General features: G+C 60.9%; 116 protein-coding genes and 2 tRNA genes (2 of these 118 running past the window's edge). 63 read left to right on the top strand and 55 right to left on the bottom strand.

The window, feature by feature from the left end:
* Window positions 1-414, bottom strand: partial view of a tRNA (guanosine(37)-N1)-methyltransferase TrmD gene (gene trmD / locus DevBK_RS13550; protein WP_317186114.1) — the 5' portion only. Its footprint begins 273 nt before the window's first position; only the first 414 of its 687 coding nucleotides appear in the window; the start codon lies at window positions 412-414; the stop codon falls past the left edge of the window.
* The gene (rimM, locus tag DevBK_RS13545; RefSeq protein WP_317185838.1) at window positions 411-947 is read right to left on the bottom strand and encodes a ribosome maturation factor RimM; all 537 of its coding nucleotides are present in this window, start codon (window positions 945-947) and stop codon (window positions 411-413) included. The genes trmD and rimM overlap by 4 nt, the downstream gene beginning before the upstream one ends.
* Window positions 948-1,076: 129 nt before the next feature.
* Here rimM and DevBK_RS13540 point away from each other — a divergent pair, with 129 nt between their 5' ends.
* Window positions 1,077-1,376, top strand: a complete 300-nt coding sequence (locus tag DevBK_RS13540) for a hypothetical protein (protein WP_317185837.1) — start codon at window positions 1,077-1,079, stop codon at window positions 1,374-1,376.
* 47 nt (window positions 1,377-1,423) lie between these two features.
* Here the strand turns inward: DevBK_RS13540 and DevBK_RS13535 are convergent, their stop codons facing one another.
* Genes DevBK_RS13535 through tsaD form a run of 4 tightly spaced genes read right to left on the bottom strand, consistent with a single transcriptional unit; the run spans window position 1,424 to window position 4,214 of the window.
* On the bottom strand, window positions 1,424-1,858 hold the full coding sequence (locus DevBK_RS13535; protein WP_317185836.1) for an EVE domain-containing protein: 435 nt from the start codon (window positions 1,856-1,858) through the stop codon (window positions 1,424-1,426).
* Window positions 1,859-1,863: 5 nt separating this feature from the next.
* On the bottom strand, window positions 1,864-2,157 hold the full coding sequence (locus DevBK_RS13530) for a YciI family protein (protein ID WP_062630573.1): 294 nt from the start codon (window positions 2,155-2,157) through the stop codon (window positions 1,864-1,866).
* Between the two features lies 1 nt (window position 2,158).
* On the bottom strand, window positions 2,159-3,145 hold the full coding sequence (locus tag DevBK_RS13525; RefSeq protein ID WP_317185835.1) for an NAD(P)H-dependent glycerol-3-phosphate dehydrogenase: 987 nt from the start codon (window positions 3,143-3,145) through the stop codon (window positions 2,159-2,161).
* Complete coding sequence (gene tsaD / locus DevBK_RS13520) at window positions 3,135-4,214, bottom strand: tRNA (adenosine(37)-N6)-threonylcarbamoyltransferase complex transferase subunit TsaD (RefSeq protein WP_317185834.1); 1,080 nt, start codon at window positions 4,212-4,214, stop codon at window positions 3,135-3,137. The genes DevBK_RS13525 and tsaD overlap by 11 nt, the downstream gene beginning before the upstream one ends.
* Before the next feature lie 93 nt (window positions 4,215-4,307).
* Between tsaD and hemC the strand changes: the two genes are divergently transcribed.
* The 5 genes from hemC to DevBK_RS13495 all read left to right on the top strand — a co-directional run bounded on the left by hemC (window position 4,308) and on the right by DevBK_RS13495 (window position 8,872).
* Window positions 4,308-5,246, top strand: a complete 939-nt coding sequence (hemC, locus tag DevBK_RS13515) for a hydroxymethylbilane synthase (RefSeq protein ID WP_317185833.1) — start codon at window positions 4,308-4,310, stop codon at window positions 5,244-5,246.
* The gene (locus tag DevBK_RS13510) at window positions 5,247-5,978 is read left to right on the top strand and encodes a uroporphyrinogen-III synthase (protein WP_317185832.1); all 732 of its coding nucleotides are present in this window, start codon (window positions 5,247-5,249) and stop codon (window positions 5,976-5,978) included. It abuts the gene before it with no gap.
* Window positions 5,979-6,002: 24 nt separating this feature from the next.
* On the top strand, window positions 6,003-7,376 hold the full coding sequence (locus tag DevBK_RS13505; protein ID WP_317185831.1) for a hypothetical protein: 1,374 nt from the start codon (window positions 6,003-6,005) through the stop codon (window positions 7,374-7,376).
* Entirely contained in the window at window positions 7,373-8,758 is a 1,386-nt protein-coding gene (locus DevBK_RS13500; protein WP_317185830.1) for a heme biosynthesis protein HemY, read from the top strand. The genes DevBK_RS13505 and DevBK_RS13500 overlap by 4 nt, the downstream gene beginning before the upstream one ends.
* 38 nt (window positions 8,759-8,796) lie before the next feature.
* A tRNA-Thr gene (locus tag DevBK_RS13495) sits at window positions 8,797-8,872 on the top strand.
* A gap of 14 nt (window positions 8,873-8,886) precedes the next feature.
* Here the strand turns inward: DevBK_RS13495 and DevBK_RS13490 are convergent.
* Together DevBK_RS13490 and DevBK_RS13485 are read right to left on the bottom strand one after the other, a co-directional pair.
* On the bottom strand, window positions 8,887-9,663 hold the full coding sequence (locus tag DevBK_RS13490) for an N-acyl amino acid synthase FeeM domain-containing protein (protein ID WP_317185829.1): 777 nt from the start codon (window positions 9,661-9,663) through the stop codon (window positions 8,887-8,889).
* A gap of 98 nt (window positions 9,664-9,761) precedes the next feature.
* Window positions 9,762-12,071, bottom strand: a complete 2,310-nt coding sequence (locus tag DevBK_RS13485) for a putative bifunctional diguanylate cyclase/phosphodiesterase (RefSeq protein WP_317185828.1) — start codon at window positions 12,069-12,071, stop codon at window positions 9,762-9,764.
* Window positions 12,072-12,320: 249 nt separating this feature from the next.
* Between DevBK_RS13485 and DevBK_RS13480 the strand changes: the two genes are divergently transcribed.
* A complete protein-coding gene (locus DevBK_RS13480) occupies window positions 12,321-12,608 on the top strand; it encodes a 4a-hydroxytetrahydrobiopterin dehydratase (protein ID WP_317185827.1) in 288 nt (95 codons plus the stop codon).
* A gap of 10 nt (window positions 12,609-12,618) precedes the next feature.
* Here the strand turns inward: DevBK_RS13480 and DevBK_RS13475 are convergent, their stop codons facing one another.
* Genes DevBK_RS13475 through DevBK_RS13465 form a run of 3 tightly spaced genes read right to left on the bottom strand, consistent with a single transcriptional unit; the run spans window position 12,619 to window position 18,498 of the window.
* Window positions 12,619-16,083: an error-prone DNA polymerase gene (locus DevBK_RS13475; RefSeq protein ID WP_410494075.1), complete on the bottom strand. Its 3,465-nt coding sequence runs from the start codon at window positions 16,081-16,083 to the stop codon at window positions 12,619-12,621.
* Window positions 16,080-17,705, bottom strand: a complete 1,626-nt coding sequence (locus DevBK_RS13470; protein WP_317185826.1) for a DNA polymerase Y family protein — start codon at window positions 17,703-17,705, stop codon at window positions 16,080-16,082. Before DevBK_RS13470 ends, DevBK_RS13475 begins: the two co-directional genes overlap by 4 nt.
* Entirely contained in the window at window positions 17,641-18,498 is an 858-nt protein-coding gene (locus DevBK_RS13465; protein ID WP_317185825.1) for a hypothetical protein, read from the bottom strand. The genes DevBK_RS13470 and DevBK_RS13465 overlap by 65 nt, the downstream gene beginning before the upstream one ends.
* 183 nt (window positions 18,499-18,681) lie before the next feature.
* Here DevBK_RS13465 and DevBK_RS13460 point away from each other — a divergent pair, with 183 nt between their 5' ends.
* Entirely contained in the window at window positions 18,682-19,146 is a 465-nt protein-coding gene (locus tag DevBK_RS13460; protein ID WP_062630584.1) for a TerB family tellurite resistance protein, read from the top strand.
* On the opposite strand, the gene DevBK_RS13455 is transcribed toward DevBK_RS13460, so the two are convergent.
* The gene (locus tag DevBK_RS13455) at window positions 19,140-19,688 is read right to left on the bottom strand and encodes a hypothetical protein (RefSeq protein WP_061908445.1); all 549 of its coding nucleotides are present in this window, start codon (window positions 19,686-19,688) and stop codon (window positions 19,140-19,142) included. The two genes, DevBK_RS13460 and DevBK_RS13455, sit on opposite strands and share 7 nt — an antisense overlap.
* Window positions 19,689-19,896: 208 nt before the next feature.
* On the opposite strand from DevBK_RS13455, the gene ppa reads away from it, so the two are divergent.
* The 3 genes from ppa (at window position 19,897) to DevBK_RS13440 (ending at window position 21,819) form a co-directional block, all read left to right on the top strand.
* Window positions 19,897-20,430 (top strand): inorganic diphosphatase, encoded by a 534-nt coding sequence (gene ppa, locus DevBK_RS13450; RefSeq protein ID WP_317185824.1) that lies wholly within the window; start codon window positions 19,897-19,899, stop codon window positions 20,428-20,430.
* Window positions 20,431-20,659: 229 nt separating this feature from the next.
* Complete coding sequence (locus tag DevBK_RS13445; RefSeq protein WP_317185823.1) at window positions 20,660-21,097, top strand: MarR family winged helix-turn-helix transcriptional regulator; 438 nt, start codon at window positions 20,660-20,662, stop codon at window positions 21,095-21,097.
* A gap of 95 nt (window positions 21,098-21,192) precedes the next feature.
* The gene (locus DevBK_RS13440) at window positions 21,193-21,819 is read left to right on the top strand and encodes a GDSL-type esterase/lipase family protein (RefSeq protein WP_317185822.1); all 627 of its coding nucleotides are present in this window, start codon (window positions 21,193-21,195) and stop codon (window positions 21,817-21,819) included.
* Window positions 21,820-21,892: 73 nt separating this feature from the next.
* Here the strand turns inward: DevBK_RS13440 and DevBK_RS13435 are convergent, their stop codons facing one another.
* On the bottom strand, window positions 21,893-22,525 hold the full coding sequence (locus DevBK_RS13435) for an NAD(P)H-dependent oxidoreductase (protein WP_317185821.1): 633 nt from the start codon (window positions 22,523-22,525) through the stop codon (window positions 21,893-21,895).
* 486 nt (window positions 22,526-23,011) lie between these two features.
* Between DevBK_RS13435 and typA the strand changes: the two genes are divergently transcribed.
* The 5 genes from typA (at window position 23,012) to DevBK_RS13410 (ending at window position 28,743) form a co-directional block, all read left to right on the top strand.
* Window positions 23,012-24,826, top strand: a complete 1,815-nt coding sequence (typA, locus tag DevBK_RS13430; RefSeq protein ID WP_062630700.1) for a translational GTPase TypA — start codon at window positions 23,012-23,014, stop codon at window positions 24,824-24,826.
* Window positions 24,827-24,912: 86 nt separating this feature from the next.
* Window positions 24,913-25,521 (top strand): DedA family protein, encoded by a 609-nt coding sequence (locus tag DevBK_RS13425; protein ID WP_061908440.1) that lies wholly within the window; start codon window positions 24,913-24,915, stop codon window positions 25,519-25,521.
* A 285-nt stretch (window positions 25,522-25,806) separates the two neighbouring features.
* Entirely contained in the window at window positions 25,807-26,109 is a 303-nt protein-coding gene (locus tag DevBK_RS13420; protein ID WP_061908439.1) for a YggT family protein, read from the top strand.
* Between the two features lie 28 nt (window positions 26,110-26,137).
* Window positions 26,138-26,410: a DUF167 family protein gene (locus DevBK_RS13415; protein ID WP_317185820.1), complete on the top strand. Its 273-nt coding sequence runs from the start codon at window positions 26,138-26,140 to the stop codon at window positions 26,408-26,410.
* A gap of 191 nt (window positions 26,411-26,601) precedes the next feature.
* Complete coding sequence (locus DevBK_RS13410; RefSeq protein ID WP_317185819.1) at window positions 26,602-28,743, top strand: sodium-translocating pyrophosphatase; 2,142 nt, start codon at window positions 26,602-26,604, stop codon at window positions 28,741-28,743.
* A gap of 239 nt (window positions 28,744-28,982) precedes the next feature.
* Here the strand turns inward: DevBK_RS13410 and DevBK_RS13405 are convergent, their stop codons facing one another.
* The 3 genes from DevBK_RS13405 to DevBK_RS13395 form a co-directional block, all read right to left on the bottom strand.
* On the bottom strand, window positions 28,983-29,894 hold the full coding sequence (locus DevBK_RS13405) for a DUF3800 domain-containing protein (protein WP_317185818.1): 912 nt from the start codon (window positions 29,892-29,894) through the stop codon (window positions 28,983-28,985).
* Between the two features lie 502 nt (window positions 29,895-30,396).
* Window positions 30,397-32,514 (bottom strand): EAL domain-containing protein, encoded by a 2,118-nt coding sequence (locus DevBK_RS13400; protein ID WP_062630589.1) that lies wholly within the window; start codon window positions 32,512-32,514, stop codon window positions 30,397-30,399.
* Between the two features lie 106 nt (window positions 32,515-32,620).
* Window positions 32,621-33,241, bottom strand: coding sequence for a phosphotransferase-like protein (locus DevBK_RS13395; protein ID WP_317185817.1), 621 nt, complete (start codon window positions 33,239-33,241; stop codon window positions 32,621-32,623).
* A gap of 117 nt (window positions 33,242-33,358) precedes the next feature.
* Between DevBK_RS13395 and DevBK_RS13390 the strand changes: the two genes are divergently transcribed.
* Both DevBK_RS13390 and DevBK_RS13385 read left to right on the top strand, forming a co-directional pair.
* Window positions 33,359-34,006: a LysE family translocator gene (locus tag DevBK_RS13390; protein ID WP_061908433.1), complete on the top strand. Its 648-nt coding sequence runs from the start codon at window positions 33,359-33,361 to the stop codon at window positions 34,004-34,006.
* Window positions 34,003-34,866 carry a 23S rRNA (adenine(2030)-N(6))-methyltransferase RlmJ gene (locus DevBK_RS13385; protein ID WP_317185816.1) on the top strand — a complete coding sequence of 288 codons (864 nt, stop codon included), beginning with the start codon at window positions 34,003-34,005 and terminating at the stop codon, window positions 34,864-34,866. The genes DevBK_RS13390 and DevBK_RS13385 overlap by 4 nt, the downstream gene beginning before the upstream one ends.
* A 6-nt stretch (window positions 34,867-34,872) precedes the next feature.
* Here the strand turns inward: DevBK_RS13385 and DevBK_RS13380 are convergent, their stop codons facing one another.
* The 5 genes from DevBK_RS13380 to ccmA are packed head-to-tail and all read right to left on the bottom strand — an operon-like array spanning window position 34,873 to window position 37,652.
* Window positions 34,873-35,406 (bottom strand): DsbE family thiol:disulfide interchange protein, encoded by a 534-nt coding sequence (locus DevBK_RS13380; protein ID WP_317185815.1) that lies wholly within the window; start codon window positions 35,404-35,406, stop codon window positions 34,873-34,875.
* A 3-nt stretch (window positions 35,407-35,409) separates the two neighbouring features.
* Window positions 35,410-35,562, bottom strand: a complete 153-nt coding sequence (gene ccmD, locus DevBK_RS13375) for a heme exporter protein CcmD (RefSeq protein WP_317185814.1) — start codon at window positions 35,560-35,562, stop codon at window positions 35,410-35,412.
* Window positions 35,559-36,320, bottom strand: coding sequence for a heme ABC transporter permease (locus tag DevBK_RS13370; RefSeq protein WP_317185813.1), 762 nt, complete (start codon window positions 36,318-36,320; stop codon window positions 35,559-35,561). The genes ccmD and DevBK_RS13370 overlap by 4 nt, the downstream gene beginning before the upstream one ends.
* A 43-nt stretch (window positions 36,321-36,363) precedes the next feature.
* Window positions 36,364-37,029, bottom strand: a complete 666-nt coding sequence (ccmB, locus tag DevBK_RS13365) for a heme exporter protein CcmB (RefSeq protein WP_317185812.1) — start codon at window positions 37,027-37,029, stop codon at window positions 36,364-36,366.
* On the bottom strand, window positions 37,026-37,652 hold the full coding sequence (ccmA, locus tag DevBK_RS13360; RefSeq protein WP_317185811.1) for a heme ABC exporter ATP-binding protein CcmA: 627 nt from the start codon (window positions 37,650-37,652) through the stop codon (window positions 37,026-37,028). The genes ccmB and ccmA overlap by 4 nt, the downstream gene beginning before the upstream one ends.
* A 156-nt stretch (window positions 37,653-37,808) precedes the next feature.
* Between ccmA and acnA the strand changes: the two genes are divergently transcribed.
* The 4 genes from acnA to DevBK_RS13340 all read left to right on the top strand — a co-directional run bounded on the left by acnA (window position 37,809) and on the right by DevBK_RS13340 (window position 42,593).
* On the top strand, window positions 37,809-40,493 hold the full coding sequence (acnA, locus tag DevBK_RS13355) for an aconitate hydratase AcnA (RefSeq protein WP_317185810.1): 2,685 nt from the start codon (window positions 37,809-37,811) through the stop codon (window positions 40,491-40,493).
* Between the two features lie 128 nt (window positions 40,494-40,621).
* The gene (locus DevBK_RS13350) at window positions 40,622-41,359 is read left to right on the top strand and encodes a DUF1223 domain-containing protein (protein WP_317185809.1); all 738 of its coding nucleotides are present in this window, start codon (window positions 40,622-40,624) and stop codon (window positions 41,357-41,359) included.
* Between the two features lie 347 nt (window positions 41,360-41,706).
* A complete protein-coding gene (locus DevBK_RS13345; protein WP_082461193.1) occupies window positions 41,707-42,117 on the top strand; it encodes a DUF2794 domain-containing protein in 411 nt (136 codons plus the stop codon).
* Window positions 42,114-42,593, top strand: coding sequence for a GNAT family N-acetyltransferase (locus DevBK_RS13340; protein WP_317185808.1), 480 nt, complete (start codon window positions 42,114-42,116; stop codon window positions 42,591-42,593). Before DevBK_RS13345 ends, DevBK_RS13340 begins: the two co-directional genes overlap by 4 nt.
* Before the next feature lie 212 nt (window positions 42,594-42,805).
* Here the strand turns inward: DevBK_RS13340 and DevBK_RS13335 are convergent, their stop codons facing one another.
* Together DevBK_RS13335 and DevBK_RS13330 are read right to left on the bottom strand one after the other, a co-directional pair.
* Window positions 42,806-43,303: an N-acetyltransferase family protein gene (locus DevBK_RS13335; protein WP_317185807.1), complete on the bottom strand. Its 498-nt coding sequence runs from the start codon at window positions 43,301-43,303 to the stop codon at window positions 42,806-42,808.
* A 97-nt stretch (window positions 43,304-43,400) separates the two neighbouring features.
* Window positions 43,401-44,171: a Bax inhibitor-1/YccA family protein gene (locus tag DevBK_RS13330; protein WP_062630598.1), complete on the bottom strand. Its 771-nt coding sequence runs from the start codon at window positions 44,169-44,171 to the stop codon at window positions 43,401-43,403.
* A gap of 238 nt (window positions 44,172-44,409) precedes the next feature.
* Between DevBK_RS13330 and thpR the strand changes: the two genes are divergently transcribed.
* The 5 genes from thpR (at window position 44,410) to DevBK_RS13305 (ending at window position 47,999) form a co-directional block, all read left to right on the top strand.
* The gene (gene thpR / locus DevBK_RS13325; RefSeq protein ID WP_317185806.1) at window positions 44,410-44,949 is read left to right on the top strand and encodes an RNA 2',3'-cyclic phosphodiesterase; all 540 of its coding nucleotides are present in this window, start codon (window positions 44,410-44,412) and stop codon (window positions 44,947-44,949) included.
* 218 nt (window positions 44,950-45,167) lie between these two features.
* Window positions 45,168-45,689 (top strand): invasion associated locus B family protein, encoded by a 522-nt coding sequence (locus tag DevBK_RS13320; protein WP_062630599.1) that lies wholly within the window; start codon window positions 45,168-45,170, stop codon window positions 45,687-45,689.
* An 89-nt stretch (window positions 45,690-45,778) separates the two neighbouring features.
* On the top strand, window positions 45,779-46,279 hold the full coding sequence (locus DevBK_RS13315) for an invasion associated locus B family protein (RefSeq protein WP_317185805.1): 501 nt from the start codon (window positions 45,779-45,781) through the stop codon (window positions 46,277-46,279).
* A 125-nt stretch (window positions 46,280-46,404) separates the two neighbouring features.
* Complete coding sequence (rlmN, locus tag DevBK_RS13310; protein WP_317185804.1) at window positions 46,405-47,613, top strand: 23S rRNA (adenine(2503)-C(2))-methyltransferase RlmN; 1,209 nt, start codon at window positions 46,405-46,407, stop codon at window positions 47,611-47,613.
* Window positions 47,613-47,999, top strand: a complete 387-nt coding sequence (locus DevBK_RS13305; RefSeq protein ID WP_244484031.1) for an HNH endonuclease — start codon at window positions 47,613-47,615, stop codon at window positions 47,997-47,999. Before rlmN ends, DevBK_RS13305 begins: the two co-directional genes overlap by 1 nt.
* Here DevBK_RS13305 and DevBK_RS13300 read toward each other — a convergent pair.
* Window positions 47,974-48,186: a DUF1674 domain-containing protein gene (locus tag DevBK_RS13300; protein ID WP_317185803.1), complete on the bottom strand. Its 213-nt coding sequence runs from the start codon at window positions 48,184-48,186 to the stop codon at window positions 47,974-47,976. The genes DevBK_RS13305 and DevBK_RS13300 overlap by 26 nt on opposite strands.
* Before the next feature lie 93 nt (window positions 48,187-48,279).
* Between DevBK_RS13300 and htpX the strand changes: the two genes are divergently transcribed.
* From htpX to DevBK_RS13265, 7 genes are all read left to right on the top strand, one after another.
* Complete coding sequence (gene htpX / locus DevBK_RS13295; RefSeq protein WP_317185802.1) at window positions 48,280-49,263, top strand: zinc metalloprotease HtpX; 984 nt, start codon at window positions 48,280-48,282, stop codon at window positions 49,261-49,263.
* A gap of 20 nt (window positions 49,264-49,283) precedes the next feature.
* Window positions 49,284-50,585 (top strand): RsmB/NOP family class I SAM-dependent RNA methyltransferase, encoded by a 1,302-nt coding sequence (locus DevBK_RS13290; RefSeq protein ID WP_317185801.1) that lies wholly within the window; start codon window positions 49,284-49,286, stop codon window positions 50,583-50,585.
* A 172-nt stretch (window positions 50,586-50,757) separates the two neighbouring features.
* On the top strand, window positions 50,758-52,380 hold the full coding sequence (locus DevBK_RS13285; protein WP_317185800.1) for a heparinase II/III family protein: 1,623 nt from the start codon (window positions 50,758-50,760) through the stop codon (window positions 52,378-52,380).
* A gap of 67 nt (window positions 52,381-52,447) precedes the next feature.
* Window positions 52,448-54,031, top strand: coding sequence for a bifunctional phosphoribosylaminoimidazolecarboxamide formyltransferase/IMP cyclohydrolase (gene purH, locus DevBK_RS13280; RefSeq protein WP_317185799.1), 1,584 nt, complete (start codon window positions 52,448-52,450; stop codon window positions 54,029-54,031).
* A gap of 248 nt (window positions 54,032-54,279) precedes the next feature.
* On the top strand, window positions 54,280-55,635 hold the full coding sequence (locus DevBK_RS13275; protein ID WP_317185798.1) for a lipopolysaccharide biosynthesis protein: 1,356 nt from the start codon (window positions 54,280-54,282) through the stop codon (window positions 55,633-55,635).
* A 102-nt stretch (window positions 55,636-55,737) separates the two neighbouring features.
* Window positions 55,738-57,144 carry a 3-isopropylmalate dehydratase large subunit gene (gene leuC, locus DevBK_RS13270; RefSeq protein ID WP_317185797.1) on the top strand — a complete coding sequence of 469 codons (1,407 nt, stop codon included), beginning with the start codon at window positions 55,738-55,740 and terminating at the stop codon, window positions 57,142-57,144.
* On the top strand, window positions 57,135-57,566 hold the full coding sequence (locus DevBK_RS13265) for a metallopeptidase family protein (RefSeq protein ID WP_317185796.1): 432 nt from the start codon (window positions 57,135-57,137) through the stop codon (window positions 57,564-57,566). The genes leuC and DevBK_RS13265 overlap by 10 nt, the downstream gene beginning before the upstream one ends.
* A 40-nt stretch (window positions 57,567-57,606) precedes the next feature.
* Here DevBK_RS13265 and DevBK_RS13260 read toward each other — a convergent pair whose 3' ends face one another.
* From DevBK_RS13260 to dapF, 4 genes are all read right to left on the bottom strand, one after another.
* Window positions 57,607-58,275 (bottom strand): septation protein A, encoded by a 669-nt coding sequence (locus DevBK_RS13260; protein WP_317185795.1) that lies wholly within the window; start codon window positions 58,273-58,275, stop codon window positions 57,607-57,609.
* 97 nt (window positions 58,276-58,372) lie between these two features.
* Entirely contained in the window at window positions 58,373-59,587 is a 1,215-nt protein-coding gene (ftsY, locus tag DevBK_RS13255) for a signal recognition particle-docking protein FtsY (RefSeq protein ID WP_317185794.1), read from the bottom strand.
* 20 nt (window positions 59,588-59,607) lie between these two features.
* Window positions 59,608-60,870 (bottom strand): tRNA (N(6)-L-threonylcarbamoyladenosine(37)-C(2))-methylthiotransferase MtaB, encoded by a 1,263-nt coding sequence (mtaB, locus tag DevBK_RS13250; RefSeq protein WP_317185793.1) that lies wholly within the window; start codon window positions 60,868-60,870, stop codon window positions 59,608-59,610.
* The gene (gene dapF / locus DevBK_RS13245; protein WP_317186112.1) at window positions 60,870-61,718 is read right to left on the bottom strand and encodes a diaminopimelate epimerase; all 849 of its coding nucleotides are present in this window, start codon (window positions 61,716-61,718) and stop codon (window positions 60,870-60,872) included. The genes mtaB and dapF overlap by 1 nt, the downstream gene beginning before the upstream one ends.
* Window positions 61,719-62,018: 300 nt before the next feature.
* On the opposite strand from dapF, the gene ffh reads away from it, so the two are divergent.
* From ffh to DevBK_RS13230, 3 genes are all read left to right on the top strand, one after another.
* Window positions 62,019-63,602, top strand: coding sequence for a signal recognition particle protein (ffh, locus tag DevBK_RS13240; RefSeq protein ID WP_317185792.1), 1,584 nt, complete (start codon window positions 62,019-62,021; stop codon window positions 63,600-63,602).
* A 36-nt stretch (window positions 63,603-63,638) separates the two neighbouring features.
* Window positions 63,639-64,001 carry a 30S ribosomal protein S16 gene (gene rpsP / locus DevBK_RS13235; protein ID WP_317185791.1) on the top strand — a complete coding sequence of 121 codons (363 nt, stop codon included), beginning with the start codon at window positions 63,639-63,641 and terminating at the stop codon, window positions 63,999-64,001.
* Between the two features lie 126 nt (window positions 64,002-64,127).
* On the top strand, window positions 64,128-64,505 hold the full coding sequence (locus DevBK_RS13230; protein ID WP_317185790.1) for a VOC family protein: 378 nt from the start codon (window positions 64,128-64,130) through the stop codon (window positions 64,503-64,505).
* Between the two features lie 85 nt (window positions 64,506-64,590).
* Here DevBK_RS13230 and leuB read toward each other — a convergent pair whose 3' ends face one another.
* From leuB to leuD, 3 genes are all read right to left on the bottom strand, one after another.
* Window positions 64,591-65,691 (bottom strand): 3-isopropylmalate dehydrogenase, encoded by a 1,101-nt coding sequence (leuB, locus tag DevBK_RS13225; RefSeq protein WP_317185789.1) that lies wholly within the window; start codon window positions 65,689-65,691, stop codon window positions 64,591-64,593.
* A gap of 146 nt (window positions 65,692-65,837) precedes the next feature.
* Window positions 65,838-66,233 (bottom strand): RidA family protein, encoded by a 396-nt coding sequence (locus DevBK_RS13220; RefSeq protein WP_317185788.1) that lies wholly within the window; start codon window positions 66,231-66,233, stop codon window positions 65,838-65,840.
* An 11-nt stretch (window positions 66,234-66,244) separates the two neighbouring features.
* The gene (gene leuD / locus DevBK_RS13215) at window positions 66,245-66,850 is read right to left on the bottom strand and encodes a 3-isopropylmalate dehydratase small subunit (protein ID WP_317185787.1); all 606 of its coding nucleotides are present in this window, start codon (window positions 66,848-66,850) and stop codon (window positions 66,245-66,247) included.
* Between the two features lie 183 nt (window positions 66,851-67,033).
* Here leuD and DevBK_RS13210 point away from each other — a divergent pair, with 183 nt between their 5' ends.
* A complete protein-coding gene (locus DevBK_RS13210) occupies window positions 67,034-68,074 on the top strand; it encodes a PAS domain-containing protein (RefSeq protein WP_317186111.1) in 1,041 nt (346 codons plus the stop codon).
* Here DevBK_RS13210 and DevBK_RS13205 read toward each other — a convergent pair.
* Window positions 68,071-68,841, bottom strand: coding sequence for a FadR/GntR family transcriptional regulator (locus DevBK_RS13205; protein WP_317185786.1), 771 nt, complete (start codon window positions 68,839-68,841; stop codon window positions 68,071-68,073). The genes DevBK_RS13210 and DevBK_RS13205 overlap by 4 nt on opposite strands.
* Window positions 68,842-68,988: 147 nt before the next feature.
* On the opposite strand from DevBK_RS13205, the gene DevBK_RS13200 reads away from it, so the two are divergent.
* Complete coding sequence (locus DevBK_RS13200; RefSeq protein WP_317185785.1) at window positions 68,989-70,380, top strand: M20/M25/M40 family metallo-hydrolase; 1,392 nt, start codon at window positions 68,989-68,991, stop codon at window positions 70,378-70,380.
* Window positions 70,381-70,427: 47 nt separating this feature from the next.
* Here the strand turns inward: DevBK_RS13200 and DevBK_RS13195 are convergent, their stop codons facing one another.
* Window positions 70,428-70,790 carry a DUF1304 domain-containing protein gene (locus tag DevBK_RS13195; RefSeq protein WP_317185784.1) on the bottom strand — a complete coding sequence of 121 codons (363 nt, stop codon included), beginning with the start codon at window positions 70,788-70,790 and terminating at the stop codon, window positions 70,428-70,430.
* A 3-nt stretch (window positions 70,791-70,793) separates the two neighbouring features.
* The gene (gene deoD / locus DevBK_RS13190) at window positions 70,794-71,504 is read right to left on the bottom strand and encodes a purine-nucleoside phosphorylase (RefSeq protein WP_062630622.1); all 711 of its coding nucleotides are present in this window, start codon (window positions 71,502-71,504) and stop codon (window positions 70,794-70,796) included.
* A 125-nt stretch (window positions 71,505-71,629) separates the two neighbouring features.
* On the opposite strand from deoD, the gene DevBK_RS13185 reads away from it, so the two are divergent.
* From DevBK_RS13185 to DevBK_RS13175, 3 genes are read left to right on the top strand one after another with little or no spacing between them, the layout of a single operon-like run.
* Window positions 71,630-72,109: an SRPBCC domain-containing protein gene (locus DevBK_RS13185; protein WP_061908396.1), complete on the top strand. Its 480-nt coding sequence runs from the start codon at window positions 71,630-71,632 to the stop codon at window positions 72,107-72,109.
* A gap of 59 nt (window positions 72,110-72,168) precedes the next feature.
* A complete protein-coding gene (argC, locus tag DevBK_RS13180; protein ID WP_062630706.1) occupies window positions 72,169-73,122 on the top strand; it encodes an N-acetyl-gamma-glutamyl-phosphate reductase in 954 nt (317 codons plus the stop codon).
* A 17-nt stretch (window positions 73,123-73,139) separates the two neighbouring features.
* Window positions 73,140-73,427: a GNAT family N-acetyltransferase gene (locus DevBK_RS13175; protein WP_062630623.1), complete on the top strand. Its 288-nt coding sequence runs from the start codon at window positions 73,140-73,142 to the stop codon at window positions 73,425-73,427.
* Here the strand turns inward: DevBK_RS13175 and DevBK_RS13170 are convergent.
* The 4 genes from DevBK_RS13170 to DevBK_RS13155 form a co-directional block, all read right to left on the bottom strand.
* A complete protein-coding gene (locus tag DevBK_RS13170) occupies window positions 73,424-73,672 on the bottom strand; it encodes a hypothetical protein (RefSeq protein WP_062630624.1) in 249 nt (82 codons plus the stop codon). The genes DevBK_RS13175 and DevBK_RS13170 overlap by 4 nt on opposite strands.
* 79 nt (window positions 73,673-73,751) lie before the next feature.
* A tRNA-Ala gene (locus DevBK_RS13165) sits at window positions 73,752-73,827 on the bottom strand.
* Window positions 73,828-73,879: 52 nt separating this feature from the next.
* Window positions 73,880-74,893 carry an aldehyde reductase gene (locus DevBK_RS13160; RefSeq protein WP_317185783.1) on the bottom strand — a complete coding sequence of 338 codons (1,014 nt, stop codon included), beginning with the start codon at window positions 74,891-74,893 and terminating at the stop codon, window positions 73,880-73,882.
* Window positions 74,894-74,936: 43 nt separating this feature from the next.
* Complete coding sequence (locus DevBK_RS13155; RefSeq protein WP_317185782.1) at window positions 74,937-75,938, bottom strand: Gfo/Idh/MocA family oxidoreductase; 1,002 nt, start codon at window positions 75,936-75,938, stop codon at window positions 74,937-74,939.
* Between the two features lie 172 nt (window positions 75,939-76,110).
* Between DevBK_RS13155 and DevBK_RS13150 the strand changes: the two genes are divergently transcribed.
* The 3 genes from DevBK_RS13150 (at window position 76,111) to DevBK_RS13140 (ending at window position 78,630) form a co-directional block, all read left to right on the top strand.
* Window positions 76,111-77,460, top strand: coding sequence for a hypothetical protein (locus tag DevBK_RS13150; RefSeq protein ID WP_317185781.1), 1,350 nt, complete (start codon window positions 76,111-76,113; stop codon window positions 77,458-77,460).
* Window positions 77,457-78,269, top strand: coding sequence for an ATP-dependent Clp protease proteolytic subunit (locus tag DevBK_RS13145; RefSeq protein WP_317185780.1), 813 nt, complete (start codon window positions 77,457-77,459; stop codon window positions 78,267-78,269). Before DevBK_RS13150 ends, DevBK_RS13145 begins: the two co-directional genes overlap by 4 nt.
* An 82-nt stretch (window positions 78,270-78,351) precedes the next feature.
* Window positions 78,352-78,630 carry a hypothetical protein gene (locus tag DevBK_RS13140; RefSeq protein ID WP_082461189.1) on the top strand — a complete coding sequence of 93 codons (279 nt, stop codon included), beginning with the start codon at window positions 78,352-78,354 and terminating at the stop codon, window positions 78,628-78,630.
* Here DevBK_RS13140 and DevBK_RS13135 read toward each other — a convergent pair.
* Both DevBK_RS13135 and DevBK_RS13130 read right to left on the bottom strand, forming a co-directional pair.
* Window positions 78,581-79,831, bottom strand: coding sequence for a GGDEF domain-containing protein (locus DevBK_RS13135; protein ID WP_317185779.1), 1,251 nt, complete (start codon window positions 79,829-79,831; stop codon window positions 78,581-78,583). The genes DevBK_RS13140 and DevBK_RS13135 overlap by 50 nt on opposite strands.
* 86 nt (window positions 79,832-79,917) lie before the next feature.
* Window positions 79,918-80,934, bottom strand: coding sequence for an LLM class flavin-dependent oxidoreductase (locus DevBK_RS13130; protein ID WP_317185778.1), 1,017 nt, complete (start codon window positions 80,932-80,934; stop codon window positions 79,918-79,920).
* Window positions 80,935-81,117: 183 nt separating this feature from the next.
* On the opposite strand from DevBK_RS13130, the gene DevBK_RS13125 reads away from it, so the two are divergent.
* Window positions 81,118-81,708 (top strand): acyloxyacyl hydrolase, encoded by a 591-nt coding sequence (locus DevBK_RS13125; RefSeq protein ID WP_317185777.1) that lies wholly within the window; start codon window positions 81,118-81,120, stop codon window positions 81,706-81,708.
* A 100-nt stretch (window positions 81,709-81,808) separates the two neighbouring features.
* Here the strand turns inward: DevBK_RS13125 and DevBK_RS13120 are convergent, their stop codons facing one another.
* A complete protein-coding gene (locus tag DevBK_RS13120) occupies window positions 81,809-82,999 on the bottom strand; it encodes an NAD(P)/FAD-dependent oxidoreductase (RefSeq protein ID WP_317185776.1) in 1,191 nt (396 codons plus the stop codon).
* Window positions 83,000-83,498: 499 nt separating this feature from the next.
* Between DevBK_RS13120 and DevBK_RS13115 the strand changes: the two genes are divergently transcribed.
* From DevBK_RS13115 to DevBK_RS13105, 3 genes are all read left to right on the top strand, one after another.
* Entirely contained in the window at window positions 83,499-84,542 is a 1,044-nt protein-coding gene (locus tag DevBK_RS13115) for an aspartate-semialdehyde dehydrogenase (RefSeq protein ID WP_061908387.1), read from the top strand.
* A gap of 157 nt (window positions 84,543-84,699) precedes the next feature.
* Complete coding sequence (locus tag DevBK_RS13110; RefSeq protein ID WP_317185775.1) at window positions 84,700-85,581, top strand: EamA family transporter; 882 nt, start codon at window positions 84,700-84,702, stop codon at window positions 85,579-85,581.
* Window positions 85,581-86,462 (top strand): EamA family transporter, encoded by an 882-nt coding sequence (locus DevBK_RS13105; protein ID WP_317185774.1) that lies wholly within the window; start codon window positions 85,581-85,583, stop codon window positions 86,460-86,462. The genes DevBK_RS13110 and DevBK_RS13105 overlap by 1 nt, the downstream gene beginning before the upstream one ends.
* 58 nt (window positions 86,463-86,520) lie before the next feature.
* On the opposite strand, the gene DevBK_RS13100 is transcribed toward DevBK_RS13105, so the two are convergent.
* The 3 genes from DevBK_RS13100 to DevBK_RS13090 form a co-directional block, all read right to left on the bottom strand.
* Entirely contained in the window at window positions 86,521-86,895 is a 375-nt protein-coding gene (locus DevBK_RS13100) for a hypothetical protein (RefSeq protein ID WP_317185773.1), read from the bottom strand.
* Between the two features lie 148 nt (window positions 86,896-87,043).
* On the bottom strand, window positions 87,044-87,289 hold the full coding sequence (locus DevBK_RS13095; protein ID WP_061908383.1) for a hypothetical protein: 246 nt from the start codon (window positions 87,287-87,289) through the stop codon (window positions 87,044-87,046).
* A 363-nt stretch (window positions 87,290-87,652) separates the two neighbouring features.
* Window positions 87,653-88,297 carry a carbonic anhydrase gene (locus DevBK_RS13090; protein WP_200940891.1) on the bottom strand — a complete coding sequence of 215 codons (645 nt, stop codon included), beginning with the start codon at window positions 88,295-88,297 and terminating at the stop codon, window positions 87,653-87,655.
* Between the two features lie 66 nt (window positions 88,298-88,363).
* On the opposite strand from DevBK_RS13090, the gene DevBK_RS13085 reads away from it, so the two are divergent.
* Window positions 88,364-88,570 carry a DUF1737 domain-containing protein gene (locus tag DevBK_RS13085; RefSeq protein WP_061908382.1) on the top strand — a complete coding sequence of 69 codons (207 nt, stop codon included), beginning with the start codon at window positions 88,364-88,366 and terminating at the stop codon, window positions 88,568-88,570.
* Here DevBK_RS13085 and DevBK_RS13080 read toward each other — a convergent pair.
* Entirely contained in the window at window positions 88,564-89,142 is a 579-nt protein-coding gene (locus DevBK_RS13080) for an NUDIX domain-containing protein (protein ID WP_317185772.1), read from the bottom strand. The genes DevBK_RS13085 and DevBK_RS13080 overlap by 7 nt on opposite strands.
* A 321-nt stretch (window positions 89,143-89,463) precedes the next feature.
* Window positions 89,464-89,589, bottom strand: a complete 126-nt coding sequence (locus tag DevBK_RS13075) for a hypothetical protein (protein ID WP_274532523.1) — start codon at window positions 89,587-89,589, stop codon at window positions 89,464-89,466.
* 136 nt (window positions 89,590-89,725) lie between these two features.
* Between DevBK_RS13075 and DevBK_RS13070 the strand changes: the two genes are divergently transcribed.
* Complete coding sequence (locus tag DevBK_RS13070; RefSeq protein WP_156464040.1) at window positions 89,726-89,872, top strand: hypothetical protein; 147 nt, start codon at window positions 89,726-89,728, stop codon at window positions 89,870-89,872.
* A gap of 7 nt (window positions 89,873-89,879) precedes the next feature.
* Here DevBK_RS13070 and DevBK_RS13065 read toward each other — a convergent pair whose 3' ends face one another.
* Both DevBK_RS13065 and DevBK_RS13060 read right to left on the bottom strand, forming a co-directional pair.
* The gene (locus tag DevBK_RS13065) at window positions 89,880-90,797 is read right to left on the bottom strand and encodes an iron-siderophore ABC transporter substrate-binding protein (protein WP_317185771.1); all 918 of its coding nucleotides are present in this window, start codon (window positions 90,795-90,797) and stop codon (window positions 89,880-89,882) included.
* A 58-nt stretch (window positions 90,798-90,855) separates the two neighbouring features.
* On the bottom strand, window positions 90,856-92,046 hold the full coding sequence (locus DevBK_RS13060; RefSeq protein WP_317185770.1) for an MFS transporter: 1,191 nt from the start codon (window positions 92,044-92,046) through the stop codon (window positions 90,856-90,858).
* A gap of 264 nt (window positions 92,047-92,310) precedes the next feature.
* On the opposite strand from DevBK_RS13060, the gene sdhC reads away from it, so the two are divergent.
* The 6 genes from sdhC to DevBK_RS13030 all read left to right on the top strand — a co-directional run bounded on the left by sdhC (window position 92,311) and on the right by DevBK_RS13030 (window position 96,234).
* Entirely contained in the window at window positions 92,311-92,697 is a 387-nt protein-coding gene (sdhC, locus tag DevBK_RS13055) for a succinate dehydrogenase, cytochrome b556 subunit (RefSeq protein WP_317185769.1), read from the top strand.
* A 3-nt stretch (window positions 92,698-92,700) separates the two neighbouring features.
* Window positions 92,701-93,090: a succinate dehydrogenase, hydrophobic membrane anchor protein gene (gene sdhD, locus DevBK_RS13050; protein ID WP_317185768.1), complete on the top strand. Its 390-nt coding sequence runs from the start codon at window positions 92,701-92,703 to the stop codon at window positions 93,088-93,090.
* A 5-nt stretch (window positions 93,091-93,095) separates the two neighbouring features.
* Complete coding sequence (gene sdhA, locus DevBK_RS13045; protein ID WP_317185767.1) at window positions 93,096-94,907, top strand: succinate dehydrogenase flavoprotein subunit; 1,812 nt, start codon at window positions 93,096-93,098, stop codon at window positions 94,905-94,907.
* Between the two features lie 11 nt (window positions 94,908-94,918).
* Window positions 94,919-95,080, top strand: a complete 162-nt coding sequence (locus DevBK_RS13040) for a hypothetical protein (RefSeq protein WP_156352128.1) — start codon at window positions 94,919-94,921, stop codon at window positions 95,078-95,080.
* Window positions 95,073-95,363 carry a hypothetical protein gene (locus tag DevBK_RS13035; protein WP_062630636.1) on the top strand — a complete coding sequence of 97 codons (291 nt, stop codon included), beginning with the start codon at window positions 95,073-95,075 and terminating at the stop codon, window positions 95,361-95,363. The genes DevBK_RS13040 and DevBK_RS13035 overlap by 8 nt, the downstream gene beginning before the upstream one ends.
* Window positions 95,364-95,451: 88 nt before the next feature.
* On the top strand, window positions 95,452-96,234 hold the full coding sequence (locus DevBK_RS13030) for a succinate dehydrogenase iron-sulfur subunit (protein ID WP_061908374.1): 783 nt from the start codon (window positions 95,452-95,454) through the stop codon (window positions 96,232-96,234).
* Window positions 96,235-96,381: 147 nt separating this feature from the next.
* Here DevBK_RS13030 and DevBK_RS13025 read toward each other — a convergent pair whose 3' ends face one another.
* The 4 genes from DevBK_RS13025 to DevBK_RS13010 form a co-directional block, all read right to left on the bottom strand.
* A complete protein-coding gene (locus tag DevBK_RS13025; RefSeq protein ID WP_162243237.1) occupies window positions 96,382-96,774 on the bottom strand; it encodes an endonuclease domain-containing protein in 393 nt (130 codons plus the stop codon).
* Between the two features lie 206 nt (window positions 96,775-96,980).
* Entirely contained in the window at window positions 96,981-98,510 is a 1,530-nt protein-coding gene (locus tag DevBK_RS13020) for a hypothetical protein (RefSeq protein WP_317185766.1), read from the bottom strand.
* Between the two features lie 79 nt (window positions 98,511-98,589).
* Window positions 98,590-99,543: a DMT family transporter gene (locus DevBK_RS13015; protein WP_317185765.1), complete on the bottom strand. Its 954-nt coding sequence runs from the start codon at window positions 99,541-99,543 to the stop codon at window positions 98,590-98,592.
* A 240-nt stretch (window positions 99,544-99,783) separates the two neighbouring features.
* Window positions 99,784-100,713 (bottom strand): tyrosine recombinase XerC, encoded by a 930-nt coding sequence (locus tag DevBK_RS13010; protein WP_317185764.1) that lies wholly within the window; start codon window positions 100,711-100,713, stop codon window positions 99,784-99,786.
* 129 nt (window positions 100,714-100,842) lie between these two features.
* Here DevBK_RS13010 and DevBK_RS13005 point away from each other — a divergent pair, with 129 nt between their 5' ends.
* The 6 genes from DevBK_RS13005 (at window position 100,843) to DevBK_RS12980 (ending at window position 108,224) form a co-directional block, all read left to right on the top strand.
* Entirely contained in the window at window positions 100,843-103,011 is a 2,169-nt protein-coding gene (locus DevBK_RS13005; protein WP_317185763.1) for a primosomal protein N', read from the top strand.
* A 209-nt stretch (window positions 103,012-103,220) separates the two neighbouring features.
* Window positions 103,221-103,808 carry a F0F1 ATP synthase subunit delta gene (locus DevBK_RS13000; RefSeq protein ID WP_061908369.1) on the top strand — a complete coding sequence of 196 codons (588 nt, stop codon included), beginning with the start codon at window positions 103,221-103,223 and terminating at the stop codon, window positions 103,806-103,808.
* Entirely contained in the window at window positions 103,808-105,343 is a 1,536-nt protein-coding gene (gene atpA, locus DevBK_RS12995) for a F0F1 ATP synthase subunit alpha (RefSeq protein WP_317185762.1), read from the top strand. The genes DevBK_RS13000 and atpA overlap by 1 nt, the downstream gene beginning before the upstream one ends.
* A gap of 22 nt (window positions 105,344-105,365) precedes the next feature.
* On the top strand, window positions 105,366-106,256 hold the full coding sequence (locus tag DevBK_RS12990) for a F0F1 ATP synthase subunit gamma (RefSeq protein ID WP_317185761.1): 891 nt from the start codon (window positions 105,366-105,368) through the stop codon (window positions 106,254-106,256).
* Window positions 106,257-106,277: 21 nt separating this feature from the next.
* A complete protein-coding gene (gene atpD, locus DevBK_RS12985) occupies window positions 106,278-107,717 on the top strand; it encodes a F0F1 ATP synthase subunit beta (RefSeq protein WP_061908366.1) in 1,440 nt (479 codons plus the stop codon).
* Between the two features lie 84 nt (window positions 107,718-107,801).
* Window positions 107,802-108,224 (top strand): F0F1 ATP synthase subunit epsilon, encoded by a 423-nt coding sequence (locus DevBK_RS12980; protein WP_317185760.1) that lies wholly within the window; start codon window positions 107,802-107,804, stop codon window positions 108,222-108,224.
* A 50-nt stretch (window positions 108,225-108,274) separates the two neighbouring features.
* Here DevBK_RS12980 and DevBK_RS12975 read toward each other — a convergent pair whose 3' ends face one another.
* The 3 genes in view from DevBK_RS12975 to DevBK_RS12965 are tightly spaced (at most 48 nt apart) and all read right to left on the bottom strand, a layout consistent with a single transcriptional unit that may run on beyond the window.
* Complete coding sequence (locus tag DevBK_RS12975) at window positions 108,275-108,961, bottom strand: aspartate/glutamate racemase family protein (RefSeq protein ID WP_317185759.1); 687 nt, start codon at window positions 108,959-108,961, stop codon at window positions 108,275-108,277.
* Between the two features lie 3 nt (window positions 108,962-108,964).
* On the bottom strand, window positions 108,965-109,501 hold the full coding sequence (locus tag DevBK_RS12970) for an RNA pyrophosphohydrolase (RefSeq protein ID WP_317185758.1): 537 nt from the start codon (window positions 109,499-109,501) through the stop codon (window positions 108,965-108,967).
* 48 nt (window positions 109,502-109,549) lie between these two features.
* A protein-coding gene (locus DevBK_RS12965) for a divergent polysaccharide deacetylase family protein (protein WP_317185757.1) crosses the window boundary here: on the bottom strand, window positions 109,550-109,709 show its end. It continues 950 nt past the right edge of the window; only the last 160 of its 1,110 coding nucleotides appear in the window; its start codon lies off the right edge, out of view; its stop codon occupies window positions 109,550-109,552.

The raw sequence follows: 109,709 nt of genomic DNA, 5'->3' as shown, positions 1-109,709 counted from the left end.
AACATAGTCGCCTATGGAAATTTCCTGCAGATTTCGCGAGTCGATTACGCGCTGGTCGACCCCTTCGAAACGGCCGCAAACGATGACGGCGCCGGGGCCGGTGGCCAATTCATGCGCGATCGCCTGGGTCAGTGGCTTGCCGCGCGGCGACATGAGGATGCGTGGCCGCAGGTCGTCTTCCGGGGCAATCGTATCGATCGCCTTGGCCAAAATATCAGGCTTGAGCACCATGCCGGCGCCGCCGCCCGATGGCGTGTCATCGACAGTGCGATGCCGGTCGGTCGCAAAGTCGCGGAGATTGGTCGCGCGCAGCGTCCAGAGCCCGTCACCCATGCCACGGCCTAGCACCGAGGCGCCGAGCGGGCCCGGGAAGAGATCGGGAAAGAGCGTAATGATATCTGCTGAAAACATCAGTCCGGTTGTTCCTCGCCCGGCTCGGCATCGAGCGGTGGCGAAATGATGAGAAAGCCGGCTGCAATATTAATCGTGGGTACGACCGCCTTCGTGAAGGGATAAAGAAAAGTGTCGCCGGATCGAGGATCGGTCACTTCGATCAGGTCGCCCGCACCATAATTGAGGAGTGCCGAGACCGCGCCGATGCTAACGCCACTTTCGAGACGCGCATCGAGATCGATCAGGTCGGCGTGATAGAAATCATCTTCGTCGTCCGGCTCGGGCAGGCGATCGCGGTCGATGAAGAGCGAAACGCCATTGAGCTTTTCGGCCTCAGTGCGATCGCGCACGCCTTTCAGCCGGGCGATCAGCACGGTCTTGCTGAGACGCGCTGTTTCGATGGTGACCGTAAGGCCGGGCCGGTCGGTATCGAGGGGCCCATAGCTCGCAATGGCTTCGGGATCGCCCGTGAATGTCGCGATGCGCACCTCGCCCTTGATACCGTGGGCCGCGCCGATCTTGCCCATCAGAATGGTTTTGTCGCTGCCGGCCATGGGCCCTTCTCCACCTGTCTTTGCTGCTCCTTAGCAGGCTTGTTGTGCCGCGCAAGCTGTGGCGTGCATTCTGCGGAACCTTGCTCGCGATAACGGCTTTTTCCAGCAACGCACCGCTAGGAGAAGACAATGTCGCAAAAACTGACCGATCGCCAAGCCATTCGCGAATGGGCCGAAGCGCGTGGCGGCAATCCCGTCCTGATGGAAACGCCCGATGGGACCAGCAGCCGGACCATCCTGCAGCTCACCTTTGGTCAAGATGCGCTCAATGCCGAGGGCAATGAAGGTCCAGATCGCGTGGACGGCTTTGAGCTTGTGAGCTGGGATGACTGGTTTGCAGCCCTTGAAGACAACAAGTTGGCCATCGAAGTTTCTGATGACCCCGCCGGCGGCAACGAAGCCGAATTCACTTTTGTGCCGCGCGACTGACGCTACGTTTTGGCCAACGTTTCACGTGAATCGTTGGCCAAAATTTTTCACAAGCCACCCATGTTACACAGCAGCTTCCACTCCTTGGCGCTAACCTTGGAGACGGACAGCCGCGACAGCTTTACCAGCTCCAGTTCCGACAGCGCTTCCGTCGCCTTGATCTCGGCGAGGGTCACCGGCTTCGGAAAGGGTCTGACCGACTGAACATCGACGCATTCCCAGACGACTTCGCCCTTGGCGTTGAGCTCACCGGTCGAATCAGGATGGGCCGGCGCCACGATCGTCATGATGCCGACGATCTCCTTGCCGATATTGGAATGGTAGAAAAAGGCCTCGTCGCCGACAGCCATGGCCTTCATATTGTTGCGCGCCGCATAATTGCGCACGCCATGCCATTCTTCGACTTCCCCCTTCGCCGTCTTGGCGACGAGATCATCGAAGGAAAAGACATCCGGCTCGGACTTCATCAGCCAATAGGCCATGAGGTTTAGAACTCCACGCCGGTGGTGTTGATGGCAATGCGCCAGCGCTTGACTTCGTAGCTCTCGAAAACGCCGGCGGGCACAAAGGGATCTGCCGCAGCCAGCGCCTCGGCTTCGGCAAGCGTTTCGGCTTCAAAGACGACGATCGAGCCTTCCGGCTGCTCTTCAGCGTTGAGCAACGCGCCCGCAAAAACCAACTTCTTGCCCAACGAGTTGAGGTGTTCGAGGTGAACCGGACGAGTATCGAGGCGCTTCTGCAGCGCGCCGGGCGCGTCCTTGGCGATCATGGCGTAGAGCATTTCAGTGTTCCCTCTTGAGCGGGCGGGACATCAGGCCCGCAACGATAGTGGCAATGTCGGCGCGGCCGGCAACAAAGGCGTCGACGGCATCGATCAGTGGCGCATCGACATCGAGGCTTTTGGCAAGCGCTGCTGCAACCGGCGCGGTGGCGACGCCCTCGGCGAGCTTGGCGCCGCTTGCAAGAATTTCGCCCGTCAGCCGCCCAGCGCCGAGCGCCATGCCGAATTGATAGTTTCGCGACTGAACCGAGGTGCAGGTAAGCGTGAGATCGCCTAGTCCAGCAAGACCGGTCAACGTATGTGCTGAGCCGCCCAGGGCATGGACCATGCGGGCCAGTTCAGCGTAGGCACGGGCGATCAGCGCCGAGCGGGCCGAAGCGCCAAGATGTGCGCCTTCGACGGCGCCACAGGCCAGGGCGTAGACGTTTTTAAGGGCCCCAGCGATTTCGACCCCGATACGATCATCGGCGGCATAGGGACGAAACGTCGGGCCGGCGAGCGCGGCAGCAAGATCTGAGGTGAGGTTAGCGTCGTCGCCCGCGAGGGTGACCGCGGTAGGCCGTCCGGCCGCGACATCGCCGGCAAAGCTTGGGCCGGAGAGCACGAAGCCAATCGCCTCAGGCGCCATATCGGCGAGAATCTCGCTCTGCCGCGCGAGGGTGCCAGTCTCAAGGCCCTTCGCCGAGAGAATGACCGGCTTACCAGCCAGCAAATCTGCATTCAGCGATGTAAGCAGTGTTCGCGTCGCTTGTGCGGGCACGGCAAGAATAAAGATGTCGGCCTCGACCGGCGTAGTACTAGCGGTGACCGTGTCGAGCAGCTCCTGGCCGGGCAGGGCGGCTTCATTGCGATGTAAGCGATTGATCGCCTCGACCTGTTCGGCGCTGCGCAGAACAAGTGTCACCGGTCGTCCGGCCATGGCCGCGGCCTGCGCCAACGCGGTGCCCCATGCGCCACCACCGATGACTGCGACGCTTTCAAGCCGCATCGGACTTCACCCGCATATCATCGTCCTGCAGCGGCCAACGCGGCCGCGCAGCAATGGTCAGCTTGTCGGTGTCGCCCAGCGCAAACCGTTCGGCGCCGGCCCAGGCGATCATCGCGCCATTATCGGTGCAAAGCGCGATCGGTGGCACGATGAGTTCCGCGCCGACGCGGTTGCAGAGTAAGTCCAGCACCGAGGCGATTTCGCGGTTAGCCGCGACACCACCGGCTACGACGAGGCGCATAGGTTGACCCGGAAAGAGGCTGGAAAACTTTTCAAGCGCCTGGCGGGATCGGGTCTCGATGATGAACGCCACCGTGCTTTGAAAACTTGCCGCGATGTCAGCGACGTCAACATCGCTGAGCGGCGCCAAGGCTTCGGCCTGCAGGCGTACGGCGGTCTTTAGGCCGGAGAATGAAAAATCGAGCCGTTCTTCGCGCAACAGCGGTTTTGGGAACTTGAACCTGTGGCGATCGCCAGTTTTGGCGGTCCGCTCGACCGCGGGGCCGCCAGGATGGCCGAGCGACAAAAGCTTAGCTACCTTATCAAACGCTTCCCCTAGCGCATCGTCGATCGTGCCGCCCCAGCGCTGGTAGTCGCCCACGCCGCGCACCAGCACGAACTGGCTATGTCCGCCCGAAACCAGCAGCATCAGATAGGGAAATTCGACGCCATTGGTTAGCCGCGCCGTCAGCGCATGGCCTTCGAGGTGGTTTACGCCGATCAGCGGTTTGCCGAGCGACGCCGCCAGTGCCTTGGCCGTCGTCAGCCCCACAAGCACGCCGCCTATCAGGCCCGGGCCAGCGGTGGCCGCAACAGCATCAACATCCGCGAGGTTGATCTCCGCCTCGTCGGCAGCCTGGGCAATAATGTGGTCGAGCCATTCGACATGGGCCCGCGCGGCAAGCTCGGGCACGACGCCGCCGAAGGCGGCATGCTCGTCGAGCTGGCTGCGGACGACGTTGGAACGAATGGTGCCGTGACCGGATTGATCCCGCACGACGATGGCAGCCGCGGTTTCATCGCAGCTTGTCTCAATTCCAAGAATTATGGCTTGCGCTTGCCCGGTCACGACGAACTGGTCTACTCCGAAGAAAGAAGCGGCGCGACGCCTTCGCGGTCCGCGCACCAACTGTCCATTGGCCTATACTAGGACGGAGCCAGAATGCAATCGCCAGCCCCCTTCGCCCGGATCGGAACACGCGGCAGTCCATTGGCTCTGGCCCAAGCGAAACTCGTGCGCCGCCTGTTGTGCGAGGCCCATGGCGTCGGCGAAGATGAGATTGCAATAGAAGTCTTTTCGACCGGCGGTGACCGTAGCCAGGCGGCCAATGTCGAGCTCGCAACCATTGGCGGCAAGGGCGTCTTCACCAAGGAAATCGACGACGCGCTGCTCGCTGGCCGCATCGATATCGGCGTTCATTCGAGCAAGGATGTTGCGACGGGCATGCCAGAGGGCATGGCTTTAGCCGCTTTTCTCGAGCGCGAAGACGTGCGCGACGCTTTTCTATCGGTCAAAGTGCAGTCGATCGACCATCTGCCCGAGCGGGCCCGCTTCGGCACATCCTCCATTCGCCGCGCCGCGCAGGCGCTGCGTCTGCGGCCCGACCTCGAAATCGTGCCGTTCCGCGGCAATGTGCATACGCGGCTCAACAAACTGCTTGAGGGCGTCGCCGACGCGACCCTCTTGGCCATGGCCGGCCTCAATCGGCTCGAAGAGGCCCATCGGGCGACGGCCATTCTCGATACCCAAAATTTCATGCCTGCCCCGGCGCAGGGCGCAATCGGGCTCGCCGTGAGAAGCGATGATGACCGGTTCCGCTCGGTCGTCACGGCGCTCGATCACGCGCCTACGCACGCCGCTATTCTGGCCGAGCGCACTATGCTCGCGGTTCTCGACGGCTCCTGCCGCACGCCTGTCGGCGCGTTTACGTCCGGCTCTGGCGCCGGGTTAACGCTCAAGGGCGAAATTCTGAGCCTCGATGGCCAGACGAGTTTTCAGGCCGAAGCCAGCGGCGCGACGCCAGAGGCGCTGGGCCAAAAGGTCGGCAAATTCCTCCTCGAACAGGCCGGTCCCGATTGGGTCCGCCAGTGGATGGCATAGATGAAAATGCTCGTCACCCGTCCTGAGCCCGATGCCCAGGCCACGCAGGATCGTCTCGCGGCTCTCGGCATTACGTCGGAAGTGGCGCCGCTTCTGACCCGGCACGTGCTCGACTTTAATCTGCCGGCGCTCTCCGGCTTTGCCGCGCTCGCCATAACCAGCACAAATGCCCTCCGGGCCCTTGAAGAAAAGGGATTGCTGGAAGCCCTCAACCATCTGCCGGTCTATGCCGTGGGCGATCGGACTGCCCACGAAGCGCGCAGCCTTGGATTTACGGATGTCGTCAGCGCCGGCGGCACCTTTGAGCGTCTTTCGACCATGCTGGCGCTGGCCCGGCTCGACGGCCCGGTGCTGTATCCGGCCGGCAAGCATCTGAGCGGCGACCTCGCACACGCCCTCGCGCCCCATGGCATCATGGTCGTCACCGCAACAGTCTATGACATGGTCGCTGAGGCAGATTTTCCTGAGGACGTGCTGGCGCGAATCAAAGCCGGAGAATTTGCCGCCGCACTCATCTATTCGCGGCGCACGGCGGAGATTTTCGCGTCGGTTCTCAACGAGCGGCTTGATGCGGCACATAAGCGCGACCTTGCGCTGTTTTGTCTCTCAGAAAATGTCGCTCAGCCATTGATCGAAAGCCATTTCACTCGCGTTCATCTGGCGGATAGGCCCGACGAAGAAGCAATGATGTCGCTGGCATTGGCTTTTGCCCGCGAGCAAACTGGGTCATGATCGGGAAAGGCAAAAGGAAAGCACATGGCTGATCCCAAGGACAAGGCAAGCGCTCCCCCCGAAACCAAGCCCGCCGGCAACAAGTCGGCTGCGGTGAAGCCGCCGGTGCTTGAAGGCAAGGCGCGCCCGGCTGGCGCGACGCCTGCGACCCCCGAGGTGAAGCCTGGGCCGGAGAAGGTCGATGCGGCAAAGCCCGAAGCCTTGAAGCCAGAACCTGCCACGGTCGAGCCGGGCAAGCCCGAATCAGCCAAGCCGTTTGGCCCGGAAAAAAAGCCCGATCCGCTCACCTCTGGAGCAGCAACAGGCGCAGCCAAATCCGACCTGCCGAAGTCCGATGCAAAGCACACCCCGCCGCCAGTCGCGCCTAAGCCGCAAAACACCAGCAGCGGTGGTTCTGTATGGCTCGCCGGCCTCGTCGGTGGCGTGATCGGTCTTGGCGCCGCCTATGGTCTCGCGGTTGCTGGCTATTGGCCGGCGCCCGCTACGCCGCAGCCCGAGCAAGATCCGCGGATCGCCCAGGTGTCGTCGGCCCTGCCTGAATTGCAGACCGTTACGTCCACTCTTCAGGACGAACTGGCCCGGCTCAATGAGCGTGTGTCGAGTGTCGAATCAGGCGCTGGCACTCAAGCGGCCGAATCAACGGGACCGGGAACGGACCAGTTGGCAACCGACCTCGCCGCGCTGACCGCGCGGGTCGAAAGTCTGTCCTCTACGCCGCAGGCTCAACCGCAGGAAGCGGCTGAAAATGCCGCTGCCATCGCCAGCCTCCAAGTCGATCTTGCGACCCTTCGCCAAAATGCCGCGCAGACGCGCAGTGAGCTCGATACGGTGTCGGGAAAAATCGGCACTCTTGAAAGCGATGTCAGCGCCGGCACCGCCGCCGAAGCGGGACAGGCCCGCCTGCCGCTAATCGTCTCGGGCTTTGATTCGGCCTTTGCGACCGGCAGCGCCTTTGATGCCGAAGTTGCGGCGCTCCGTCAGGCATTGCCCAATTTCGATGTACCGCAGACCATCCTTGCCAATGCCATGACCGGGCTCAAGCGGCCCGATCTCGTCAAACGCGATTTCGATGCCGTCCTGCCCGATATCCTTGCCGGCCGGCCGACGCCCGCCAATGCCGGATGGCAGGAATCTGCCGGTGATTGGTTCCGCGGCATCATCGCCCTGCGCCCAACCGAGGCTGTGGATGGCGAAGGGCCAGAAGCGACCGTCGCCCGGCTCGAAGGCGCCATCAACCGCGGCGATTTCATTGCCGCCAAGACCGAATTCGACGCCTTGCCCGAAACCATGCGCGCTGCCGCCGGTAGTGTCGGCGATGATATTGCCAATCAGGCCGCGGCGCAGGACTTCATTGCAGATCTTCGCCAGGCTGCCCTGACCGGAGGAAACGGGGCATGATTCGTCTCGCGCTCTGGATCATCGGCAGTCTCGTCGTCGCTGCCATTGCCGCATGGCTCATGGCGTTGCCGGGCACGCTGACGCTCGAACTGGCTGGCTATCGCATGCAGCCCCGGCTCGGCACAGCGGTCGTCCTGCTGCTTCTTGCCGCAGCGCTTGTCATTCTGGTCTGGGCTCTGGTGCGGCGCATTATCGGCGCCCCCCGCGCCATGGCGCGGCGGCGCGCTGTCCGTCGCCGCGAACAGGGCGTCGAAGCCCTTTCGGATGCCGTCATCGCCCTACAATCGGGCGACCCGGCCCGCGCCCGGCTCCTTGCGCGCGAAGCGCAAGCGCGGCTGCCGGACAATAGCGCCGCAAAACTTCTCGAAGCGCGCGCTGATCTGGCCGTCGGTGATATGCCGGCGGCGCGTGAACATTATCGGGCGCTCATCGCCAGCGACAAGACGGCCCTTGCCGCCTTGACCGGACTTTACGATCAGGCCCGGGCGCAGCAGCGGCCCGAAGCCGCCCTGACCTTTGCGCGCAAAGCCATGAGCCTTTCGCCCGAAAGCGGTTGGGCAGCCGAAGCGGTGTTTGACGATCTGGTGCAACGTGGGCAATGGGCCGAAGCCGTCGCCATGGTCAATGGCGAGGCACCCTCGGGTCGCGAAGGCCGGGCGAAGAAGCGCCGCCGTCAAGCCGTGATCGAAACCGCGCGCGCTCGCCAGAGCGAAACCAGCCAGCCCCTCATGGCGCTGGAACACGCGCTCACAGCCCTTAAACTCCTGCCCGATTTCGTACCGGCTGCCCTCATCGCCGCCCGCATCCAGATCAGCCAGGGCGAGAGCCGCAAGGCGATGAGCCTCCTGCGCCGCATCTGGCGGGCCACGGGCCATCCCGATGTCGCCGCTCTTTATACGCATGCCCAGCCCGGCGCCTCGGCTGTCGATCGTTTAAAGCGGGTCCGAGAAATCATCGATATGCCACCAGAGCATCGCGCAGCCGCCATGGCCATGGCCCGTGCCGCCGTGGATGCCTATGACTGGCCGCTCGCGCGCGACGTGTTGATGCCCTATGTCGGGCCTGATCTGACCCAGGGTGTCGCGAGCCTGATGGCCGAGATCGAAGCGGGCGAGAGCGGAGACCAGGGCAAGGCGCGAGAATGGCTTGCCCGGGGCCTTCGCGCCGCGCGCGATCCCGCCTGGACGGCCGATGGTCTTGTCAGCGACGAATGGGAGCCGATCTCGCCTGTCACCGGCAAGCTCGACGCATTCGAATGGAAGGTGCCCGTCACGAGCAATGCTCGTCCGGCGAGCCTGCCACCGGCGCTTCCAGTCGAGCCGGCAGAATTGTCGCCCAAGACGCCTGCCTTGCCTCTTGCATCAGCCGAAAACCAACAGTAAAAGACCCACCATCCGCCGCGGCCTCGAGCCCGGTTGGCGCCGCTTTAGCTCAGTTGGTAGAGCACATCATTCGTAATGATGGGGTCAGGTGTTCGAGTCACCTAAGCGGCACCACTTCCCTAAAATCCTTAGATCTCTGCCAGTTCTGCGCGTGCGCTTTCATAGGCGTGTCGGGCCGAAGCCTTGATGCGCAGCTGCGCGCCTTGCTTGATCGTCTGCGAAAAGAGCTGGCTGCGCTCCTCTGCCGTCGAGAGGAAGAACGGAAAGCGCTCGGCGACGCGGGTGCGGATCGATTCGACCGTAGCGCCGAGAAGCGTCACCGGGAAATGAAGACCGGGATAGGCACGCACTTCGCTCATCGGTACCGAACCGAAGACGCGCTTATAAAAGGCGCCATGCTCGGGCCGCACGATGGCCAGTGTCTGGTCGGCATGAAAATGTACCGATGCCATGGCCGCCACGCGCAGCGTCAGGAAGGGCAAAGCGGGGTAGGCGAGCGAAGCCTCATAGTCCGCCGTAAACCGGCTCGGATCGATAAAGCTCATGCCCTCGTCGATCAGCGGCTCCAGGATGTCGGGAAAGACCTTCATGCTCGGCGACCGGCGGTGGTCCGCCGTCAGGTGATGCAGCCGGATCGAGCTGACCAATTCGCCCTTGATATAGATGCCAAAGCTCATGGCATTAGCAGTTTCGTCGAGATCGTCGATGCAGATCTCTTCGGCATTGTGATCCATGAACCCTTCGCGCCGATAGGCGCGGTAGCGCAGCTTATAGATCGGGTCGTCAATGACGCCGGCATCGACACGGGCATAGCTAACGTCATCGAGAATATCGATCAAGGCGCCGGAAAAACGCGAGGGAATACCTGCACGGGCCGCAGCCGCGCTGTCTTTGTCGATCGCCATTTTGCCCGCCCCTGAATACGAATAAATACGAGGTTAACAATGTGTTAACGCGTATCCAAAGGCGACAATGCCGGTATAGTTAATATACGAGCTTTGCCTTAGGTGTTTGTGGAAACAAGCCGCAGCGGTACCACGGTTTGACGGGAATGCTGTCGTTCCAGCAGCCGTGAAATGGCGTCGTAGCTCAGCGGCGCGCCATAAAGGAAGCCCTGAATCAGGTCGACCTCGGTGTGTTTGGTGACCAGCTCGAGCTGTCGCTCGGTCTCGACGCCCTCGATCGTCGCGACGAGGTCGAGGTCCTTGCCGAGTTTGACCACATTGGCGAGGAGCTTGAGCGCCTTGTCGTCGCTTTCGATATCATCGAGGAACGAGCGGTCAATCTTGAGTTTGGTAAAGGGCAGGGCGCTGAGATAGCTCAGGGACGAGTAGCCCGTGCCGAAATCGTCGAGCGCGATGCCGACGCCACGCTTTGAGAGTTCGAGCAGGGCGCTTGCCGCCGCGTCCCGCTGCTGGATGACGGTGGTTTCGGTGACTTCGATTTCGAGCCGCTCTGGCGAAAGTCCGGCCTTATCAAGCGCATCGGTCACGAGTTCGCTGACATCGCAGGAGCGGAAATCGCGCGCCGATATATTGACGGCGACGCGCATGTCATCGGGCCAGGTGCGGCAATCCTGGGTGGCTTTTGCCAAAACGAAACGGGTGAGATCGGTGATCATCCCGGTGTCTTCGGCGATCGGAATGAACACGGCCGGCGAAATGGCGCCAAGTGTTGCATGCTTCCAGCGCGCCAGTGCTTCGCAGCCGACGACGCGGTTTTCACGCGGATCGACGATCGGCTGGTACGCCAACTGGATTTCACCATCGGCAATGGCGGCCTTGAGGTCGATCTTGAGCTGCTGGCGAAGCTGATATTCGGTGTCCATGCGCGCATGGAATTGGACGATCCGGTTTTTGCCGCCCGATTTCGCCGCGTTCAGCGCCAGGTCGGCCTTGATCATCAACTGATCGAAATCATCGCCACGGTCGGTCGACGACACCGAACCCAGGCTGACATTGATGGTCAGTTCGCGGCTCGGCAGGCGGTAGGGCACTTGCAATGCTGCGACGACGCGACGTGCATCGGCTTCGATGACATCCTCATTGCCGTGCGAAATGAAGAAGACGATGAACTCGTCGCCCCCAAGCCGCCCGACGATCGCATCGCGTGGCAAGACGGCCGGCAGGCGCAAGCCGACTTCTTCGAGCAATTGATCGCCCGCCAGATGGCCAAGGGTATCGTTGATATGCTTGAAATCATCGATATCGAGGATCAGCAGCGCTGCAATCCCGGGCTCGATCTCGTCGAGCCGCGCTTCGAGTGCGCCCTCCACCAGTTCGGCAAAATGCGCCCGATTGGGCAGGCCGGTGAGCGCATCGAACCGGGCCATATGGCTGATCCGTTCTTCGGCCGCGATACGGTCCGAAATATCTTCGAACAGCAGGACGACCTTGGCGTCGCGCGAGGAAATCGAGGCTTCGAAATATTGTCCGGCCCGATTGCCGATCAAGACCTTGCCGCTTGCGCCCGTCTCGATCAGCACCAGCATGCGCCGCGCTGCAGCGGAGGTCAGTGCGCCTGTTTCAAGCGCGTGATCAAAAAGTTCGTAAAGCGGGCAGCCGAGCCAATCTGCGGGCTCATCGATGCCAAAGGCTTCGAGCGCGCTGCCATTGGCCACCTCGATCAAGCGGTTCTGGTCCAGCATCAAAAGACCATGGGCCAGCGTATCAAGCGCGGTATCGAGCTGCACGGCCAAGGCCGAGGCGGTCGTGCGGCCATGCACCGCCCGGAGCAACACATCGCGCGAATTGCCCGCAATCTTGCGCAAGGATACGAAGAACGGCAGCAGCAAGAGCGTCAGCAGCGCATAGAAAATATCGCCCGTCAGCAAAAGCCCGAGCGACATCGGCACGGCGATGAGAAGGACCTGAATGGTCATCAGCCGGTCGATGGCAAAATTGCGCTGGGCGACGCCGACCAGCACCGAAACCGAAACGCTCGCGGCCGTCAGTTCTGCAAAGGCATCATCGACGACCCAGAAACTGAGGAGACACCAGACGCCATAGACCGTCGCAATGGCGGCAGCCCCGATGGTGGCGCGGCCTTCCCAATAGATGGCGGTCTCGACGTCTTCGTCGCCAAGCTCCGCATCGGCAAAAGCCCGCATATCGAGGTGGCGAACCGCTCCGACGATGATGAAAAGCACCGCGATGCTGGCAAGATAGGCCGAACGCGATTCGAGCGCGGCGACCCCGGCGGCGAGTGCCGAGCCATAGGCGCCGAGCAGCATGGATAGCCTGTCGGCATAGAGCGAGCGGATCAACGACACATAGTCGATCGGCGGCAGCAATTTGTGGGCGGCTTGGAACATTGCGATCCGCCTAGGGCTCAACTGTTGAGGGCCCGTACCTTCGACTCCGGTCAAAAGGCATGGGCGGACGCCACAGGGCAGTGGCTTTTGGCCATTTCATCCTTGAAACGACCGACCTCTCGTGACGTGTGAGACAACGCGGATCTGGTTAAGATCGCCTTGAATGTGACGCACGTCTTGAACTCTTGTCCGACTTTCCCGTTGCGAAGGTGAACCATCTCTTAAAAGTCGGCAGAGAACGAGGACGAAATGAGCCAGCGTTTGTCAGCAGCAGAGGTCGAGACGGCGAAATCCAAGCTCAAGGGCTGGACGGTCGACGCCGAAGGCAAGACGCTCAGCCGCAGTTTCACGTTCAAGACATTTACCGAGGCTTTTGGGTTCATGGCCCAAGTGGCGCTGTTCGCTGAAAAGGCCGAGCACCATCCCGATTGGTCCAACAGCTACAACAAGGTCGAGATCACGCTCTCGACCCATGACGCCGGCGGCCTCACGCAAAAGGACGTCGATCTGGCTGAAAAGATCGGCGCCATCGCCTGATCGGCCCCTCTCAATGGAAATTGCGGCCCTTGGGCATGGCGGCATAGGCGCGGCGACGCGCCAGTTCGATCTCGCGAATGGCGTTGCGATCCCGGCTATGGCTGCCCGGCGGGCCTGATTTTCCTTCGTCGGCCCGCGCCACGACCTTATCGCCAAAGTCCTTGCCGTGACAGAGGTCGAGCAATTGCGGGGTCATGTCCTCCAAATCGTCAGCGATGATATGGACAACGATCCCCTCGCGCTGCACTTGGCCTTTTACGGCCAGCATCCGGCTCGAGAGCAGAATTTTGCGCATCCGGTCATTTTCGAACATTTTGGGCCAGACGACGATATTGGCGACCCCGGTCTCGTCCTCGAGCGTCACGAAGATCACCCCGCTTGCCGTCCCTGGTCGCTGCCGCACCAGGACAAGCCCCGCCACCTCGATCCGATGTCCCGGCGTCACCCCCATCAAATTCTGCGCCCGCGTCACCCCCCGCTCCTGCAACATCGGCCGCATGAATTCTACCGGGTGCCCCTTGAGGGATAGCGACAGCGTCGCATAGTCATGCACCACCTCCTCACCCGGCGCCATCAACGGCAGGCCCGCAGGCTCTTCCTTCTGGGTCTCGAAGGGGCCCGAAGCTTGAAACAGCGGAAGAGTATCGGCGCCATGTGTGCCGACGAGACTTCGGACCGCCCAAAGTGCTTCACGACGATTTAGGTTCATAGACGAAAATGCATCGGCTTTCGCGAGCTTTTCGAGGCTGGCAATTGCTACGCCTGTCCGAAGCCACAGATCGCGGATGGACCTATAGCCCTCACTTCTCCGCCGGGCGACAATGCGATTAATGTCGGCCTCAGGCAGTCCTTCGACGAAATTCAGCCCGAGGCGAATAGCCTTATTTGAAAGTATATCACCCTTCATTTCGGCATGGCGCGGCCAGATGGCATCGCGTGTATCTCGACTGCCTGAAACGAGTACACTTTCAAGATCGGAATGATTGACGTCTATATCGAGCATTTCGACACCGTGTTCCATGGCGTCTCGGACGATCTGACTAGGAGCATAAAACCCCATGGGCTGCGAATTCAGCAGCGCACAGGCAAAGACGTCGGGGTAATGGCATTTGAGCCAGCATGACGCATAAACAAGCAGCGCAAAGCTTGCGGCGTGGCTTTCCGGAAATCCATATTCGGCAAAGCCTTTTATCTGTGAAAAACAACGCTCGGCAAACTCACGACTGTAGCCCCGCTCGTGGTTCATCATCCCAGTGATGAACTTTTCCTCGAAAATGCCGATTTTTCCGTTGCGACGCCACGCTGCCATGGCGCGCCGCAATTGATCTGCCTCCCCCGCAGAAAAACCTGCGCCCTTTATTGCCATCTGCATGGCTTGTTCCTGAAAGAGTGGAATGCCTAGGGTTTCCTTGAGCACTTCATCGAGCTCGTCGCCCGGCTTAGGCTCCCATTTTTCAATGCCTTCACGGCGCTTGAGATAGGGATGGACCATCCCACCTTGGATAGGGCCGGGCCGCACGATCGCCACCTCGATGACCAGATCATAGAAGCGACTGGGTTTCAGGCGTGGGAGCATCGACATCTGCGCCCGGCTCTCGATCTGGAAAACGCCGATCGTATCAGCGCGATGCGTCATGGCGTAAACACGCGACTTGTCGAGTGGGCCTTCTCCTGTCTCCTCCGCCAGCAGGTCCGTCAGCTGATATGACTTCTGGTAGTGGACATGCAGAAGTTCAAAGGCCCGTCTCAGGCAGGAAAGCATGCCGAGAGCCAAAATATCGACCTTGAGGATGCCCAGAGCCTCGATATCGTCTTTGTTCCATTCAATGATGGCCCGCGTGTCCATGGCCGATTGGCCAATGGGCACCATGCTCTCAAGACTGTCGCGCGTGATGACGAAACCGCCGACATGCTGGCTTAGGTGGCGCGGGAAACCGCGCAAGACTTTTATCACCTCGAACATCTGGGCGAGGACCGGATCGTCAGGATTTAGGCCAATCGTGGCGACGCTTCTCAGATCGACACCTGAACCCCAGCCCCAATGAAGTTGATTAAATGCACTGATCGTATCTTCGGAGACACCAAAAACCTTTGCCGTCTCGCGGATGGCGCTTTTCGAGCGATAGGAGATGACATTGGCTGTCAGTCCTGTGCGCCGTCCACCGTATTTCTGATAGACATATTGCATGACCTCTTCGCGCCGTTCGTGTTCGAAATCGACGTCGATATCTGGCGGCTCGTCGCGTTCGGTGGAAATAAAGCGGCCAAAGACGAGGGTGCGTTTGGTCGGGTCTACCTCAGTAATGCCAAGGCAAAAACAGACAGCAGAATTAGCGGCCGAGCCGCGACCCTGACACATGATCTTGCGATCATAACGGGCAAAACGGACGATATCTTCGACTGTTAGAAAATAGGCGGCATAACCCTTATAGGCGATGAGGCAAAGCTCTCGCCAAAGATCGGCTTTGAGCTTGTTGGTGAGCCCTTGGGGAAAGCGCCGTTTCGCGCCCTCCCAGGTCATGCGCTCTAAGGTTTGCTGCGCTGTTTCGCCATTGCCTATCGTCTCTTCGGGATAGTTATATTTAAGCTGGTCCAGCGTGAAATGGATATGGCCGATAAACAGCTGGGTTTGGGCGATGGCATCAGGGTAATCTGCAAAAAGCTGCGCCATGAGGGCTGCGGGCTTTAAGTGTCGCTCGGCATTCATTGAAAGCCGAAACCCGGCCTCCTGCAGGCTTACATGCTCTCGAATACAGGTAACAACGTCGAGCACTATGCATCTATCGGGCTCATGGTAGGCAACATCGTTGCTGGCGATCATGCGCGCGCCATGCCGTTTTGACAGGAGGTCGATGCGGTGGAGCCGTGCCCGGTCTTCTCCGTCAAAACGATTTGTGCCGGCTACCCAGACCCGGCCAGTTGCCCTGCGACTGAGTTGATCAAGCGTTCCTTCCGTCAGCCCCCAATTGCTTTCATCAGGGACTAAGATGAAAAGCTGGCCTTGGGAGAAATCCTCGTTTGGCCCATGTATTAGTGGTGAGGCAGGGTCCGCCGACCCAAAAAGGTCTTTAAAGAAGAGCTTTGGACTGCCTTTTTCACCGCGCTGATTTCCAATTGTCAGCAGCTTGCAGAGCCGTCCGTAAGCAATGCGATCGGTTGGATAGGTAATGATATCAGGCGTGCCATCGGCAAAGACCAACCGGACCCCGACCAGATAGCGAAAGCCGGGGTTTATTTTTTTGCTTGTGTCCCGTGCGGTTACATAGCCGCGAACAACGCCGGCAAAAGTGTTGCGATCGCAAAGACCCAGAGCCTTCATGCCCATATGCATGGCGCCGGAGACAAGTTCTTCCGGATGCGAACCGCTGCGCAGAAAAGAAAAATTGCTGGTGGTGACCAGTTCGGCATAGGCAGGCGGGTTTTGGCTGACCGGCTCAAAGGCTTTTCTTGTTGGCAGCGCAACGACATTGCTCATGGGAAGAACCCATGAAGGTACCAGTTTGCACCGATGTGATTGTCGTAAAAGCCGAGCCTGAAAACCCAGTAGCGGTGTCCATCCTCGTCTTCAACGAGATAATAGTCGCGCATATCCGCTGATGGATCGAACAGGGAAAGGTTGGGGATATAAGGCGGCGGCTTCGGCTTTTCCCCCGGCTCAGGTTTTTCAGTCTCCTTGGGTTCAACTAGCTCCAGCCTTTTGCGGCTTCGCCACCATTCAGCGCCAATACGTTCAGGACCTGCGCCCTTGATCAGGCGATAGGCTTGATGCCGCCAGATCATGGATGCGGGCAAGCCATGGGGCACTTCGGCATTGATCTTGACCAGTTCAGGCCGCGGCAGAAGCCGCATTGGCCTTCTCTGTTTTGGCCAATCGGCTAGCGCCGACTGTTCTGTGGTCAGAGCTGGTGTGAGCCGTGTCGCCCGCTCTGGAAGATAGCTTTGAACAAAATCGATCTTGAGGATTGCACCAGACCCTAACCGACTGCCCAAGCGGTCAGCCAGGCGGTCGATGTCTTCGGCGCCATTTTCCGTTTCAAAAGCGCCCATTTGAGAGGCATTGAGTTTGTCGAGGGAACTGGCAGCAAGCCGGACCAAATCGATACCAAAGCCAGGATCGTAATTCTCGCGTTCCAGTTTTTCAGCGCGGTGACGGAAAAGACTGGCAATGTGGGAAGCATCTCGGGTCAGTCGCGCAGCATTTAGCGACAGCGTCATGACCTTATGGTCGACACGATACAGAAAGAGGTGAAATGTTTGCGCGCCGAGACCATAGGTTTCTAGCTTGGCGCAGAGGTTTTTTGCGAGATCCTCGGCAATACCGAGCACATCGTCGAGAACTGAAATCGGCTCAAAAAATCGGCGTTCGACGAAATGCTCGATTGCTGGCAAGCGTGGCGTCATCCGTTCTTCGATGTGGCCATAAGCTTGGTCGAGCCGGATTAGAAAAGACTGTTCAAGGATAGCCTGCAGGCGTCTGCGGGGACGATGGCGCACTTGGCTGATCGTCGTCAGTCCCATTTGCGTCAGAGTTGCGACTTGATCGGCATTGAGCCGCAGAGCTGCGATGGGCAGGGCATCCATGAAATTTGCCAAGCCTGAGGCCGAAATGATCCGGCCAGGCGCAAAATGCGATGCAGCCCAAGCGCCTCCGATCGTCGGCGCAATCGCGCCCGAGGCAGCATAGCCTAGGTGTTTCAAGCGATTGACCGCCATATCAAGCATGGCTCTTTCGCCATCAAAAAGATGCGGCACGCCGGTTATATCGAGAAGAAGATCACCAAAGGGATTGGCATCGGTCAGCACGGAAACGAGGGGGCTGGTGTTCGAATGCCAGTCCGCGAAATCTCCAAAGCCTGCTTCCAGCAAAGGCCGGTCGATCTCTTTTACGGTAAGGGCCGGCACTAATGCGCGAGCATCTGCAAGGCTTTGGCCGACGCGCAAGCTGTTTGCTGCTGCCTCAGCATCGATGGCGGCCAGCCTCAGTCCGCCTTTGATCTTTTCATAAAGGGCGAGAGGCGATTTGAGGTCGGGGTCACGCCGTTTGAAATAATCCGTTGGCCAATTGGGCAGGAAGAGCGAGAGGAACCGGCGCTCCATTCCGGCTTTTCCGGCCGGGCTCAGCAGGGATTGTTGCAAAGCCATCTTCAGTCCATTCCAGCAAGAACTGTGTCTGCTGATTGAGTGACACGCCCTTTTCGAGAGTCAGTGCCCAGCGTGGAGGGCCAGGAGCCCGCTCATCAAAGGGTTGTCGACCTGATCGTTGGGGAGCCAGATGCCAGCGCAGATGGGCCGCGCTGGCTTGCCGCTCTTTTCCGTAGCGCAGAAGAAAGAGCGAGGTGCCAGCTTCCACGGCTCTAAGGCTCAACCTTCGGCTGGCGGTGAAATCCAAAGGGTCGGGATCGCCCCCGATATCAGCGACAATGCCGGCAACAGCCCTGCAAGCGAGCGCTTCTTCGGCAACCCAAAGCAACTCCCGCATTTCGGAAACACGCACGATCAAAAGTCGGCTTGGATCGAAACCGAACGATAAAAGCCCGGGACCATAAGGTAGTCCGAAAAACTGCCCGTCATTGGCAAGCTGCAGGTAAAGCACTGCCACGCGCTTGGCGCTCAGAAGCGTTTTTGCCTGCCCGAAGGCAAAACCGAGACTAGCACCGCCATTGCGCACGGCATCGGTGAAAATCTCCTGTAGCAGTCCTCCAGCAAGCTTAGGAAACCGTCCATCCTTATCTCCAAAAGACTTGGCCCGGGTTTCCGCCAGCGCCGGTTTTCTCTCGATATCGGCAATGGTGTCCCGCAGCGCGGCGAGGCGCTGTTGGTGATCGGGGGCTCGCATGATGTGACCGCTTATGTGAACAAAACAGGAACATGGTGACTCAAGCCAGAACAAGAGTCGAGTCCCTTTTCGGTTCCCTCTGAAGGAATCAGTGTGGCCAAGCTGCATCAGGCCAGGTCAAGAGCACCTCGGGCCCAAATCTCATCATTGAGGGAACCAAGGTTCTGCCTCAGTCTTTCCTCGCTGGCTCCCGCCACATCGTCCTGATTCTTTTTCCCCGGCAAGAGGCGTGCTGCCATGTTCGAGGCCCTGACCCGTCTGTTTGGCAAGACCGAGCAATCGTCGGACCCCAATGATCCAAAGCTCTCAGTCGCCGCGCTTCTCGTGCATCTGGCGGCGGTCGATGGCTCGATGAAGGATGAGGAGCGCCAGGTCATTCGTGGCGCCTTGATGGATCACTATGATCTCGACGAGCCAAACGTCGATCGGCTGATCAAACAGGCCGCCTTGCGCGATGCCGAGGCGGTGGATTTTTATCACTTCACCTCGGGCATTACCCGCTTATCGATGGAAGACCGGATCGAGATCATCCGCATGATGTGGACCGTGGTCTTTGCCGACAAAGAGAATCACGAGCTTGAAGACAATATGGTCTGGCGCATCGCCGAATTGATCGGCGTGTCGAGCCGCGACCGCACCGTGCTGCGCAACCAGGTCCGCGGGCAGAAAAAGGCCGAGACCGAGGATGAATCCGCTCAATAGGCGGTAAACTTGCCGATCACTTCGGGCTCGTCGGTGGCGCAGTTGAAGTCGCCGGCCTTGTCGGCTGCGGCCCGCGCCAGTTCATTGGCATTGGGATTGGCCAGCGCATCGACATAGGCGATGTGACAGGAATTGCCTTCGGCGATCTGGGTCACGGCCAGGACCTGACCCTTGTCTTCTCCGGTCACCGTATCGGCCGTGCTGTAGCGTACGATGGTGGCGATGGGGAAAAAGTAACCCTTGGCATTGGAAAGGCGCCATTCGAGCTTGTTGCCGAGATTGTTGAAGGGCGGCAGGGTTTGCGCGCCGTTCGAACTTTCATCGGGGTTGAACCCATAGCCGATGGAAAAGCGCAGATCCCCTTCCTGCACTTTTACCGGAAACCCCTTATAGCCCGGACAGGCCCAGCTCGCGCCAAAGTCGTCGGCTTCGAGCACGAGGCATTGGTCGATATCGAGATCGGTATAGGCGCTGGTCATGCCCGATTGGGCAAAAGCGGGGCTGGCGCAGAGCGTCAGGGCGAGCAGAAGGGGATACCGCATTGGATCAAGCGTCCTCGTTGGCCTTGGCCGCTACATTGACCCAACCATTGTGCGCAAAACAAGATGAACCCGGCCTGAGCGCTTTTCCCGTTTACCCCAAGCGGGGGAAGCCTTCGCCTTGGCAGTTTTCCGGCTTGCCTTTGCCCGCCTTTGTCGGGCAGAACCCCACTCGTTCAGCTTTCCCCCGACGAACCGGACATTCAGCCAAATGAACATCGACGCCATTCCGACCGGCAAGAACGTGCCCGACGACCTCAATGTCATCATCGAAGTCCCCTTGGGCGGCGAGCCGATCAAGTATGAAATCGACAAGGATAGCGGCGCACTGTTCGTCGATCGCTTCCTTTATACGCCGATGCGTTACCCCGGCAATTACGGCTTCGTGCCCCATACGCTTTGCGGCGATGGCGATCCGCTCGACGTCATCGTGATGAATTCGCGCCCCCTCGTGCCCGGTGCCGTGGTGCGCTCGCGCCCGGTCGGCGTCTTGTTCATGGAAGACGATGGCGGCCAGGACGAAAAGATCATTGCCGTCCCGGTCAGCAAGCTCACGCGCATGTATGACAACATCAAGGACATCGAGGATTTCCCCGAAATCCAGCTTGAGCGCGTGAAGCATTTCTTTACCCACTACAAGGATCTCGAGCCCGGCAAGTGGGCCAAGATCGACCGGATCGGCAACCTCGCCGATGCGCGCAAAGTGATCCTCGACTCCATCGAGATGGCCAAGACCTCCAAATAATTTTTGCAATTTGGGCGGGGCTTTGGTCCCGCCCCTTTTGTTTGGTCACCACCATCACCACACACTCGCATGTCACCCCGGCCTTGAGCCGGGGCCCATCCCGAGATCTCAAGATGGATCCCGGCTCAAGGCCGGGATGACAGCCACTGTCGCACTATCCACCCCTCGCATGCGCTTGCCCAAATCAGCCTCTCGCGCCTAAATGGCAAAAATCCTGAGTAGGCTCAGTATGTCACAACGCAGTGTCGTCGATCAACTTAGCTGGGCCGCCCGTCTTTTGACGCGCGAACGCGAAATCATGCTCGCGCCGATCGGGCTCAATCCCGCCTATGTGCCCGTGCTCCTCGCGCTCTCGTCAGGCGGCGCGCATACGCCAAAGGCGCTGTCCCAGGCCGCTGAAGTCGAGCAGCCCACCATGACCGCCACCATCCAGCGCATGGAGCGCGATGGCCTCGTCACCCGCAAAGCCAATCCCGACGATGGCCGCAGCGCCCTCATCGCCCTGACCCAAAAGGGCTATGACCACATCGCCGACATGGACCGGGCCCTCGGCGCCCTCAACGAATTGTTGCTAGAACAATTCACCACCGCCGAGCGCGGACAATTTCTGGAACTGCTGAGCCGCGTGGTCGCCGTGCTGGAGGTCCAAACGGGCCGGGCGGGGTAGGGGCGAGCGCATCCTTTCGGGACAAGCATTAGACATATAATGCCCGCAAAGCAGCGATTGGATGTGTCGCTCATCCTCTCCCATTGGGATTGCACGTGTACGAGGTTCTGGCTTTCGGCGACAGCCTGACACGGGGTGCAAACCCCGGTGCTGGGCAGAGGCATAGATTTGAAGACAGATGGCCAAACGTTCTTCAAGCCGGTCTGGATGGGTTTGCCCATGTCAGTGCCAACGGCCTGGGTGGCAGAACGACTGCCTACGATGATCCAGAAGGCGGCGTGTCACTTAATGGATCAAAGGCTTTGCCTGCATTATTAGCTGACCACTCATCCCTAAATCTAACCATGATCATGCTTGGGGCCAATGACTTGAAGCCCTCCATACACGGTTATGCAGAAGGTGTGGCGGCAGGCGTCGAGGCGCTGATCGACATTGTTCAGGGCAGCCGATCTTCCAAGACCACACTGGTTATATCCCCTCCAAACTTTGTGGCTTCACCAAATTTTGGAGGGCAACCTAGAGGTGGTCGGTCGATCGCGGAGTCCCGGCGCGTCGCTCCAATGTTGGAAATCATATCCCGGAGACGAGAAGTAGCATTCTTCGATGCTGCGACAGTTGCGTTTGCATCCACTGTCGATGGTGTTCATCTCGATAGTGAAAACACTCGAGCCTTAGGCATGGCCCTGATACCGATTGTGCGGAATTTACTTTCGGCTCAATGACGCAAATCTGACGCCCGAATTACAATCCAAAAACAATCACCCTCATGCAGAGCACGAGGGTGATGCGTGGGGATCAGGCGAGTTCAGTTACGAAATTTTCGGTCGGGCGGCGGATCTTTTTAAGCCCGAGAAGCCAGTCACCTTCTTCGGCGCGATAGCCGAGCGGCAGGATGCAGACCGAGCGCAGGCCCTGTCCGGAAAGGCCGAGGATTTCGTCGAATTGGGCGGGGTCAAAGCCTTCCATCGGCGTCGCATCCACGCCTTCGAAAGCGGCCTGCGCGATCGACATGCCAAAGCCGATATAGGCCTGGCGCGCGGCGTGCTCGAAATTGGTCTGGGCATCGCGCGGCACATATGTCGCCTTGAGGCGCTCATAATAGGCGCTGAGGGTGTCGCTGCTCGCGCCGCGCTCGGCGACGGTCAGCGCCAGCATCTGGTCGATGCGCTCGGCGGTGTAATTATCCCAGGCGGCGAACACCAGAACGGCGGAGCCGTCGGTCAACTGCGCCTGGTCATAGGCGGCAGCGCGCAGTTTGGCGCGCACTTCGGGATTGGTCACGACGATGACCTGGAACGGCTGCAGGCCGCTCGAGGTAGGGGCAAGGCGCGCCGCTTCGACGATGCGGTCGACCTTGTCGGCAGCGACGGTCTTGGACGCATCCATCTTCTTGGTGGCATAGCGCCAGTTCAGTTTTTCAAGCAACATTTATCAAATTCCTAGAACGCGCGGCGCCGAACAGGCCTCGGAGGAAGGCATCTGCAGGCAACCGCACGCCGCTACTTAGGGATCGCCATCCCAACGGCAAGAAGGCACCAAAAGCATACCGCTAGAGGCCAAACCGGTTCAGGGAGCATGGTTCAAAAGCGCTCTTCCACGTGCCCGCCAATGATGGCTCTGGCGGCAAACATCCGGCAGAAAGGCTGATTCCTCGGGCTTTTTACGAAGAATGGCGGTGGAATTTTCGCGTCATCAGCTCAGGGGCGCGACGCCGCTGATGAGCCTCAACCCGCCCATTCCCCGCGCGCGCATTCCGGCCCTGCACCGGGAGCGCTTGTGAAAGGCGCGCTTTTTCTATATGGACCGCAGCGAAATGCGCCAGTTTGCCCTTTATGCAGCTGGCGCTTCCTGTTTCCCGCATGATTTGGCCGTTCGCCTCGCTGCCGCTGGACCATGCCCAACGCCCCGGTGCCCATGTCCCTGCGCAATATTGCCATCATCGCTCACGTTGACCACGGTAAGACGACCCTGATCGACGTTCTTCTCAAGCAGTCCGGTTCTTTCCGCGAAAACGAGCGCGTTGAAGAACGCGCCATGGACAGCAACGATATCGAGCGTGAGCGCGGTATCACCATTCTTGCCAAGGTGACCTCGCTCCTTTGGAAAGATACCCGCATCAATATCGTCGATACACCCGGCCACGCCGACTTCGGCGGTGAAGTCGAGCGTATCCTCTCCATGGTCGATGGCGTGGTCATCCTCGTCGACGCCGCCGAAGGCCCGATGCCGCAGACCAAGTTTGTGCTCGGCAAGGCGCTGGCCCAGGGCCTGCGCCCGATCGTTGCCATCAACAAGATCGACAAGTCCGACGAGCGCCACCTCGAAGTGCTCGAAGAAATCTTCGATCTCTTCATCGCTCTCGATGCGTCGCCAGAACAGCTCGATTTCCCGGTGCTTTATGGTTCGGCCAAGCAGGGCTGGATGGCTATGGAGCCAGAAGGTCCGAAGGAAAATCTTGGGCCGCTCCTCGACAAGGTTATCGAACACGTGCCAGAGCCCAGCGTCGAAGAAGGCGCGTTCCGCATGCTGGTCACGACCATCGAGCGCAACCCGTTCCTCGGCCGCATTCTGACCGGTCGCATCACCTCGGGCACCGTCAAGGCCAACGACCCGATCCACACGCTCAACCGTGAAGGCAAGGAAGTCGAAAAGGGCCGCGTTTCCAAGGTTCTCGCCTTCCGTGGCCTCGAACGCACTCCGGTCGATATCGGCGAAGCCGGCGACATCGTCGCTATTGCCGGTCTTGTCACCTCGACCGTGGCCGATACGCTTTGCGCCACCTCGGTGACGAAGCCCATCGCTGCCAAGCCGATCGATCCCCCGACCCTCTCGGTCACCTTCCGCATCAATGACGGCCCGCTGGCCGGCCGCGAAGGCGACAAGGTGCAGTCCCGCGTTATCCGCGAACGCCTGATGCGCGAAGCCGAAGGCAATGTCGCCATCAAGGTGACCCCGGGCGACGACAACGACAGCTATGACGTTGCCGGCCGCGGCGAACTTCAGCTCGCCGTTCTCATCGAAAACATGCGTCGCGAAGGCTTTGAGCTGACCATCGGTCGTCCAAAGGTCCTGATGCAGGATATCGATGGCGTCCGTCACGAGCCGATCGAAGAAGTCATCATCGACGTCGATGACGAGTTCACCGGCGCCGTCGTGCAGAAGCTCACCGAGCGCAAGGGCGAACTGACCGATATGCGTCCGTCCGGCGTTGGCCGTACCCGCATCCAGCTGCTAGTCCCGACCCGTTCGCTGATCGGCTACCAGCCTGAACTGCTCTCGGACACCCGCGGCACGGCCATCTTCAACCGGCTGTTCCACTCCTTCGTCCCGTTCAAGGGCGAACTGCCCGGCCGTCGCACCGGCGTGCTGATCTCTAACGGCACCGGCCAGTCCGTTGCCTTCGCGCTCTGGAATCTCGAAGATCGCGGCCCGATCATGATCGACGCTGGCGTCGACATCTATGAAGGCATGATCGTCGGCGAGCATTCTCGTGAGAACGACCTCGAGGTCAACGCGCTCAAGGGCAAGCAGCTCACCAATATCCGCACGACCTCCAAGGACGAAGCGGTGCGCCTGACGACCCCGAAGAAGCTGACCCTCGAACAGTCGCTCGGCTATATCGCCGAAGACGAATATGTCGAAGTGACGCCCAAATCGATCCGCTTGCGCAAGATCTGGCTCGATCCAAACGATCGCAAGCGCATGAGCCGCGCCTCGAAGTCGGCCTGATTGTTCAAGGGCCCCGCGGAAACGCCGGGGCCCTTTTTTTGCCCCTCACATCCTCTAACTGGCCTGAAACCCAAGGAGATTGCCGCATGACCGATTGGATTATCCAGACCATTTCCGAGCTCGGATATTTGGGGATATTCCTCGTCATGCTGGCTGAATCGATCTTTCCGCCGATCCCCTCGGAGCTGATCATTCCCTTTGCCGGTTTTGCCGCCGCCAATGGCGATCTCAACCTTTTCGGCGTGCTGTTCACCGCGACCCTCGGCGCCGTCGTCGGCATGTTGCCCTGGTATTATGCCGGGCGCATTTTCGGCCTTGAGCGGGTCCGAACCCTCGCCGATCGCTTTGGCCGCGTCATGGCCTTCAATGCCGATGAGATCGATGTTGCCGTCAAATGGTTCACCCGCTTTGGCCCCATTATCGTGCTCTTTGGCCGCCTCATCCCCTTGATCCGCACGCTGATTTCCATTCCTGCCGGCCTTTCGCGCATGAGCCTGCCGGTCTTTCTCCTCGCCTCGACCACCGGCGCCTTGATCTGGAACACCTTCCTCACCCTTTCGGGCTATATCCTCCACGAACATTACGACGCCATCGAAGTCGTGCTCGATCCCCTGAGCTATATCGTCCTCGGTCTCGTCGTCGTGCTCTACCTCGTCAAGGTCGCGACCTGGAAGCCAAGCCGCGCGCGCGTCTGAATTCGCATTTTGCAAAGCCGCTTCGCAATTTGCGAGGCGCGCCTCCTCGCAAAAAGCCAATATTCATAAGACCTTAATATCTGACCCCGGTTTTGCTGGCCCCGCCATCTGGCACGCTTCGTGCAATAGAGTGGGCATCCGGATCCTCGTACTGCTTACCGGATAGTCAGTCATTTGGGCCCTGCATCGCTTGCCCGGTGCGGGGCTCTGACTTTTGAGGGGGCGCCCTTGTGAGTCGGGGACTAACCCACTAGATAAATCGGACCTTTTCTCGCGGAGACGCCAATGCGCGCCGTTCTCGATATCATCCTGATCCTCCTCCAGCTCTATTGGTGGGTCCTGCTCATCATGATCATCATGAGCTGGCTGATTTCGTTCAACGTCATCAATACCCGCAACCAGTTCGTCGAAGCGGTCTGGCGCGTGCTCAATCAGATGACGGACCCGGTGCTCCGGCCAATCCGCCGCATGCTGCCCAATTTCTCGGGCCTTGACCTCTCTCCGCTGGTCGCCTTCCTCCTGATCTTCTTCATCCAGTCGATCATCGGATACTATATCTATCCCGCCGTGGTTCGTGCCGGCATCTAGCCCCTTTCGTCCGACGCCGGAGGGATTTTTGCTATCTCTCCGCGTCACGCCCAATGCCGGGCGCGATTGCCTGGACGGCATCGAACAGCGCGATGATGGCACTGCCGTCCTCCGCCTCCGCGTGTCGGCCGTGCCCGACAAAGGCAAGGCCAACGCCGCGGTCCTCGCGCTCCTCGCCAAATCCCTCGGCATTCCCAAATCTAGCCTCACCCTGGTCAGTGGCGAACTTTCGCGCTTCAAGACCGTGAGTGTGGTCGGAGACATCGACATTCTGGTCTCGCACTTCAGCACTCTCGGATAGGGCCCAGAAGCGCCCGCGACAAACCGTCACACTTTCCAATTGCTTAACTCCCCAATCGCGCTAAGCTGACCCTTGGGAGGAGGTCCGCCGGAGGGCGGTTGCGGACCGGACACGGGGCAAAGCAAAATCCCCAAAAGAGCTGGCCAAGGCCGCGGCGGGTCTCGAATCTTATCATTCGAGGAACGTGTTTCATGGATCTGGCACTTTGGCTGATCGTCGCCTGCGGCGGTCTGTCTATCGTTTATGGCGTCGTCACCACCCAAAGCCTTCTCAAGGCTGATGCTGGTTCGGCGCGTATGCAGGAAATCTCCGCCGCCGTGCGCGAAGGCGCTTCGGCTTATCTCAAACGCCAATATACCACTATCGCCATTGTCGGCGTGGTCATCCTGATTGCCGCCTGGCTCCTGCTTGGCGTCCATGCCGCCATCGGCTTTCTGATCGGTGCCGTGCTTTCCGGCGCCGCTGGTTTTATCGGCATGAATGTCTCGGTCCGCGCCAATGTGCGCGTCGCCCAGGCTGCCATTTCCTCGCTCGGCAAGGGGCTCGATCTCGCCTTCAAGTCCGGCGCCGTCACGGGCCTGCTCGTTGCCGGTCTCGGCCTCTTGGGCGTCACGCTCTACTTCATTATCCTCACAGCCATGGGCAATGCGCCCACCAGCCGCGTGGTCATCGATTCCCTCGTCGCTCTCTCCTTCGGCGCTTCGCTGATTTCCATCTTTGCCCGTCTCGGCGGCGGCATCTTCACCAAGGGTGCAGACGTCGGCGGCGATATGGTGGGCAAGGTCGAAGCCGGCATTCCCGAGGACGATCCGCGCAACCCGGCCACCATCGCCGACAATGTGGGTGACAATGTCGGCGATTGCGCCGGCATGGCCGCCGATCTCTTCGAAACCTATGTGGTGACCATCGTCGCGACCATGGTTCTTGCCGCGATCATCCTGCCCGAGGCCCTAAAACTCACTGGCATGGTGCTGCCCCTCGCCATCAGTGGCGCCTGCGTCATCACCTCGATCATCGGCACCTATTTCGTCAAATTGGGCGCCGACAACAACATCATGGGCGCGCTCTATAAGGGCGTCATCGCCACCGGTGTCTTGTCGCTCGTCGTGCTGCTGCCGGTTCTCTGGCTCCTTTTCGGCGATATGAACCTCTCTATCGAAACGGCGGCAAAAACCTTTACGCCCTGGAGCCTCTTCTGGTGCGGGGTCACCGGCCTCGTCATCACCGGGCTGATCATCGTCATCACCGAATATTACACCGGCACCAATCGGCGCCCGGTCAATTCCATCGCCGAAGCCTCGGTCACCGGCCATGGCACCAATGTCATCCAGGGCCTTGCCGTGTCGCTGGAATCGACGGCCCTTCCGGCCCTCGTCATCATCGCCGGCATCATCGTCACCTTCTCGCTCGCCGGGCTCTTCGGCATCGCGGTGGCGGTGGCCACCATGCTGGCTCTCGCCGGCATCATCGTTGCGCTCGATGCCTTCGGCCCGGTCACCGACAATGCCGGCGGCATCGCCGAAATGGCCGGTCTCGACAAGGAAGTGCGCCACAATACCGACGCGCTCGATGCGGTGGGCAATACGACCAAGGCCGTCACCAAGGGCTATGCCATCGGCTCGGCCGGTCTCGGGGCCCTCGTGCTCTTTGCCGCCTATACCCAGGACCTGATCTATTTCTCGTCCCTGCCCGATGCCCCGGCCATCTTTGCCGGCATGGGCTCGCTCACCTTCTCGCTGGCCGACCCCTATGTCGTCGTCGGCCTCCTCTTTGGTGGTCTCCTGCCATTCCTCTTTGGCGGCATGTCGATGACCGCGGTGGGCCGCGCCGCCCAATCGGTCGTCGTCGAAGTGCGCCGCCAGTTCAAGGAAAAGCCGGGCATCATGGCCGGCACCGACAAGCCCGATTATGGCCGGGCCGTCGATATGCTCACCAAGGCCGCGATACGGGAAATGATCGTCCCCTCGCTCCTGCCGGTGCTTTCGCCGATCCTCGTTTTCGTCATCATCAACTGGATAGCCGGCCCCGCCGCTGGCTTCTCGGCCCTCGGCGCCATGCTCATGGGTGTCATCGTCACCGGCCTCTTCGTCGCCATCTCCATGACCGCCGGCGGCGGCGCCTGGGACAATGCCAAGAAGAGTTTTGAGGACGGCTTTACCGACAGCCACGGCGTCAAACATTTCAAAGGCTCAGACGCCCACAAAGCCTCCGTCACCGGCGACACCGTCGGCGACCCCTACAAGGACACGGCCGGCCCGGCCGTCAATCCCATGATCAAGATCACGAATATCGTGGCATTGCTGCTGTTGGCCGTGCTCGCGCATATGAGCTGACGAGACGTAGTCTCGACTGAATTGAAGAAGGCCCGGGAGCAATCCCGAGCCTTCTTCATATTTATGAGTCACTTCAATAGCTTAGTCAATATATCTCAACTTATTGAATCTATTGATTTTTTCAACATGGCAGATAAGATGGTGGAGGTGGTTCGCTGGGCATACCCGGGCTGATGGTATTGAGCCCATTGGCGTTTGTGCGGCACGCTTGGCACGTAGGCTGGGCTAACGGCGGCAAATTAGACGGATCCAGGTTCCACCACTTTACTTTGCCACCATTGCGACGGATAGCCGTAGAATTTCAAGATTTCACGTTGGTTGGCTGGTACGTCAAACTGGTCGAGCGTTTTCCAACTAGGCATTAATTTCACGCCATATCCAGCAACTTGGTTGGTTCCTGGTGCCTTGGCCATCTTCGGCTTCAATAGTTTAGCGAACTGCGGATCGCACGCGCGCGTGTCGTGAACGTCGACAGCCTTGAAGAAGGCGCTAGCGACTATATCGGGTAACTTGAGCCCGGCGCGCTCACGGTGGTTGTACACCTTGAAGAGACTTCTATGTATAACGCCGAAATCCACAGTACCCCAAGGCAGGTATAACGGAATTTTCCCGCCTACACTCTTGATGTTGATCCACTCGTAATATGCGCTCATCTGACTGTAGCTGAGACCGCCACGTTCGCTAAATTCCAGCTTAACTCGTCGCTTCTCTCCAAATTTCCTGACAGAGGTAGCCGCGACAAAATGAGTGACCCGCTCGAGCAGCACTCGGGTCAGCCAGCAGTAAAACCAGTTGTCTGAAGGAATCTGCGCCGCATACGGGTTCTGGTACCCTTGCATATTCTGCTTGTTTGAAATGACCGAGAATAGTCGAACGCGCTTTTGTGCCAGCAAGGAGCAAAGAAGTGCCTTCTTAGAGGGATTTAGTTTCTGGAAATGAATGTCTGTCAACTGACGGCTGTTCATAGCCGCCATCATTTCCTCAATCCAATCCTTGATTGAGTCCTCAAGATCAGCGGGGACCAAAGCGGCCGATATTATGAGCCACTCACTCGAACCATTTTCAGATCTGGGCTTAACTCGATTTAGACCGGGATCTCCAGATTCATCGATGTAGGCCACGTAATCATACTGAGTACTGTTGTGCGACATCAAACTACGCCAACATTGGTTCGGGGCGTAAGTCAATAAGTGAGAAAAGACTTATCCCCGCCCCCTCCATCCCGTTCTAAAATCCAAGCCATTCCCCGCACGGGACGGAGTCGAGACGGACGGCTGCGGGGATGCTGATCGCGCGGGACCGTAACCGCGTGGGTTCTGGGATTGGCCGCCACGCGACGAGCGATCAAAGTGGCGCTGTGAATCCTGTCCAAAAAGTCAGCGCCCCGAGGCGGTTTCGTCTCATTTTTTTTTCAATCACTCAGGGGCGCAGGCGCCTCGGGGCCCGTTCCAAATGCACAAACCTGACGCGGTGACGCGGGCAGGGTAGGGGCGTTGGAGTTCATACGGGAGCGGTTCACCCACTCGCCGCGTCATTCCCGCGAAAGCGGGAATCTCGCCTTCGGAAAAAGGGATTCCCGCTTTCGCGGGAATGACGCCATGGCTCCGCAAAGCCTGGAGTCGACCAGCCCAAAAGCCCAAGAAGCCCAAAAAACTAAGAGGCCTTGGCGATTTCCACCGCGGTGTGCAGCAAATCGAGCAGGTCTTCGCCGGAAACCGGGGGCGAGAACAGATAGCCCTGCACTTCGGAGACGCCGTGGGCGCGGACGAGGCTGAGTTGCTCTTCGGTCTCGACGCCCTCGGCGGTGGTCGACATCCCAAGCGATTGGCCGAGGCCGATGACGGCGCGGATGATGGCCTGGCTATCGGCGCGGCTCGCGAGATCGCGCATGAAGGAGCGGTCGATCTTGATCTTGTCGAAGGGAAAACTGCGCAGATACGAGAGAGAAGAATAGCCGGTGCCGAAGTCGTCCATGCAGATGCGGACGCCCATGGCGCGCAATTCGTGCAGCGCCTTGAGCGTCGATTCGCTATCGCCGAGCAGCAGGCTTTCGGTGATCTCGAGTTCGAGCCGGGCCGGATCGAGCTTGGCCCCCGTCAGCGCGCGGCGCACCTGGGCCACGAGATCACGCTGGCGGAATTGTACCGGCGAGAGATTGACGGCGACGCGCACATGGCCCGGCCAGGTCGCGGCGGCGGCGCAGGCTTCGTTGAGCACCCATTGACCGATGGCGGCGATCAGCCCTGTTTCCTCGGCCACGGGGATGAATTCAGTCGGCGAAACCGTGCGCCCCTCAAAATCCCAGCGCAGCAGCGCCTCGACGCAGGTGATCTGGTTTTCGCGCAGGCCCAGGAGCGGCTGATAGACGAGACGGAATTCGTCCCGGCCGAGCGCCATGCGCAGCCCGGCTTCGATCAGGCGGCGCTGCTGCAGTTCGGCATCCATGCCGGCTTCGAAGAAATGATAGGTCGAGCGGCCTTCGCTCTTGGCCTTATAGAGCGCGAGGTCGGCATTCTTGACCAGCGTATCGGTATCGAGACCGTCGCCCGGGCCCACGGCAATGCCGACACTGGCGCCGATTTCGATCTGCTGGCCCTTGATGTTCATGGGCGCGCCCATGGCCTTGATGATCCGATCGGCCACCCGGGCCGCCGCATCGGCGCTGTCGATCGGCTGCAGCAGCAGCGCAAATTCGTCGCCGCCGAGCCGGGCGAGCAGATCGCTTTCGCGCGTCGTGCCCCAGAGCCGCACGGCCGCCTGCTTGATCACCTCGTCGCCCACGGCATGGCCGAGCGTATCGTTGACGGCTTTGAAATGGTCGAGATCGATATAGAGCACGGCCGCCATTTCGCCGCGCTGCAGGCCCGCCTCGGTGCGCGCCATCTGCTCCAAAAATTCGATGCGATTGGGCAGGTCGGTCAAGGCATCGTGCCGCGCCAGATGGTGGATGCGCGCTTCGTTCTGCCGCTGCTCGGTAATGTCCTCATGGGTCGAAACCCAGCCGCCATCCTTCATCGGATGGTGCTGCATCAGGATGATGCGGTTGTTCAGTTCGTGGATGTTCTTGCCATATTCGTTCTTGGCAATCACCTCGCGGCGCCAGGTGATGTAATCCTCGCGGCTGCCGCTGCCGCCCGCGCTCATGCCTTCGTCGAACAGGTGCCCGAGAATGACTTCAAGCTGCGTACCGGGGCGAAGATAGCTGATCGGCAGATTGTAGATGCGGGCATAGGGCTCGTTGCAGATCACGAGGCGCCCTTTGGCGTCCATCATGCACAGCCCGATGGGAATGTTATTCACGGCCGCATCGAGCCGGATATTCTGGCGCTCGAGTTCGAGCTTGCGCTTCTGCACCGTTTCGGACTGGAGGAGTTCGTCAGTGATGTCTTCGTGGGTCACTACCCAACCGAGATTCTCGGTATAGACATGGGCGGTTTCGACGATCCGCCCGCCATGCACTTCCTCATGGTTTTTGCTGCGCGCGCCGCTACGATTGGCCAGAAGCTCGCTCGAATAGCTTTCATAAAAGGCGTCGGGGCTCTGGCCGGGATGGTTGCCCAGCTTGTGGGAGAGATGGACCACCTCTTCGAGCGTCATGCCCTTCTGGATGGCGTTCGCCGAAAAGCCGTAGAATTCGCGATAATGCTTGTTCCACATGACGAGGCGGAACTGCGGCGACCAGACGCAAAAGCCATAGGGGATGTTTTCGAGCGCAGCATCGAGCAGCAAGGCGTCGGCAACGGCCGCTGCATTGATGTCCACACCCACCATCGAGTCCCCCACTCACGGCCCAAACATGACGTTTGGTGAAGCTAATCATCGCCGCTTAACGCGGACTTAAATCGATGACACGAAGACTTTTTGGGCCGTCATATGTTCAGACTGTGCTAAGCCGCGTCAAGGCCGGAACTGCTGGCGGGTCTTTAAGGAGTGCGGCAATGCGCGCCGCGCCGTCCTCGGGCGTCAATGCGCCCATGTCGAGCCGCAGGTCATAGTCCCGGCCTTCATGCACGGCCCTCTGCCAGCGAAGCACGGGTGGCGGTGGGGTTTCTCCACCTAGATAGGTCCCGCCGATCGAATGGGGCGCAGCATTGCGCCGGCGCATGATTTCTTCGATTGGACAGTCGATGCCGATGAAAAGCGGGTGCAGGGCCCCAAGTCTTCGGGCCGCCCGAGGCAAAATGCCGAGTGGGGTCGAATAATCCTCGTGCATGCCGAGGTCGGCTATGATGTCGAACCCGGCGTCTGCCGAGGTGCCAATGGTGTCGAAGAGCAGTTCATAAAGCCGCACGACAGTAGGCTCGAGATCGGGCCGTTCGCCGCCTGGCCTGAGGCCAATGCCGGGCAGGAGATGGGGCGGCAGGCTCGCCATCTGGCTATCGACGCCAAGATTGAGCCAGGTGCCGGGCACATCTTTCTGGATCGCCCGGACCAGCGAGGATTTCCCCGAACGCGGCGCGCCGTTGAGAATGACGATTTTTGGGATGCGGTCGCTCATGGCATGGTTCTAGGCGATATTGCCTTGGTGTGCAGCCCGATTTCCCACGCGTTTCGGCGAAGGCTGTTCAGCCTCTCGCGTTAGTGCGATAGGGAAAGCAGAAAAACCGAGCGCGCCATGCCCAGCTTCGTCCCCGATCTCTCCGTGATTTTGACCTTCGCCCTTGCGGGTTTCGTCCTTGCGGTAACGCCTGGACCAGATATGGCGCTCTTTGTGTCGCGGACGATGAATTTTGGCCGCGCCCACGGCTTTGCCGCCGTCCTTGGCACCAGCACGGGCATTGCGGTCCACACCGCCCTCGTCGCCTTCGGCATTTCGGTGCTGATCGTCGCCGCGCCTGCCGCCTTTTGGGCGCTGAAAATCGTTGGCGCGCTCTATCTCGTCTGGCTCGCCATCCAGGCCATTCGCTCGGGCGGTGGCCTCCTCGTCCCCAAGGCTGGCGGCAAAACTCCGAGCCTGATCCAGAGCTATTTTACCGGCCTTGCCATCAATCTCACCAATCCCAAGGTGGCGCTGTTTTTCGTAACCTTCCTGCCGCAGTTCATCTCGGCAGATGATCCAGCGGCGGCGAGCAAGCTCCTCTTCCTCGGCGTTGAATTCATCGTTGTCTCGCTGCCGGTGGTCATCGCCACAGTGCTCTTTGCCGAATGGCTGACGCGGACGCTGCGCGACAATATCTGGGTGTCGCGGGCGCTCAACTGGAGCTTTGCCACCGTGTTCCTAGCCTTCGCCGCCACCATACTCCTCGCCGAGGGCCGCAAGTGAATTACCGCCACGTCTTTCACGCCGGCAATTTTGCCGATGTGGTCAAGCACATCATCCTTACCCGCATCCTGACCTATTTGATGCGCAAGGATGCGCCGTTTCGCGTCATCGACACCCATGCCGGGGTCGGGCTCTATGACCTCAGAGGTCCGGCTGCGGCCAAGACCGGCGAATGGGTCGATGGCATTGGCCGACTGATGGGCCGCAAACTGCCCGATGACGCCAGCGCGCTTCTCGCGCCCTATCTCGACGCGATCCGCGCCCAGAATGCCGATGGCAATCTGCGGTTCTATCCCGGCTCCCCGCTGATCACGCGCACACTGCTCCGTCCGCAAGACCGGCTGATGGCGCTCGAACTGCATCCACAGGATGTCGATATCCTGCGCGAAAATTTTGCGGGCGATTTTCAGGTCCGCGTCACCCATGTCGATGGCTGGCAGGCACTCGGTACGCATCTGCCGCCCAAGGAAAAGCGCGGCCTCGTTCTCATCGATCCTCCCTTCGAAGAGCGCGGCGAGTTCGCCCGCATGGTCGAAAGCCTGATCAAGGCGCACAAGCGCTGGCCCGGCGGGCTTTACGCGCTCTGGTACCCGATCAAGGACCCAGAGGATGTCGCCGATTTCGTCGATATGCTCGCGGAATCAGGCATTCCGAAAATCCTGCGGCTCGAGTTGAAAATCCGCGCCGCCTCCCTGCCGCCGCGTCTTCACGGCACAGGCATGATCATCGTCAACCCACCCTTCGTGCTCGAAGAGGAAATGCGGGTGCTCATGCCGCTCTTGGCCGAAGTGCTCAGCGACGAGCAGCGTGGAAGCTGGAAAGTGGATCACTGGCGAATAAAGGACACTATGGCGCCATAAGAGCGTTTAGAGCCGCGCCTTTTCGAGCGCCGGCATCACTTCGCGCTCAATCGATTCCGCGCTCAGCGGTCCGACATGCTTGAAAACGATGGTGCCGTTCCTGTCGACGATGAATGTCTCCGGCACGCCATAGACACCCCAATCGATCGATACGCGCCGGTCGCGATCCGCTCCTATGGCGTCATAGGGATTACCAAGTTCAGCGAGAAACGCTCGCGCATTCTCCGGCGCATCGGAATGATTGATGCCAAAGAGCCTGACGCCGGTCTCCGCCTTCAGCGCTTCGAGCAGCGGATGTTCGTCGCGGCAGGGGATGCACCACGAGGCGAAAACGTTGACGAGCGTCGGCTCGCCCTTGAGCGAAGCGGTGTCGAAACCTGGCACAGTCATCCCGTCGACCGCCGCAAGACTGAACTGCGGCGCCGGCTTATCGATCAGCACCGAGCGTACTAGGTTCGGGTCGCGATCCATCGACATGGCGAAAACGCCGATCAGTCCGACGAGCAGCAGGAGCGGGACGGCGAAGAGAAATTTTTTCATGTCTCAAGCGTCCGCCCTGGTGTCGCCGAGCTCGGAGAGCCGGCGCTTGGTGGCGCGGGCGGAAAACACCGTCCAGCCGATGAGCGCAGAGACGCCCAAGAACACCCCGATATAGGCGGAGATGATGAATTCGGCATGTTCGCCAAGACCGATCATCGAAACTCTCCCCGTGCGGCGCGGCGTTCGAGCGTCGCGATGCGACGGCGGCGCACTTCGGTATGCATGGCGGTGAATTGCAGGGTGATGAAGAGGAAGGTGAAGGCGAAGAACATGACGAAAAGCGGCGTCAGGATCGAGCCGGGCATAGTCGGGCCATCGGGCCGCAAGACGCTCGCCGGCTGATGCAGCGTCGACCACCAATCAACCGAGAATTTGATGATCGGAATGTTGACCGCGCCGACAAGGGTAAAGACCGCGACGACACGCGCAGCGCGGAGTTGGTCGTCAAAGGCGCGCCAAAGCGCAACGATACCGAGATAGATGAAAAGGAGGACCAGCGTCGACGTCATCCGCCCGTCCCATTCCCAGAATGTGCCCCAGGTCGGGCGGCCCCAGAGCGAGCCGGTAAAAAGCGCCATGGCGGTAAAGGCGGCGCCGAGTGGGGCAGCGGTCTTCATCGACACATCGGCCATGGGGTGGCGCCAGACGAGCGAACCGATCGCCGAGACGGCCATGGTGGCATAGACGAATTGGCTGAGCCAGGCGGTCGGCACATGCACATACATGATGCGCACAGTGTCCCCCATCTGATAGTCGGCCGGCGAATTGAAGAAGGCGAACCAGAGCCCAGCGGCAAAGAGCAGGGCGGTCAGCGCCGTCAGCGGCAGAATGAGGGGCTTGGTGAGGATGACGAACTGGCCGGGATGGGCCAATCGGTTCCACCAGCTCATCTTGGGGGTCGTATCGATGCTCATGCCTACCGGGGCTCTCTGGTCATGTAGCCGTTTGCCAAGACGCTTAGTCTTCGCCCCAATCTATCGCAAGGGCCGCGGCGAAGGGAGTGAGCGCGACAACCATGAGACTGAGTGCCGCAAGGAGGAGCGTGGCCACCCCGGTCTGCCCCGGCCCGCCGCTCGCCGAAATGGCCCCGACGCCAAAGATCAGCACGGGCACCGAGAGCGGCGCGATGAGGATCGGCGCGATCAGCCCGCCATGCCGCGTCGCCACGGTCAGCGCGGCCCCGAGCGCCCCAAAACCGGCCAAAGCCGGCGTCCCGATCAGCAGCGAAACCACTGTGCGCCAAAAGGTGGAAAGGTCCATCGACAGCAGCAGCGCCAGAATGGGCGAGGCGAGGATCAGCGGCAGCGCTACGGTCAGCCAATGCGCAATCACTTTTGCGGCAACGACGGCCGATAGCGGCGTATCCGCAAGCCGATAAAGCCCCAGCGTGCCATCGGCCCGATCCGGCCCAAAAAGCTTTTCGAGCCCCATCAACATAGCGAGGAACGCTGCGATCCAGACGATCCCCGGCGCAATCCGCGCCAGCAGCACCTTGTCCGGCCCGACGGCAAAGGGAACGATCGCGCCGACAATGACGAAAAACAGCACCAGCGTCAGCATCTCGCCGCCACCACGAAGACTGAGGCTCAACTCGCGCCGCAGGACGGAAATAAAGCCGCTCATACCGCGTCCCCAAGGTTGAGGACGGCTAGCGCTTCCACCGCAATGGCATCATGGCTGGCGATGACGGCAAGGCCGCCGCTCGCAAGGTGCTCTTCAATCAACCCAGCCAAAAGCTTCTGCCCATCGGCATCGAGCGCCGAAGTCGGCTCATCGAGTAGCCAGACCGGCCGCGCCGAAACCAGCAACCGGGCCAGAGCCAGGCGTCTTTGCTGCCCCGCCGACAGATAGCCCGCATCGGACTTCGCCTGCCGTCCCAGCCCCACGCGCTCCAGCGCCTCAACCGGCGTCAGCGCCGCACTGCCGTTGATAGCCTGCCAAAATTGCACGCTCTCGATGACGGTGAGCCTTGGCCGAATGGCGTTCTTGTGCCCGCAATGGTGAAAGGCCGGCCCAAAATCCTCGTCATAGCCTTCGAGCGTCACCGTCCCGCTCAGCGCTGGCAGTAGTCCCGCGAGCGTAAAAAGCAGCGTCGATTTTCCCGCGCCATTGGGCCCGCGCAGCAAAAGCCCCGTTCCTGCCGGCACGGACAGGGAAAGATCCCGCGCTAAAATAGTCTCGCCGCGACCCACGCTCAGCGCGAAAGTCTTAAGGCAGAGTGAGGGCTGGACTTGCCGTTGCGTCATGGCCCCATCTGGTATTGAAGCGAAGGTAAGACTGGCAAGCGGTTTTCTGATTGATTATAAGCCGACGAGATTAGAGTCATTCCAGCAAAGAGCGGCTAGAACCGGCGGCCCCCATTGCAGCCGGACAGCACGATTCAGCAGCAAAGGGCGGAGCACGTGGCCTCACTAGACAGCTTCAAGTCGAAGTCGACCCTCACGGTCGGTGGCAAGACCTACACCTATTATTCCATTGCCGAAGCCGAAAAGAACGGTTTGCAGGGCGTTTCCAAGCTCCCCGGCTCGATGAAGGTGGTGCTCGAAAACCTTCTCCGCTTTGAAGACAACCGGACGGTGAAGAAGGAAGACATCCTCGCCATCGCCGAATGGCTCGTCAGCCGCACGTCCGAATACGAAATCCAGTATCGCCCGGCCCGCGTCCTCATGCAGGACTTTACCGGCGTTCCCGCCGTCGTCGATCTCGCCGCCATGCGCGACGCGACCGCCAAGCTCGGCGCCAATCCGCAGAAGATCAATCCGCTTGTGCCCGTCGATCTCGTCATCGACCACTCGGTCATGGTCGACAATTTCGGCACCCCGCTCGCCTTCGAGCAGAATGTCGAGCTCGAATATGAGCGCAATGGCGAACGCTACGAGTTCCTGCGTTGGGGCCAGTCGGCCTTCGACAATTTCCGTGTCGTTCCTCCCGGCACCGGCATCTGCCACCAGGTGAACCTCGAATATCTGGCCCAGACCGTCTGGACCAAGGACGAAGACGGCGAAACCGTCGCCTATCCCGATACGCTCGTCGGCACCGACTCGCACACGACCATGGTCAACGGCATGGCCGTTCTCGGCTGGGGCGTCGGCGGCATCGAAGCTGAGGCCGCCATGCTTGGCCAGCCGATCACCATGCTGATCCCCGAAGTCGTCGGCTTCAAGCTGACCGGCAAGATCAATGAAGGCATCACCGCGACCGACCTCGTGCTGACGGTCACCGAAATGCTGCGCAAGAAGGGCGTCGTCGGCAAGTTCGTCGAATTCTATGGCCCGGGCCTTGATTACCTCAGCCTCGAAGACCAGGCGACCATCGCCAATATGGCCCCCGAATATGGCGCGACCTGCGGCTATTTCCCGGTCGATGCCGATACGCTCAAATTCCTCTCGACGACCGGCCGCGATGCCGATCGCGTCGCGCTCGTCGAAGCCTATTCCAAGGCTCAGGGCATGTTCCGCACGACGGAAACCGAGGACCCGACCTTCACCTCGACCCTCGAACTCGACCTCTCGACGGTCGTTCCCTCCCTTTCCGGCCCGAAGCGTCCACAGGATCGCGTCGCCCTCAAGGACGTGACCCCCTCCTTCGCCAAGGCCCTGCCGGATCTGGCTGCCGGTCGTGGCGATGTCGCTCCGGGCGCGCAGTTCCCGGTCAAGGGTGAAGATTTCGAAGTCGGCGACGGCTCGGTCGTCATCGCCGCCATCACCTCGTGCACCAACACGTCCAACCCATCGGTTCTCGTCGCTGCCGGTCTCGTTGCCCGCAAGGCGCGCGCCCTTGGCCTCAATTCCAAGCCATGGGTCAAGACTTCGCTCGCCCCCGGCTCGCAGGTCGTCACCGATTACCTGACCGCCGCCGGCCTCCAGGCTGATCTCGATGCCATCGGCTTCAATCTCGTCGGCTATGGCTGCACCACCTGCATCGGCAATTCGGGTCCCCTCCCGCAGCCGATTTCCGACACGATTAACGAGAACAAGCTCGTTGCCGCCTCGGTCCTCTCGGGCAACCGCAATTTTGAAGGCCGCGTGAACCCCGACGTGCGCGCCAACTACCTCGCGTCCCCGCCGCTGGTCGTTGCCTATGCGCTCCTCGGCACGCTCAATGTCGACATCACCACCGAACCGCTCGGCACCGGCTCGAACGGTCAGCCGGTCTATCTCAAGGATATCTGGCCCTCGAACCACGAGATCGCCGAGATCGTCCGCCAGCACGTCAATGCCGACATGTTCCGCAAGCGCTACTCGGACGTCTTCAAGGGCGACGAGCACTGGCAGGGCATCGCTGTCGAAGGCAGCGAGACCTATGGCTGGAACAGCTCCTCGACCTATGTGCAGAACCCGCCATATTTCGAAGAACTCACCATGGAGCCCAAGCCCGTCACCGACGTGGTCTCGGCCCGCGTGCTCGCGCTCTTCCTTGACTCGATCACCACCGACCACATCTCTCCGGCCGGTTCGTTCAAGTCGGGCACTCCAGCGGGCAAGTATCTGATCGAACGCCAGGTTGCGCCCAAGGACTTCAACTCCTATGGCGCCCGTCGCGGCAATCATGAAGTCATGATGCGCGGCACCTTTGCCAATATCCGCATCAAGAACATGATGCTCGATGGCGTCGAAGGCGGCTACACCAAGGGTCCGGATGGCTCGCAGATGGCCATCTATGACGCCGCCATGGCCTATCAGGCGAAGAACACCCCGCTTGTGATCTTTGCCGGCAAGGAATACGGCACCGGCTCCTCGCGTGACTGGGCCGCCAAGGGCACCAACCTGCTCGGCGTCAAGGCCGTCATCGCGCAGAGCTTTGAACGTATCCACCGCTCGAACCTCGTCGGCATGGGCGTCATCCCGCTGCAGTTCAAGGAAGGCGAAAGCTGGCAGACCCTTGGCCTTGATGGCACCGAAACCGTCGATATCGCCGGTGTCGAAACCATCGAGCCGCGCGCCACGGTCACCGTCAAGATCACCCGTGCCGATGGCTCGGTGCTCAATGTCGAAACCCGTTGCCGCATCGATACCGCCAACGAACTCGATTATTTCAAGAATGGCGGCATCCTGCATTATGTGCTGCGCAGCCTCGTCGCCGGGTAAAGCACGGGTACGACACGGTTTCAAATGGCGGCCCGCAAGGCCGCCATTTACTTTTGAGCCAAGAATCTCTGCCGTCTCACCCGGTTTTGACTAGGCAGGCTTGATCGCCTCAGCCTACAACCTTGCCCATGATCGCTCGTCCCCTCTCCGGCCTTCTCCTGGCCCTCGTCGCCCATGTCGTTTTTTCCAGCTCCGCCATGGCGGAAACGCTGCATATTACGCCCAAGGCGGTGGTCGAGCTTTTTACCAGCCAAGGCTGTTCCTCCTGTCCGCCAGCCGATGCCATGCTGACGGCGCTGGCCGATCGCGACGATGTCGTCGCGCTCGCCTACCATGTCGACTATTGGGACTATGTCGGCTGGAAGGACACGTTTGCGCAGGAAGCGTTTTCCGATCGCCAGCGGGCCTATGCCAAAAGCTGGGGCTCCTCGCGCATCTATACCCCGCAAATGGTCGTCAATGGCGCCAAGGCCGTCGTGGGTTCGCGTCGGCATGATGTGCAACAGGCTGTCGAGCGCGCCTCGCTGCCGCTGGCCGTTGATCTGACCCTGAGCGGCGATATGCTCAAGGTCGCCGTGCCGCCCAAGGCCGATCTCTCCGATGCCGTCGTCTGGCTCGTGACCTTCAAGAACCGCGCCGACGTCAAGATCGAAACCGGCGACAATGCCGGCAAGTCCATGGTCTATACCCAGGTCGTCACCGGCCGTCAGGTTTTGGGCATGTGGGAAAGCGAAAGCGGCGCGGAGCTGAAAATCCCGCTCGGCGAAGTTTTGGGTGACGCCAATACCGGCATTGCCATCGTCGTGCAGCAGGAGCGTGGCGGTATGCCGGGCTCCATCCTCGCTGCCGCCGCTTACGAGCCCTGATCCCAGAAGACACCGGCACAAAAAGAAACGCCTGCTCCGGGGGCATGGAGCAGGCGTGACTGACAGGTCAGTTAAGGAGGCTGGCAACCGAACGTCTTAGTTTGGGGGCTCGGTCGGTCCGATTGCCAGCCGCTGGAGGCAATGGTTGAAACATGCCGGGCCAATGGGGCGCCACAAAGGACGAATCATGGCTGAAATTGGGTTTTTGAAGCCCCTTGCCATGGCCTGAGATTGTGACAACATGACTACAGCCTGTCTCCTGAAAGTGGGTACCGGTTTCAGGGGGCAGACAGGCGCTAAAGAGAAAGCGAATGCGCACTGAGCGACTTCTTGAGGTCGCGGCGCGCATGAGCGATGACATAACCCCCGGAGGTCCCGTGCAGGGTCGTCAGCCAAATGAAGCCGGCTTGTCGCTGGTGCATGTCGGTGAGCCCGCCAACCAGCCCGCTCGTCCCGTTCAACCCATCGTTGCCTTTGACCGCCGCGAACTGATGCAGATCCTGGCCGTCTATGGCCGCAAGGTCGGGGCAGGGGAGTGGCGCGACTACGCCATGGACTTTTTGAAAGATCGCGCGCTTTTCTCCATCTACGCCCGCGTCTCCGAACGCCCGCTTTATGTGGTCGAGAAAAATCCAAAACTCCGCGCCAAGCAGGGCCAATATCTGATCACCAACCAGCAGGGCCGGATCCTCAAGCGTGGCCATGACCTGAGCCAGGTCTTGCGCGTGCTCGATCCCGATCTCGCCGTGGTTGGATGAACATAAACATCCGCCGCGCCATACTGGCTGACGTGCCGGCGATGAGCCGCGTCCTTATCGACTCGATCACCGAACTCTGCGTTACCGATCACCGGGACGACGAAAAGGCGCTCGCCGCCTGGACGGCCAACAAGTCCGAAGCGGGTGTTGCGAAAACCGTGGCCAACCCGGACCTACGCGTCTTCGTCGCTGAACTTGACGGCGAGATTGCCGCCGTCGGCGCCGTGGATACCAGCGGCAAGATCGGTCTCAACTACGTCGCCCCCACTGCGCGCTTCCGCGGCGTCAGCAAGGCACTGCTGCATCGGTTGGAGCAGGAACTTCTGGCCCTCGGTTTTGAGGAAGGCCATCTCGAAGCTACAGAAACCGCACGGCGCTTCTATCGCAGCGCCGGCTGGCTCGAGAATGGTCCGCAAGCCACGAGCCGCACCGTCAACGGCTACCCGATGCGGAAGCTTTTAACTGCGTCTGGCTAGCCCCTTAAGCAGCGCCTGAAACAAGCACTCTTTAATCCCGGCTCCACCGTCATTGCCCGGCTTGTCCGGGCAATCCATCCCGCCTCCCCTTGGACCACCCGGACGAGCCGGGTAGGCGACGGCGGACGCTAATTCATCCGTCGGGTAGGACCAGCCCCAATCCAGACAAATCAGCCGCTGTCATCCCGTCTTCAGACGGGGTGATAATCGCGTCAGAGCGCCTTCTGCAAATGCACGATATCGTGCCAGCGGTCGAATTTGAGACCGACGGATTTGTAGTAGCCCACGCGCTCAAAGCCGAACTTTTCGTGGATAGCGATCGAATTGGCCGTGTCAGCCGTGATCACCGCTAACATCTGCTTGAAACCATGCGCTTTCGATTGCGCCAGCAGTTCGGTCAGCATGGCCTTGCCCAGGCCCTTGCCGGTTTCCGCAGGGTCGAGATAGAGCGAATCTTCGCAGGTAAACCGATAGGCGGCGCGAGGGCGATAAAAGCTCGCATAGGCATAGCCGAGCACTTTTTCCGCGCCCTCGGCGATGATCACCGGATGCCCGAGCTTCAAAAGCCCCGCATATTTTTCGGCGATCGCCTCCTCGCCCGGCGCTTCGGTATCGAAGGTGATGGCGGTGTGGTCGACATAGTGCCGGTAAATACGGGTAATGGCGGGAACGTCGGACCAGGCGAAGGGGCGAAGAGTGAAATCGGACATGAGCGTGCACAAAGAAAAGGACCGCAGCCTTTGTAAGCTGCGGTCCGAATTTTCGTCCAACCATTTTCCTTGATTGTTCGATCAAGGAACCTGCTGATTACTCGCGATTGCCGAAGAGGCGGAGGAGCATCATGAAGAGGTTGATGAAGTCGAGGTAAAGCGACAGGGCACCCATGATGGCATTCTTGGCCATCGCCTCGGCGCCGTAGGCGGACGAGTAGCTTTCCTTGATCTTCTGCGTGTCATAGGCGGTCAGGCCCGTGAAGATCAGCACGCCAACAACCGAGATGATGAATTCCATCATCGAGGACTGCATGAAGATATTGACGATCGAGGCGATGATGATACCGATCAGGCCCATCATCAGGAAGTTGCCCATGCCGGTGAGGTCACGCTTGGTGGTGTAGCCATAAAGGCTCATCGCGCCGAAGGTAGCGGCAGTGATGAAGAACACCTTGGCGATCGACGCATCGGTATAAACGAGGAAGATCGACGACAGCGAGAGGCCCATGACGGCCGCGAAGGCCCAGAACACGCCCTGTGCCGCGGTAACGCTCAGCTTGTTGATACCAAAGCTCAGCACCAGCACGAAGGCGAGAGGCGCAAGCATCACGACCCACTGCAGCGGGCTGGCATAGAGCAGCGCACCCCACTGGGTGACGAGCTGCCCATTGGCGAGTTCGCCAACGGCGGCGTTGGGATCGGTGGTGATGGCGGCAGCAGCCGCAAAGTAGGCAGCAACGCCGGTGACGACGAGGCCGAGGCCCATGTAATTGTAAACGCGCAGCATGTAGCTGCGTAGGCCCTCGTCGATGGCCGCGGCCGAGCCGGCCCGCGCACCGAGGGTCTGACGGTCATATTCAGCCATTCTCATTCCCTTTCACTTGGAAAATCGCGGTCTCCAAACCGCCGGGGGCAATTGGCACTTGCCACTTGATTGCAAATATGGCGTCGGCCCTTTTGATTTACAAGGCAAAATGCCCGCCTGCGACATCGGGACTGGTTCGATGACCTGATTGTGCTAGGCTCAAGTCGCTTGCCGGACCCTGCATGTAGTTTTTCGGCGAGCCTATCATTGATGTAGTTGCCCGCCAGGGAGACTTGCCATGCCCCGGCTTTTTACCGGCCTCGAGATCCCGCCCGATATCGGCTTTGCGCTCTCGCTCAAGCGTGGTGGCCTCACCGGCGCCCGCTGGATCGATCCCGATAATTATCACATCACGCTGCGCTTTATCGGCGATGTCGATAATCAGACCGCCAATGATGCGGCCGACAATCTCGATTACCTGAGCGAAAGCCTGCGCTTTCCCATTCGCCTCACGCATTTGGGCACGTTTGGCGGCGATAAGCCCCGCGCGCTCTATGTCGGCGTCGAGCCGAGCGAAGCTTTGAGCCGGCTCCAATCGGCCCAGGAGCGCATGCTCCAGCGCGCTGGGCTACCAGCCGAAGGGCGCAAATTCGTGCCTCATGTGACGCTCGCTCGCTTGCGCGGCACGAGTGCCGAAGAGGTCGCGCGCTATATTGCCGAGGCGGGACGGTTCGAGCCGCTGACATTTGCAGTACCGCGCTTCGTTCTCTTTTCGAGCCGGGATTCGGTCGGCGGCGGGCCCTATGTGGTTGAGCAAACCTATCCCCTCGCAGCATAAATCCGCTCTCCTCACGCAAGCGTTAGCCCTCTTTTAACCCTCTCGGTTCAAAGCGGGGGCGCATGCCCCATCCATGCCAAATTGCCGCCGCGATTACCGAGCATTTGAGGCAAAAGCCGCACACAAGCGCCCCGCTTGACGGCTTGGTAACCATGTTTGCGGCATGCTGGGCGGACGCATCCCCCGCAAACTGGCAGCGAAAAGAGGAAGAATTGGCAATGAAGACAAAGACCGGTGGCCTCGCATTTGGGCTCGCGGTAGGTGCATTCGTGACATTTGCAGCCGCCGCCCAGGCGCAGCAGGCCACGGAGCTGGGTACGTTCAATTCATGGACCGCCTGGCAGGCAACCGATGCAAGCGGCCAGATCTGCTATGTTTCGGCGACCCCGAGCAAATCGGAACCTGCGGGCGCCAATCGCGACCCGATCCACTTCATGATCATTCACCGCAAGGGCCTCGGCACGAAGAACGAAGTGCAGACCTTGATCGGCTACCCATTCAATCCGACCAGCGCCAATGCCAGCGTCGCGGTCGATTCCAAATCCTATCCGATGGTCACCGAAGGTTCGGCCGCCTGGCTCGCTTCGACCGGCGACGAGGCAGGTTTTGTGTCCGCCTTCAAAGCTGGCAGCACCATGACGGTGCGCGGCACGAGCCAGCGTGGAACCAATACGGTCGATACCTATTCGCTCTCCGGTGCGACCGCTGCCGTCAATGCCATCGACGCGGCCTGCAAATAATTGGGGCTTTGCCCCAGTCCATCGTTAGACCATAAAGGGGCGCCGGGCTTTTCTGTCCGCTGCCCCAAAATACTGCGAGCTTGTCGAGCATGACCCTCAAGACACGATCCGCCCTTGCAATCGCCCTGGCGCTGGCCGCAGCGGCGCCCGCCATGGCCCAGTCGGCCCGGGTGCTCGGCGATTTCCGGGATTGGTCGAGCTATGCGGCCGATGATGGGTCGGGCACGCTCTGCTTTGCCATGAGCAAGCCCAAGAGCACCGAGCCTGCCGCCGGTGGCGAGGCCTATCTCTACATCACCAATCGTCCCGGCGAAGATGTCGTCAGCGAATTCAACGTCGTTGCCGGCTACACATTCCAGACCGGTTCCGTTGCAACGGTCAGTGTCGGCGGCCAGAGCTTTCCGCTCTTTACCCAGGGTGATGCGGCTTGGCTCGACGATGCCGGCCAGTCTGCCGCGCTCGCTGCCGCCATTCGCGCCGGTTCGAGCATGACCGTCGAAGGCACCAATGCCGCCGGCGCCCGCGTCGTGCAGAATTATTCGCTCTCTGGCGCCACTGCCGCGCAGCAGGCTATCGGCGCCGAGTGCTGATCTAGCCTTTGTGGCAAACCTGCATGGCTTGCACATCCGCCTCCCGCGGGCGTGACTTTGTGTTTTGCGTTCCCATATGCTATTGGCCGCGGACTTTCCCGCACTCCCGACCGTTTTGAGCCGCCATGAGCATTGCGCTGAACCTTGACCATTCGACTGCCATCCGCCCCCAGGCGGCGGCGCGGCCGTCGCTGATCGGCCTCTCCAAGGCGCAGCTCGCCGAGACGCTGATCACCCATGACGTGGTCGGCGAGCGCGAAGGCCGCATGCGCGCCAGCCAGCTCTGGAACTGGCTCTATGTCAACGGCGTCACCGATTTCGACCGCATGACCAATGTGGCAAAGCCCGTCCGCCAGAAGCTTGCCGAGACTTTCATTCTAGATCGCCCTGAGATCGTCTCGGAACAGGTCTCGGTAGACGGCACACGAAAGTGGTTGTTCCGCTTCCGCGATCCGCAGAACCCGAACTTCCCGGCCGTCGAAGTCGAAACCGTCTATATCCCCGAATCCGATCGCGGGACGCTCTGCGTTTCCTCGCAGGTCGGCTGCACGCTGACCTGCTCCTTCTGCCACACGGGCACCCAAAAGCTCGTCCGTAACCTCACCGCGGGCGAAGTCCTGGGCCAGATCCTCATGGCCCGTGAGCGCCTCGGCGATTTCCCCGGCGGTTCGCGCCCCGATGATGGCGGCCTTGTACCTGGCGGAGAAAGCCGCGCCATCACCAATATCGTCATGATGGGCATGGGCGAGCCGCTTTATAATTTCGACAACGTCAAGCAGGCCTTGCTCATCGCATCGGCCGGCGACGGCATGTCGATCTCCAAGCGCCGCATCACGCTCTCGACCTCGGGCGTCGTGCCCTATATCGAGCGCACCGGCAGCGAAATCGACGTCATGCTCGCGATCTCGCTCCACGCCGTGCGCGACGATCTCCGCGACGTCCTGGTGCCGATCAACAAGAAGTGGCCGCTCAAGGACCTTCTCGAGGCCTGCCGCAATTATCCCGGCCTTTCCAATGCCCGCCGCATCACCTTTGAATATGTGATGCTCGATGGCATCAACGATAGCGATGCCGAAGCCAAGGAACTGGTGCGCCTCCTTGCCGGCATTCCTGCCAAGATCAACCTGATCCCCTTCAATCCCTGGCCGGGCTCGAATTATGGCACTTCACCCTCGAGCCGCATCGAGCGCTTTGCCGATATCGTCAATCGCGCCGGCTATGCCTCGCCGGTCCGCACTCCGCGCGGCCGCGATATCTTTGCGGCTTGCGGCCAATTGAAGAGCGAGAGCGAACGGCTTTCCAAGAAAGACCGGGACGCCCTCGCCGGCGTCTGATGAAACCTTCGGCCCGGCGGGTCGAGGCGGCCATTGCCGCGGTCGAAGCGCTGGCTGCCGCGCGGCGGCCTTCCATTTGCCCGCTCTGCGATCGGCCCATTCCGGCTGAAGCCAAGTCGAGCCGGCATCACCTGACGCCGCGCCTCAAGGGTGGCACGCATATGGGCACGGTGCGTCTCCACCAGATCTGCCACAGCGCCATCCATGCCCGGTTTTCCGAAACCGAACTCGCCAAGCGCCTCGCCGATATCGAAAGCCTCAAATCGGACCCCGAAATTTCGGCCTTCATCGCATGGGTCCGGACCAAGCCGCCGACCTTTCACGCCCCGACCCGCATGACGCGGGACCGGCGCGACAAGGCTAAAAGTCGCTCGTCAAACCCTTGATCTCCCAGTCGCCATAGCGGCCGGGCTCCAACCCACCGCGACCGCCCTTTTCCTTGGGCGCCATCGCGGTTGCCGCGTCGATCTCGGCGCGCCGGGCCTTGGCTTCCTCGAGCGCGCGTTGCGCCTCGGGCGTCAGCACCTTCGGGGCCTCGGGGATCGGGTTCTCGGTTTCGGCTTCTTCGGTCATTTTCCGGTCCACATTACAAAGTGGTCATGCGCTTGCAGGGAACGCTTTGGCACACAACATAATTGCCTGAAGACACCAACCCAAGGGGTTTCGATGTTCAACGCCTTCCGCACTTTTGTTCTCGTTGCGGCCATGACCGCCTTGTTCATGGTGGTGGGCTATTTCATCGGCGGCACCTCCGGCATGATGATCGCCTTTGCCTTTGCGGCGGCGACCAACATCTTTGCCTATTGGAATTCCGATAAGCTGGTCCTCCGCATGCAGAACGCCGTGCCCGTGGCCCAAAGCCAGGCGCCCGAACTCTATGACATGGTCGAGACGCTCTCGAAGCGCGCCGGCATCCCGACGCCCGCCGTCTATGTCATCCAATCCGACCAGCCAAATGCCTTTGCGACGGGCCGCGACCCGCAAAATGCGGCCGTTGCCGTTTCCTCCGGCCTTTTGCGCCAGCTTGAGCCGCGCGAAGTTGCTGGCGTTGTTGCGCACGAACTCGCCCATATCCGCTCGCGCGATACGCTGACCATGACGATCACGGCGACCCTTGCCGGTGCCATTTCAGCGCTCGCCCAGTTTGGTCTCTTCTTTGGTGGCGGCAATAATCGCAACAATCCGCTCGGCGGCATCGGTTCGCTGCTGATGGTGTTCCTCGCCCCGCTCGCCGCCATGATGGTGCAGATGGCCGTCAGCCGCACGCGCGAATATGAGGCTGACAAGGACGGCGCCGAGATCTCGGGCGACCCATTGGCCCTCGCTTCCGCGCTCAACAAGATCGCGGTCCTTGCCGGGCGTCAGGTCAATGTTGCGGCCGAGCGCAACCCGGCCATGGCCCATATGTATATTATCAACCCGCTTTCGGGCGCCCGGATGGACAATCTCTTTTCCACCCACCCTGACACCGGCAATCGCATCGCGGCGCTGCAAGAGCTTGCAGGCGAGATGCGCGTGGACGATAAGGGCCGTGGACCCGCCCCGCGTCCGCAGACGGTTTCGGCCGGTCGCGATACCGGCGGTGGCTGGCGGGTGCCAAGTGCCGGTCGCGGCGAAGACGATAGCGGCGTGCGCGGTCCCTGGGGATGAGACGCACCGGAAGGTGATGATTGAATAAGAAGTCCGATCCGGCCGGTCTCGGCCTCCGTCTCATTGCCGCCCAGAGGCTTCGCGCCGTTTTGGGCGGCGAACATTTTGCGCCCCTCAATGCCGGCGAACTCGCCGATGGCCGGGATCGCGCCCTCGCCAATCGGCTGATCACGACGGCTCTCCGTCGCCATGGCCAGATCGACCTGATGATCGACGAATTGCTCGACAAGGGCATGCCGGCGAAATCTGGCACGTTCGAAGCCGTGCTGCGCCTCTCGCTCGCCCAGTTGGTTTTCCTGCCCGATCTCGGCGCCCATAGCGCGCTGTTCCTCGCGGTCGAAGCGATCAAGCGCGATAGCAAGGCGCGCCATCTCGCCGGCCTGATGAACGCAGTGCTGCGCCGCGCCCAATCCAATTCCGCGCGCTATGGTCTTCTCGAAGACGAGCTGCTGGTGCCGCATAGTTTCCAGGAAAAGTGGACCGCGGCCTATGGTGCCGACGCTGTCGCTGCTTTCCCCGAAGCCCTCCTCGAAGGCGCTCCGCTCGATCTGACGCTCAAATCCGACAATGCCGACCTCATCGCCGCCCTCGGCGCCGAGCGCGTTCTTGCCGATACCGTCCGCATCGAAAGCCGCGATCGCCCCGTCGATGCGCTGCCCGGCTATGATGACGGCCAATGGTGGGTACAGGATGCCGCCTCCGCCCTGCCGGCGCGCCTCCTGGCGGCAAAAGCCGGCGGCCGCGTCCTCGACCTCTGCGCTGCCCCGGGTGGCAAGACCGCGCAATTGCTCAAGGCCGGCTATGACGTCACCGCGCTCGATAGCGATGGCGGGCGGCTCGAACGCCTCAAGGCCAATATGACCCGTCTCGGCTACGCGCCGGCAGTCGTCGAAGCCGACGCCACTCAATATGCGCCCGAAACCCTCTTCGATGGCATCCTGCTCGACGCCCCCTGTTCGGCCACCGGCACATTCCGCCGCCACCCCGAAGTGCTCTGGCATCGCAGCGCCACCGACATTGCCGGGCGCGTAAAACTGCAGCAGGCGATTTTTGCCAAGGCCCACAAATGGCTCAATCCCGGCGGAAGCCTCATCTATTGCGTCTGCTCGCTTGAGCCCGAAGAAGGCCAAGAGATTACCGCCTGGGCGCAGAAGACCTTCGCCGAACTCGAACTGAAGCCGATTGCAGCAACCGAGCTGCCAGGGCTCGAAACCGCCCTCACGCCCGAAGGCTATGTCCGCACTTTGCCCTCGATGGCCCCCGCTGGTGTATCAGGCGGCATGGATGGCTTCTTCATTGCCCGGTTTCAGCGCAAGAACTGAGGTACCTCAGCGAGTTTTCCAAGCCGAATTTCTTCCCCTGCTGGGCAAATCAGCGTTATGGCTCTAGATCATTGAGCCTGCGGCGCGGCGCCGCATCCCTGGAGTATAGTGCGTTGGGTCCTGAGGGCAAAAGACCGGTTGGTTGCCCTGCGCGGTTGAGCGGGGACAGACAATGAGCGGCGGCAGCTTTTCTCGCCCTCGCCGCTTTGGCATGCGCCTCGCCGATTCCCTCGTGACCATGCCCGTCACCCGCTGGACCTGGCAGGCTCTCGCCGAGCAGCGCTACAAAGGCCAACTGCCCGATTTCCGTCCCGCCGACAGCGATGCCGTGCGCGAGATGATGTCGGGGCGTTATCTGCTCGCCTCAAAACTCATCGAAACGGGCGGCACCTCGCCCTTTTCCGTCGATGTCGATTTCCCCGATTGGTGGAACAATCTCCAGAGCTTTTCCTGGCTCCGGCATTTTCGCGAGGTCCGTGATCCCGGCGAAAAACTCTTTGCCCGTACGCTGGTCCTTGATTGGATAGGACGCGAAGGAAAATTCGATAGCGAAAGCTGGTCCTTGCCGCTGACTGGGCAGCGTGTGCTCAATTGGCTCCGCCATCTGCCGCTGCTGCTCGAAGGGGCGACGGCCGATCAGGCCAAGACCATCCAGCGCAATCTCGGCATTCAGGTCCAGAGTCTGAAAGTCCGCGGCCGCCTCGCGACCGACCCGGTCGAACGCCTCTTTGCCGCCATGGGCACGCTCGGCGCCGAACTCTGCGAGCCCGAAGACACCGCCAATGTCGAGATGCGCCTGAAACTGCTCGATGCGGTGCTCGAAGAGCAACTCGATGGCGAGGGCCTCCACAAGAGCCGCAATCCACGCATTCAGTTGAGCCTTCTTACCGAACTCGCAAGCCTCCGCCAGGCCGCTAACCGCCATGGCAGCCCGACCCTCGCCGCGCTCTCCAACCGCATCGATCGCATGCACGAGGCGCTCGATGCCGTCACCCTTTCGAGCGGCGAGCCCGTCTATTTCAATGGCTGTGGCCAGGTCCCCCACGATGTCCTCGTCGCCGTGCAATCGACCGGCCCGACACCGACCCGTCGCTCGCGCATTCTCGGCGGCTACGGCATCCTGCGCAGCGGCCGTGCCGTCGCCATCGCCGATTCAGGGCTTCGCCCACCGCCCGGTTTCGATGCCGAAGCCCATGCCGGGGCGCTCGCTTTCGAATTTTCCTATGGCAGCGAACTGATCCTCGGCTCCTGCGGCCCCGCGCCCACCGATATGGCCGAAACCCGCGATCTCTTCCGCCAGGCTATCGCCCATTCCTCGCCGACCATCAATGACGAGGATTCCTGGGCGCCCACCAAACGCAAACGCGGCGCCGCGCCGGTGCCCGATCTTGAACTCGTGCCCTCCGAGCATATGCTGATCCTCCCCAGCATCGGCTATGCCGACCGGTTCGGGGCCGAAATCGAGCGCCGCCTGACACTCCTGGGGGAGGGGACCACCCTTGTCGGCCAGGATCGCGTCATCGCGACCGGCACGCCGCAGGGCCAATTGTCCATCCGCTTCCATCTTGCGCCCGGCATATCCGTACACGCCCCCGTCGGCGAAGGCATGCGCCGGCTGACCCTCCCCAATGGCGAAGTCTGGAGCTTCCTTTGGGAAGGCGCAACGCTCCGCCAGGACGATAGCGTCCGCCAATCCTCCTATCTCGGCTTTCACCGCACCATTCAGCTCGTGCTCGAAGCCGATCTCGCGCCCGGCGTCGAAGTCGGCTGGATCCTCACCCGCGAACACGGTTGAGCTTGGACTCTTGGGCCCGTTCGTGGTAGCGGAGCCGCGAAATCTCCATCACAACGGGCAAGAACTCATGGGCAAGACGGTCACGGTCGGGCGGGCACTGCTTTCGGTATTCGACAAATCGGGCATGGCGGATTTCGCCCGCGGGCTCTCCGAAGCCGGGGTGGAACTGGTCTCGACCGGTGGCACCCATAAGCTCATCAACGAAACCGGCCTCCCGGTGCGCGAAATTTCCGACCTTACCGGCTTTCCCGAAATGATGGATGGCCGCGTAAAAACGCTCCACCCCAAGGTGCATGGCGGCCTCCTCTCGGTCCGTGACAATCCCGAGCACAAGGCATCGATGGACGAACACGAGATCGGGCCCATCGACCTCGTCGCCGTGAATCTTTATCCGTTCGAAAAGACCGTCGCGTCCGGCGCGTCCTACGACGAGATCATCGAAAATATCGATATCGGCGGCCCTGCCATGGTGCGCTCGGCGGCCAAGAACCACGCCTATGTGACCGTCGTCGTCGACCCCAACGACTATCCAGCCATCTTGGACGCCATCCGCAATGGCGGCGTTCCCTATGAGATGCGCCAGAAGCTTGCGGCCAAAGCCTATGCCCGCACCGCCGCCTATGACAGCGCCATCTCTGCCTGGTTCGCCCGGGAAATCGACTTCGCTGACGTGAATTATCGCAGCTTTGCCGGTACTCTTCGCGAAGTCATGCGCTATGGCGAAAACCCGCACCAATGGGCCGCTTTCTACGCCACTGGCGAAAACCGCCCCGGCGTCGCGACCGCCAGCCAGGTCCAGGGCAAGACCCTTTCCTACAACAATATCAACGACACCGACGCCGCCTTCGAGCTGGTCTCGGAGTTCGACCCCGCCAATACCGCTGCTGTCGCGATCATCAAACACGCCAATCCCTGCGGCGTCGCCACCGGCGCTAACCTCGTCGAGGCCTACAAAAAAGCCCTTCGCACCGATCCCGTCTCGGCCTTTGGCGGCATTGTCGCGACAAACCGCGAAATCGACGCCGAAACCGCGACCGAGATCGTCAAGGTTTTCACCGAAGTGATCGTCGCCCCCTCCGCGACGCCGGAAGCCCAGGCCATCATCGCCGCCAAGAAGAACCTCCGCCTCCTCCTCACCGGCGGTCTCGCCGATGCCAAGGCCGAGGGTCTGGTGGTCAAGTCCGTCGCCGGTGGGCTCCTCGTCCAGAGCCACGACAACCAGAACGTCGATGATTGCGAATTGAAAGTCGTCACCAAGCGCGCGCCGACCGAAGCGGAACTGGCTGACCTGAAACTTGCCGCAAAAGTCGCAAAGCATGTCAAATCCAATGCCATCGTCTACGTGAAAGACGGCGCCACCGCCGGCATCGGCGCCGGCCAGATGAGCCGCGTCGATTCCGCCCGCGTCGCCCATCGCAAGTCGATCGACGCGGCTGAAGCGGCAGGCGTGGAAGGCGCGCTGACCCAAGGCTCCGTCGTCGCCTCCGACGCCTTCTTCCCCTTCGCCGACGGCCTTGAAGCTCTCGTCGCCGCCGGCGCCACCGCCGTCATCCAGCCCGGCGGCTCGATGCGTGACGACGAAGTCATCGCCGCGGCCGATGCGGCGGGAATCGCGATGGTGATGACCGGGATGCGGCACTTCAGGCATTAGGCCTCAAAACCTTAGGCACAAGTAGCCCTCATGGTGAGGTGGGAGGCGTAGCCGACCCTCGAACCACGGGGGCGTGGCACGATGCCTCCACTCGCCCACCCTCGTGGTTCGAGGCTTTGCTTCGCAAAGCACCTCACCATGAGGGCTACTAATTGGCGGGGCGCATACCTCGCGGTAAGACCTTCTTGACCTGCCTCTGGCAATGTCAGTCCAACGCCCGGTCCCTCGCCGGGCGCGAGGGAATTTTCGTGCGGCTGGCCATCCCATCCGATCTCAGTGCTCTGTTGTCTTCCGGGCTTTTGCGCTCGGTGGGCTCGCTCGGCATCAAGGTCGCTACGGCCGGCCTGACTTACGTCACCTATGTCGTCCTCTCGCGCACCCAGACCGAGAGCGAATATGGCCATTTCGCTTTCGGCCTCGCGCTCGCCACCGTTCTCGCCATTCTCGCCGGCATGGGCCAATCGACGGCGGTCCTCCGGCTCTGGCCGCAATTGCGCGCCCAAGGCGAAAATGCCGAGGCCGACGCGGTCGTCGCTGCGGGTTCCGCCATCACCATCGGCGCCAGCCTCGTCCTTGCCGCGCTCCTTTGCGTTCTCGCCTTTGCTAGCATTCCCTTTCTGCCGCCGCGCGAAACCATCAATCATTTCATTGGCGCCGCTTTCCTCATCCTCCCCATGGCGCTGGCCGAATACAATTCCTCGGTGCTCCGCGCCCAGGGTTCGCTCTGGACCGCGCTCCTTCCGCGCGACATCTTCTGGCGCCTCGCGCTCCCCGCCGCGGTGATCGCGCTTTTTGCCGTCGGCGTCGTCCTCAGCGGCCCCGATGCGCTGACCCTGTCCGCCGCGCTGCTCATCGGTGCGCTCATCATGCAGACCGGCATCGCCCAGCGCCGACACTATGCCATCCTGCCGCGCGTTGCGCCGATGCGGCCCCATTGGCAGCGCTGGGGCAAGCTCAGCACCTGGCTGCTCCTCGGCGCCGTCATCGAAACCTTCACCCTCAATGCTGACGTCATCCTTGTCGGCCTCATGCTCGACCTCGAAAGCTCAGGCCTTTATTTCAATGCCTTCCGCACAGCGGGCCTGATGACGCTTTTCACCTTCGCCATCGAGCTCGTCATCGCGCCCATGGTCGCAGAGCATTATCATTCGGGCGCCATGCGCAAAGCCCAGGCCATCACCGCCCTCTGCGCCTGGGCGGGCTTTCTGTTTTCGCTCGTTATCTTTGGGCTGTTTTTGGCCTTCGGCGAGCCCATCCTGTCACTCTTCGGCCCGTCTTATGCCGAGGGCGTGCTGGTCCTCCTGCTCCTCGCCTTCGGGCTTCTCTTCGATGCCGTCACCGGCCCCTCAAAAATCGTCATGATGATGACGGGCCACGAGCGGGCCTATGTCGCCGTCTTCGGCACGATTATGGGCCTTGGCTTCATCGTTCAGATCATCGTGATCCCCGTCTGGGGCATTGTCGGCGTTGCAGCGGTCAATATGGGTGCGCGCATCATCGCCCAGATCGCTATTGCCCTCTGGTGCCGCTATCGCATTGGGTTGGATACAAGTCTTCTCGGCGCTCTGGCTGTCGGCCGGCTCCGCGACGCGCCGGCGAACTGACCCCGGCACGAGCGTACCCAAGAGTACGGTTGTTCTTGACCCAAAAGCCCTCTCGGCTTAGAACCAATCCAAACTTCAATCCTGCCCCTCGGAAAACGACGAATGACCAAGGCCCGCACGCTCTACGACAAGATCTGGGACGACCATCTGGTTCAGAACAATCCGGACGGCACGAGCCTTCTCTATATCGATCGCCACCTCGTCCACGAAGTGACGAGCCCGCAGGCTTTCGAAGGTCTCCGTCTCAACGGCCGCAAGGTCCGTCACCCCGAGCGCACCCTCGCCGTCGTCGATCATAACGTGCCGACGACCGATCGCACGCTGCCCAATCCCGATCCGGAAAGCGCCATCCAGATCGAGACCCTGGCTGAAAATACCCGCGATTTCGGCATCGAATATTACGACCCCTTCGACAAGCGCCAGGGCGTCGTCCATATCGTTGGCCCCGAACAGGGTTTTACCCTGCCGGGCATGACCATCGTTTGCGGCGACTCGCACACGTCCACCCACGGCGCGTTTGGCGCTCTGGCCCACGGCATCGGCACGTCCGAGGTTGAGCACGTTCTGGCGACCCAGACGCTGATCCAGCAAAAGGCCAAGAACATGCTGGTGCGTGTCGATGGCCAATTGCCGCCCGGCGTCACCGCCAAGGACATCATTCTCGCCATCATCGGCGAAATCGGCACGGCCGGTGGCAATGGCCACGTCATCGAATTCGCCGGCGAAGCCATCCGTTCGCTCTCGATGGAAGGCCGCATGACGGTCTGCAATATGACCATCGAAGGCGGTGCTCGCGCCGGCCTCATCGCGCCGGACGAAACGACCTTTGCTTACGTCAAAGATCGTCCCCGCGCGCCCAAGGGCGAGGCCTTCACCATGGCTGTCGACTATTGGAAAACGCTCTATACCGATGAAGGCGCCCATTACGATAAGGTCGTCATCCTCGACGCCGCCAAACTGCCGCCGATCGTCTCCTGGGGTTCATCGCCTGAGGACGTCATCTCGGTGCAGGGCGTGGTCCCCAATCCCGATGAGATCCAGGACGAGACCAAGCGTGCCTCAAAATGGCGTGCTCTCGATTACATGGGCCTCAAGCCGGGCACCCCGATTACCGATATCAAGATCGACCGCGTCTTTGTCGGCTCGTGCACCAATGGCCGCATCGAAGATTTGCGCGCTGCCGCTGCCGTGATCGGCGATGGCAAGGTTGCAAGCCACGTCTCGGCGATGATCGTGCCCGGTTCGGGCCTCGTCAAGGAACAGGCCGAAGCCGAGGGCCTCGACGTCGTCTTCAAGAATGCCGGCTTTGAATGGCGCGAGCCCGGCTGCTCCATGTGCCTCGCCATGAACCCCGATAAGCTCAAGCCCGAAGAACGTTGCGCTTCGACCTCGAACCGCAACTTCGAAGGCCGTCAGGGTTTCAAGGGCCGCACCCACCTCGTCTCCCCCGCCATGGCTGCTGCCGCTGCCATTGCCGGCCACTTCGTCGATATCCGCGAGTGGAAGTAAAACACACCGATTGGTCGGGGCTTTATGCCCCGACCCTCGATGACTTCGAGGCTTTGGCAAGCAAGGCCCTGGCTGAACTGCCCGAGCCGTTCAAATCGCTCGCGGCCGACGTCACCTGTTCAGTGGCCGAATTTGCTGAAGACGACATTCTCGAACATTTCAAGATGGAAAGCCCCTTCGAGCTGATGGGCCTTTTCACCGGCATCGGTCTCACCGAAGACGGCGCCGTGCCCCAGACCGGGCAATTGCCCAATACGGTCTTTCTCTATCGCCGCGCCATTCTCGATTATTGGGCCGAAAACGACGACAACACGCTCGGCGAAGTTGTCACCCACGTGCTCATCCACGAACTCGGCCACCACTTCGGCTTTTCCGATGAAGACATGGAAGCGATCGAAGCCCGCGCCGACGCGGAAGAATAGGCCCAAAACAAAATCCCCGCCGAAGCGGGGATTTTTTTATTCAGCTCTCGACCACGACTTGCGGTGGAGAGGCGGGTTCGTTCTCCGGCGCATATTTGCTGAGCAGCGGAAGCTGCGTCATGGAGAAAATCATCGTCAGCGGCATGATGCCCCAGACCTTGAAGTTGACCCAGAACGCGGTATCGAAATTGCGCCAGACAATCTCGTTGATCACGGCCAGCAGCACGAAAAACAGGCCCCAGTTCAGCGTCAGCTTCCACCAGCCTTCAGGGCGCAACCGATAGACGTCACCAAAGACATATTTGAGCAGCGACTGCCGGAACAGGAGACCGCCCAGCAGCACCGAGGCAAATAGCATATTGGTGATGGTCGGCTTGAGCTTGAAGAACGTCTCGTCCTGTAGCCACAGCGTCAAGCCGCCGAAAATCAGAACGACGACACCCGTCACCAGCGGCATGACCGGGATTTTCCCAAGGACGAGCTTCGAGATGACCAGGGACACGGCCATGGCAATCATGAAGACCGCGGTCGCGAGAAAGAAGCCTTCGGGAAAAATCGGGGTCAGCGCCGGAAACGCCGCAAGGATGCGATCGCCGAAGAAGTTGACGAGAAAGAAGATAACCAGCGGGCCGAGCTCGAGCGAGAGCTTGGTCATCTGTGGCTTGAGGTCGTCCCAGCTCACGTCTGGTTCGGCGGCTTTGTCGGTCATTTTTCGTTCCATGGCGTCTTGCGCCAATGTGATGGCATGGGCCAAGCGTTGCAAGCGCAATAGGCTCCAAGCGTGGTCAGATTTTGTCCGAGATTTTTTAGTCCTGGCCGGCAATCGCCTTGGCAAAATCCCGCGCGGCAAACGGCTCGAGATCTTCGACGCCCTCGCCAACGCCGATGAAATGCACTGGCAAGCCGAATTTCCGGGCAATCGCAACCAGAATGCCGCCGCGCGCTGTGCCATCGAGCTTGGTCATGACAAGACCAGTCACGCCGGCACGCTTGCCAAAAATCTCGACCTGCTTGAGTGCATTCTGGCCCGTCGTCGCATCTAGGGTAAGAAGCGTCGCATGCGGCGCCGATGGCTCGACCTTCTTGATGACGCGGATAACCTTTTCGAGCTCATCCATCAATTCGTCGCGGTTCTGAAGGCGCCCGGCCGTATCGATGATCAGCACATCGCGCCCCTCGGCCTTGGCCTGTGTGACCGCATCGAAGGCCAGCCCCGACGCATCGGCGCCGGCGGGCCGCGAAATCACCGGCGCGCCAGTCCGCTGACCCCAGACCTGCAATTGCTCGATCGCCGCGGCGCGGAACGTATCGCCCGCCGCCAGCATCACGGATTTTCCTTCGCCCGCAAACTTTTGCGCCAGCTTGCCAATGGTCGTCGTCTTGCCCGACCCATTGACCCCGATCATCAGGATGATGAACGGCGTCTTGGTCGTGTCGACCGTCAGCGGCCGCGCCACGGGTCCCAAAACCTTTTCGACTTCCGCGGCGAGCACGGAGCGCACATCGCTGTCGGACACCTCGCGATCAAACCTGTCGCGGCGCAGGGTTTCGGTAATGGCCATGGCCGTCTCGAGCCCGAGATCGGCCTGGATCAGCACATCCTCCAGTTCATCGAGCGTCGCCCCATCCAGCTTGCGCTTGGTAAAGACCGAGGTGATCGATGTCGTCAGATTATCCGAGGAGCGTTTTAGCCCCGTCGTCAGCCGCGAAAACCAGCTTTGCCGCGGCACCTCGGCGGTGGCGGGCGCCGGAATGATCGGCACGCTGTTTTGAATCTCTCCGGCGCGCTCCTCGATTTCCTCGACATAGTCGGGGGTCGTTTCAGGAGGCCCTGGCGGCGGCAGGTCAGGCGTTTCAACTGGTTCCGGGACCGGCTCGGGCTCCGGCGCAGACGGCACCGTTTCCGGCACGGGCGGAATGGGCTGGATCGGGGCATCCGGGCGCGTCTCGGGCGGAGCCGGCGAGGGCACGGGCTCGGTGCCGAACAAGCGCTTGAAGAAACCGGATACCTTATCGCTCATGCTTTTGTTCTTTCCTCGCCTCAGGCGGCCGCGCGCAGCTTTGCGCCCATCAGGCAATCGGCGCCGCGCCCGGTGATGACAACCGCATCCAGATCACCGGCTTCCATACCGGCAACGCGAACGGGGATATATTGTTCGGTGCGCCCGACGCCGGAACGCTCCATCAGCACATTTTCGGTGTGGCCAAGTCGGCTCGCATAAAGCGCCGCCACCTGCTTTTCGCCTTCCGCCCGCAAAAGGCCAGCGCGTTGCCGCGCCACTCCCTTGCCCACCTGCGGCATGCGCGCTGCCGGCGTGCCTGGCCGTGGCGAATAGGGGAAAGCGTGAATATAGCTCAGTCCCGCTTCGCCGATAAAGCGCAGCGAGTTTTCGAACATCGCCTCGGTTTCCGTTGGAAACCCGGCAATGATATCGGCACCGAACACCATGTCGGGCCGCAGCCCCCGCAGCTTCTCGACCACCTCGAGTGCCTCGCTGCGCGAATGCCGCCGCTTCATCCGCTTCAGGATCAGATCGTCGCCCGATTGCAGCGAGAGATGAAGATGCGGCATCAACCGCTTGTCCGTCACCGCCTCGTAAAGCGCGGCATCCGCCTCGATAGAATCGATCGAGGAAATCCTGAGTCGTGGCAGGTCCGGCGCATGCCTCAGGATCGATTGCACCAGCGTGCCGAGGGTCGGCGCGCCCGGCAAGTCCGGCCCATAGGAGGTGATATCGACCCCGGTCAGGACCACTTCGCGATAGCCATTGCCGACGAGCTGCTTGATCTGATCGACCACGAGCCCCATCGGCACCGAGCGCGATGGCCCGCGCCCAAAAGGAATGATGCAAAAGGTGCAGCGATGATCGCAGCCATTTTGTACCTGCACGAATGCCCGCGTCCGCCGATCCATCCCGGCAATCAGATGCCCCGCGGTTTCCCGCACGCTCATGATGTCGTTGACCTGAACCTTGTCGTTCAGCGCCAGGCCGAACACCATCGGCTTATAGCTCTCGGCCCTGAGCTTATCGTCATTGCCGATAACGAGGTCGACCTCGTCCATCTCGCCAAAGGTGCGCGCCTCGGTTTGCGCCGCGCAACCGGTGACGATGATCCGCGCTGCCGGGTTGTCGCGCCGCGCCTTGCGCACCGCCTGCTTGGCCTGTTTGACGGCCTCTTCGGTCACCGCGCAGGTATTGATGATGATGGCATTGTCGAGCCCGGCCTTTTCGGCCTCGGCCTTCATCACCTCGCCCTCATAGGCGTTGAGGCGGCAGCCGAATGTCAGCGTTTGGACTGCCATCAGGCCGCCTCGGCACGCGTCCAGGCGCCCATTGCCGGGTCGAACGCACCGCGCCATTCCAGTTCGGCGGGGCCGGTCAGGGTCACATGGTCATCCGCCTGCCATTCGACGACGAGATCGCCGCCCGGCAACGTTACGGTCGCCTTACGGTCTGTCCGCCGCGTCCGCGCGCCATTGACCACAGCCGCACAGGCCGCCGTGCCACAGGCCTCGGTCAACCCAGCCCCGCGTTCCCAGACGCGCAGCATGATCTTGTCCGGCTCGATGACCTGGGCAATGCCGATATTGGCGCGCTCGGGAAAGATCGGGTGGTTTTCGAGCATGGGCCCAAACCGGTCGAGCGCATAGGACCAGACATCGTCCTTGACCCAAAACGTCGCATGCGGATTGCCGATCGCCATCACCGATGGCGAATGCAGCACCGGCGCATCGATCGGCCCGATCTGCAATTCGATTTTTCGCGTGTCAGCAAATTCCTCGGCCAGCGGAATGTCGAACCAGGCGAACTTCGGCGTGCCCATATCGACGGTGATCAGCCCGTTTTCGGCTTCTTCGCCGAACAAAATCCCAGCCACCGTCTCGAAGGTAAACCGCTGCCGCCCCTGTTCTGCGCTCAGAAACTGCACCACGCAGCGCATGCCATTGCCGCAGGCCTGGGCCCGCGACCCGTCGGAATTGATGATCTCGATATAATTGACCGTGCCGGGCATGCGGGAATCATGGATGGCCATGATCTGGTCGAACTTGGTCTCGGCCCGCGCATTGATCGCAATGGCGGCCTCAGGCGTGACGCGATCCGTCCGGCCGCGCATGTCAGCGACGATGATCTGGTTGCCCAGCCCGTTCATCTTGAGAAAGGGTGCGTTGCTCACGAGCGGTGCCTGTCTTTTGGTCTCGGGCTCTATATGGCGGAAGTGACAGGCAATTGCCAGTGCAGGCGCACTTTCCTTGACTCCCCGGAAAAACTCCCCTAAACGCGACCCGTTCATCAGGCTTTTACTCCTGACCAGCCGACCGGGACCCCAAACGGGTACCACGATCCCGGAGGCCAACATCCGCCAGCGCGTTGCGCCCGCGGGTGGGTTTTGCGTTTGGTCTTTTGAACCCTATCTCTTGCGGGATTGGCCTGCGAGCGAAAAGGAAAAGCGATGTTTGAGAGCTTAAGCGACCGGCTTGGCAAGATTTTTGACGGACTTCGCGGACGCGGCGCGCTCAACGCTGCCGATGTCGATGCGGCAATGCGCGAAATCCGCCGGGCGCTGATCGAAGCCGACGTCAGCCTCGAAGTCGTCCGTGCCTTTGTCGAACAGGTCCGCGAACGCGCCGTCGGCGCCGAAGTCACCCGCTCGGTGACGCCCGGCCAGCAGGTCGTCAAAATCGTCAATGACGAGCTGGTTGCCGTTCTCGGCTCCGATGCCGTCACCATCGATCTCAACGCGCCGTCGCCCGTTACCCTCCTTATGGTCGGTTTGCAGGGTTCGGGTAAGACCACAACGACGGCCAAAATTGCAAAACGTCTCAAGGACAAACAGAAGAAGCGCGTTCTTCTGGCCTCCCTCGATACGCGCCGCCCGGCCGCTATGGAGCAGCTGCGCGTGCTCGGCGAACAGGTCGGCGTCGATACCCTTCCTATTGTCGCCACTGAAACGCCGGTCGAGATCGCCCGCCGCGCCGAGCGCGAAGGCCGTCTTGGCGGTTATGACGTTCTCATTCTCGATACCGCCGGCCGCACCCATATCGACGAAGCGCTGATGGTCGAAACGGTCTCCATCAAGGAGATCGCAAAGCCCCACGAAATTCTGCTCGTCGTCGACGCCTTGACCGGCCAGGACGCGATCAACGTCGCCCGTTCCTTCGATACCCGACTCGACGTGACCGGTATCGTCATGACCCGCGTCGATGGCGATGGTCGTGGTGGTGCGGCGCTGTCGATGCGCGCAGCCACCGGCAAGCCGATCAAGCTGATCGGTGTCGGCGAAAAGATGGATGCGCTCGAGGATTTCCATCCCGCGCGTATCGCCGATCGAATTCTGGGCATGGGCGACATCGTTTCGCTCGTCGAAAAGGCCGCCGAGCACGTCACGGCCGAAGACGCCCAGAAGATGGCGGCCAAGCTCAAGAAGGGCTCGTTCGACCTCGACGATCTGCGTGCCCAGCTTTTGCAGATGAAAAAGATGGGCGGCATGGGCGGCCTCATGGGCATGCTCCCCGGTGCGGGCCAGCTCAAGAAAGCCATGGCCGGCGCCAATGTCGACGAAAAGGTTTTCGATCGTCAGATCGCCATCATCAATTCCATGACCAAGAAAGAGCGGGCCAATCCGGACCTGCTCAATGCCTCGCGCCGCAAGCGTATCGCTGCCGGCGCCGGTGTCGAAGTTTCGGAAATCAACAAGCTTTCCAAGCAGCACCGCCAGATGGCGGACATGATGAAGAAGGTGTCCAAGGGCGGCATGGGCGCTCTTGGTGGCATGTTCGGCGGCAAGATGGGCGGCATGCTCGGTGGCATGCCTGATCTTTCCAAGATGGACCCCAAGCAGCTCGAGCAGATGGCGCGTCAGGCCGGCATCAATCCCGATCAATTGAAGGGCTTGCCCTCGGCCGATCTGCCGATGGCCGACAAGCTGCCCACCGACGTCAACAAGCTTTTCAAATCCGCCGGTGGTCCGGGTCTTCCCGGTCTCGGCGGCGCTCCCCGTTTCCCTGGCCTTCCGGGCCTGGGCAAGAAGAAATAACCCAAACTATCAACCGACAGCCTTAGGAATAAAGCAATGTCTCTCAAGATCCGTCTGGCCCGTGGTGGCACCAAGAAGCGTCCTTTCTACCAGATCGTCGTTGCCGACGCCCGTTCGCCGCGCGATGGCCGCTTCATCGAAAAGCTGGGCACCTTCAACCCGCTGCTCGATAAGGCCGCTGAAAACCGCGTCGTCCTCGACACCGAACGCGCCAAGCACTGGCTCTCGCACGGCGCACAGCCGACCGACCGCGTCCTCCGTTTCCTCGACGCTGCTGGCCTCGTGAAGCGCGAAGCCCGCAACAACCCGAACAAGGGTGTTCCCGGCGAAAAGGCCAAGGAACGCGCTGAAGAAAAGGCCGCCAAGGCCGCAGCATCCGCCGAAGGCGCTGCTGAATAATTTTTGGGTCTTTGGACCTGCGAATGGAAAAGCCCCGGTGGAGACACCGGGGCTTTTGTTATCCTGCCAGCTTCTGGCAGCACTAACTTCTATCGCTTGTCGTCTCCAATTCCCGAGGAAAGTGCCATGAGATTTGCGTCCGTCCGTGTCGTCACCAATGATGTCGATGCCCTCAAAGCCTTCTATTCGAAGCTGACAGGGATCGCGCCGACCGATCTGGCCCCCGGCTTTGCCGAAATCAGGTTTGAAGGCTGTACGCTTGCTATCTCCATCACGGAGATCATCGACAAGGTCAATGGCGGCGTCATCGTGCCGGGCGCGAACCGCTCGTCGATGATCGAGTTTGAAGTGAGCGATGTCGAAGCGGTCCGGGCTCAGATCGCGTCGAGCATGCCGGAGGCCATCGTGCAGCAGCCGACGACGATGCCTTGGGGCAATGTCTCGATGCTGCTGCGTGATCCCGATGGGGCCGTGGTGAACATCTTCTCCCGGCCCAATCGCTGAACGGTCACCCGCCATTCGCGCGTAGCGCTCATGGCCTTGCCGCCTCAAATCGCTCCACTGGAGCGATTTGCCCTTGGGGAAGGCGTCAAGCCTTCAACTTAGCCAAGATCGCCGCGCCCATTTCTTCCGTGCCAACCGTCTTGCGGTTGTCCTGGGCGATGTCGGCGCAGCGCAGGCCATCGGCCAGGACGCTGGCGATGGCGCCCTCGACCTTATCGGCCAGTTCGATCATGCCGAACGAATAGCGCAGCGCCATGGCGTGCGAGGCGATCATAGCGATCGGGTTGGCAATGCCCTTGCCGGCAATGTCGGGGGCCGAGCCGTGGACGGGCTCATACATGGCCTTGCGCTTGCCGGTGACAGCATCTGGGGCACCGAGCGCTGCCGATGGCAGCATGCCGAGCGATCCGGTCAGCATCGCGGCCACGTCCGAGAGAATATCGCCGAAGAGGTTGTCGGTGACGATGACGTCGAATTGCTTTGGATTGCGCACCAACTGCATGGCGCAGTTGTCAGCCAGAATATGGTTGAAGGCGACGTCGGCATAATCCTTGGCGACAGTGCGGACGACTTCGTCCCACAGCACGCCTGATTTCATCACGTTCTTCTTGTCGGCCGAGTGGATCTTTTTGCCGCGCGTGCGGGCGAGATCGAAGGCGACGCGGGCTATCCGGTCGATTTCATAGGTTTCGTAAACCTGGGTATCGACGCCGCGCTTCTGGCCATTGCCAAGGTCGGTGATTTCCTTGGGCTCGCCGAAATAGACGCCGCCGGTCAGCTCGCGCACGATCAAGATATCGAGGCCTTCGACCAGCTCGCGCTTGAGCGCAGAGGCGTCGGCGAGTGCGGGGTAGCAGATGGCGGGACGGAGGTTCGCAAAAAGCCCCAGATCCTTGCGGAGGCGCAGGAGCGCGGCTTCCGGGCGCTTGTCATAGGGCACATTGTCCCACTTGGGGCCGCCCACGGCGCCGAAGATAACGGCATCTGCCTTGAGCGCCTTGGCCATGTCGTCTTCGGAGATGGCTTCGCCATGCGCGTCATAGGCACAGCCACCGGCAAGACCGGTATCGATGGCGAAGTCGGTGACACCTTCGGCATTGGACCAGGCGATGATTTTTTCGACCTCGACCATGATCTCGGTGCCGATGCCGTCGCCCGGCAGAAGAAACAGGGAATGGGTGGCCATTTTTGGAAAACTCCTCGCCGTACTGGTGGGTACACCTTGGCGCCGACATATCCGCATTTTGGCTTTTTGTGCAAGGGCACAAAGCAAAACAGCGCTTTCGGGCGAAAGCGCTGTCAGTGTTAACGGAATGCTATCGAAACCGCGACTTAAGCGTGGCTCGTTGCGGCCCCGATCCGAGCCGTCACTTCGATCTCGATCTTCATGCCTTCCTCGATCATCGCAACGATCAGCATCGAGGCTGCCGGGCGGATGTTTCCGAAAACCGGACCCACCGCCGCAACGACTTCATCCACATAAGACTGATCGCCGATATAGTAGACCACCCGCACCGTATCCTCGATCGAAGACCCGGCTTCGCGAAGCGCCTTATCAATGGTCGCGAGCGCATTTTTCGCTTGTTCGCCAACGCTTTCGGGCATTTTCATCGTGGCATAGTCATAGCCCGTCGTGCCCGAGACATAGACCGTATCCTCGTGCCGCACGGCGCGCGAATAGCCAAAAGTCGCTTCAAAGGGAGAGCCGGTGGAAACGCGCTGGACCATTTCTATTCCTTTTAAAGCCAGGGACGCTCGGACGCCATCTTGCCCTCGAAGGACGAAATGGCGGGGTCGGATTTCAGCGTGCCGGCGATATCGTCGAGGCCTTCGAGCAGGATTTGCTTGCGCGATGGGTCGATATCGAAATGCAGCGTGCCGCCGTCCGGACCCTTGATGGTCTGGGCTTCAAGGTCGATGCTGAGCGTCGCATTAGCACCGCGCTCAGCATCGTCGAGGAGGAGTTTTAGCTGCTCGGGCGAGACGACGAGGGGCAAAATGCCGTTCTTGAAGCAGTTGTTATAAAAAATGTCGGCAAAGCTCGTCGAAATCACGCAGCGGATGCCGAAATCGGCGAGGGCCCATGGCGCGTGCTCGCGGCTGGAGCCGCAGCCAAAGTTGTCGCCGGCAATAACGATCTTGGCCTGGCGATAGGCTGGTTTGTTGAGCACGAAATCGGGGTTTTCCGAGCCGTCTTCATTGTAGCGCATCTCTGAAAACAGAGCGACGCCGAGGCCGGTGCGCTTGATCGTCTTGAGGTACTGCTTGGGAATGATCATATCGGTATCGATATTGATGATCGGCAGGGGTGCTGCGACACCCGTCAATGTGGTGAATTTTTCCATCACGAAACCTCGCTTTATCTTGGGTCTTTGAGCCAAAGCGGGATCGGGGTCAAGTCGTCAGGTGGCTAAAGCGTTCGGCGCTTGACCAGCCATAGACCCTTTGTCTACTGGTACGCCTCAAGAATTTACGCGCGCGTCATCTTGCTTACCGGGGGGTTAGCAATGCAAGGACAAGTGCCTAAGATGGTCTCGCTCGGCCAGAGCGGCGCCTCTCATCCAACGTCTGGCCAGCTTTTGCGAGCCCTCGAAGCCATGGCAGGCACAGGCTTCTGCACGCTTTCCTTTGCCGATGGCAGGGTGCAGGCGTCGGAAGGTCTGCATGTGCTTGCCGGCACAACCGATCATATCGGCCAGCAGATCTCGCTCGAATTCATCGAGGCGCGGACCCATCCCGATGATCGGGCCGCGCTCGTCGAGAGTTTTCACATGCTCATGCGCGATCTCCTGCCGATGCGCCGCGATTTGCGGCTCATGCGCGAGGACGGCACGGTCCGGCAGCTCGAATTGCGGTTCGAGCGCCTGATGGATGACGCAAAGCGTCCCATAGGCTGGATCATCTGCGCACTCGATCGCACGCAGGAGGAGAGCCTCCGCAAAGCCATGAGCATGATGCGCCGCCGCCTTCATGCAGTCTTTGAGCGTCTTGATGTCGATATCGCCTGGTTCAGCTCGCTCGATGGCAAATTTCTCGAACTGATCCGCATGTCCGAAGACTTGGGCCTGCCGAAAACGCCGATCTTCACGCTCGAAAGCTGGTTCAATTCGATCCATCCGGACGACCGGCAGATCGTGCTCGACAGCATCGAGCGGCAGGACATTTATACGGGCGAGGTCCGGGTCGAAATCGCGCCAGGCGAATATGTGCCCATGCGCAATGTCCGCTACCCCGTTGCGGACGAAAATGGCCAGCCGGTCGAATGGCTCGGGCTCACTTCGATCAGGCGTCCCGGGCATGGCGGTGTCATCGCCGAAGATGTGGCGAGCGAGGAGCTGCTCAATGGGCCGCTGCTGCGTGGCGCGCGCAATCTTCTCGGCTGGACCATTCCGGTTCTCGCGGAACAATCTGGCGTTTCAGCCTCGACCATCATGCGCATCGAGGAAGCGACGGCGCCGGTGATCGAGGTGGCGCGTCGGCGCACGGCCGAACGGCTGACCCGCGCCCTCACCGAGGGTGGGTTGATCTTTCACCGCACACTGACGGGAAAGCTCGCGATTTCGCTCTAGCTGTTAGCCGCTTCCATGCGCCCAGCAGCGCGAGCAAAGCCCTCGGCGATGGCAACGCGCATGGCCTCCCGGGCGGCGATGGCATCCCGCGCCGAAATCGCATCTGCAATGGCCCGATGCACAGCAACGGTCTGGGTCAAAGCCTCTGGCTCATTGACCGGCGAGGATATCGTGAAGGCCGCGGTCAGCGCCATTTCGACAAGCGCACTGATCGAAGCCATGAAGGGATTGCCCGACGCATCGGCCACGGTCTTGTGGAAATCGAGATCGTGGCGGGCAAAGTCTTCGGGCGTCCCTGCCTTCGCCATCAGCTCAACCGTTGCGAGGAGGCCCGCGGCCTGATCATCGGTCCGCCGCTCGGCCGCCAGCGCCGCGGCTTCGATTTCGATACCGATGCGCACTTCCGCAAGACTTTGCAGGAAGCTCACTTCTGGTCCGAGTTCGAAATGCCAGGCAAGGACATCGGAATCAAAAAGATTCCAGCGATTACGGGGCAAGACACGCGTGCCGATCCGCGCCCGCGCTTCGATCAGACCCTTTGCCGCCAAGGTCTTCAGCGCTTCGCGTAGCACCGTGCGCGACACGCGAAACCGCTCAAGCAGTTCCGTATCGGGCGGCAGGATCGAGCCTTCGGGATATTGGCCGGAAACGATGGCAAAGCCGAGATCCCAAAGCACGTCCGAATGGAGGTTCCGCGCGCGGTTGCGGCCCGAGAGAATGGCGATGAGGTCGCCTGAGTGGCGCGCACGGCCGCCGGATCGATCCATGCTGGCTCTCCTTGGGCAATGGTTGGGCGACCTAATCACAGTCGAATAAGTATGACAATATAAGCGCTCCTCTGTGCACTGGACAGGCAGGAGCCCGCTCGCCATGGTGCGGCCAATACGATTCCGGATTTGCCGCAGGACCCTGTCATGACCGAAAAAACTCAACTCGATGCCGTGCTCGCCCATGTCGATCAGGGGCTTGAGCAAAGTCTGGCGCGGCTCTTTGATCTTTTGCGCATCAAGTCGATTTCGACCGATCCCGCTTATGCTGCAGAATGCCAAAAGGCCGCCGACTGGATCGCGGGGGAACTCAATGGCCTTGGTTTTGATGCCAGCGCCCGCCCGACCCCCGGCCATCCGGTGGTCGTCGCCCATGGCCCGGAACAGGCCGGCCCGCATGTGCTGTTTTATGCTCACTATGACGTGCAGCCGGTCGATCCGCTCAATCTGTGGCATTCCGATCCCTTCGATCCGCAGATCAAGGAAGACGCTGCCGGCCGCAAGATCATCGTTGCCCGCGGCGCGTCCGATGACAAGGGCCAGATGCTGACCTTCATCGAGGCCTGCCGCGCCTATAAGGCCGTCACGGGCAGCCTGCCGGTTCGCGTCTCGCTGATGCTCGAAGGCGAGGAAGAATCCGGCGGCAAGAACCTGCCGCCCTTCATGCGCGAAAATGCCGAGGAGTTGAAAGCCGATATCGCGCTCGTTTGCGATACCGATATGTGGGACCGGCAAACCCCGTCGATCACCACCATGCTGCGCGGCCTTGTCGCCGATGAGATCGTCATCACTGCGGCTGACAAGGACCTCCATTCCGGCATGTTCGGCAATGCGGCCCGTAATCCCAATCAGGTCCTGGCCGAAATCATCGCCAGCCTCCGCGCCCCGGATGGCTCGGTGACGCTCGACGGCTTTTATGACGATGTCGCCGAAATTTCGCCCGAGCTGAAAGCCCAGTGGCAGGGCCTTGGTTTCGATGAAAAGGCCTTTCTTGGCGAAGCGGGCCTATCGCTGCCGGCCGGCGAACAGAGCCGCTCGGTCCTCGAAATGCTCTGGGCCCGCCCAACCTGCGAAATCAATGGCATGATCGGCGGCTATACCGGCGACGGTTTTAAAACCGTCATTCCGTCCAAGGCTTCGGCGAAAATCTCGTTCCGCTTGGTCTCCGGCATGGACCCCAAGAAGATCCGTGCCGCTTTCCGGGCCCATGTCGAAAAGATGATCCCAGCCGATTGCTCGGTCGAGTTCATTCCGCATGGCGGCTCGCCGGCCATCACCGTCCCGGCCGGTGGCGAATTCCTCCGCAAGGCGCTCAATGGTCTCTCAGCCGAATGGGGCAAGCAGGCCGTCATCACTGGCTCGGGCGGCTCGATCCCGGTTGCGGGCGATTTCAAGTCGATCCTCGGGCTCGATACGCTCCTCATCGGCTTTGCCCATGTGGACGATCAGATCCACAGCCCCAACGAGAAATACGATCTCGACAGCTTCCACCGCGGCATCCGCTCCTGGATCCACGTGCTGGCCGCGCTTGCCGCGTAAAGTCATCACGTCATCCCCGCCCCGGCGGGGATGACATCGCTTTGGTTTCAAGCAAGTACAACGGCGAGGATCGCCAGCACTGCGGGCACGGTCTGGACGAACACGATCTTCCGGCTCGATGTAGCGCCGCCCACAATGCCGGCAACGGCAACGCAGGTCAGGAAGAAGATCTTGATCTGCCAGGCCAGCGCCGGATCGGGATGCACGAGACCCCAGATGAGGCCGGCGGCGAGAAAGCCATTATAAAGGCCTTGATTGATGGCCAGCACCTTTGTGCTGCGCGCAAAATCGGGCGCCAGATTAAACGCCTTCTGGCCGCGCGGCGTGTCCCACCAGAGCATTTCCAAGAGCATGATATAGACATGCAGCAGCGCCACGGCTGCAACGAGAACAAAAGCCACAACCGTCATTTTTCAGGCCTCCACAGCAACATCGAGAGCAAGTTCAACCATGTCGCGCAGCGAGGTCTGGCGCGCTTCGGCGTCGATTTCCTCATGCGTGATCAGGCAATCGGTCATGGTGCAGATGGTCAGGGCGCGGACATCGAACCTGGCGGCGAGCGTATAGAGCACGGCCGCCTCCATCTCGACGCCGATCACGCCATGCTCGGGCAGCTTGTCGTAACCGGCCATGCCATCGGCATGATAGAAAATGTCCGACGAGAGCATATTGCCCGCATGATAGCGCAGGCCCCGGGCATCGGCCCTGTCTGCGGCGTCGCGCAACAGCCCGAAATCGGCCATGGGCGCAAAATTGAAGGCGCCGAACCGGCCCTTGACGATGGAGCTATCGGTCGAGGCCGCCTGCGCCAGAATGATGTCGCGCACCTTCACCTTGGCATTGAGCCCGCCGCAGGTGCCGACGCGGATCAGCGATTTGACCCCATAAACGTTGATCAACTCGTTCACATAGATGGCGAGCGATGGTTGGCCCATGCCGCTCGCCTGCACAGAAACCGGTTTGCCCTTCCAGGTGCCGGTATAGCCGAGGCAATTGCGCACGGAATTGACGAGCTTTGGCGCCTCGAAAAACGTCTCGGCGATCCACTTGGCGCGCAGGGGATCACCGGGCAGCAGCACGGCCTCGGCATAGTCGCCTGGTTTTGCATGATTATGCGGGGTCAAGGTTTTCTCCTCGTCTCGTGCCGGTACCGAGCAATGACACCAGCGCCAAGAGTTGACAATCCCAGTGCGGAACGCGCTCGCCAGTCCCGGCATTGCTCCTCTTCAAGGGACAGAAGGAGGCTGGGATGTCCGACAAGATAGAAGCCAAGGTGACGCATCGTTTTCGCGCGAGCCCCGAGCGGGTCTACGACGCATTCGTCGATCCCGATCTGGCGCGCCGCTGGCAGGCGGCATGGCTGCGGCGCAGCGGGGAAAGCGGCAATCTGACCGAGGTTCAGCTCGAGCCACGCGTCGGTGGCCGCCTGATGCTGGCCGACGGGCAGACCGGAACGCGGGCGCGACATTTCGGCGAATTCCTCGCGCTTGAGCGGCCGAGCAAGATCGCCTTTTCCTGGATGGTGCATGAAAGCGAGGCCGAGGATCCGGCCATCGTCGAAATGATCATCGAGCCCGAAGCCAATGGCCCCGGCAGCGTCGTCACGCTCTACAACACGCTCGATGCGCAATTCGAGGATTGGCTGGCCCAGACCGAACGCGGCTGGATGGCCATGCTCGGCGGTATCGAGGATGTCATCGAGAGGCGCGATATTCCCTCGATGCGCTAGGTGCTTGACGCGCGTGGTCCTGCGGCCCATCTAAAGCGCGAAACTTTTGGAGCATGATCATGGTCGCCAAGATCTTTATCGATGGGGAAGCCGGAACCACGGGGCTGCAGATCCGCGATCGCCTCGCCGGCCGCCGCGATCTCGAAGTGCTCTCCATCGCGCCCGAAAAGCGCAAGGATCAGGAGGAGCGCAAGCGCCTCCTCAATGCAGCCGATGTCGCCATTCTCTGCCTCCCCGATGAGGCGGCCAAGGAGAGCGTGCGGCTCATCGAAAACGGCACGACCCGCGTCATCGATGCCTCGACCGCCTTTCGGGTGAATCCCGACTGGGCCTATGGCTTTGCCGAGATGGACAAGGATCAGGCCGAGAAAATCGCCAATGCACGCTTTGTCTCTAATCCCGGCTGCTGGCCGCAGGGCCTGATCGCCGGTCTCCGTCCCCTCATCGCGGCTGGCTTTATTCCCGCCGATCATCCGATCATCTATCACGGCATTTCCGGTTATACCGGAGGCGGCCGCCAGATGGTCGAGGACTATGTGGCCGAAGGTGCATCGGCGAGCCAATATATGCCCTATGGCCTCACCTTCATGCATAAGCACGTGCCGGAGATGACGCTCTATACCGGCCTCCAGCGCGAACCGCTGTTCGAGCCCGTCGTCGGCAATTTCGCGCAAGGGATGACGACGTCCCTCCCGCTTCATCTGGGTACGCTCGCCAAGGTCCCGACCGGCGCCGAAATCCATGCGGCCATTGCCGATCACTTCGCTGCCGTCCCCGACAGTTTCGTCAAGGTCGCACCCTATGATCCCGCCCTCGGCAAGACCGCTGCGCTCGATCCGCAGGTGCACAACGGCACCAATACGCTGACTCTCCATGTCTTTGCCAATGACGCGCGGGCCCAGGCCGCGGTGGTCGCGGTCTACGACAATCTCGGCAAGGGCGCATCGGGCGCTGCGGTCCAAAATCTTAACCTGATGCTAGGCGTTGCAGCAGCCGAGAGCCTTGCCGCCTGAGAAAGGGTTTTGCGACTATGACCGAATACAAAATCCGGCGTGAAGAAGACGCAACGCATGGGCGCTATGTCATCGACCTCGCGCCCGGCGCCGAGGCCGAAATGACCTATCGCAAGGCCGATGGCCGTATCATCGTCGACCATACCGGCGTGCCGCGCGAATATGAAGGTCGCGGCATCGCTCTACAACTGGTCAAAGCCTCGATCGCCGACGCGCGCAGCGAGGGGTTTAAGATCACCCCGGTCTGCCCCTATGTGGTTGTCCAGTTCGATCGCCACCCGGATTGGGCGGATCTGCGCGCCTAGTCTTCGTAGGCGAGGCCCAGCAGATTATCCTCGCGCCAGATCAGCCGGCAGAGTTCGAGCCGATGTCCAAAGAGCACATAAAAACGCTCGGGCGTCGGCCACGGCTCCAGCAGTTCGACCTTGGCCCCAAATGGCGATGCATTGCGCAACAGGGCCGGCACGCGCAAAAGCCCGTCGCCCAGCACGATCGTGGCATCGAGCCGAACCTTATCCCGTGGCCGAAGCCTGCGCTCTTTCTGTTCCATCCCCCTATAATAGCCCAGACCCCGCCCGCGATCCTGCCGCGTTTAATTCAAAGGCGATGGAAGCGGATTCAGGGAGGTTTGGTGGAGCTGAGCGGGATCGAACCGCTGGCCTCGTCATTGCGAACGACGCGCTCTCCCAACTGAGCTACAGCCCCACACAGCTTTCAATATTGCCATGTTCGGACCGTGGATCAAGAGGGGTCGACGTCAGACGAGACGGTGTTCGATCAGGCTCTTGCCAGTGGCTATGGCAGACTCCGCGGCCGTGATCAGCGGGCGTCCAAGCCTTTCGCTGCCGCGGCGGCCGTCGAGGCGTTTGAGAGCGCCGAGCTCGTGAATGTTGCCCGCGATGTCCCGATCGAACAGCGCGGCAATCCTCACGACGACATTGGGTAATTCCGCTGTCGGGATGCGGCGGTCCGGAAAGGCAGGCTTCATCGCCTTGGCCAAGTCGGCCATGCGATAGGTGCCTTCCGAGGCGATGCAGCGCTGGCCGGTCGCGGCGGGATCGGTCATGGCATCGACATGGAGCGCGGCGACATCGCGCACGTCGACGATCGACATGCCCAATTTCGGCACAGCCGGCAATTTGCCGTCGAGGAGGCGCGAAACCAGCGCCGCCGATGTGCCCGGATCGTCGTCGAGCAGCGGCCCGAGAATGGCGGCCGGATTGATCACCGCGAGATCATCGTGCCGCCCGGCCCCGTCCATCAGCTCCCACGCGGCTTTCTCCGCCAGGGTTTTGGATTTGGCATAGGTGCCCGTTTTGGAGCTCTCGACATTGGTCCAGTCCGCCTCGGTCAGCACGCGCGCATAGTCCTCATGGCCATATTGGACTGCGGCAATGGACGAGGTCAGTACCACGCGCTCGACCTGAGCGCGCAACGCCGCCTCGATCGCCCGGCGCGTGCCGTCCACAGCCGGACGGATCAGCTCGTTCGGATCTTTGGGGATTTCGAGCACGAAGGGCGAAGCCGTGTGCTGGAGAAAGCGCACGTCCGCCATCGCCGCGTCCCAGCCCTTATCGTCGAGGAGATCGAGGGCGACGAAATCGAGCCGGCTGACATCGGCCCCCGCCTTGGCCAGCGTTTTCCGAACCTTATCGGCCTTATCGAGCTTGCGGACGCTGCCGCGCACGGCATAGCCGGCCTTGAGTAGAGCCAGCGCGACATGGCCGCCGAGAAAGCCGGAAATGCCGGTGAGAAGAACGAGATCGGACATGGCGCGGCTTTCCCACTTAAGTTGTTACGAACGCGACGATGGCTCAGACCGTTTCCCACCGCTCCGATTTTTCGCTCCGGAAGATGGCATCGAGCACCTTCATCGAGGCGATCGCATCCTCGATGCCATAGGGCAGGGGCGTTTCGCCGAGCACTGCCGCGGCAAAGGCCCGTGCCTGCTCGGTATATTGATCGCAGGCGGGAAGGATTTCGCGCCGCGCCAGCGAACCATCGAGCGGCGAACCGGTATCCACAGTGATGGCCGTACGCTCATCGGCCGGCGCATTATAGGGAATGAGAATTTCAAGCTTGCCCTTGGTCCCCTGCACCAAAACCCGCTGATGCGGCACGAGCTGTGTGGAGCAGGTAAAGGTCAGCCGCTTGCCCTTGCCGAAATCGAGAATGGCGCTGGCCAACCGATCCGTGCCGAATCCGGGATCGCGCTCGACAAGCGAAACCACCCGCTGCGGCTCGGCTTCGAACAGGAACCGGCCTGATGTCACCGGATAGCACCCGATGTCCAAAATACCGCCGCCGCCGATATCGGCCTGGTTGCGCACATTGCCTGCATCGTTGTTGAAATAGGAAAAGACCGCATTGATGGCGCGGACCTCGCCCAATTCGCCCGAGCGGATGATTTCGCGCGCCCGCTGCCATTGGGGATGAAAGCGGATCATGAAGGCTTCCATGACGAGGCGCCCCTCGGGCACCTGCCGCAGCTCTTCGGCTTCCTGCGCGGTGATAGCGATCGGCTTTTCGCAGAGCACATGCTTGCCGGCGCGCGTCGCGGCAAGGGTCATGGGCACATGGAGGTGGTTGGGAAGCGGATTATAGATCGCGTCGATCTCGGGATCGGCGAACAGTTCTTCATAGGAGCCATAGGCCTTGGCAATCCCGAGCGTGTTGGCGGCTTCCCGCGCCTTGCTGAGATCGCGCGAGGCGATAGCGACCACTTCGCAATTGTCCGCCTTCTGGATGGCTGGCGTCACCTTGGCCATGCCGATATTGGCGGTCGACAAAATCCCCCAGAGCACTTTCTTGGTCACGTCGCATCTCCTCGCTTCTGTCTAAGGCCTAGCCTTGCGGTGGGCCCTAGGGCAAGGGCCACCTTCCAGACGCCGGGTTGCCAGCACACGCTTTTGTGCCTCCATCTTGCCGGGATGCTTATGTTAACGTCGCGCTAACAGGGCCCGAGGGGCCCGAGCAGCGGGGACATTCATGCAGCTCAAGCCCAATGCCTTCCGGCTCAGCGAGACGGTGCGCGGCGTCGAAACCATGACGCGCTTTTCCCTCGCCGTGCTGGCGCTGGCGTCCGGTGTCTATACCTATCTTGGCGTGCGCGGCCTGCTCGATGGCTCCGCCACCTTCGTCTTCTTTGCCGCCATCATCTATTCGGCAGCCGTCTCGGTCGCCATCTACGCCTTCTGGACCTTCATGATGCGGTTCATTCCGCTCGTGACCTCAGGCGTCCAGCGCGTCGGCCTCTTTCTCACCATGGGGATAGGGTGCCTCATGATCATGGCCATGAGCTCCTGGCTCAATGCGGCCGCGCTCGCCGGCTCCGCCGCCACCGAACAGCATATGGCGGTGACGCTCCAGGGCTATGCCGAAGACCTCGATCTCGCCCATGCCAATGCGCTCGCCGCGCAAAGCCTTCTTCCCGACGTGCAGCGCGCGGCCGAACGGTTTTCGGGTCTCGCGGCGGATGAACGCGAATCCGGTGCTTTGACAGGTACCACCGGTTCGGGCAGCGTCGTGCAATTGCTCACCCAGATGGGCACGCAGATGAACCAGCTTGCGGCCACCATCACCGGCAGCCGCGACGAAGTGGCAACGCTCTTTGAGCAGGGCTCGGCTCGGCTCGCCACCATGCGCGAATTGGTTTCAACGCCCGGCGCCATCGAGCCGCGCACCGATAGTTTTCAAAGCGAGGCCGTGCAGCTCTCGGCCATCATCGCGTCCCTCCAACAAACCGGCGTTGCGGCATCCGTCCGTCGCGCATCCGATGATCTCTCGGCGGGCTTCATCGCGCCGGTCGCCGATGGACAATCGGCCGATCTGATGAACCGCCAGGGCCAGGTGATGGAGACGGTGCGCGCCTCGGTTGCTGCGCAATCCGCCGCGCTCAGCGCTGCGGCCGACGAAATCCTTGCAACGCCCCCCGTCGAACAGCGGCGCTATACGCCCCTCTCGAGCGCCGAAGCCGTGCTGCGCTATTGGCAGGATTTTATCCCGTCCTGGGCCGGCGCCATTTCCATCGATCTTCTGCCCGTCGTGCTGGTGCTCGTCCTGATGATCGTCAACGACGCCATGCGCCGGGAGTCGTCCTCGCTCGAAGAAGCCGAGAACATCACCGCTGCCGAAATGCTGCGCGCTATGGCGCTTTATCGCCGCATGGAGGCGGCCGGGATCGATGTGAAGACGGGTCAGCCCAAGCGCGAACCCGAAGTTGAACCCGCTCCCGCCGAACCGACGCCTGCCGTTGCCGAGGCGCCGGTTGAAGACGCCACCGTCACCCCCATCGAAACCGCGCAGCGCAAGCGTACCGATGGACCGCGCCCGGCATGAAAACCGATGCCAATGCCCGCGCACAATCAGCAAGCCCGGGCATCATCGCCCGGCTCGCTGCCATCGACGATGGCGCAATCATCCGCGTCGCCTTCTTTGCCCTGCTGGTCGGAACGGCAAGCGTGCTCTATGTCGATTTTCGCGAACTGGCACTGAGTGAACCGCCGGCTGTGCTGCCCACCCTCGAGCCCATTCTGCCGCCGGCTCAGCCCACTGAAGGTGACCCGGCCGGCCGGCCGATGCCGTCCATCACTACAGCGCCCGATCTCCTCGAAGCGCCACTTGCCATTACCCTTTCGGCCGGTAGGGAGCTCAAGTTGACCGGCAGCATCGATCCGGGCTCCGCGCAAAGATTTGCCGACGAGATTGCGGCGCGCGGCGAATACGTTGAGACTGTAGTTCTCGATTCGCCCGGAGGTTCGGTGATGGACGCGCTGGAGATCGGCGCCCTCATCCAGGAAAAGGCCCTCGCGACCAAGGTTGTCGCCGGTAATCTCTGTGCCTCGTCCTGCCCCATCATTTTCGCCTCTGGCGCCGAGCGCATCGCCAGTCCCGATGCTGCCATCGGCGTTCACCAGATCTATGCGGCGAGCCTTGGCGAGGGCGCGGCGGATGCCGTTGCGGTCGCAGGCGTCGCTATGGCCGATGCGCAGGCGACCACAGCGCAAATCACGCGACACCTGATCAAGAGCGGGGTCGACCCCGCCATGTGGCTGCACGCGCTCGATACGCCGCCAGACCGGCTCTACTATTTTTCAACGGAGGAAATGGAGGAGCTAAAGCTCGTCACACAGTTCGAGCAGAATTGAAGCAATGCACGGAACCGATGGAGGATCGGAGCCGTTTCGTAGCTGAGGGCCAATGTGCCCAACCTCGTGGAGGAGGCCAAACATGTCGAACACACACACTTTGACGCGCCACAGCGACATTCAAAGCTGGGTTAGCGATCGCAAGGGCATTCCAGCAATCGCCCGTATCAGAAACCGTTTCGGCGAAGAGAAATCCAAGCTTTTGCTTCGCTTTGTGCGCAGCCAGGGCCTCGGCGTCGATGACGGCATGAGCCCTTGTTCCTGGACAGCCTGGTTCGCCGAACTGGACCGCCAGCAACTCGCGCTCAAGATCACCCCGACCGGCGAGTGCGAACTGGTTCCGCGTGCGGCGCTGAACTGAGTTTTTCTGTGCTCGCAGCGCTCTGTGGCGTATTCGAATCCAAGCTTGGGGCAGGGGCGATAGACACCCTGTCCCTACCCTTTGCCTTGGCATCATAAAGCGCCATATCGGCCCGCCGCAGCAAGTTCGAGAGGCTTTCGCCCTCGTCGAGCACGGCAATGCCGAATGAGCAGGTAATCCGCTTGTCGGTACCGCGTATCTCTTTGGGCAGTTCGCGTAGACGTAATCGCGCGGCCTCGGCTGCGCCCCGCGCGACTGTCAGCCCGGCCCCCGGCAGGAGCACGGCAAACTCCTCGCCGCCCATCCGCGCAACGACGGCCCGCTGATCAAAACTCTCTTTCAGGAGCTCGCCAAACATGGCGATCACCTGGTCGCCACGATCATGACCATAGGTGTCGTTGATCTGCTTGAAATGGTCGATATCGGCGGTGATCGCGACGGCAGGCATTCCCGCCCGCTGCGCCATCAGCCGCGCCCTTTCGGCCTGTTCGTCAAAGCCGCGCCGGTTGAGAAGACCTGAAAGCGGGTCGGTTTCCGAAAGCGTCGTCATATCCGCAATGACATCGCGCGTCATGATCAGGAGAATGAGCAGTCCATTGGCGATGATCAAGACGCCGCCGCTCGCCTGTGAAATGGCGGCATAATTGCTCGAGAGATAGCCCTGAACCGACCCTCCCGAGCCGATGGCCAGCGCGAGGAACGGCTTGCCCAAAAACGTCAGCGCGCTTAGCGCAAAGAGCGATACCAGCGTCAGGTCCAGCATGCGCCGCGATCTGTTGGCCAGAATGATCTGGATACCGATCACATGCATCAGCGCATAGGGCGCCTGATAGATCAGCCCGCGCGCCAGCGAATCCCGCGGCATGCCGAGTGTGAAAAGATTGATCCCCAGCGCCAGCGCAAACAAGAGGCCGAGCGAGAGCCACGGCACCCTGACCTCATAGTGCCGCGCGAGACCAATATTGGACAACAGCATGGCCGTCAGAAACGCGGCAAAACTGCCGTAGGCGGCGGCCTGCGCATTGGTCTGGTAGGGCATGGAATATTCGAGCAGCCCGATGACGAAAGTCATCGAATAGGCCAGAGCCTGCCAGCGCGCGCCCACGGCCGAGCGGCGATAAACGGCAATGAAGCCGAACGCCGAGACGAAGATGGCCCCGACGCAAAGATTGATTGCCAGAACGATGCTCGCCGCGCTCAAGGACTGCTTCCGGAAATTTGAACCGGCTCAGCCTGACAGAGCTTCCGTAAGACATCGTAAAGCTGGGTATGCAGCCTAAGGGGCGCTTAGCCCCGCGGCGTCACGCCAAGCGCCTGGCCCAGAAGTTCGAACGAGCGACGGCGCAACTCGTAGGAGTGGATCGTCGTCGTGATCATCACTTCGTCGGCCCCTGCTTCTTCGGCCTTGGCCGTGATTTCTTCGGCCATGCGCTCAGCGCTGCCGACCATCCAGAGACTGCCCTGATGGGAAATCACCTGCTGCTGTTGCGGGGTCAGCGATTTCATCCGCTGTGTTGCGGCTTCCGGCGGCATCAGGTTGCGCTGCTCGCCGGTGACGAAGAGCGCCCAATTGACCGCCTGCGAGGTCGCAAGAAACGCCGCTTCTTCCTCTGTCGGCGCTGCAATCACCGAAAGGCACAAAATCGTCTTGGGCTCGGCAAAGTCTTCAGACGGCACGAAGGCCTCGCGATAGGCGGCAAAGGCCGGCGCCGCGGGCGTGTGCGAAAAATGCGCGGCAAAGGCATAGCCAAAGCCAATCTGGCCAGCCGCTTGCGCGCTGGCACCGGACGAACCCAGCAGCCACTTTGGCGGCAGGCGAATACCGCCTGGCGAAACCGGTACGCGCGAATAGGGATGATCGGGCGGGAAATTGTCCTCGTCGAACGCCATGAGTTCAGCGAGGTACTGCGAAAATTCCTCGCCGCCGCCTGAGCGCAGCGCCCGCATGGCATAGCCGTCGCCACCCGGTGCGCGGCCGAGCCCGAGATCGATGCGGCCGGGGTGCAGCGCTTCCAGGGTCCGATAGGCTTCGGCAATGCGCAGCGGCGCGTGATTGAGCAGCATCACGCCGCCCGAGCCGACGCGCAGCCCCTTGGTCGCCGCAACCGCACTGCCGATCAGGATTTCAGGCACGGAGGAGGCAATCGAGGGCATGCCATGGTGTTCGGCATACCAAAGCCGGTGATAGCCATAATCGTCTGCCGCCTGCGCCAGCTTCACCGTCTCGGCCATGGCGTCGGTGGTCGAACTGCCTTGGGCGATGGGGGCGAGATCCTGGAGCGAAAGGGCAAAAGAAGCAGACATGACATTATCCGGTTTGAAACCAATCATCGTTAGATCACGATGATGGCGCCCGAATTCAACCCTCGATCGCGGCTTTCCGGTCACTTTTGCCGCTGCACGCGCCGCAAACGCACTTGGGGGCTGGAGCCGAATTGACTTTTGAGGCTAGTGAGGTGCTTCTTGGGGAACAGTGAGATCGGTGTGATGCTGCGTAAGATCTTTTTCGGTGCGATCGGTATGCTGGCTCTTTCTGCCAGCCCGGCCCTGTCCCAGAACCTTTATGATCCCCATCCGCTCGCCGGCGTGGTCGACGAATTGCGTTTCGGTATTCATGCGCATGACGTGCACCATGCCGCCCTGCCGTTTCTCATGAACGAATGGCGCCTCAATCAGGTCGAAGACATCAGCTTCGATGTGCTCTTCACCTCGCCCGATATCGATGCCTTCCGCTGGATCGGCTCGCCGCGTCCCGAAGTCGGCACAACCATCAATCTCGATGGCCAGGATAGCCTCCTTCATGCCGGCCTCACCTGGCAGTTGCCGGTCTTCGATACGCCATTCTATCTCGAAGGCACTTTTGGTGGCGCCGTACACAACGGCGCGCTGGAAAACGCCGCGCCCGGCCGCAAGAATTTTGGCTGCTTCCTCAATTTCTATGAGCGTTTTGGCGTCGGCGCCCGCCTCGGTGAGAATGCCACGGCGACCGTCACCTATGAGCACACGTCGAACAACGGCTATTGCTCGCAGAACGACGGGCTCTCCAATTTCGGCGTGCGCCTCGGCTATAAGTTCTAAAGCGCGTCGCGACCTTTAAGGGTCGCTCTTAGCGCTTTAGCTGTTTGGTTCAACGCATGTCTTTATCCCGAAACCGGTGCCCACTTTCGGGAGACATGCTTTAGGCCGCTTGTCCCGCGGCAAAGCCCGAAGCCCAGGCCCACTGGAAATTATAGCCCCCAAGCCAGCCGGTAACGTCGACTGCTTCGCCCACGAAGTATAGGCCTGGCACGGTCCGCGCCATCATGGTCTTGGCATCGAGCCCTGTCGTATCGACGCCACCGAGCGTGACTTCAGCCGTGCGATAGCCTTCCGACCCAACCGGCTTCAACGTCCAGCGCGAAACCTGATCGGCCACCGGCTGCAGCTTCTTGTCCGAAAAATCGCCGATCATGCCCGGCTGGTTGATCATCTCGCCCATGAGTTGTGCCAGACGCTTTGGCAGATGACCGGCCAGCACGGTCTGGACGTGGTTGCGCGGCTGTTCCTTGCGCGCCGCCTGCAGCATGGCCAGCGCATCCTGCTCAGGCAGAAGATCGACGGAGATGCTGTCGCCCTCGCGCCAATAGGACGAGATCTGCAGGATCGCCGGACCCGACAGCCCGCGATGGGTAAAGAGCAGCGCTTCGCGGAATTTTGTCTTGCCCGTCCCGACTATCGCATCGGTCGAGACACCAGCCAATTCGCGCAATTCTTCGAGCTTACCTTCCTCAAAGGTCAGGGGCACGAGCGCCGGGCGCGTATCGGTGACATTGAGCCCGAATTGCTTGGCGAGCGTATAGGCAAAACCGGTCGCTCCCATCTTGGGGATGGACTTGCCGCCCGTCGCCACGATCACGCTTTCAGAGGTGACATAGCCATCGCCGACGAGAACCTTGAAACCTGCATCGGTCTTTTCGACCGAACCCACGGTGCGTCCGGTCCAGATCGCCGCGCCAGCCTGGCGCAGTTCGTCGATCAGCATGGCAACGATTTGCGTGGCCGGTCCATCGCAAAACAGTTGGCCGAGCGTCTTCTCATGAAAAGAGATGCCGCGCTTTTTCACCTTTTCGATGAACATTTCGGGCGTGTAGCGCGACAGCGCCGACAAGGCGAAGCGCGGGTTCTGGCTCAGGAAGCGCTCGCGCCCCAGGACATGGGTCGCGTTGACATTGGTAAAATTGCAGCGCCCGCCGCCCGAAATGCGGATCTTTTCACCTGGATCACGCGCATGATCGACCACGAGCACCCGCCGTCCGCGCCGCCCGGCCTCAATCCCCGCCATAAGCCCCGCCGCGCCTGCACCGAGAATGATGATGTCGAAATCGGTCATGTTTTTGGTCCTTGGCGCGCGTTCCTCCCTCCCGTACCCCCCTCCCGGCCTCCCCCACAAGGGGGGAGGTGCCGATCTGCTGTTTTAGGGGGATGCTGCCACGCCTGCCATGACACACCCCCTTTGATGGGCTCCGAGCCGTCCCGAAGGGCAAATCGCTCCAGCGGAGCGATTTGAGGGGAGGAGGATGGGAGGGGGTGGAGCCACGCCCGCAGACCCTTCCCAACCAATCTTCATTGACTCTTTCCTATTTGAGAGTATGAGAAGTCCTGCTTTTCCTATCAGAGCACTGATTTTCATGCGCAGCTTCGGCCACATCGCCGTTTTGACGACCACAAGGCTCATAGCCGGTGGCCTGACTGCCATGATGAAAACCACCAAAACCGCCTGACGCTTTTCCCCGGGTTCCCTCCCGCCGGGGAGAGGCTCACAGCACTGACCGCGGTGATCGAGATCATCGCGCGGGGGCGGAAAAGGTTAAGGGACCGGAGTTCCAAAAATGGGTTATCGCGTCGCTGTCGTCGGGGCCACGGGCAATGTGGGCCGCGAAGTTCTCAATATCCTGGCCGAGCGCAAGTTCCCGGCTGACGAGGTCTTTGCCCTCGCGTCCTCCCGCTCGATTGGCCGGGAAATTTCCTATGGCGACAAGGTGCTCAAGGCGCGCGACCTGCAGCACTTTGATTTCTCGACCGTCGATTTTGCCATCATGTCGGCTGGCGGCTCCATCTCCAAGGATTGGGCGCCCAAGATCGCGGCGGCCGGTGCCGTCGTCATCGATAATTCCTCTTACTGGCGCTACCACTCCGACGTGCCGCTGATCGTGCCGGAAGTGAACGGCCATGTGCTCGATCGCTGGCTCAAGGACGAAAAGCGCAACGGCATCATCGCCAATCCCAATTGCTCGACGGCTCAACTCGTCGTGGCGCTGAAGCCACTCCACGATGCAGCGACCATCAAGCGCGTCGTCGTCTCGACCTACCAGTCGGTTTCCGGCGCCGGCAAGGAAGGTGTCGACGAGCTCTGGAACCAGACCAAGGGCATTTTCGTCAACGACTCGCCGACCCCGCAAAAGTTCTCCAAGCAAATCGCCTTCAACGTCATCCCCCATATCGATGTGTTCATGGAAGACGGCTACACCAAGGAAGAATGGAAGGTTCTGGCCGAGACCAAGAAGATCCTCGATCCCAAGATCAAGGTCACCTGCACCGCCGTACGCGTGCCGGTCTTTGTCGGTCACTCTGAATCTGTCAATCTCGAATTCGACAAGCCCATCTCGGCTGACGAAGCGCGCGATCTCTTGCGCGAAGCGCCCGGCATTGCCGTTCTCGACAAGCGCGAACCCGGCGGCTACGCCACGCCGGTCGAAACCGTAGGCGATTACGAGACCTATGTCAGCCGCATCCGCGAGGACGTCACGGTCGAAAATGGTCTCGCCATGTGGGTCGTCTCCGACAACCTCCGCAAGGGCGCGGCGCTCAATGCCATCCAGATCGCCGAAACCCTCATCGAAAAGGGTTTCAAGGCCCGCGCCATCGCAGCCTGACCATTCCCCTGCGCCGTCCGGTTCCGGCATGGCGCAGGGCAGACATTTTCCGAAGTGACTTTTAGTGGCGCGCGTCAGGGTGTAAGCCCCAACCGCGCCCCAAATCCACGTTTTGCGGAAAGGCGCCGATCTGCGCCGTCCCGCCCCTGGATTTCCTATGCTTTCGCTCCGCGACCTCTGTCTCGCTCTCCTCGTCGTTCTCGCCTGGGGGCTGAACTTCGTCATGATCAAGTGGGGTGTCGAAGTGGTGCCGCCGCTCCTCCTCACTGCCATGCGCTATCTTTGCGCCGCGCTGCCCATGGTCTTCTTCGTCAAGCGGCCGCAGGTCCGCTTGGGAACGCTCCTCACCTATGGCCTCGCCATCGGCTTTGCCCAGTTCGGTCTCTTGTTCTCGGCCATCAAGCTCGGGCTCCCAGCCGGATTGGCCTCGCTCATCATCCAGACCCAGGCGTTTTTCACCTTCGGCCTCGCCATGCTGTTCCTGGGCGAGAAGCTCGGCCGCTGGCAGGTTATCGGCGCCACGGTCGCCATCATCGGCATCGGTGTCATTGCCGTCGAACGGTTCGAAGTCACGAGCCTTGTTCCCCTGCTCATGGTCATCGCCGCAGCCTTCTTCTGGGGCGTCGGGAATATCGCGTCCAAGCGGGCAGGGCAGATCGACATGCTCTCCTTCGTCGTCTGGGGCAGTCTCGTCCCCATCGTCCCGCTGCTCGCCCTTTCCTTACTGATCGAAGGCCCCAGCGCGATCACCGCCGCGCTGCAGAATTTCAGCTTCAGCACCGCGGGCATCGTGCTGTTCAATGGCTACGCGGCCACTCTCGTCGGCTTCGGGCTCTGGAGTTATCTCTTGAAGCGCTATCCGGCCGCGCTGATTGCCCCATTCTCGCTGCTCGTTCCCGTCTTCGGCATCGGCTTTGCCGTGCTGCTCGCTGGCGAGGTTATCACCGAGCTTGAAATCATCGGCAGCACGCTGGTGTTCGCCGGCCTCGTCATCAACGTCTTCGGACCGCGCCTCATGCGCCGCCGGGTGCGCGTCTGATGCCCATCCGCCATATCCTTCTCGCGCTCCTCGTCGTTGCCATCTGGGGCTTTAATTTTGTCGTCATCAAATTGAGCGTTGAGGCGCTGCCGCCGATCCTTGCCGCCGCGCTCCGGTTCTGTGCCGCCGCGTTCCCGGCGCTGCTCTTTGTGCGACCGCCCAAGGCGCCGTGGTGGCTTGTCGTCGGCTTCGGTCTCAGCTTCGGCTTTGCTCTTTATGCCTTCCTCAATCTCTCGATTGCCTGGGGCATGCCGGCGGGGCTCTCCTCGCTCGTCCTCCAGACCCAGGCCTTCTTCACCATGGCCATGGCCTTCGTGCTGCTCGGCGAACGCCCGAGCCGCTTCCAGATCATCGGGGCGGGCATCGCGTTTTTGGGGATTGCTGCCATCGGTGCCGAGCGCATCGAAGGCGCGGGCCTCGTGCCGCTGGTCATGGTGCTGCTTGCCGCCATGGCTTGGGGCCTCGCCAATGTGCTCACCAAAAAGGCCGGCCGGATCAATGCCATCGCCTTCACCGTCTGGGGCTCCCTTGCCGCGCCGCTGCCGCTCTTTGCCCTCTCCTATGTCGTCGAGGGTGGCCCCGCCATCTGGGCAGCACTGAGCGGCTTTTCCTGGTCCGACGCGGTGCTCATCGCCTTTCTCGCTTATCCCGCAACGCTTCTCGGCGGCGGCATCTGGAGTTGGCTGCTCGGCCGTCACCCCGCTTCGACCGTCGCGCCGTTCACGCTCCTCGTGCCGATTACCGGGCTTCTGTCGGGCTATCTCATCCTCGGCGAAACCATCACCGGGATCGAGATCGCCGGCGGCGTGCTGGTGATCATCGGTCTGATCGTCACCTTGCGAAAATCAAAGCCCCTCGAACCCGCTATACGGCTCGACTAAAGCAAAACGGCCGCTCCAGGGAGCGACCGCCAAACTTCCTATCGAAAGCGCTATGCGCTCATTCTGGCGCCAGGGTGCCTTCACCGGGCAGGGCCGGCACGGCATCCATCGGCGCTGGCGCGGGGGCTGCATCCATGGGCGCCGGTGCGGGTACGGCCTCTGGCGCAGGCACAGTAGCATCAGGCGCCGGTGCTGCAGGCACGGCCGCGGGCTGCAGTGCGCCGAGCTGTTCAGGTGTCACGCTGCCCGCGCCTTCAATATCGGCCCGCGCAAAATCGTCCTGCGTCAGGTCTGGCCAGACCACCACCAGTTCTTCGTAGCTCAGGCGGCCATCGCCGTCGGTATCTACATCGGCAAATGTCAGCGCGCTCTGAGCCAGAACGGGCGTGGCAAGAAGACCGGCGGCCAGGAGGCCAAGTGCAAGTTTACGCATGGGGGAAATCCTTGGTTGTGTCAGTAGCCGCGGCCACTGGGGTCCGCCGCCCCGAGGGAGGGCGAGGCGACGGGCGAAAGAAAATGACGCTGAGCGTTTTCAACGGGCCTGGGGGTCAGTGTCCCGATCGAAATCGCCCAACCGGAGCTTAGTTGGCCGGAGCCGCCGCGCCGGTCAGCACGCCATATTCTTCCGGGCTCAGTTCGCCATTACCGTCGGTATCGGCAGCGGCAAAATCTTCATCGGTCAGATCAGGCCAGCCGACCTGTGCCTCGCTCAGCGTCAGCCCGCCGCTCATATCGGCGTCGAGTGTCGCGAAATCGGTCGTGCCCTGCGCAAAGGCTGCGCCGGTCATGCCGAGAACGAGGAGGGACGAAAGGACGATCTTTTTCATGGGGTTGCTCCATGTCTTGGGAAAGGCGACGAGTGGCCCCGTCGACGGGTCGCTCTCCGGCGGCCCCGTTCCCAAAAGATGGGCGGGCAATGTGTCCCGTGGCCGACCACACAAAGGCGTGACCGCAGAAATGTCTGGGCCATTTTCGGGCGGATAAAAATCAAGCCCATAAAGGCCGCTAGCGGTTTTGCAATCTCGTCGACTAAGCAAATCCCAAGTCGTTTGAGGCAGGTGGCAAGCGACAACTGATCACGATTGGGATGGCGCAAGTGCGTCTTGATGGCGGGAGCGCGGCAACTTGATTGCGCCAAAAACAAAGGGCGCCCCGTGGCGCCCCAGAATTTTTCAACACTGTCAGTTAGATCAAAGCGCGGGGCGAATGAAGTCGCCGTCGTGATCCATGATCCAGAGTTCGGCCGTCGAAATGTCGAACCAGGCGCCGTGGACCGCCAGTTTCCCCTCGGCTTCAAGCTCAGCCACATAGGGAAACGTCCGCAGATTGCGGATCGAGTTGCGGATCGAAATCCGCTCCATTGCCGTCTGCCGTTCGGCCGAGGTGAGCAGGCTGTTCTGTCCGAGCTGGTTTGGCAGTTCGCCCAGCATGCTCATCCATTTGCCGATGAAATCGCCATCGTCGAGCGATTTGAAATCGGGATCGAGCGCCGCCTTGATGCCGCCGCAGCGGCCATGGCCCATGACGACGATATCGGCGATGTTGAGCGCCTTGACCGCAAATTCGATGGCCGCCGACGTGCCGTGCTGGCCACCGTCGGGCTGATAGGTGGGCACAAGATTGGCGACATTGCGCAGGACGAACATTTCGCCCGGGCCGGAATCGAAGATCATCTCGGGCGCCGCGCGGCTATCGCAGCAGGCAATGATCATGGTTGTGGGGCTTTGCCCCACCGAGGCGAGATCGCGAAGGCGTTCCTTCTCGCGCAGATAACGTCCGGCCAGAAAATTGGCGTGGCCGCTGAGCAGTTCTTTTGGAAAGCTGTGCATGAGCATTGGATTAGCGCTAAGAGCCGTTAGAATCAATCTCGGCGCACAGGCGCCAATGCAAGGGGGCCATGCATGCGCATCTATCGCTTTTTATCCGGCGAAGACGACTCAGCTTTTTGCCACAAGGTCACCAAGGCCCTGATCGAAGGCTGGGAACTGCATGGCAGCCCCACCTATGGGTTTGATGCTGTCAGCAAGAAGATGCGGTGCGGCCAGGCCGTGACCAAGGTCGTCGCCGACCAGCCCTATGATCCCGATAAGAAACTGGTCGACTACTGAGACGCCAATTTCAGCGCCAGATGCTGGAGCAGCACGATGGTCTTGGCATCGGTTATCTCGCCGGTGCCGATCATTTTGAACGCCGCTGCAAAGGCAAGTTCGACGACTTCGATCTCCTCGCCTTCATCGACGAGCCCGCCGCCGGCAGAGCGATAGGTCTCGGCTCCATAGTGCCCGAGGAAGAGGCTCACCTTTTCGGTCACCGAGCCCGGCGACATATAGGCGTCGCAGACATGAACAACGTCGCGCGGTGCGTGACCGGTCTCCTCGAGCGCCTCGCGCTCGGCGCAGGTTTCTGGGTCATCGCCATCCAATAGGCCGGCGCAGACTTCGAGCAAAAAGGCGTGGTCGCCATTGGCCATGACGGGATAGCGGAACTGGCGCACCAACAGCACCGATCGGCTCTCTGGATTATAGAGCAGAATGGCTGCGGCATTCCCATGGTCATAGACTTCGCGGCTCAGGCGCTGCACCGTGCCGTCGTCGCGCTGGTAGTCGAGCGTCACGCGCGAGAGCGTTCCCCAGTCTTCCGAGAGAATTTGGGTGTCGCGCAGCAGAATTTTTTTAGTCATGGCCATTTTCATTATCAGATCGGTAAGCATTTCTATTTGCTCAGATCTTTTTATGAAATGCCAGAATATGGCTTCTCTGGCGGCGTATCCCCAGCGTCTGTCACTAAAAAGTCTTAGAGCATCGGAAACGAATCGCGTGTATTCTCATTTTTCCCAAAAGCAGAAAAACCTGCGAGGGGGAGGATAAAGCGGTGGATTTCGGAAGGTTAACCGTCATCACTGGGCTGGCCGTCGAGGCCTGGATGTTGGTTCTCGTCCTTGGGGCAGGTTTGCAGTTTCTAGCCATGGCCATTCTCGCCTGACCCGGGCGCGTCACCAAAGCTAGTGCAGATACCCCAAGAGATATAATAGACCAGTGGTCGGCAGCATGACGCTCCAGACCAGCAAAAGCGCTGACATCAACACCACGAAAATTGCAGTCTTGAGCTTGGTAAGCATGGTCTTCATTGGCCGTTTTTATAAGCTTACGCAAAGGCCGCGCTGCCCGCATTACACTTTGCTGGGTGTGGTTACCGCGCGTGGCGTTAGCTCACACTTGCGTGCAATCCCTGTACCGGTTCCGCTGGCCGCCTATCATGGGCTCATGTCGAATCGTGCCAAGGGATGGCTCCTGACCATCCTCATCGCCTTGGGTCTTTGGGGCCTTGCCGTCAGCCTCGTCTTTCAGGGCGATATCGTCGTGGGCAGTGCCCGCCAATTGGGCGGGCACCTCTTGCAGATGATCGGATAGTCGCGGCTCAGCGCGACGAGGCAAGCCCGTAGATTTTTTCGATATCGTCGAGCGCGAGATGCGCGGCCATCACCCCACCGGCCGTCGCCCAGACTGTGTCGGATACGGCATAGACATGGCCCGCCTTGGCGACTTCGAGATTCTGCCAGAGCGGCGAGGCCATCCAGGTTTCGGCTTCCCTGGTCGCGCCACCGTCGCCGGTTTCGTAGCTGAAGTGCAGCAGGCGATCGCCATCGAGTTCGGGAATACGCTCGAGCGTGATCTTTTCGGCCAAGCCGGCCTTGTCCTGCGCCGCGGGGCGGCCAAAGCCGATGTCGCGCAGGATAGAGCCTGAAAAACTGTCATTGTTATAGGCGTAGTTCTGGCCCGCGATGAAGCGCACCAGCCCGACCTTTTCATTGACCTGATCACCAAGCGCCGCCTTGATACGCGCCACGCGATCTTCGTAATATTTGAGGACTTCTGCGCCCTTTTCCGTCTGGTTCACGGCGTCCGCGTAAAAGGCAAGGTTCTGCCGCCACTGGCCGGTGATGTTCTCGACAAACACGGTTGGGGCAATGGCCGAAAGCTGCTCGTAGATATCTTCGTGGCGCTTCTTGTTGCCCAGAATCAGATCAGGCTCGAGCGAGAGAATGACCTCGAGGTTCGGCGCCAGTTCCTCGCCAACGACCGTGACACCCTTGAGCATTTCCGAGACGTGGTCGAACCAGGGATCGGCATTCGCCGAGCGCACGGCACCCACCGGCACGATGCCAAGCGCGAGAAGATCCTCCGTCGCCTCATTAGTCAGCGCCACGATGCGCAGCGGCTTTTCGGGCACATCGGTCACGCCCATCGCATGAGTGATGTCGCGCGCCAAGGCCGGCATTGCGAGCGCGAGAAGAAGAGGCACGCTCAGCAGCGTGACAAGGCGGCGAGAAACCATGGTCCATCCAATCCTGATATCAGGTGTCAAGTTTCTCAATCCCATTGGCTTGGTCGTGTCAAGCGCGGGCGCGCCGTGTAACGGCCTGAGCGATCGGAATAATTGCCAGTGCGCAAATGGCTGGCACCAAGCCAAGGATCAGCCAGGGCAGGGGCGCTGAACTGCCAGGTTTCAGCGCACCATCGAGCAGCGGCCCGATCAGCACATTGCCCAAAAGTACTGTCAGGCCGCCCGCCGATGCCAGCGCGCCATAATAAACGCCCGTCGGCCGCGTCCCCGCCATCCGCGCCACGATATCCATGGCAATGGGTTTGACGATCATCTGCCCAAAAATCAGCAAGATCACCATCAGCGTAGCGGGCGCCAGTTTCAACAGCCCTCCCATGGGTGCGTGACCTGCAAAGGCAGCAACCGTTCCGAAGGCCAGAGCCATCAAGAGAAAACCTGCGGAGAGACTAAAACCCCAGGGCAGGCGCTGGGCTATTCGCGCCACTGGCAATTGCAGAGTCACGATCATCAGCGACGCAAGCATGAAGAGCGGCGCCATTTCGGTTTCGCTGCCGCCCGATCGGGTGATTTCAACGGGGAGCGCAAAGTAGAGCTGATTGTAGCTCAACAGAAAGCCGCTATGGGCGAGGGTGAAAAGCAGGAAAAGCCGGTCGCGAAACACGTGCCACCAGGGGCCATCCTCCGCCCGCCGCTGCGCCCGCACCTGACGCGGCAGGCGGATGTGAAGGATCACATAGGCCACGGCAAAGACGCCAGCACCGCCAAGGGCCATGGCCTTAAAGCCAATCCCGAGCAGCAGCGCTCCAACAAATGGTCCCGCCACGGCACCCAGTTCGCCCCAGACGGCGAGCTTGGCAAAGAACCGCGCCCGACCCTCTTTGCGCTCACCTACCTTCGCCGCGAGCGACGAGATCGCCGGCGAAAACAGCGCTCCGGCAAAGCCCGTGAGGCAAGCGCCGATCAGCACCGTCGTGAAATCAAAACTGAACGCTAAGACGCTGAACCCGACAATCCGCGTGGCGCAGCCGAGAAGGATCAGCTGTCGCGGCCCCAGTTTGTCCGCGAACGCCCCGCCGACGACAAACAGTCCCTGCTGGGCAAAGGTGCGCATCCCCAGCACCAGCCCGATCGCCGCGCTTTGCAGCGCCAGGTCCTCGCGCATGAATACGGCGAGGAACGGCACGACCATGTAAAAGCCGAGCATGAAGATGAATTGATTGACGAGAAGCAACAGCGGCACGGGCACGACTCAATGGTTCGCGCCTCCTTGGCGCATCAGGCCGCGAGTGGCAATCACCCCAGTCGGCCCACGCCTAAATCCCAAAAGCTCAAAAACCCGCGCGTCCCGCGAACATAACGTTCGCTCTGCGAACAAAGTGCGGTATTCGCCAAAAGGCGGAGATGGAAGGCCGGAAAGAGCTTTGATTTGGTAAGGAATGGCGGCTAGTAATCTCGAACTATTCCAAACTGGACCACATTGAGTCCCCCAGGCCCCGGATATCCCATGTCGGTCAGAGCCCGCCCCACTTCGCCGCATCTGCAGATTTATCGCTGGACCATCACCATGGCCATGTCGATCCTTCACCGCGCTACCGGCATTGCCAACTATGCCGGCATGACGCTGGTCGCGATCTGGCTTGTCGCGGCGGCGCTCGATCAGCAGGCGCTCGACGTCGTCAATGTGGTCTTCGCCTCCTGGTTCGGTCAGATCGTGCTCTTCGGCTTCACCTGGAGCCTTGTACACCACATGTGCGGTGGCCTCCGCCATTGGGTCTGGGACTTTGCCGCGATGATGGAGCCGGGACAGCGCGAGACCATGGCCTGGGCCACGCTCGTCGCCTCGGTGGTCATCACCCTTCTTATCTGGACCGTCTTTGTGTGGGCAGCCTGACACATGCGTGAAACCATTACCCGCGACATGGTCGCCAATCCCAAGACCCACTATGGCGATGCCAAGGCCGCGACGCGTCATTTCATGACGCAGCGCATCACCGGCCTCATCAACATCGTTTTTTTGGGCTTTTTGCTCTTCATCATCGTGCGTCTTGGCGGCCAGGATCGTGCCGATATGGTCGGCGTCATCGGTAATCCGCTGATAGGCCTGCCCTTTGCCGTCCTGATCGCTGTTGTTGCCGTCCATATGCGCAACGGCATGCGCGACACGCTTGAAGACTATGTCCATGGCCGCATGTTCAGCCTCGCCATGCTGCTCAATACGCTCTTTTGTCTTCTCGTTGCGGTGGCCGCCATCGGCGCCATTGCCAAACTCGTCTTCTGGGGTTGATCACAATGGCCACTTACGAACTGATCGACCACGAATTCGACGTGGTGGTGGTTGGCGCTGGCGGCGCTGGTCTCCGCGCAACTCTCGGCATGGCCGAGCAGGGTTTTAATACCGCCTGTATCACCAAGGTTTTCCCGACCCGCTCGCACACCGTCGCCGCCCAGGGCGGCATCGCCGCTTCGCTCCAGAATATGGGGCCCGATTCCTGGCAGTGGCACATGTACGATACCGTAAAAGGTTCGGACTGGCTCGGCGACAACGACGCCATGGAATATCTGGCCCGCGAAGCCCCGGCCGCAATCTACGAGCTCGAGCACTACGGCGTGCCCTTCAGCCGCACGCAGGATGGCCGCATCTACCAGCGCCCCTTCGGCGGCCACATGACCGAATTCGGCGATGGCCCCCCGGTGCAGCGCACCTGCGCCGCCGCCGACCGCACCGGCCACGCCATTTTGCACACGCTCTATGGCCAGTCGGTCAAGAACGACGCGCAATTCTTCATCGAGTACTTTGCCCTCGATCTGATCATGGGCGAAAACGGCGAGTGCCAGGGCGTCATCGCCTGGAAACTCGACGACGGCACGCTGCACCGCTTCCGCGCCAAGATGGTTGTGCTGGCAACCGGCGGCTATGGCCGCTCCTACTTCTCTGCGACTTCAGCTCATACCTGCACCGGCGACGGCAATGGCATGGTGGCCCGCGCCGGCCTGCCGCTGCAGGATATGGAATTCGTGCAGTTCCACCCCACCGGCATTTATGGTGCTGGCGTTCTTATCACCGAGGGCGCGCGCGGCGAGGGCGGCTATCTCACCAATTCCGAGGGCGAACGCTTCATGGAGCGCTATGCGCCCAACGCCAAGGACCTCGCTTCGCGCGACGTCGTCTCGCGCTGCATGACGCTCGAAATCCGCGAAGGCCGTGGCGTCGGTCCCAACAAGGACCACATCTACCTGCACCTCGATCACTTGGATCCAAAGGTGCTGCACGAGCGTCTGCCGGGCATTACCGAATCGGCCAAGATTTTCGCCGGCGTCGACCTCACCCGCGAGCCGATACCGGTGCTGCCGACCGTCCACTACAATATGGGCGGCATTCCCGCGAACTATCACGGCGAAGTGCTCAATCCGACGGCCGAGGATCCAGGCCGCATCGTGCCAGGCCTCATGGCTGTGGGCGAAGCCGCCTGCGCCTCGGTGCATGGCGCCAATCGCCTCGGCTCGAATTCCCTGACCGACCTTGTGGTCTTTGGCCGCGCTGCCGCCATCCGCGCCGGTCAGGTTATGGATAAGGCTGCGCCCATCCCCGGCATCAATGCCGCCGAGGACGCAAAAATCCTCGCCCGCTTCGATCGCCTCCGCAACGCCAATGGCAGCCAGCCGACGGCCAAGTTGCGCGATGAGATGCAGCGCACCATGCAGCTCGATGCGGCCGTCTTCCGCACCGATGCCTCGCTCAAAAATGGCGTCAAAGCCATGAGCGAGATCTATTCGCGCCTCCCCGATGTGAAGGTCACCGATCGCTCGCTGATCTGGAATTCCGATCTCGTCGAAACGCTCGAACTCGAAAACCTCATGGCCTGCGCCATGGCGACGGTCGTCTCGGCTGAAGCCCGCCACGAATCGCGCGGCGCTCACGCCCACGAGGATTTTCCCAATCGCGACGACGTCGAATGGCGCAAGCATACGCTGGCCACAGTCGATATCGCCACGGGCGCTGTAGCGTTGACCTATCGCCCGGTGATCACCGAGCCCCTGACCCCTTACGATCAGGGTGGAATCGATCTCAAGAAGATCGCCCCCAAGGCGCGCGTTTACTAAGGACCCAAACCATGTGCCGCAATTGCGCAGGTTTTGACGAAAAAGAGCAGGACATCTGGGCCGCCGCCTTCGCCCATCGCGATGGCAAGTCCGCGGCGCAAAAGCCTGCCGATGCCAAAGCCGCGCCGGCACCACGGACCAACCCCGCCTCCCGGGATCAGACCCATGCATAAACTGCTCCTTGCCCTTCCTTTGCTTCTCGCCAGCGCCGCGCCGAGCTTTGCCGCCGCGCCGACCGCCGCGCAAAAGGATGAGTTTTATAAAGTCTGCATGGGCATCGCCCAGGACGCGACGCTCTGCGGCTGCAAGGCTGATGCGGCGATGACCCTGATCGACGAGCGCTTCATGGCCGTCGTCATTGCCTCGATGAAGGGCGGCTCGCCCAAAGCCGCGGATTACGACGCCTACAACACCTATGTCGCCAAATCGAACCAGGTTTGTAAGCCGAACTACTGATTATTGGGGCTTTGGCTCAAAGCCCTCACGACACTGAACTGAACGCCTTTCGGACGACCCACGCGTCCGCCTCTGAAGGAACAAAAGAATGGCCGAACTGACTTTGCGCAAGGCCGATCAGCCGCAAAAGGGTAAAACCTGGCCCAAGCCCGAAGGCGCCACGCGCCTCCGCGAGTTCCACATCTATCGCTACGATCCCGACAAGAACGAGAACCCGCGCATCGATACATATTTCGTTGATCTCAACGATTGTGGCCCGATGATCCTCGATGCGCTGCTTTACGTGAAGAACAAGGTCGACCCGACCCTGACGCTGCGCCGCTCCTGCCGCGAAGGCATTTGCGGTTCGTGCTCGATGAACATCAATGGGCTCAATACCCTCGCCTGCACCAAGGGCATGGACGACTCTTCGGGCCCGGTCAAAATCTACCCACTGCCGCATATGCCGGTGGTCAAGGATCTGGTCCCCGATCTGACCACCTTCTACGCCCAGCACCGCGCCATCGAGCCCTGGCTCAAAACCACTTCGCCCACCCCACAAAAAGAATGGACGCAGTCGGTCGAAGACCGTTCCAAGCTGGATGGTCTTTACGAGTGCATCCTGTGCGCCTGCTGCTCGACCTCGTGCCCGAGCTATTGGTGGAATGGCGAAAAATACCTTGGCCCCGCCGCGCTTCTCCAGGCCTATCGCTGGCTGATCGACTCGCGCGACGAAACCACCACCGAGCGCCTCGACAACCTCGAAGACCCCTTCAAGCTCTATCGCTGCCACACCATCATGAACTGCACCAAAGTCTGCCCCAAGGGCCTCAACCCCGCCAAGGCCATCGCGCAGATCAAGAAGATGATGGTCGAACGCAAGGCTGCGTAGTTTTGGGTTTTTTGGATTTTTTTGGGCCCGCGGTACCGCCGCGGGCCTTTTTTTGTTTGGGCTAGCAGCACCCCCTCCCAACCTCCCCCATAAAGGGGGAGGTGCCGATCGAGTGTGTGGCACCACCTATTCACAACCACCATCCCTTCACCTCCCCCTAGACGGGGGAGGCCGGGAGGGGGTAACTCCGGCTGCCTGTAACGCCCCCAAAACTTCCAGATGAACGCCCTCGTCCTCCTCCATCACCTCCAAATTGGTGAACCGAAGCACTCGATATCCCTCACCCTCCAAAAACGCCGTCCTTGCCGCATCCCGCGCAATGCCTTCAGGCATAAAGTGGCTGTCACCATCGATCTCGACGATCAGCTTTCCTGCGTGGCAAACGAAGTCCACGACATAGCGCCCAATCGGCGCCTGTTTGCGAAAGTGCCAGCCCTGCTGCCGAATAGGGTGGATCAGCCGCCAGAAGCGGATTTCTGCCGGTGTCGGCTGTTGCCGCAGTTTTCGCGGCAGCGAGTTCCTTGCCACTGATTGCTCCAAGATCACCCCCTCCCAGCCTCCCCCATCAAGGGGGAGGTGCCGATCGAGTGTGTTGCACTATCTCACCATATCCACCGTCCCTGCACCTCCCCCTAGATGGGGGAGGCTGGGAGGGGGTGGAGCCTCACGCACCGGAGCATGCGTCCCCCCAAACAAAAACGGCGGAGCCAAAGCCCCGCCGCGTCACATTCAAATCCCAAAATTCCTCAGCTTTCGCCGTCCATCAGAACCACAGTTCCGGCCTCGAACGCCGTCTTGCAGTCGTCGGCGTCGGACATGCGGTCGCTGTCGAGAAGTGTCGCTGCGGCGCCGGGGCCCTGGAAGCGCGGATCGTCGCATTCGCCATCATTGGCGTAGGAGGAGGAGTTGTCGCCAAAGTCGATGTCCGAGCTGTCATAAGGCGCGCCGGCGGCATATTCGGGCGTGTAAACCTGGCGGATCGAGACGCGGCCTTCGTCGAGCAGCGCCTTGCAGTCGGTGGCGTCGCCCATCAGGTCTTCGGTGAGCAGCTTCTTGTTGGTGCCCGGACCTTCAAAACGCAGGTCGTCGCATTCGCCGTCATTGGCCCATTTGGAAAAATCCGAACCAAAGTCAAAAGCGGCGGCGGCCTGTTCGCCCTGGAAGGTCGCGGTGCCCGCCTCGACGGCGGCCTTGCAGTCGGTTGCGTCCTTCTTGATGTCTTCGGCAAGCGTGGTGCTCGCAACGCCCGTGCCGGTGAAACGCGGATCGTCGCATTCGCCGTCCTTGGCCCATTCCGAGGAATCATCGCCAAAGTCGATCTCGCCGACCGGCGTCGTCGCGGCCGCGCCGCTCGTGTCCTTGAGCGTCACGGTGCCGGCCTCGTAGGCAGCGCGGCAATCGGTGGCGTCCTTCATCAGGTCGGCATCGACCAGTTCTTCCGCCGAACCGGTGCCGGTGAAGCGTGGATCGTCGCACTCGCCATCCTTGGCCCATTCTGAGGAATCGTCGCCAAAGTTGATCGCATTGATCGGGGTCGCGATAGCGATATCGGCCGGGTTGGTGCCGGTGTCCTTAAGGGTCACAGTGCCGGCGACAAAAGCCGCCTTGCAGTCGGTGGCGTCTTTCTTGATGTCTGCGTCAACGAGCTCCTGAGCCGAACCCGTGCCAGTAAAGCGCGGATCGTCGCATTCGCCGTCTTTGGCCCATTCCGAGGAATCATCGCCAAAATCGATATCGGCAACATTCACAGCAGGTGGGATTTCGCCCCCTTCGACCAGAGTGACCGTGCCGGCTTCAAAAGCTGCCTTACAGTCCGTCGCGTCCTTGCGGAGATCGGCATCGACCAGCTCCTGAGCCGAGCCGGTGCCGGTAAAGCGGGGATCGTCGCATTCACCGTCCTTGGCCCATTCAGAGGAATCATCGCCAAAGTCGATGTCGCTGGCCTTCGGCGCCACGGGTGGATTGATATCCACAACGGTCGGTGGCGCCGTCGCCGTATCGTCCTTGAGGGTGATCTTGCCCGCATCGAAGGCGGCCTTGCAGTCGGTCGCATCCTTGAGGATGTCTTCATCGACCAGTTGGTCGGCCATGCCTTCGCCGGTAAAGCGCGGATCGTCGCACTCTCCGTCTTTCGCCCAATCGGAGGAATCATTGCCAAAGTCGATATCGGCCGCTGCTGGTTTCGCGGTTGGCTGTGCCAGGCTCGGCACAGTCAGTCCCGTGGTCAGCATCAGGCCAAGCAAGGTTCCTGCCGTGACGTGAAGAAAAGTGCGCATCGGTTGTCCCTTCCAATTTTGCATCACGGTTGTGAGAACAGATTATAGCCTCTTTACGGCGGCCAGAAGTACAAATGCGCTAATTGCCTGATGCGCGGCTCTTTCTGTCTGTCCGCGCGAAGAGCCATGAGCCCAAAAGCACGAGCGCCGTCCCGATCGCATGCACCCAGGTAAAGGGCTCGCCAAGCACAAAGACAGCGAGAACAATAGTAACGATTGGACCGAAGGATGCGGTGGACGATGTCGCCCGCGCCCCGATCCGCGCAATGCCGCCATTGAGAAGAAACGAGGGGAGGACGGTGCCGAAAATCCCCAGCGTCAGGCCGAGCGCCCAAAGGGTTGGGGTGATGCTGAAATAGTTGCCAATTCCGTCGACCACGGCGCTTTGAGTGATGGCGAGCACGGCCGCCGTCGACATGCCGATGCAGGTAAAGAGCCCCGTGCCCAGCACAAGCATCTGCCGCTTGGCGAGGTGTTGATAGAAGGCAAAGGTCAGCGCCGAACCCAAGACCAGCATGGTGCCGATGAAAAGCCCATCGGGCTGCACTGCAAGGTTCCAGGCAAAGATCACCAGGAGGCCGCCATAGCTGACGAGCATGGCCGGCACGAGCTTCCAGTTCATCCGATCGCCAAAGAACCAGACGCCGAAAAGCAGCACAAAGAACGGATAGGTGAAGAGCACCAGCCGCTCATATTGCGCGGAGACGAAAGCAAGCCCGGCAAAATCGAGATAGCTCGAGAGATAATAGCCGAGCGCCCCGACACCCATGGCGCCCGCCGTCCGACCACGTGTCAGCAAACTCTTGAGCTGCGGATTGCGCTTGAGCAGCACCATGAGAATAACGAGATAGACGGGGAGGGCCGTCAGCATCCGCAGCGCCAAAGTGGTCTCGACCGAAGCCCCTTGGGCAAAGGCGAGCTTGATGAAGACACCCTTGGTCGAAAATAGCGCTGCGCCGGCAAAGGCGAGGCCATAGCCGAACAGATCTATCCCCGGTTGGGGCGTGTCGCTGGAAGATGGGATGCTCGTCATCCGAAGGGGCTTTCTTAAGTGCCGCCCCTCGTATCCACCGGATCACCGCTCGGGGCGGGCCGGTTGAAACCAAATGCTGAACGTCAGCCTTCGGTCCTGGCCCAGATGGAGCCAAGAATAAGAAGGTTCGCGAAAAAGATCGGCTGATGTGACGTCATGTCCGTCTCATAATCCTGCCATTGGCGGCTGTCAAAGATAACGTGATGGTACCCAAACCACAGCCGAAAGAGGCCTGCTGCACTAGCCGCGCGGGTGGGCCTTGGCATAGCTTTCCATCAAGCGCTCGGTATCGACGGCGGTATAAATCTGCGTCGTCGAGAGGCTGGCGTGACCCAAAAGCTCCTGAATCGCGCGCAAATCCCCGCCTTTTCCGAGGAGGTGCGTCGCAAAAGAGTGGCGCAGCGCATGTGGGGTCGCCGAAGGCGGCAGGCCGAGCGCCGAGCGCAGTTGCTGCATGCGCAACTGGATGATTCTGGGCGACAAAACCCCACCTTTCTTGCCACGGAACAGCGGGTCTTCTTCCCAGAGTTTATAAGGACTTAGCTGCAAATAGGTCTCAATCGCCTGCCGCACCGGAGCAATCAATGGCACCATGCGGATCTTGCCGCCCTTACCCGTCACGCGCAGCACTTCGGCCTCAAGATCGCCTTTGGTCAGCGCCAAAGCCTCGGCGATACGCAGTCCAGCGCCATAGCAGAGCGAAATCACCGCCATGTCGCGCGCTGCGATCCAGGGTTCCTCTTCCATTTCGTCAACGCCGGTAATGGTTTGCTTGGCCTCAACCACTGTCAAAGCCTTGGGCAGCGACTTCGGAATCTTTGGGGTCCGGATGGCGTTGAAGGCCTCTGTCGCGAGAATGTTTTCCCGTTCGAGAAAGCCAAAAAAGTTCTTGAGCGACGACAGCACCCGCGCGAGAGACCGCGAGCCAAGGCTTTCCTCCCGGCGCTGCGCCATGAAGGAACGGATATCGGCAGCTCTTAATTCCTTAAGCGATTGCAAGGTGATAGCGCCGCCCATATGCCCAGACAAAAAACTCATGAACTGCCCGACATCGCGGCCGTAGGCTTCTAGGGTCTTGGGGGCGAGCCGTTTGACGGAGCCGAGTTCGCGCATCCAGGCGGCGATCTGGGCTTGGATGAAGGCATCGGTGGCAAAGGCGCTATCGGTCATGACTTGAACTTATCCTCCGCGCGCAAACAGAGTGTAAAGTGTCGCCTCACGCGTCTCGTGATCCCGGTGCTCTAGCCGAATCGCTCGCCCTTCCTATCTAAGGGAAAAGAGAACGGAACGCGCACAAACATGTATGGGCCCGGTGACATCGTTGCAGTGATGGTGGGGGTGGCCGTAGAGGGCCCCTATTCCTATCGCGTGCCCGCCAATATGAGCGTAACGCGCGGTACGGTTGTCGGCGTGCCTCTCGGTCCCCGCCTGACGCTCGGCGTCGTTTGGGGCAAGCCGAATGACGAAATCGGCCATAACCGATTGCGAAATATAGAGTTTTCGTTCGAGGTGCCGCCGCTCTCAGAAGAGCTTTTGCGGCTCGTCGAATGGGTAGCACGCTATACGCTGGCCGCGCCCGGCCAAGTTCTGCGCGGCGTGTTGCGCTCACCCGAAGCGCTCGATGCGCCCAAACCAGTCATCGCCTATCGCCGTACCGGCATGGAGCCCGAAAAGCTGACGCCCGCGCGTCTTCGCGTGCTCGATACGCTCACCGACGACATGGCCTGGCCGAAGGCCGCATTGGTCGGCGCTAGTGGTGTGTCGACCTCCGTGCTCGATGGACTCGAACGCGCCGGAGCCTTGGAAAAGCTGGAGATTCCGGCGCCGCCCGTGGTCTTTCCGCCCGATCCCGACGCTGCGCCCTCGGCGCTCAACCCCGAACAACAGGCCGCGCTCGACCGCATTCTCGGCCTCGATCCCAAGCGTTTTGGCGTCGCCCTTCTCGATGGCGTCACCGGCGGCGGCAAGACCGAAGTATTCTTCGAAGCCGTGGCCGATACGCTCCGCGCCGGGCGCCAGGCCTTGATTTTGCTGCCGGAAATCGCCCTCACCAATACGTTTATCGACCGCTTCACCCGGCGCTTCGGCACCAAGCCCGCCGAATGGCATTCAGACATGACCCCGGTGCAACGCGCCAAGGTTTGGCGTGGCGTGCTCGATGGCACCGTCCGCGCCGTCGTCGGCGCCCGTTCCGCGCTCTTCCTGCCCTTCCGCGAGCTCGGCCTTCTCGTCCTCGATGAAGAGCATGACGGCGCCTATAAGCAATCCGAAGGCTTTACTTATCACGCCCGCGACATGGCGATCGTCCGCGCCCAGTTTTCCGAGGCGCGGGTGGTGCTCTCATCAGCGACGCCGTCCGTCGAATCGCGCAACAATGCCAATACTGGCCGCTATGCCCATGTGCGGCTCGAGAGCCGCTTTGCCGAAGCAGCAATGCCGGACATCACAGCGCTCGATATGAGGACAGATGGCCCGGAAAAGGGAAGTTGGATTGCGCCTTCCTTAGCGCGCGAAGTATTTGCGGCGCTTGATCGCGGCGAACAAGCGCTGCTGTTCCTCAACCGTCGCGGCTATGCCCCGCTCACCCTCTGTAATGCCTGCGGCCACCAATACAAATGCCCGGACTGCTGCGCCTGGATGGTCGAGCATCGCTTCCGCGGCGTCCTCATGTGCCACCATTGCGGCCACGAAACCCGCACGCCAAAGCATTGCGGCGAGTGCGGAGAAGTCGACAGCCTCGTCCCCGTCGGTCCCGGCATCGAGCGCGTTGCCGAGGAAGCGGCCATCCGTTTCCCCGATGCGCGCCGCGTGCTGCTTTCGACCGATATGGGTAGCCATGCTCAGTTGCGCGAGCGCTTCGCCGAAGTCGAGCGCGGCGAATATGATCTCATCATCGGCACCCAGCTCGTTTCCAAGGGCCACCACTTCGAAAAGCTCTCGGTCGTCGGCGTGCTCGACGCCGATCTCGGGCTAGCGCACGGCGACCCCCGGGCCGCCGAGCGCACCTTTCAAATCCTCACTCAGGTTGCCGGTCGCGCCGGCCGTGCCAGCCGCCACGGCAAGGCATTCTTGCAGACCTATCATCCCGATCACCCGGTGATGAAAGCCATGGTCTCGGGCGACCGCGAAGCCTTTTACGCCCAGGAAATCCTGGCCCGTGAAGCTGGCGGCATGCCGCCCTTCGGCCGTCTCGCCGCGCTCATTGTCTCTGCCAGCGTACACGATCATGCGATGAATTTTTCACGAACGCTGCTGTCCGCTGCGCCAATGGCTGATGGTGTAAAACTCTTCGGACCGGCCGATGCGCCCGTCTCGATGATCCGTGGCCGCTATCGGGTAAGGCTTCTGGCCCAATCTGGTAGGGACTTTGATCTTTCCGGCTATGTCCGCTTCTGGCTTTCGAGTGCCGAAAAACCCAAAGGCGACCTCAAGATTCAGATCGATATCGACCCGATGAGCTTCATGTAAACGCGCCGCAAATGGCTCGACTTCTATCGCTTGGGATAAGTGCGACATTTTCACCGCCGGTGAATCACGTAACCCAGCCTTGCACGGGCCGCTTGGCTTGTGTTAGAGCGAGCCCGACTTGTAGGGGAGTGGCTAGGATCAGTCCGGCCAAAGCCCCGTTCCCGGACACGTCCGAAGCGTAATAGGTCATCCCGGCTCGATACCCGAGGATGGCAACACAAGAGGGTGAAGCGACATTGGCAGCGCAGAATTCACTGCTTTCCCAGATTGCGCGGCCATATGCGTCGGCGCTGTTCGATCTCGCCCAGAGCGAGAATCAACTGGCATCGGTCGAAACCGGCCTTTCTGATATTTCCCGCCTGATTGGCGAAAGCGACGATTTTTCGCGCTACCTGCGGTCTCCGGTGATCTCGGGCGACGTCAAGGCGTCTGCCCTTGATGCGATCCTGGGCAAGGCCCAGGTCAATCCGCTCGTGGCTAATTTTCTGCGCCTTGTTGCCAAGAACGGCCGTCTGTTCGCGCTCGATGCCATCATCGTTGGCTTCCGCGAACTGGCCGCTGCAGCGCGCGGTGAAACGACTGCCGAAGTGACCTCGGCAACGCCCCTGACGGCCGAACAGGCCAATGCCCTGAGCGAAACGCTCAAGGCAAAGCTGGGTAAGACCGTCACGCTCAACCAATTCGTCGATCCCTCGCTGATCGGTGGCCTTCAGGTGAAGGTCGGCAGCCAGATGATCGATTCATCAATCAAGACAAAGCTCGCTGCGATGAAAATCGCCATGAAAGAGGTCGGATAATGGACATCAAAGCCGCGGAAATTTCTGCGATCCTCAAGGACCAGATCAAGAATTTCGGCCAGGAAGCCCAGGTTTCGGAAGTCGGTCAGGTGCTGTCCGTCGGTGACGGCATTGCCCGCGTCTACGGCCTCGACAAGGTTCAGGCTGGTGAACTCGTCGAGTTCCCAGGTGGCATCAAGGGCATGGCGCTCAACCTTGAAAACGACAATGTCGGCGTCGTGATCTTCGGCAACGACCGTTCCATCAAGGAAGGCGATGTCGTCAAGCGCACCGGCTCGATCGTGGACACCCCGGTCGGTCCTGGCCTTCTCGGCCGCGTGGTCGATGGTCTCGGCAACCCGATCGACGGCAAGGGCCCGATCGAGCACACCGAACGCCGCCGCGTCGACGTCAAGGCTCCCGGCATTCTGCCGCGCAAGTCGGTTCACGAACCGATGTCGACCGGCCTCAAGGCTATCGACGCACTGATCCCGATCGGCCGTGGCCAGCGCGAGCTCGTCATCGGTGACCGCCAGACCGGCAAGACCGCGATCATTCTCGATACCTTCCTCAACCAGAAGCCGGCACACGATGCCAATGCTTCGGACACCGACAAGCTGTTCTGCATCTATGTCGCCGTTGGCCAGAAGCGTTCGACCGTTGCTCAGTTCGTGCGTCAGCTCGAAGAATCGGGTGCTCTGCCCTATTCGATCGTGATCGCCGCTACCGCTTCCGATCCAGCACCGCTCCAGTACATCGCGCCCTTCACCGGCTGCGCGATCGGCGAGTGGTTCCGCGACAATGGCAAGCATGCCGTTATCGCCTATGACGATTTGACCAAGCAGGCCGTTGCCTACCGTCAGATGTCGCTGCTGCTGCGCCGTCCGCCGGGCCGCGAAGCCTATCCGGGCGACGTGTTCTATCTCCACAGCCGTCTGCTCGAACGCGCTGCCAAGATGAACGAAGATCATGGTCTTGGTTCGTTGACCGCTCTGCCGGTTATCGAAACCCAGGCAAACGACGTGTCGGCCTATATCCCGACCAACGTGATCTCGATCACCGACGGCCAGATCTTCCTCGAAACCAACCTGTTCTTCCAGGGCATCCGTCCTGCCGTGAACGTTGGTCTCTCCGTGTCGCGCGTTGGCGGCTCGGCTCAGATCAAGGCGATGAAGCAGGTTGCCGGCTCGCTCAAGGGTGAACTGTCGCAGTATCGTGAAATGGCTGCCTTCGCGCAGTTCGGTTCCGATCTCGACGCCTCGACCCAGCGCCTGCTCAACCGCGGTGCACGCCTGACGGAACTCCTCAAGCAGCCCCAGTTCTCGCCGCTCAAGACGGAAGAACAGGTTGCGGTGATCTTTGCCGGTGGCCAGGGCTATCTCGATACCGTTCCGGTCAACAAGGTCCAGGATTTCGAAAAGCACGTGCTCTCGAACCTGCGGTCCAAGCACGCTGACCTGTTGAAGACCATTGCTGCTGAAAAGCAGCTGAGCGACGACACCCGTGCCAAGCTGAAGTCGGCTCTTGACGATATCAAGAAGACCTACTCGGCCTGAGCTCTGAAGGAGACGACAGGCAATGCCGTCGCTAAAGGATCTTAAGAACCGGATCGACTCGGTCAAGTCGACGCAGAAGATCACCAAGGCCATGCAGATGGTCGCGGCGGCTAAGCTCCGTCGCGCCCAGGATGCTGCCGAAGCTGCACGTCCCTATGCCGAGCGCATGGGTGCGGTGTTGGCCAGCCTTGCTGCAGTCTATGATGGTCAGACGGATGCGCCTGTTCTCCTCGCCGGTAACGGCCGGGATCAGGTTCACCTTCTGGTCGTGGCAACGGGCGAACGCGGTCTGGCGGGTGGGTTTAACTCCTCCATTGCCCGTCTGGCGCGCGATCATGCCAACAAGCTTCTGGCGCAGGGCAAGACCGTCAAGTTCCTGACGGTTGGCCGCAAGGGTCACGATATCCTCAAGCGCCAGTTTGCGGACAAGATCGTCGAGACCGTCAGCTATCGCGAAGTCAAGAATATCGGCTTTGCGCAGGCGAACGAGATCAGCCAAAAAGTGCAGGCCATGTTCGCTGCCGGCGAATTTGACGTGGCAACGCTTTTCTTTGCCAAGTTCAACTCGGTGATCAGCCAAGTGCCGACTGCCGTGCAGATCATCCCGGCAAAAATCGAGCGTGTCGAGGGCGAAGGCGCCTTGGTCAACAACTCGGCTGTGATCTACGAATACGAGCCTAACGAAGAAGCCATCGTCGAAGACCTGCTGCCGCGCAATGTGAGCGTGCAGGTGTTCCGCGCCATGCTTGAAAACAGTGCTTCGTTCTACGGTGCGCAGATGTCCGCAATGGACAATGCGACGCGGAACGCGGGCGAAATGATCGGCAAGCTGCAGCTGAGCTACAACCGCCAGCGTCAGGCCCAGATCACCAAAGAACTCATCGAAATCATTTCGGGCGCGGAAGCGCTCTAACCCATCAGCGAGGACGAACAAATGGCAGAACAGAAGGCCGGTCGCGTTTCGCAGGTCATTGGCGCCGTCGTTGACGTGGTGTTCGACGATCACCTGCCCGCCATCCTGAACGCGCTTGAAACCAACAACAATGGCCAACGCCTGGTTCTGGAAGTTGCCCAGCACCTCGGCGAAAACGCCGTGCGCACGATCGCCATGGACACGACCGAAGGTCTGGTTCGCGGCGCCGAAGTGATCGATCTCGGCAGCGCGATTTCCGTGCCTGTCGGCGAAGAAACGCTCGGCCGCATCATGAACGTCATCGGCGAGCCGATCGACGAAGCTGGCCCGATCACGAGCACCGAAAAGCGCGAAATCCACCAGGACGCTCCGGCATTCGCCGAGCAGAACCCGGAATCGCAGGTTCTCGTCACCGGGATCAAGGTCGTCGACCTCATCGCTCCCTATGCACGCGGCGGCAAGATCGGCCTCATGGGCGGCGCCGGCGTTGGCAAGACCGTTCTGATCCAGGAACTGATCAACAACGTCGCCAAGGCGCACGGTGGTTACTCTGTGTTCGCAGGCGTCGGTGAACGCACCCGCGAAGGCAACGATCTATACTACGAAATGATCGAATCGGGCGTGAACAAGGATCCGCATGAGAACGGTGGCTCGGCCGCCGGCTCCAAGTGCGCCCTCGTCTTCGGCCAGATGAATGAGCCCCCGGGCGCGCGTGCTCGCGTTGCTCTGACCGGTCTCACGATCGCTGAAAACTTCCGCGACCAGGGCCAGGACGTGCTGTTCTTCGTGGACAACATCTTCCGCTTCACCCAGGCCGGTGCTGAAATGTCGGCACTTCTCGGGCGCATTCCTTCCGCCGTGGGTTACCAGCCAACGCTGGCAACCGACATGGGCGCGATGCAGGAACGCATCACGACGACGAACAAGGGTTCGATCACCTCTGTGCAGGCCGTGTACGTTCCCGCCGACGACTTGACCGACCCTGCGCCGGCAACCTCGTTCGCCCACTTCGACGCCGTGACCGTTCTCAACCGCGCTATCTCGGAAAAGGGCATCTACCCGGCCGTTGATCCGCTGGCATCGAACTCGCGTATTCTCGACGCGAACGTTGTCGGCCAGGACCACTACCAGGTTGCCCGTGACGTGCAGGCGATCCTTCAGAAGTACAAGGCTCTGCAGGACATCATCGCCATCCTCGGCATGGACGAGCTCTCCGAAGAAGACAAGCTGACCGTGGCCCGCGCCCGCAAGATCGAGCGCTTCATGTCCCAGCCCTTCGACGTGGCCGAAGTCTTCACCGGTTCGCCCGGCGTCTTCGTCCAGCTCGCCGACACCATCAAGGGCTTCCAGGGGCTCGTTAAGGGTGACTACGATCACTTGCCCGAAGCTGCCTTCTACATGGTCGGCACCATCGAAGATGCCGTCAAGAAGGCGCAGAAGTTGGCCGCCCAGGCCGCCTAATCTTTGCCACTTGGGTCCGTCGTCCGCGACGGACCCAGCGCTAAGCCCGGTCTTTCGGGTTTTCTCCGCTAAGGGACCAAAAATATGGCTGAAGGCCTCAAGATCGAGATCGTTTCGCCCGAGCGTCTCCTCGTTTCGCAGACCGTCAATTCGGTTACCGTTCCGGGTACGGAAGGCTATTTCACGGTCATGGCTGACCATGCGCCCTTCATGACGACACTGCGGGCCGGTTTCATCACCGTCAACAGCGATGGCAAAAGCGAGATCTTCTTTGTGCGCGGCGGCTTTGCCGACGTGTCGCCGGATGGCCTTACCATTCTGGCTGAAGAATCGGTGCCGTTCTCCGAATTTGACCGCGCAGACCTCCAGACCCAGATCGCGGCAGCGCAGGGCGAACTCACCCGGGCAGAAACGCCTGATGACAAGTCCTATGCCCAGCAGTTTGTCAGCGGCCTGTTGAACCTCGCGCTTGAAGCCGAGCAGCTCAACGACACGCATATCCACTAAGTATTGTCTGATCTGGAATGACGAAGGCCGCCTCACGGGCGGCCTTTTTATTATTGCAGCGCTGCAGCCACCAAAGCCTTAGCGTGCAGGTCCGTCGTGTCAAAGACGGGCAGGGGACTGACCGCATCATCAATTAACATGCCGATCTCGGTGCAGCCCAGAATGACGGCTTCTGCCCCACGTGCGGCAAGCCTTGAAATCGCATCGACATAGATACGGCGTGACTCTTCGCGCACAATGCCGCGGCAGAGCTCGTCATAGATGATGCCGTTGAGATTAGTCCGATCCACTTCGGGAATGAGCGATTCAAGACCGCGGGCGCTCAGGCGATCGCGGTAAAAGCTCATCTCCATGGTGAAGCGCGTGCCAAGGAGACCAACCTTAGTGTAGCCGTCCGCAAGGAGAGCATCGGCTGTGGGATCAGCGATATGAACGAACGTGGCTTCGATCCCATCGAGCAGACGGTCAGCCACCACGTGCATGGTGTTGGTCGCCAGGCCCAGGATTTCTGAGCCTGCACCAACGAGGCGCTTGGCCGACAGGTTGAGCGCATCGCCTGCGTCGTCCCATTTCCCCGCAGACTGCATCTCGGCAATCGGCGCAAAATCGACGGAGTCAATCAGGACGGGCGCCGAATGAAGGCCGCCCCGGAGGCGCGCCGTTTCCTGGTTCAGTACGCGATAATAGTGGGCGGTCGATTCCCAGCTCATGCCGCCGATAAGGCCGATGGTTTTCATGGTTCAGACGTGGGTAAAGCGTTGCGGAATATCTGAAAAGGCTTCAACGACCTTCTCATAGGCGTCCCGTTTGAACGGCACGATGAGCGATGGTGTCTTGCTGAGCCGTTCCCAGCGCCAGGCGTTGAATTCGGGCTTGAATTTGCCGCCGCCGGGCGCATCGACGTCGATTTCACCGTCCGCGCCGGTAAAAGCAAAGGCGAACCAGCGCTGTCTCTGGCCGCGATACTTCCCTTTGAAACCTATCCCGAGCAGATCATCGGGCAGATCATAGTAAATCCACTCTGGCGCTTCGGCGATCAGGCTGACGGACGTGATATTGGTTTCTTCCTGAAGTTCGCGCAAAGCGGCGCGCAACGGATCCTCGCCCTGATCGATGCCGCCCTGGGGCATCTGCCATGCAAAGCCTTTGGCAGCCGACTGATCGGGATCGCCTTCGGATTTGCGATGCCCCACAAAGACATTGCCCATCGCGTTGAACACGGCGACGCCGACGCAGTCGCGATAGGGCATGGCTTCACGGTCAGGCAATTGGGACATGGTTTCGCAGTCTGTTTTGGGCACCGTGCCGGACAGGCGAGCGGCGCTTTATTGCATCAGCGCGCTGGCAGGCACCAGCGCAATACCCTTGCCATCAAGGCTCGCAGACCATTCGGAGATGGCCTGAATGGAAATGGGCAAGGCACTCACAATACCGATCGCACTTCCATTTTCCAACGCCTCCGTCTCAAGGCTGGCGAGCGCTGAC

Origin of the sequence: Devosia sp. BK (assembly GCF_032907385.1) — a bacterium.
GTDB lineage: Bacteria > Pseudomonadota > Alphaproteobacteria > Rhizobiales > Devosiaceae > Devosia.
Note: the sequence above shows the minus strand (reverse complement) of the source record. Positions and strands in the feature narration are given on the sequence as shown.

What these genes read in the sequence shown, in the direction of transcription:
- DevBK_RS13095 (WP_061908383.1), bottom strand. Translation starts at nt 87,289, where the DNA reads ATGAAAAAGATCGTCCTTTCGTCCCTCCTCGTTCTCGGCATGACCGGC.
- DevBK_RS13445 (WP_317185823.1), top strand. Translation starts at nt 20,660, where the DNA reads ATGTCACAACGCAGTGTCGTCGATCAACTTAGCTGGGCCGCCCGTCTT.
- DevBK_RS13040 (WP_156352128.1), top strand. Translation starts at nt 94,919, where the DNA reads ATGTGCCGCAATTGCGCAGGTTTTGACGAAAAAGAGCAGGACATCTGG.
- DevBK_RS13205 (WP_317185786.1), bottom strand. Translation starts at nt 68,841, where the DNA reads ATGGATCGATCCGGCGGCCGTGCGCGCCACTCAGGCGACCTCATCGCC.
- DevBK_RS13420 (WP_061908439.1), top strand. Translation starts at nt 25,807, where the DNA reads ATGCGCGCCGTTCTCGATATCATCCTGATCCTCCTCCAGCTCTATTGG.
- DevBK_RS13340 (WP_317185808.1), top strand. Translation starts at nt 42,114, where the DNA reads ATGAACATAAACATCCGCCGCGCCATACTGGCTGACGTGCCGGCGATG.
- dapF (WP_317186112.1), bottom strand. Translation starts at nt 61,718, where the DNA reads ATGAACGGGCTGGGCAACCAGATCATCGTCGCTGACATGCGCGGCCGG.
- DevBK_RS13080 (WP_317185772.1), bottom strand. Translation starts at nt 89,142, where the DNA reads ATGACTAAAAAAATTCTGCTGCGCGACACCCAAATTCTCTCGGAAGAC.
- DevBK_RS13010 (WP_317185764.1), bottom strand. Translation starts at nt 100,713, where the DNA reads ATGACCGATAGCGCCTTTGCCACCGATGCCTTCATCCAAGCCCAGATC.
- argC (WP_062630706.1), top strand. Translation starts at nt 72,169, where the DNA reads ATGGTCGCCAAGATCTTTATCGATGGGGAAGCCGGAACCACGGGGCTG.
- atpD (WP_061908366.1), top strand. Translation starts at nt 106,278, where the DNA reads ATGGCAGAACAGAAGGCCGGTCGCGTTTCGCAGGTCATTGGCGCCGTC.
- DevBK_RS13005 (WP_317185763.1), top strand. Translation starts at nt 100,843, where the DNA reads ATGTATGGGCCCGGTGACATCGTTGCAGTGATGGTGGGGGTGGCCGTA.
- DevBK_RS13150 (WP_317185781.1), top strand. Translation starts at nt 76,111, where the DNA reads ATGCAGCTCAAGCCCAATGCCTTCCGGCTCAGCGAGACGGTGCGCGGC.
- DevBK_RS13500 (WP_317185830.1), top strand. Translation starts at nt 7,373, where the DNA reads ATGATTCGTCTCGCGCTCTGGATCATCGGCAGTCTCGTCGTCGCTGCC.
- atpA (WP_317185762.1), top strand. Translation starts at nt 103,808, where the DNA reads ATGGACATCAAAGCCGCGGAAATTTCTGCGATCCTCAAGGACCAGATC.
- DevBK_RS13070 (WP_156464040.1), top strand. Translation starts at nt 89,726, where the DNA reads ATGTCGAATCGTGCCAAGGGATGGCTCCTGACCATCCTCATCGCCTTG.
- ppa (WP_317185824.1), top strand. Translation starts at nt 19,897, where the DNA reads ATGAACATCGACGCCATTCCGACCGGCAAGAACGTGCCCGACGACCTC.
- DevBK_RS13470 (WP_317185826.1), bottom strand. Translation starts at nt 17,705, where the DNA reads ATGGAGCGCCGGTTCCTCTCGCTCTTCCTGCCCAATTGGCCAACGGAT.
- DevBK_RS13350 (WP_317185809.1), top strand. Translation starts at nt 40,622, where the DNA reads ATGATCGCTCGTCCCCTCTCCGGCCTTCTCCTGGCCCTCGTCGCCCAT.
- DevBK_RS13115 (WP_061908387.1), top strand. Translation starts at nt 83,499, where the DNA reads ATGGGTTATCGCGTCGCTGTCGTCGGGGCCACGGGCAATGTGGGCCGC.
- DevBK_RS13380 (WP_317185815.1), bottom strand. Translation starts at nt 35,406, where the DNA reads ATGAAAAAATTTCTCTTCGCCGTCCCGCTCCTGCTGCTCGTCGGACTG.
- rimM (WP_317185838.1), bottom strand. Translation starts at nt 947, where the DNA reads ATGGCCGGCAGCGACAAAACCATTCTGATGGGCAAGATCGGCGCGGCC.
- DevBK_RS13475 (WP_410494075.1), bottom strand. Translation starts at nt 16,083, where the DNA reads ATGAGCAATGTCGTTGCGCTGCCAACAAGAAAAGCCTTTGAGCCGGTC.
- DevBK_RS13435 (WP_317185821.1), bottom strand. Translation starts at nt 22,525, where the DNA reads ATGTTGCTTGAAAAACTGAACTGGCGCTATGCCACCAAGAAGATGGAT.
- DevBK_RS13020 (WP_317185766.1), bottom strand. Translation starts at nt 98,510, where the DNA reads ATGCGCACTTTTCTTCACGTCACGGCAGGAACCTTGCTTGGCCTGATG.
- DevBK_RS13510 (WP_317185832.1), top strand. Translation starts at nt 5,247, where the DNA reads ATGAAAATGCTCGTCACCCGTCCTGAGCCCGATGCCCAGGCCACGCAG.
- DevBK_RS13300 (WP_317185803.1), bottom strand. Translation starts at nt 48,186, where the DNA reads ATGACCGAAGAAGCCGAAACCGAGAACCCGATCCCCGAGGCCCCGAAG.
- DevBK_RS13035 (WP_062630636.1), top strand. Translation starts at nt 95,073, where the DNA reads ATGCATAAACTGCTCCTTGCCCTTCCTTTGCTTCTCGCCAGCGCCGCG.
- DevBK_RS13125 (WP_317185777.1), top strand. Translation starts at nt 81,118, where the DNA reads ATGCTGCGTAAGATCTTTTTCGGTGCGATCGGTATGCTGGCTCTTTCT.
- DevBK_RS13320 (WP_062630599.1), top strand. Translation starts at nt 45,168, where the DNA reads ATGAAGACAAAGACCGGTGGCCTCGCATTTGGGCTCGCGGTAGGTGCA.
- DevBK_RS13075 (WP_274532523.1), bottom strand. Translation starts at nt 89,589, where the DNA reads ATGAAGACCATGCTTACCAAGCTCAAGACTGCAATTTTCGTGGTGTTG.
- leuC (WP_317185797.1), top strand. Translation starts at nt 55,738, where the DNA reads ATGACCAAGGCCCGCACGCTCTACGACAAGATCTGGGACGACCATCTG.
- DevBK_RS13410 (WP_317185819.1), top strand. Translation starts at nt 26,602, where the DNA reads ATGGATCTGGCACTTTGGCTGATCGTCGCCTGCGGCGGTCTGTCTATC.
- rpsP (WP_317185791.1), top strand. Translation starts at nt 63,639, where the DNA reads ATGTCTCTCAAGATCCGTCTGGCCCGTGGTGGCACCAAGAAGCGTCCT.
- DevBK_RS13090 (WP_200940891.1), bottom strand. Translation starts at nt 88,297, where the DNA reads ATGCTCATGCACAGCTTTCCAAAAGAACTGCTCAGCGGCCACGCCAAT.
- DevBK_RS13110 (WP_317185775.1), top strand. Translation starts at nt 84,700, where the DNA reads ATGCTTTCGCTCCGCGACCTCTGTCTCGCTCTCCTCGTCGTTCTCGCC.
- DevBK_RS13085 (WP_061908382.1), top strand. Translation starts at nt 88,364, where the DNA reads ATGCGCATCTATCGCTTTTTATCCGGCGAAGACGACTCAGCTTTTTGC.
- DevBK_RS13185 (WP_061908396.1), top strand. Translation starts at nt 71,630, where the DNA reads ATGTCCGACAAGATAGAAGCCAAGGTGACGCATCGTTTTCGCGCGAGC.
- leuB (WP_317185789.1), bottom strand. Translation starts at nt 65,691, where the DNA reads ATGGCCACCCATTCCCTGTTTCTTCTGCCGGGCGACGGCATCGGCACC.
- leuD (WP_317185787.1), bottom strand. Translation starts at nt 66,850, where the DNA reads ATGGAAAAATTCACCACATTGACGGGTGTCGCAGCACCCCTGCCGATC.
- thpR (WP_317185806.1), top strand. Translation starts at nt 44,410, where the DNA reads ATGCCCCGGCTTTTTACCGGCCTCGAGATCCCGCCCGATATCGGCTTT.
- DevBK_RS13260 (WP_317185795.1), bottom strand. Translation starts at nt 58,275, where the DNA reads ATGACCGACAAAGCCGCCGAACCAGACGTGAGCTGGGACGACCTCAAG.
- DevBK_RS13200 (WP_317185785.1), top strand. Translation starts at nt 68,989, where the DNA reads ATGACCGAAAAAACTCAACTCGATGCCGTGCTCGCCCATGTCGATCAG.
- DevBK_RS13335 (WP_317185807.1), bottom strand. Translation starts at nt 43,303, where the DNA reads ATGTCCGATTTCACTCTTCGCCCCTTCGCCTGGTCCGACGTTCCCGCC.
- typA (WP_062630700.1), top strand. Translation starts at nt 23,012, where the DNA reads ATGTCCCTGCGCAATATTGCCATCATCGCTCACGTTGACCACGGTAAG.
- DevBK_RS13120 (WP_317185776.1), bottom strand. Translation starts at nt 82,999, where the DNA reads ATGACCGATTTCGACATCATCATTCTCGGTGCAGGCGCGGCGGGGCTT.
- DevBK_RS13370 (WP_317185813.1), bottom strand. Translation starts at nt 36,320, where the DNA reads ATGAGCATCGATACGACCCCCAAGATGAGCTGGTGGAACCGATTGGCC.
- DevBK_RS13485 (WP_317185828.1), bottom strand. Translation starts at nt 12,071, where the DNA reads ATGTTCCAAGCCGCCCACAAATTGCTGCCGCCGATCGACTATGTGTCG.
- DevBK_RS13220 (WP_317185788.1), bottom strand. Translation starts at nt 66,233, where the DNA reads ATGGTCCAGCGCGTTTCCACCGGCTCTCCCTTTGAAGCGACTTTTGGC.
- ffh (WP_317185792.1), top strand. Translation starts at nt 62,019, where the DNA reads ATGTTTGAGAGCTTAAGCGACCGGCTTGGCAAGATTTTTGACGGACTT.
- DevBK_RS13145 (WP_317185780.1), top strand. Translation starts at nt 77,457, where the DNA reads ATGAAAACCGATGCCAATGCCCGCGCACAATCAGCAAGCCCGGGCATC.
- DevBK_RS13535 (WP_317185836.1), bottom strand. Translation starts at nt 1,858, where the DNA reads ATGGCCTATTGGCTGATGAAGTCCGAGCCGGATGTCTTTTCCTTCGAT.
- ccmA (WP_317185811.1), bottom strand. Translation starts at nt 37,652, where the DNA reads ATGACGCAACGGCAAGTCCAGCCCTCACTCTGCCTTAAGACTTTCGCG.
- DevBK_RS13330 (WP_062630598.1), bottom strand. Translation starts at nt 44,171, where the DNA reads ATGGCTGAATATGACCGTCAGACCCTCGGTGCGCGGGCCGGCTCGGCC.
- DevBK_RS13130 (WP_317185778.1), bottom strand. Translation starts at nt 80,934, where the DNA reads ATGTCTGCTTCTTTTGCCCTTTCGCTCCAGGATCTCGCCCCCATCGCC.
- DevBK_RS13530 (WP_062630573.1), bottom strand. Translation starts at nt 2,157, where the DNA reads ATGCTCTACGCCATGATCGCCAAGGACGCGCCCGGCGCGCTGCAGAAG.
- DevBK_RS13390 (WP_061908433.1), top strand. Translation starts at nt 33,359, where the DNA reads ATGCCCAGCTTCGTCCCCGATCTCTCCGTGATTTTGACCTTCGCCCTT.
- DevBK_RS13030 (WP_061908374.1), top strand. Translation starts at nt 95,452, where the DNA reads ATGGCCGAACTGACTTTGCGCAAGGCCGATCAGCCGCAAAAGGGTAAA.
- ftsY (WP_317185794.1), bottom strand. Translation starts at nt 59,587, where the DNA reads ATGAGCGATAAGGTATCCGGTTTCTTCAAGCGCTTGTTCGGCACCGAG.
- DevBK_RS13175 (WP_062630623.1), top strand. Translation starts at nt 73,140, where the DNA reads ATGACCGAATACAAAATCCGGCGTGAAGAAGACGCAACGCATGGGCGC.
- rlmN (WP_317185804.1), top strand. Translation starts at nt 46,405, where the DNA reads ATGAGCATTGCGCTGAACCTTGACCATTCGACTGCCATCCGCCCCCAG.
- hemC (WP_317185833.1), top strand. Translation starts at nt 4,308, where the DNA reads ATGCAATCGCCAGCCCCCTTCGCCCGGATCGGAACACGCGGCAGTCCA.
- DevBK_RS13345 (WP_082461193.1), top strand. Translation starts at nt 41,707, where the DNA reads ATGAGCGATGACATAACCCCCGGAGGTCCCGTGCAGGGTCGTCAGCCA.
- DevBK_RS13305 (WP_244484031.1), top strand. Translation starts at nt 47,613, where the DNA reads ATGAAACCTTCGGCCCGGCGGGTCGAGGCGGCCATTGCCGCGGTCGAA.
- DevBK_RS13195 (WP_317185784.1), bottom strand. Translation starts at nt 70,790, where the DNA reads ATGACGGTTGTGGCTTTTGTTCTCGTTGCAGCCGTGGCGCTGCTGCAT.
- DevBK_RS13505 (WP_317185831.1), top strand. Translation starts at nt 6,003, where the DNA reads ATGGCTGATCCCAAGGACAAGGCAAGCGCTCCCCCCGAAACCAAGCCC.
- htpX (WP_317185802.1), top strand. Translation starts at nt 48,280, where the DNA reads ATGTTCAACGCCTTCCGCACTTTTGTTCTCGTTGCGGCCATGACCGCC.
- mtaB (WP_317185793.1), bottom strand. Translation starts at nt 60,870, where the DNA reads ATGGCAGTCCAAACGCTGACATTCGGCTGCCGCCTCAACGCCTATGAG.
- DevBK_RS13540 (WP_317185837.1), top strand. Translation starts at nt 1,077, where the DNA reads ATGTCGCAAAAACTGACCGATCGCCAAGCCATTCGCGAATGGGCCGAA.
- DevBK_RS13455 (WP_061908445.1), bottom strand. Translation starts at nt 19,688, where the DNA reads ATGCGGTATCCCCTTCTGCTCGCCCTGACGCTCTGCGCCAGCCCCGCT.
- DevBK_RS13395 (WP_317185817.1), bottom strand. Translation starts at nt 33,241, where the DNA reads ATGAGCGACCGCATCCCAAAAATCGTCATTCTCAACGGCGCGCCGCGT.
- DevBK_RS13400 (WP_062630589.1), bottom strand. Translation starts at nt 32,514, where the DNA reads ATGGTGGGTGTGGACATCAATGCAGCGGCCGTTGCCGACGCCTTGCTG.
- DevBK_RS12970 (WP_317185758.1), bottom strand. Translation starts at nt 109,501, where the DNA reads ATGTCCCAATTGCCTGACCGTGAAGCCATGCCCTATCGCGACTGCGTC.
- DevBK_RS13065 (WP_317185771.1), bottom strand. Translation starts at nt 90,797, where the DNA reads ATGGTTTCTCGCCGCCTTGTCACGCTGCTGAGCGTGCCTCTTCTTCTC.
- sdhD (WP_317185768.1), top strand. Translation starts at nt 92,701, where the DNA reads ATGCGTGAAACCATTACCCGCGACATGGTCGCCAATCCCAAGACCCAC.
- DevBK_RS13100 (WP_317185773.1), bottom strand. Translation starts at nt 86,895, where the DNA reads ATGCGTAAACTTGCACTTGGCCTCCTGGCCGCCGGTCTTCTTGCCACG.
- DevBK_RS12975 (WP_317185759.1), bottom strand. Translation starts at nt 108,961, where the DNA reads ATGAAAACCATCGGCCTTATCGGCGGCATGAGCTGGGAATCGACCGCC.
- DevBK_RS13525 (WP_317185835.1), bottom strand. Translation starts at nt 3,145, where the DNA reads ATGCGGCTTGAAAGCGTCGCAGTCATCGGTGGTGGCGCATGGGGCACC.
- DevBK_RS13490 (WP_317185829.1), bottom strand. Translation starts at nt 9,663, where the DNA reads ATGGCGATCGACAAAGACAGCGCGGCTGCGGCCCGTGCAGGTATTCCC.
- DevBK_RS13405 (WP_317185818.1), bottom strand. Translation starts at nt 29,894, where the DNA reads ATGTCGCACAACAGTACTCAGTATGATTACGTGGCCTACATCGATGAA.
- DevBK_RS13480 (WP_317185827.1), top strand. Translation starts at nt 12,321, where the DNA reads ATGAGCCAGCGTTTGTCAGCAGCAGAGGTCGAGACGGCGAAATCCAAG.
- DevBK_RS13425 (WP_061908440.1), top strand. Translation starts at nt 24,913, where the DNA reads ATGACCGATTGGATTATCCAGACCATTTCCGAGCTCGGATATTTGGGG.
- DevBK_RS12980 (WP_317185760.1), top strand. Translation starts at nt 107,802, where the DNA reads ATGGCTGAAGGCCTCAAGATCGAGATCGTTTCGCCCGAGCGTCTCCTC.
- DevBK_RS13105 (WP_317185774.1), top strand. Translation starts at nt 85,581, where the DNA reads ATGCCCATCCGCCATATCCTTCTCGCGCTCCTCGTCGTTGCCATCTGG.
- DevBK_RS13285 (WP_317185800.1), top strand. Translation starts at nt 50,758, where the DNA reads ATGAGCGGCGGCAGCTTTTCTCGCCCTCGCCGCTTTGGCATGCGCCTC.
- sdhC (WP_317185769.1), top strand. Translation starts at nt 92,311, where the DNA reads ATGTCGGTCAGAGCCCGCCCCACTTCGCCGCATCTGCAGATTTATCGC.
- DevBK_RS13230 (WP_317185790.1), top strand. Translation starts at nt 64,128, where the DNA reads ATGAGATTTGCGTCCGTCCGTGTCGTCACCAATGATGTCGATGCCCTC.
- DevBK_RS13315 (WP_317185805.1), top strand. Translation starts at nt 45,779, where the DNA reads ATGACCCTCAAGACACGATCCGCCCTTGCAATCGCCCTGGCGCTGGCC.
- DevBK_RS13160 (WP_317185783.1), bottom strand. Translation starts at nt 74,893, where the DNA reads ATGTCCGATCTCGTTCTTCTCACCGGCATTTCCGGCTTTCTCGGCGGC.
- ccmB (WP_317185812.1), bottom strand. Translation starts at nt 37,029, where the DNA reads ATGAGCGGCTTTATTTCCGTCCTGCGGCGCGAGTTGAGCCTCAGTCTT.
- purH (WP_317185799.1), top strand. Translation starts at nt 52,448, where the DNA reads ATGGGCAAGACGGTCACGGTCGGGCGGGCACTGCTTTCGGTATTCGAC.
- DevBK_RS13170 (WP_062630624.1), bottom strand. Translation starts at nt 73,672, where the DNA reads ATGGAACAGAAAGAGCGCAGGCTTCGGCCACGGGATAAGGTTCGGCTC.
- DevBK_RS13015 (WP_317185765.1), bottom strand. Translation starts at nt 99,543, where the DNA reads ATGACGAGCATCCCATCTTCCAGCGACACGCCCCAACCGGGGATAGAT.
- DevBK_RS13210 (WP_317186111.1), top strand. Translation starts at nt 67,034, where the DNA reads ATGGTCTCGCTCGGCCAGAGCGGCGCCTCTCATCCAACGTCTGGCCAG.
- DevBK_RS12990 (WP_317185761.1), top strand. Translation starts at nt 105,366, where the DNA reads ATGCCGTCGCTAAAGGATCTTAAGAACCGGATCGACTCGGTCAAGTCG.
- DevBK_RS13460 (WP_062630584.1), top strand. Translation starts at nt 18,682, where the DNA reads ATGTTCGAGGCCCTGACCCGTCTGTTTGGCAAGACCGAGCAATCGTCG.
- ccmD (WP_317185814.1), bottom strand. Translation starts at nt 35,562, where the DNA reads ATGATCGGTCTTGGCGAACATGCCGAATTCATCATCTCCGCCTATATC.
- sdhA (WP_317185767.1), top strand. Translation starts at nt 93,096, where the DNA reads ATGGCCACTTACGAACTGATCGACCACGAATTCGACGTGGTGGTGGTT.
- DevBK_RS13140 (WP_082461189.1), top strand. Translation starts at nt 78,352, where the DNA reads ATGTCGAACACACACACTTTGACGCGCCACAGCGACATTCAAAGCTGG.
- DevBK_RS13000 (WP_061908369.1), top strand. Translation starts at nt 103,221, where the DNA reads ATGGCAACACAAGAGGGTGAAGCGACATTGGCAGCGCAGAATTCACTG.